This window comes from Bacillus cereus group sp. MYBK15-3 (assembly GCF_051916765.1).
In the GTDB taxonomy this organism is placed as follows: domain Bacteria; phylum Bacillota; class Bacilli; order Bacillales; family Bacillaceae_G; genus Bacillus_A; species Bacillus_A cereus.
This window is the reverse complement of record NZ_JBQAHG010000002.1, coordinates 287,819-403,161: the sequence shown is the minus strand read 5'-3', so window position 1 is coordinate 403,161 and position 115,343 is coordinate 287,819. Positions and strand designations below refer to the sequence as shown.

The following is a 115,343-nucleotide window of genomic DNA, read 5'->3' as shown; positions in this document are numbered from 1 at the left end:
TATGCGCTTTACGTCTTGCTCTGGAATACCAATTCCATTGTCCTTAATATGTAATAACACCTTTTGATTTTTCTCTTCAATTTGAAATTGAATTTCTTTTTTCTCTGCCGCTGAAATTTTTGTATACTTGATTGCGTTTACAACAATTTGACCTATAGCAATACTCAGCCATTTTCTATCAGATGCAACCATACAAGTATCTTCTTCAAACATCACTTTCGGAAATACAGACGATTGAATAAAGGATTTCCGATTTTCATTAATAATCCCTCGCACGACATCTATAACATTTACTACTTCTACCTTATAATCTTTCGCAAACTGCTCTAGTCTTGCCATATGTAACGCTAAATCTAAACCATTTAGTATACGGTTATTTTCTTCACGAATACTTTCAACTGTTGCCCTTGCCTCACGATGCTCTTTGCCAAACTTTTGCAGCAATAATTCAATAACAGATACTGGTGTTTTCATTTGGTGAATCCATTGGTTCATAAATATCATTTGCTGTTGCTCTTTCGCATGCTGTTTATGAACTTCATTCATATATTGCTGTCTTAATAACGTAAAAGATTCAACGACCATTTCTTGCTCTGATGTATAAGATTCATCAATAAGTAAAGAGTCATGTAATGTATTTCCACCAGTAACATACTTTTCGATCCTCTTTAAAAACACACTCCGTTTTCGGTAATCGTAAATGAGGTATACAGTAAACACAACTGTTCCTAATAAAAGTCCATATAACCACGTACTCCAATCAATGGATTTCTTTTCTAAAAGACTTTGCAGCTGTAAAACGAGCCCAAATAAACAAAGGCTAACAATATAAGAAAGAATTAAAGAAAAGCGGTCCATAAGGTAATTTTTAACCTTCATGCCCTTCGCCCCACTCCGTAAAAAGCGCATAACCATATCCACGTTTCGTTACAATTGCATTTTTAATGCCTAACTCCTCTAGTTTCTTCCTTACACGCTTTACATTTACGGTTAATGTATTATCATCCACAAATGCTACTTCATCCCATAGAGCTTCTAACAGTTCTTCACGCGTTACATATTGATTCACCTGTTTCATTAAACACTCTAATAAGTAAAACTCATTTTTTGTCAGTTCAGTTTGTTGTCCTTGCCACTCAACAATATGCTGAGACGGGAATAACAACAGTCCATTTACACCTAAACAATCACTCTCAGCGGCAGAAGCATACTCTCCGTAACCACGGCGAAGTGCACTCTTCACCTTTGCCATTACGATATCTAAATGGAATGGCTTCGTAATATAATCATCGCCGCCATTTTCAATCGCCATTACTTGATCCATTTCTCCTGTTCTTGCAGAAACAAAAATAATTGGTGCATTCGATACAGTACGAATTTGACGACACCAATAAAAACCGTCAAAGTACGGTAAATTAATATCAAGTAACACGAGATGAGGATTCACTTTTACAAACTCATCTTTTATTTGACGTAAATCACTTGCTCTAAATGATTGATAGCCATATCTTTCTAAATGCTCTTCTAATATTCCCGCGATTTTCTCATCATCTTCTACAATTAATATTTTATACATGTTCATTTTCTCCCCATAAAAAAATTCTTCTAAAACCACTCCCCTTTTTATTATAAATTGAAAATTTAATTAGTGGGGATTTTTTCCTATATAAATCCGATTTTTACGATATAAAAAAAGACTGCCGTATTTCGGCAGTCTTAATCGATAAATTCAAATTCATATTCAAGAATTTTTACAATATCTCCGTCTTTCGCACCACGTGCACGAAGCGCTTCATCAATACCCATTCCGCGCATTTGACGAGCGAAACGACGTATAGATTCATCACGTGAGAAGTCTGTCATTTTGAATGTCTTCTCAATATCGTAACCAGAGATAACAAACGTGCCATCACTTTCACGTGTAATTTCAAATTTAACACCTTCAGTATCAAATTTGTACATTACACTTGTATCAGACTCATCCGCAACTTCATGTATTGGGAATTCTGGTGTTGTTTCTATTAAGTTCGCTACTTCAAACAGTAAGTCACGAACACCTTGTCTTGTTACAGCTGAGATTGGGAAGATTTTTACTTCGTCTCCCACTTTCTCTTTAAATGCTTGTAAGTTTTCTTCTGCATCTGGCATATCCATTTTGTTTGCAACAACAACTTGTGGACGCTCAGTTAAGCGAAGATTGTATTCTTTTAATTCATTATTAATCGTTACGTAATCTTCATATGGATCACGGCCTTCTAAACCAGACATATCAATAACATGCACGATTACACGTGTACGCTCAATATGACGTAAGAATTGGTGTCCAAGTCCGACGCCAGCATGTGCGCCTTCAATTAGTCCTGGAAGGTCAGCCATAACGAAGCTGCGGTTATCACCAGTTTCAACAACACCAAGATTTGGAACGATTGTTGTGAAGTGATACTCTGCAATTTTCGGACGCGCTGATGATACAACAGATAATAATGTAGATTTACCTACACTTGGGAATCCAACAAGTCCAACGTCTGCTAGTACTTTAAGTTCTAGAATAACATCACGCTCTTGACCTGGTTCCCCGTTCTCAGCGATTTCTGGCGCTGGGTTCGTAGCTGTTGCAAAACGTGAGTTACCACGGCCACCGCGGCCACCTTTTGCAATTACAGCAGTTTGTCCATGTGTTACTAAATCGGCAAGAATTTGACCAGTTTTTTCATCTTTTACTACTGTTCCTGGTGGAACCTTTACAAGTAAATCTTCAGATTTACGTCCGTGCTGACCTTTACTCATTCCGTGCTGACCGCGATCAGCTTTGAAATGACGTTGGTAGCGGAAGTCCATTAATGTACGTAAGCCTTCCTCAACTACGAAAACAACATCTGCACCTTTACCGCCGTCGCCACCTGCTGGGCCACCTTTTGGTACATACTTCTCACGACGATACGCAACCATACCGTTACCACCGTCGCCGCCTTTTACATATATCTTGACCTGATCTACAAACATTATTTCACCACACTTTTTTCAATTGGTTGTAATATAACTGAGACTTCTTCGTCTCGCACTGTATAAGAAATGGAATACCATTTATTGTTTTGGGTCGCAAGCCAATTCTGTAGTTCTTCTACACTCGTTAGCTTACCACGAAAATCAAAAAAGAAACGAGCATTATCCGCGTCACATTCAATTGTGATACAAACATAATTTTCAACATATACGTCTAAACTATGCTGAAGCATCGAGAAAAATTGATTCGTCCATGTACATACAGTCTCATCTAAGTGAGATAAGTTATGTAATTTCCCTAATACTTCGTACTCCAATAAGCACGGCTGCTGTTTCCAATTATATGTTAAAATCCACTCTGAAAATAAAGGCATTGATAGCCCCATCAGATTGGATTCTTGTCTCGCTTCTTGGACAAAACGATCGATGAGACTATGAATTTCTTCCACTTTTCCAAGGGAAAGGTTTCCTTTCACCATCTGCATACGATTGAGCCAATCATGTCTTGAGTGGCGCAATGCATCTATAATTGTCCATTTTTCATTCATTTAGATACCCCTTAATATAGAAAAACTCTAACCTGCACTCAGGTTAGAGTTTTCCGTGAGTTCTTATGCTTCTTGAGCAACAGGATATACGCTCACTTGTTTGCGGTCACGACCAAGACGCTCAAAGCGTACTACGCCGTCAACTTTCGCGTATAAAGTGTCATCGCCACCACGACCAACGTTAACACCTGGATAAATTTTTGTACCGCGTTGACGGTAAAGAATTGAACCACCTGTAACCGTTTGACCATCTGCGCGTTTAGCACCAAGACGTTTTGACTGAGAGTCACGACCGTTCTTTGTACTACCTACACCTTTCTTAGATGCGAAAAACTGAAGATCTAATCTTAACATACGTTACACCTCCTGCACTTTTTCTATTAAACGGATATACTTTCCGTAATCAAGTTCGATCGTCTTAAGCGAAACAACTAATCCTTCTAAAAGTGTTTGTGCTTTTTCTGCTGTATGAACGTCTAAATCATTAGGCAATTCATACGTTAAGAATCCGCCATCACTTCCGAGTTCAATAGTTGCTTGCACATTACAAAGTTCTTCCACTGCATTTATAGAACCAAACACAACCGCTGTAGTTCCAGCACAGACAAGGTCTTGTCCATGTGGCGCATAATCGGCATGTCCAGTCATTTTAAATGATTGGATACTTCCTAATTTCGTGCGACTTATCGTAATTTTAATCATGTTAACCAGAATTAAGCGTTGATAGCTTCAACAACTAGCTTAGTGTAAGGTTGACGATGACCTTGTTTCTTACGATTGTTCTTTTTCGCTTTGTATTTGAAAACGATAATTTTCTTAGCGCGACCTTGTTTTTCAACTTTCGCAGTAACTGTTGCACCTTCTACAACTGGGCTACCAACTTTAACGTTTTCGCCACCAACGAAAAGAACTTTGTCAAAAGTAACAGTTTCACCAGCTTCAACATCTAATTTTTCAATGTAGATTGCTTGACCAGCTTCAACTTTAATTTGTTTTCCACCTGTTTCGATAATTGCGTACATACTTGCACCTCCTCTTAATTACTAAGACTCGCCAAAAACGAGGTAGACATAAATGCCTTTAGGGAACCTGTCTTGTGCGGTTGTAGCATATAGCCGTTTAGGTGCTATAAACTATAACATAAAGATGTTATCATGAATCATAGACGGTTGTCAATAAATGTTCTGCTAACTATTTTTTCCGCTCTACAATTTCTTTTTTACTTCCAAAACGAACGATAGCATACTTTTCGATATTATCATCTTTGAAATAAATTTCAAATGGAATATTTTTTTGTAATTCTTTTTGCAAAAACTGTTTTTGCAGTTCTTTAGGCGCAGCGATTAATACCGCTTCATCTTCTATATTGCCATATGTGATTAGTTCTCTCTCTAACTCATACGCAATTGTTTCATGCGACATCACATAACCCGTCGCTTTGCAAGGTACACACTCTTTTAATAATACGTCCCGTAAAGAATGCTTTTTACGTTTACGTGTCATTTCCAAAATCCCTAGCTCCGTAAAGCCGAGCACCCTTGTATATGTGCGGTCATCTTGCATAGCAGCTATAAGACATTCTCTTACCTTTTCTTTATCTTCTCTTTTTTTCATATTAATAAAATCAATTAATATCATACCACCAATATCACGAAGTCTTAATTGGCGTGCAATTTCTTCAGCTGCCATCTCATTTGTGCGAAGTACTGTATCTTGTAAATTTTGTTTTCCCGTAAACTTGCCCGTATTCACATCAATTATAGTCATCGTCTCCATTTGTTCTACAATTAAATAAGCACCATTTGGAAGCCACACAATTTTTTGAAGTGCTTTCTCAATTTCACGCTCTATTCCAAAATGGTTAAACATCGAAGACTTTTCATTATAAAAAGATACTTTTTCTTTTCCAACTTTGTCTTCTAATTCTTTTACTATACTTCTTGTATCTACAACTACTTTTTCAATGGTTTCAATTGGATTCTCTTGAAATACACGATCTAAAAAGGTCGCCGGTCGATGAAGTAATAACGGCGCCTTTCCTTGGCCCTCTTTTCTTTTTAACTCTTCATACAACTGTTGTAACTCTTGCATTTCAGCTTGTATTTCTTCAATTGCTCCTTTTTCAGAAGCAGAACGGAAAATGTATCCCCCCGTTCCCTCTATTTCAATTTGGAGTAATTGTTGTCTTCTTTTATTATTTTTTATTTTTCGAGAAACAGCGCGCATCTCATCAAACGGCATATAAACGACATATTTCCCGGTAAATTCTATATTCGCTTTCAATTTAGGCCCTTTCGTATCAATTGCCTCTTTTACAACTTGTACGAGTATCGCTTGCCCTTCATGTATACGATAAGAAGATGGTACATCATCGTATGAAAGGTAAGCATGTTTTTCTAAACCGATGTTTACAAAAGCTGCATTCATTCCAGCAATTGTTCTTACGACACGTCCAACATAAATATGCCCAACAATCTCTTGCTCTTCATTACGTTTCCATAAAAACTCAACAATTTTTTTCTTCTCTTCAATTGCAACCCGCTTTTCCGAACCAGCGTAATTCACATATAACGTTTTCAAAATTATTTCCTCACTTTATAATCTTCTTTGCTTTTACAATAATAAAAGGTTAGTGCTATCGTCAACACTAACCGATTAATTCTTCAACTGATGAAGTTGTTCGTTTTTCAGTAAAATATGCATAGAGCAATTCATTTTCATCCAATGTGTAATGCTCTTTATATTTTCCACGGACGATAATAGAATGCTTATATCCTCTACGAAATTTTGTGAAGATCGTATATAAACGATCTTCCGTTTGCACTTCAATAGGTGCAATCTTTTCGATTCCTCTTTTGTTTCCATAATAACGTTCTAATAAAAAACGCATAAATGCATACCGTCTTTGTTTCCACTCTTGATATAATGACACTGCTAAAAATATGAGTAGTACCCACATCATAATATTGTTACTATTCCAGAGTAACTGCCATCCTAATATTACACCAAAAAAAACACATGACAATTGCATCATCTTTTCATGTGCTTGTAAATAAGGGAAACGATATGATAATACATTAAACAATACTTTCCCGCCATCTAACGGCCAAATAGGGAGTAAATTAAATGCTAAAATAATTATATTATTCCACATAAAGAAATAATATAAATCTGTATTCAGCCAACCGGCTTCGAACAACATGTAACCTACCAGCATCATCCAAACATGTTGAATCGGTCCTGCAATTACGACAACAAGTTCCTCTTTCAATGACTTATTACCATGTTCCTCAAGCTCGGCAACGCCACCAAACGGCAAAAGCTGAATTCTTTTTATACGCCAATTATAGTGTGCTGCTGCAAAAGCATGCCCAAGTTCATGAATAAGAACAATACAAAATAACAGTAGTAACTCTTTAAAACGCGCAGTAAAAATACCAATGACAATAATAACCCAAAATAATGGATGCACGGAAATTTTCGTTAAAACGTCCCTATATTTAATCAAATGATATCACCTGGATCGGATCAATAAATTTTTCATTCTTTTTTATCGCGAAATAAAACTTTCCATTTTTATCATTTGTATCATTACTCACCGTTCCAATTTTTTGTTTCTTTGAAACGTAATCATATAATTTCACTGACATATCGTTTAAGTTTGCATACCATGACTCCGTACCATCTGCATGTTGAATTTGAACTGTATTTCCAAGTTCCTCTTTCTTGCCTGCAAAAACAACTAACCCTTCATTTACTGACTCCACTTTTGCATTTGTAGCTGTTTGGACAAATACACCTTGGCCATTTTTTTGAAACCCTTGCATTACCTTTCCAGAAGCAGGAATTGCATAATCTTTTTGCTGAATACTTCCTTCTTTTTTCTCGTTCGGCGAATAGAATACGAGCGGTTTTCCAAATTGCTTTTCGTACCATTTCGCTACAGTAGCAAACTGAAATTCCTCTTTCATCACTTTTTCTGTAACAGCTTTAGCTCCATTGAATGAAGAAGGAGCATTCTTATATAAAATAGCAACCGAAAGAACTAATATTGCTGATAATAAAACTTTGAAGAAAAAGACTTCCTTTCGAAATAAAGGATGCATTTCCTTTTCTCCATCTTCAATAAATACCGCTTCACTATCAAAATTCCCTCCGTTAAAATACTGCTCTTCCTCCATCCTTTCTTGCTCGGCCTTCCTTTTTGCAATCCGCTTTTTAATTTCTTCTACGCGTCTATTCTTCATACTGTCTCCTTTCTTTCGTTAAGCTAATTTCATTAGAAACAGTTGTATACAGTTTGTACATATGTATGAGCTAAGAAAGAAAGATATTCGTGTGAAGAAAAAAGAAAGCACCTCGCATATGTGCGAAGTGCTCTTAACGGATTCCAAAGAAGTTTTTCACCTTTGCAAATACCGATACCTTTTCTTGTTCAAATGCTTGTAATGGTACATTCTCACCTAACAAGCGTCTTGCAATATTACGATAAGCCAACGCTGCTTTTCCGCTTGGTTGCAACGCCACAGGTTCACCTGTATTTGTAGCTCGAATAACTTCATCGTCATCTTCGACAACACCAAGAAGCTCGATTGACAATGTACGTACAATTTCATCAACATCTAACATATCCTGTTCATGAAGCATATGACTACGTACACGGTTAATAACAAGTTTCGGTGGTTCAATATCCTCTTTTTCTAAAAGCCCAATAATACGATCCGCATCGCGCATTGAGGATACTTCTGGAGTCGTAACAACGATTGCTTTATCCGCACCAGCTACCGCATTTTTAAATCCCTGCTCAATCCCCGCAGGACAATCGATTAATATGTAATCATAATCTTGACGTAATACTTGTATTAATTCATCCATTTGTTCAGGTGTTACCGCTGATTTATCACTCGTTTGTGCTGCAGGTAATAAATAAAGATCATCAAAACGTTTGTCTTTAATAAGAGCCTGAGGTAAACGGCAACGCCCTTCAACGACATCAACAAGATCAAATACAATACGATTTTCCAGCCCCATTACTACGTCTAAATTTCGAAGACCGATATCTGTGTCAATTAAGCACACTTTCTTTCCAGATAACGCTAGGGCCGTACCAATGTTCGCAGATGTAGTAGTTTTACCTACTCCGCCTTTTCCAGATGTAATTACTATTGCCTCTCCCACAGCTATACAATTCCCCTTTCTAACTTTGTTAAATTAGGTCTAAGATGAGTGAGAAGTTGCAGGCGATCGACAACAATGTGATTGTTCTCATTAATATACGCACATTCTGCCGCCTCCGCTCCGTCTTCTTTCTCTTCCGGAGCCCGCATTGCCACATCACTAATTCGAAGTTGCATCGGGTTCATAACAGATGCAGCGATTACAGCATCCGAATCCCCATAATACCCAGCATGTGCAATTCCTCTTAATGATCCTACGACAAAAATATTCCCCCCAGCGATAACCGTTCCGCCTGGATTAACATCTCCAATTAACAACAAATTTCCTTTTACATGTAAAACTTGTCCAGAGCGAACAATTTTGGAAATAGGGACAATTTCTGTTTCTTCTTTCCAAGCTATTGCTTCTGCTTTAGTGATAACATCACTTTCAATTGAATCCACAACAAGATTCTTTTTATTACGAATTAACGTACGAATCTCTTCTTGTTGGACTTCTGTTAAATAACGATTTCCTACTTTCACATGCACTTCAATTAGAGAGCGTCCATCACCATCGTAGTAATGTGTAGAAAGTTTTTCGTCTAATTCCACCAATAATTCTGAGAATGAACAACAATCATCTAAATGAAGCGTTATCCCATCTTTTGTCCCTTTTATCGTTACATTTTGTTGCTTTTTTTCTTCCACTAAAGTTCACCCCACCGATTCAATTCGACATAAAATTAGAAAATCCTTTTTTCTTTTTCTTCCATCGCTTTTGAAAGACGCACTATATATCGTCTCAGTGGGAAACAAACTATCAATAAGAAAATAGCATTTAACAATAAAGTAGAAAGGAGACGATCTGTGAAAAAGACATACGCTGGCATATGAGTACGTCCTAATAAAGTTAAGAATCCATACACATAATACTCTAGTGCTACAACACTAGCTAATATGATAGAAACAACAATAAATAAATTCAATTGTAGTACTTTCATCACACTATATACTAAATAAGCTAAAATCGGATAAGCAAAAATATATATCCCGACAAGTTCTGTGTATACGGTATCAAATAAGAAGCCAAATAATAGTCCGTAATAAATCCCTTGGACCGGACTATAATACACTGTAATAAAACATAATACGATTATAAAGAAATGCGGTGCTGCTATGCTGTCTTTCCAAAACACATCCGTTGGAACAACAGTAGCAAACATATTTTCAAATAGAAACACAAAAAGGAGCAAAAGAGGAAGAGCTGCTCTTTTTAATATCTTCATCATCTCTTCTTCTCCTCCTATTCTAATGGCGCTGAAGGTGTTGCACGTTTAGCAACCGTAATATGCTCTACGTCATTTAAATCAGCGGCAGGTTTTACATAAGCTGTTTTTGTTAAGCCATATGCATCCGGCTGAACTTCAACGATTTTTCCAATTACAAGACCTTTCGGGAAAATATCACCCAGTCCAGATGTTACAACTAGTTGATCTTTCTCTACCGGTGCATCAGAGCCAATCTTTGTGAAAAGAAGTAATTGCTTTTCTTTGTCATAACCTTCAATCAATCCAAAGATTTTCTCTTGCCCTTGTACAATAGCAGAAACGCGATTTGTTCGGCTCATAGAACTTAGTAATTCTACTGATGATGTAAACTGAGATACACTTTTCACTCTTCCAACTAACCCTTGTGAAGTTACTACAGCCATATCTTTTTTAATTCCTTGCTGTGCCCCTTTATCAATTCCAATTAAATCGTACCATTTATCTGGATTACGAGAAACAACAGTAGCTGGAATTTCAGTATACCCGCTATTTAACTCTTTTTTACCAGTTAGCTCTTGTAGCTTCTTGTTATCATCTTCTAATTGTTTTACTTTCCCTGATAGACCTGCATAATTATCTAATTTTGCTTTTAATTCTTTATTCTCTTCATACGTGCGCTTTACATCCTCTACATTTTCGAAGAATCCAGCTACGTATTTCGCTGGCTTTTGGAATACACGTTCTACAACACCGACAGTATCTTTAACAAACTGCTCTGGCCATGTTAAACTGTTCCGTTCTTTCAATGAGATTCCAATCAATGCCACGAGAAGAATAATACTAACCAACAAAACAATTAATCTTTTGTTTAAGAAAAACTGTGGCACGTTCACACCCTCTTAATTTCACTGATTTTTATTTTGCAATATTATCGAGCAGCAGTTTTGAAAAGATCGATATTGTCTAATGCTTTACCTGTTCCAATTGCTACGCAATCTAATGGATCTTCTGCAACAAGAACTGGCATTTTCGTTTCTTCACTAATTACTTTATCTAAATTACGTAGTAATGCCCCGCCACCTGTTAATACGATACCGCGGTCCATAATATCAGCCGCTAATTCAGGTGGAGTTTTTTCTAACGTATTTTTAACTGATTCTACAATCGCATCTACTGTATCTTTTAATGCATCTGCAATTTCTTCTGGCTGAATTAGTACTGTTTTTGGTAAACCACTTACTAAATCACGACCGCGAATTTCCATAGGCTCGATACCTTCGGGCTCGCCTGCAGAACCAATTTCTAATTTTAATGCTTCAGCTGTTCTTTCACCGATCATTAAGTTATAGCTTTTCTTAATGTACTGAATGATTGAATCGTCCATATCATCACCAGCAACACGGACTGACTGGCTTGTTACAATACCACCTAGAGAAATAATTGCAACTTCTGTTGTACCACCACCGATATCAACAACCATACTACCAGTTGGTTCCCAAACAGGTAAGTTTGCACCAATTGCTGCTGCAAATGGCTCTTCGATAGGATAAGCATCACGAGCACCCGCTTGACGAGTCGCATCGATTACTGCACGTCTTTCTACAGCTGTAATACCAGATGGTACACATACCATTACATACGGCTTACGTGAGAAGAAACCGTTTGATTTTTGAGCTTGTTGAATGTAATATTTCATCATTGTTGCAGTTGTTTCGTAATCAGCAATTACACCGTCTTTCATCGGGCGAAGTGCCACAACGTTCCCTGGTGTACGACCAATCATTTGTTTTGCGTCGCTACCTACAGCAACGATTTGTTTCGTATCAGTTTGTAACGCCACTACTGAAGGTTCACGTAAAACTACACCTTTTCCTTTTACATATACAAGCGTGTTCGCAGTTCCTAAGTCTATTCCAAGATCGCGAGTAAATCCACCAAATCCAAACATATTATTTATCTTCCTTTCTTGTTTTCACGGACTCATTTTTTCTTAATTTATATTATAAAAACAGTACGTTTTTTATATCTTTATCCTTTTTGTAGATAAATTTCTACAAAAAACTCATAAATCACATTATAAAACAAAATAAGTAAAAAGCATAGTCTTAAATATGACCTTTTTCCTTTAAACTCACGAATTTATGGTCACCTATTATAATATGATCAAGCACTTCAATTCCGATAATCTGGCCGCATTCTACTAAGCGTTTGGTTACTTCAATATCTTCACGGCTCGGCGTGGGATCTCCTGAGGGATGGTTATGAAGACATATGATAGAGGCTGCTGCACGACGGAAGGCTTCTTTAAAAACTTCCCTCGGGTGTACAATTGACGTGTTTAAGCTTCCAATAAAGATCGTTTGCCTATGTATAACTTGATTTTTTGTATTTAAATATAAACAAACAAAATGCTCTTGTTGTAAAAAACGCATTTCTTCCATCATGTATTTCGCACAATCTTCTGGACTTCGAATACTATATCTATTTTGATATTCTAAACGTACCATTCTTCTGCCTAGTTCAAAGGCTGCCATAAGTTGCGATGCCTTTGAAATCCCAATACCATGTATACTAATTAGCTCTTCTAATGTTGCATCTTTCAACATACGTAAGCCATCAAATTGGTGTAAAATTTTATCTGACAACTTTAAAACTGTTTCTTCTTTAGAACCTGTTCTGAGTAACACTGCGAGAAGCTCTCGATTTGATAAACTTCCAGCACCTTCTAACAATAAACGCTCCCGTGGCTGTTCTTCTCTTACAACATCACGAATACCGTTCATCTCTCCACCCCTTTATTTGTTCTCTCAAAGAAAACCCCATGCAATTTTACGCATGGGTTACATCAATATCAAATTGTTTTAATTCCCGAACGAGACGTGCAATTGGTAAGCCAACTACACTATAGTAGTCCCCTTGAATATTTTGAACGAAAATAGATCCTTTACCTTGAATCCCATAACTACCGGCTTTATCAAGAGGTTCTTTCGACGCGACGTATGTATCAATTTCCTCTTCTGTTAACTCCCAAAATGTAACTTCTGTACGCTCATAAAAAGTAACCGTTTTTTCTTTTGCTATAATCGCAACACCTGTATACACTTCATGTGTTTTCCCTGATAGTAATTGTAACATCTCTTTCGCCTCATCCTCATTAGAAGGCTTACCAAGAATACGCGACTCATATGTAACAATTGTATCCGCACCTAACACAATGTGATCACTATTATTTTCTGCCACCGCTGATGCTTTTTGCAAGGCAAGTGACATTACAATATCAGAAGGCGATGAATATGCACCAATTGTTTCCTCTACTTCACTTACAACGATTTCAAATGGCACACTAGCTAACTCAAGTAATTCCTTCCTCCGAGGTGATCCTGAAGCTAAAATTATTTTTCTCATATTTTCTCCTTCCTTTCTCACATGAAGCAGAACAATTTATATTAATCGTATCAAAGGAATAGTTTGCCCACAAATGAAAGAAATATTAATTTCTCTAACTAAAATAAAACTTCTTTATTGCATACGATTATATTCCCGTCATAGAGAAAGCACTTTGCTCTAAATTCAAAAGAAAAGAAAGAAGTACATGTACTTCTTTCTTACTCATTTTATTATCCTATCATTTCACTTTCTACGAAACAATTTTTTCATACGAGAGTAAACCATCAATAATAACTTGATTTAATTTCGCCAAAGATTCCTTATCCACCTTTCCATCTTTTACTGTTTGTACAGCTACCGACGTATACATATACAGTTTCTTTGCTTCTTCTCGTTTCATACTTTCCCCTTCTTTTTCAACCTTTTTCCATTCTTTTTCAATTGCTTCTATATCTTTTGGGCTGCTTTTTCCACCAACTTGTACGCTAGAAGCATATTTTGCTAAATGAGTGTATAATGGCTGCACTTTTGTTAAAAATGTCCCTACTTCTTTATCATCTTTCAGCAATGCTTTATCTGTTATATCCCAGCTCTTTTTTAAAACGGAGACACCATCATTTTTATACTTAGTCATTAATTGATTTATAGACTGTTCATCGCTAGCAATACCAACAACTATTGCATACTTATCACCGCTCGGTCTCAAAGCACCAATGCCCCCATTGCCTTTCCATTCTTCAAGAGCTGCCTGTCCCTTTTCTTCAGAAGAATAAAGCCCCCCTTGAACAAAAAATAATTTCATCGGATCCAATGACGTTCCTGTCTGTGCTTTTTGTTTTTCTTCTTTCGGTGCTGGTGTTTGTTCTGCCGTTCCACCCACCTTTGATTCTCCATTTCCAGTCGGCCTTGAAGCTGTCACTTCACTTCCTCCTGTCGTTCCTTGTCCAGTAAGTAAATGAAGCATCCCCATTCCAAACGCCGTACCGATAATGATTGCAGTTGCAACGATTACAATTAATGTATTACTCCACTTCTTTCGGTATTTTTCCACAGACATTGATTTCGCTTTTTGAAACGGAACAACATTTTTCGGTCGTTCACTTTCTACTACCATCCATTCAAATTCATCTTTCTTTTTTTCCTCATACTTCGCTTCTGTTCCATTCACTTTCACTGAGATCGTTCGTGATTGCTTGTCCATACACTCACACCTCACCTCTTATCGTTGTCCGCATCATATCATATTCATTTCATAAAAAAACGAGATATTTGTCAGAGGAATTCGCCAAATAACCCTATATATTTATCTTATATGTATGCATTTGACTTCATTTGTAGAACAAAAAAACTAGATAGCAAAGACTATCTAGTTTTTCTCGCGAATATATTTTCGTACTTCAGAAATGAAATAAAGAGAACCCGTTATGATAAAAACATCATTTTCTGCTATCATTTCAACTTTTGTATCAATTGCCTCTTTCCAATTTTCAAAAACTAATTTTGATTCTTTCTGTGAATATGATGCAAGCTTATCAGCAGAAATAGCACGATCAAAGGCGAATGTTGTAAAAATAATTTCATCTGCAATGGTTTCTAATTGGCCTACCATGTTATGTAATTGTTTATCACCAAGGGCAGTAAATAACACTATTACATTTTTATCTTTGTAATGCGCTTCTACTGTTTTCACAAGGCTTTCGATACCTTCTGGATTATGAGCACCATCTATAATAATATCCGGGTTACTTTGCAACTTTTCAAAGCGCCCAATCCAATATGCTTCCAGTAATCCCGTTCTTATTTCCTCTTCTTCAATTAAAAATGATAAATATGTTTTTACATACATTACTGCCATAAGTGCTAACGCTGCATTTCCTACTTGATGAATGCCTTTCATTGAGATTTGCAAATCTTCAAATGCGGAAAAAGGACAAGTAAAATCAAACTGTTCCCCATCTTCATTAGACTGTTTATGTAACGCTGTAAAATGCTTGCTAAGTTCGTATAAGTTTGCATGGTTTTCCTTTGCAACATTTTGAATGACTTGCAAAGCTTCTTCATCTTGTACACCAGTAATTACCGGCACGCCAGACTTAATAATCCCCGCCTTTTCATATGCAATTTCCCCTAGTGTATTTCCTAAAATATGCATATGATCGTGACCGATATTCGTAATAATCGTGAGGACAGGGTGTATAACATTGGTAGAGTCAAAACGTCCACCAAGCCCTGTTTCAAATAAAACAACATCACAGAAATTGACTTTACCGAAATAGCAAATCGCCATAACAGTAATAATTTCAAACTCTGTCGCTTCCCCTAAATCCGTTTCATCTAGTTTTTCAACGACTGGTTTTACCATCTTTACAAGTTCAGTAATCTCTTCGTCTACAATTGGTGTTCCATTCACACTAATGCGTTCATTAAATGATTCGATGTAAGGAGAGGTAAACGTTCCTACCTTATATTTCGCGCCTTCTAACATGTAACGCATATATGTTAACGTTGAACCTTTTCCATTTGTACCAGCAAGATGAACACATTTTATATGACGCTCTGGATTTCCAAGTTCTTCTAACATCCATCTCATTCTTTCTAATCCTGGCTTAATTCCAAATTTCAATCGGCTATGGATCCACCCTATCGCTTCTTCGTATGTATGTATCACGTATATTTTTCCCCTTTCAAAAGACAACTTTCATAGTTCTATTATACGCAAAGAAAAGAGACTCACCAATATAGTGAGTCTCTAAAAACATTTTTACTTTTCAAGATCTGCTAGACGTTGACGAACTGCTTCGCGTTTTTCTAGGTAATCTTGCTCTTTCGCACGCTCTCCTTCAATAACCGCTGCAGGAGCTTTCGCTACGAAACCTTGGTTAGAAAGTTTCTTCTGTACACGTTCTACTTCTTTATCGAACTTCTCAAGTTCTTTCTCAAGACGAGCTCTCTCTTCATCAAGATTGATAAGATCAGCTAACGGTAAGAATAACTCTGCACCTGATACGATTGCAGTCATTGCTTTTTCTGGCGCTTGTAAGTCCGTTTGAATTGTTAATTCGCTTGGGTTACAGAAACGCTCAATGTAAGAGCTGTTTTTCGTAAGTTGAGCAAGTACAGCCTCATCTTTTGCTTTAATTTGCATTTGAACTTTTTTGCTCATTGGCGTATTTACTTCTGCACGGATGTTACGAACAGAGCGAATGATATCAACTAGAAGGTGCATTTCTGCCGCAGCTTCCGTATCTTGTAAATCTTCGCGAACTGTTGGCCACGCAGCTACTGTAATAGACTCGCCTTCATGCGGTAAATGTTGCCAAATTTTCTCTGTTACGAATGGCATGAATGGGTGTAATAGACGCATTGTTTGATCTAATACGTAAGCTAAAATAGAACGAGTTGTTTTCTTAGCTGCTTCATCTTCACCGTATAGTGGAAGTTTCGCCATTTCAATATACCAATCACAGAAATCGTCCCAAATGAAGTTGTATAATGAACGACCAGCTTCACCGAACTCATATTTATCCATGTTACGTGTTACGCTTTCGATTGTTTCGTTTAAGCGAGTTAAGATCCACTTATCTGCTACTGATTTTTCACCAGTTAAATCGATTTCTTCATACTTCATATCATCCATGTTCATTAATACGAAACGTGATGCGTTCCAAATTTTATTAATGAAGTTCCAAGTAGATTCTACTTTTTCCATGCTGAAACGTAAATCTTGACCTGGTGCACTTCCTGTTGATAAGAAGAAACGCATTGCATCTGCACCGTACTTCTCGATAACATCCATTGGATCAATACCGTTACCAAGAGATTTACTCATTTTACGACCTTGCTCATCACGAACTAAACCGTGAATTAATACATCTTTAAATGGACGCTCTCCTGTAAACTCTAAACCTTGGAAAATCATACGAGATACCCAGAAGAAGATGATATCATAACCCGTTACTAGTGCATCTGTTGAATAGTAACGTTTGAAGTCTGCTGAATCTTCATTTGGCCAACCAAGTGTTGAAAATGGCCATAACGCTGAACTGAACCATGTATCAAGTACGTCATTATCTTGATTCCAGTTTTCAATATCTGCTGGTGCTTCTGTACCTACGTATACTTCACCAGTTTCTTTATGGTACCAAGCTGGAATACGGTGTCCCCACCATAATTGACGAGAAATACACCAGTCATGAATATTTTCCATCCAGCGTAAATATGTGTTTTCAAAACGCTCTGGTACGAACGTTACTTTTTCTTCTTCTTTTTGTTGAAGCGCTACTGCTTTTTCAGCAAGTGGAGCCATTTTTACGAACCACTGTGTTGATAAATAAGGCTCAACAACTGCACCGCTACGCTCACTATGACCTACTGAATGCATATGTGGCTCGATTTCTACTAATACGCCAGCTTCTTGTAAGTCTTTCACTAATTCTTTACGGCATTCGAAACGATCCATACCGTTATACTTACCAGCTTTTTCGTTCATTGTTCCATCTTCGTTCATTACTAATATGCGTGGTAAATCATGACGGTTACCTACTTCAAAGTCATTCGGGTCATGAGCTGGTGTAATTTTTACAACGCCCGTTCCGAAATCTTTTTCTACGTACTCATCAGCAATAATCGGAATCTCACGGCCTACGATTGGAAGTGTAACTGTTTTTCCAATTAAATGTTTGTAACGATCGTCTTCTGGATGAACTGCTACTGCTGTATCACCAAGCATCGTTTCTGGACGAGTTGTCGCAAGACGAATGTGACCAGAACCATCTGTTAACGGATAGTTCATATGGTAGAATGCACCTTGAACTTCTTTATGAATTACTTCAATATCAGAAAGAGCTGTGCGTGTTGCTGGATCCCAGTTGATGATATATTCACCACGGTAAATTAAGCCTTTTTCGTATAATTGAACGAATACTTTATTAACCGCATCTGATAAACCTTTGTCTAATGTGAAGCGTTCACGAGAATAGTCTAGTCCTAAACCAACTTTTCCCCATTGTTGACGAATGTGAGAAGCGTACTCTTCTTTCCACTCCCAAGCTTTTTCAAGGAATTTTTCACGGCCAAGATCGTAACGTGAAATACCTTCTTCACGAAGTTTTCCTTCTACTTTCGCTTGTGTTGCGATACCAGCATGGTCCATTCCTGGAAGCCATAGCACATCGTATCCTTGCATACGCTTCGTACGAGTTAAAATATCTTGAAGAGTTGTATCCCAAGCATGACCTAGGTGTAACTTACCAGTTACGTTCGGAGGTGGAATTACAATTGTATACGGTTGTTTCTTCTCGTCTCCTGTTGCTTCAAAATATTTGCCTTCAAGCCACCATTGATAAAGGCCTTCTTCAACGGACATATGATCATATTTAGTTGGTAAATTCTTTTCCGTGTTTGACATTATTTTCCCTCCTTAAAATAAAAAATGTCCCTCATCCAAAAAGGACGAGGGACATCGCGGTACCACCTTTATTTACAAACAAATTCATAATTTGCTTATACTCTTAATTTGATAACGGACAAATCCGTCTTTTCCTAATAAGAACTATTCCGTTCAGAAAAGATGCTCCAGGGCTACCTTCTAACATAACTATCTAGAGAATCTCCCAGCTAATGATTCTCCTCTCTGAAGACGTTTCATGTTATACTCTTCCCCTTCAAGGCATTTATATGATTGTTAATTATTATATACAATAGTGTAAAAAACGAAACCTTATTCGTCAAGATAAATTTAAAACTACAGCTTTTCGTGCAAAAAAAGAAGATAAGTAGAACCCTCTACTTATCTTCTTTACCCCGCTATTTGCGGGCAGTAAGACCTCCACCTCAAAACTCAGCTGAATCAAAGAAGTTAGATGGGAGCCCTGCTGCCCGTAAACGCCCAATTGGTGAAGGCTAATCATCAGCGGGGAATGCCTTTACTTTATCCGTTCCCTTGCTGGGCAGCTTGTAATTGCGACAGGAAATATTCTATATTGCTAACGAGCCAATGCGATTGTTGCAAACTCTTTACTCCGCGCAGTTCATTTTCCTCGTTGCGATTATCTCTTCTTTTCTTATAGGACTGGATTTGCCGAATAAATTGCGATGGATACGTCATATACGCAAACATAAGTAGTTGCTCTTCTTTCGTAAAAGGGAAATTTTTTTGATACATTTGAAACCATTCAAACCGATCACTTCTTGCGATTGGATATGTGTTTAAAGACCGTGAATAAAAACCTACTATATCTTGCACAGGCGTTGCAAACTTCGATTTTTCTAAACTAATAAAATAGCCATTCCGCTCATAGTCAAATAAAAAATGATTAAGTGACACATTACCATGCACAAAAGTAATACGCGTTTTCTCTTTTTCTTTCATCGCATCGTTCCACTCATTTAATTGCTTCGTTGCAAATTCACGCGCTCTCATTACATGATGATAGTACGTACAATATTGCAATTCAAACGGGGACATATACCATTTTGATTCAGATTCTACGAGAAACTCTTCTAACATCTCACCATCATTTTCCCAACGATCGGATATACTTGTATAATGTTTTTCTAAATCTTCTTCCGTATACGTTTCTTCCTTCACAGTTTTTTGATGCAACGTTCCAAGTGTCTGAAACATTTTATGGTATTGATCATTGTCCTCACCGTTTCCTTCTGCACGTTCTAACCAAGGCATTAAATAATAATTATACGTCCCGTCACTTAAAATATAACTTCCATCCGTCGCATGATATATAGGTACATAATTTGAAAAACCTTTCTCCTTCAAATATTGAATATGATGCAGAAAGTTATTCCGCTCTAACTTTCTGCCTTCTATTTTCTTGAGTGCATATGGACCTTGATTCGTATAAATTTTCATTACATTTCCGTGCTCTTCCATATGCTGCGTATCCAATCTATATTGCCTCACAATAGGTTCATAGTGATTTCGCAACTCAATATCCATACGAATAACCCTTTCTATTCAAAACATAGCCTCTAAGAAAGGAAGTGAGTGAAAACACTCACTTCCTTATTTCGTCTTTACCCTTGAAACGGGAATATAAATAATTTGCCCCGTATTTAAAAATATATCTTCTGTTTGATTGACACGGTATAAATTTTGTACAGACGTTTCATAACGGTCTGCAATAGATTCAATTGTATCCCCTTCTTGCACGAAATACATTCTTAACTTTGTAAATTCTTCTTCCGGTTCTTTCGTAAATAGTTTTGTTAAATAAAGCGCATTTTCATCTCGCTGTGAGTACTCTTCTTCTTGTTCTTCCTGCTTTTTCGCTTTTTCTTTCTTGAAATCTTTTCGTCCGAACAGTTCAAATTGCGGCGTTGTTTCTTGCTCCTCTTCACGTTCCACAAATTCATTTTCTTCTATTTTCTCTTCTTCTAATTCCTGCTCTTTTCTTTCCTCTAATTGGAACGGTTCAAATGCGTAATCTTCCCACTCATCTGATTCCTTATATGCTGGTTCTTCTACATGCGGCGCCGGTCTATTTTCATCCTCTTGCGCTGAATCTTCTTCTAACTCAGCATACACCGTTTCTTCCTCTTCAACTTCATCCTCGCCTCTCTCTTCATCACACAAACCGGTAATAGATATATCCGCTAATAATTGTAAGCAACCATTTTCCTTTAATTCATAATCAAATTCCTCGATTGATACATATAGCTCTTCAATTACTTTCACTCGATTTCTCGGAATTGATATTTCAAGTGGAAAGGAATGAACAAGTTCATTAACCCCATCTTCTCTTGTTTCTACATAATCAATTGACTTTGCTGGCGATAGTTCTCTTAATGAATACGCCGAATCATCTTTTCGTGCAACATACTCTCCGGTTAAATCTAATTGTCCTCTCACGATTACTTCATGATCAAGCTCTTCTATCTCAACGTCTGGATCTAACGAAATTGACAAAAGTTCTTCGACTTCCTGTCCTTTTTGGAACCACACAGATTCTTTTAATGAAAATCGTAATGAATGATCTGCAGCCACTTCTTTTCCCCCTCCCAAACTATATGTCATTACAGATTTATGTGCAGAAAGCTTACTTTATGAATAAAAAAAATCGCTCCCCTTATGGAGAGCGATTTTCTCTAATACATTACGCTTTTAATTTTGACATTGCAATTTCAGCTGCTGCAATCGTCGCTTCAATATCTGCATCACTATGTGCTGTCGATAAGAATAAACCTTCGAATTGAGATGGCGGTAAGAATACACCTTGTTCTACCATTTCACGATAGTAAGCCGCAAAGAATTCTAAGTTTGAAGATTTTGCTGCATCGTAATTAATAACGGGTTCATCTGTAAAGAAAATACCAATCATAGAGCCTGCACGGTTAATATGGTGCGGAATGCCATGTTTTTCAGCTGCTTTACGTAATCCAGCTTCTAACATTTCAGCTTTACGCTCAAATTCTACATATGATTCTGGCGTTAACTGTACTAACGTTTCATAACCTGCCGCCATTGCAAGTGGGTTACCTGATAAAGTACCAGCTTGGTAAATCGGTCCGCTTGGCGCAACTTGGCGCATAATTTCCGCTTTACCACCGTATGCTCCTACCGGTAAACCACCACCGATTACTTTACCTAAGCATGTTAAATCAGGCGTTACGCCATAATAACCTTGGCCACAATTATAAGCTACTCGGAACCCTGTCATTACTTCATCAAAAATAAGCAATGCACCGTTTTGTTCTGTTACTTCACGAAGACCTTCTAAAAATCCAGGCTGCGGAGGAACAACCCCCATATTTCCTGCTACTGGTTCTACAATTACACAAGCAATATCATCACCGAATTGTTCAAACGCGTATTTTACGCTTTCTAAATCGTTATAAGCTACTGTAATCGTATTTTTCGCTACACCTTCTGGTACACCAGGACTATCTGGTAAACCTAAAGTCGCCACACCAGAACCAGCTTTAATTAATAACGAATCACCATGACCGTGGTAACAACCGATAAATTTCAAGATTTTATTACGACCTGTATAACCACGAGCTAAACGTAGTGCACTCATTGTCGCTTCCGTTCCAGAGTTAACCATACGCACAATCTCAATTGATGGCACGCGCTCAATAACAAGTTTTGCTAATTTATTTTCAATTTCTGTTGGTGCACCGAAGCTTGTACCTCTTTCAGCAACAGATTTTAACGCTTCTACAACACGATCATTTGCATGACCATGAATTAAAGGACCCCATGATAATACGTAGTCGATGTATTCATTCCCATCGATATCATATACTTTAGAGCCTTTTCCACGCTCCATAAACAACGGATTCATCCCAACAGACTTAAAGGCACGAACCGGGCTATTTACGCCACCAGGCATTAAGTCTTGCGCCTCTTCAAACGCTGCAATTGACTTATCAAACTTTTTCATTATTTAGCGCCTCCTTCTTGTAACCATCTTGCTGCATCTTTTGCATGATACGTAATAATTAAATCTGCTCCTGCACGTTTCATACTAATTAATTTTTCAAGAACAACTTCTTTTTCATTAATCCAACCATTTTGCGCTGCCGCTTTAATCATCGAATATTCACCACTTACATTATAAGCGACAACTGGTAAATTAAAGTTATTTTTCACATCACGAACGATATCTAAGTAAGAAAGAGCTGGTTTTACGATTAAGAAATCTGCACCTTCCATTACATCTGATTCTGCTTCACGGAATGCTTCCATACGGTTTGCCGGATCCATTTGATATGTTTTACGGTCACCAAATTGCGGTGCACCGTGCGCAGCATCACGGAATGGTCCATAAAATGCTGATGAATATTTCACAGCGTACGACATAACTGGCACGTGTCCAAAACCATTTTCGTCTAATGCATGGCGAATTGCTGTTACAAAGCCGTCCATCATGTTTGATGGCGCAATAATGTCCGCTCCTGCTTTCGCTTGACTTACAGCTGTTTTCGCAAGAACTGCAAGAGACTCGTCATTTAAAATAATACCATCTTCAATTACACCGCAATGACCATGGCTTGTAAATTGACATAAACATGTGTCTGCAACTACTACTAGCTCAGGGAAATCACCTTTAATTTGCTGAATAGCAAGTTGTACAATTCCATGATCACAATATGCTGATGATCCAACTTCATCCTTTTCAGCAGGTAAACCAAATACAATAACAGAACGAATACCTAAATCAACAACTTCTTGCATTTCAGCTTGCAATAAATCTAAAGACATTTGATATACGCCTGGCATAGAAGGAACTTCATTACGAACATTTTCACCTTCTAATACAAAAATAGGGTAAATAAAATCTTCCGTATGTAAAAACGTTTCACGCACAAGCGCACGCATGCCCCCGCTTTGTCTTAAACGACGATGACGATTAAATTGTAAAGAGTTCATAGATTTCTATCCCCATTCTTTCATTTTATAGATTCACAAACACATTGTAGTAATGCTTCTACAGTGTACTCTTTCGGCACAATAACAGACGGAAAATAAAGACTTGCCTCTTTTTCCGTAATAGGTCCTATACAAGCAATTGTACATTTTTTTGTCCATTCTCTCCAGTTTGTACCCTCAAGTAAACGAACAAAACTAGTAACAGTTGAAGGGCTCGTAAATGTAATAATGTCTACTTTCCCTAACTTCAATGCCGCTATAAGCTCTTGCTTTTTTTCTATATTCACTTTCGTACCGTATACGGTTAGCTCATCTAGAGAAACACCAATTTCCCGAAGTGCAACCGGAATTACCTCTCTTGCTAAATTCCCTTTCGGAAATAAAATACGTTCATTTCCACTTAATTCTTTTAGAAACTCTTCTGCAAATGCTTCTGCAACAAATGAAGTCGGAACAAAATGAACTTGATAGCCCCTTTTTTCTAACTCTAATTTTGTTTTCACACCTACCGCAGCGATTTTAATGGTTAGTGGTAGTTTCTTTTTTAAACTATCTAGAAAAAAAGCTACACCATTTCTGCTCGTAAAAATAACCCAGTCGTATGAATGTAGCTGCTCTTCAATATGTTGAATTTGCCTATGAGACATACCTTCCATACGCAAAAGCGGAATTTCCAATGGAATTCCGCTCTTTTCTTTCACTGCTACACTCATTTGTTTCGCTTGATGCTGGGCACGTGTAATCAATACCGTTTTTCCAGCGAGAGCGTTCATATTTATTGTTGCTCCTTATTTGCAGCAAGAATGAGTTCTTGGGCGCCTTGCTTAATTAAACGGTCCGCGGCCTCTAATCCTACTTCCTCAGGATTAGTACCCACTACTGTCTCTTTTAATAAAACAGAGCCATCCATAGAGCCGACAAGAGCTGTTAATTCGATTGCATCGTTCTCTGTAAGGGTTGCATATCCAGCAATTGGAACTTGGCATCCACCTTCAAGTTTATGAAGAAATACTCGCTCCGCTGCCACTGTTCTTTCTGTTATCGTATCATTAATATGCGCTAACAATTGCAATAAATCCTTATCATCCTCACGACACTCAATCGCTAATGCACCTTGTCCTACAGCAGGTACACATAACGTTTCATCTAAATGTTCTGTAATAACTTCATCATCCCAGCCCATTCTTTGTAATCCAGCTGTTGCTAAAATAATCGCATCGTAATCTTCTTCTTTTAATTTACGTAAACGTGTATCGATATTCCCGCGAATCCACTTAACTTGTAAATCTGGTCTCGCAGCGAGTAGCTGTGCACTACGTCTTAAACTACTCGTACCTAAAATAGCACCTTCCGCTAACTCTTTAAACGATGCTCCATTTTTTGAGATAAAAGCATCACGAGGGTCAACACGCTTTGGTGTACAACCAATCATTAAACCTTCTGGAAGTACGGCTGGCATATCTTTCATACTATGTACAGCCATATCGATTTCTTTCGTAAGTAGCGCGTGTTCAATCTCTTTTACAAACAAGCCTTTGCCGCCTACTTTTGAAAGAGTAACATCTAAAATAACATCACCTTTTGTGACAATTTCTTTCACTTCAAATTCATATGGTAGACCTAGGGCTTTTAACTGATCAATAAACCAGTTTGTTTGCGTTAATGCTAGTTTACTCTTTCGTGATCCTACAATAATTTTGCGCATAATTCTCTCTCCTCATTATAAATACCAAAAGTGGAAATTGGATAAACTGCTTAATAGAAAAATGTTTACTAGCATTACGAGAAACGATCCGATATTCCACTGTACAATTTTCTTACCTTGCAACACATCTGCCGCTCGTAAATATAAACCTGTGCAATACACAAATAGAACGACAAAAGATCCGATTACTTTCGTATCATACCAATGGAAATTATCCAATTTTGTATATCCCCATATACATCCTAATAAAATTGCTAGTAAGAAAAATGGAACAGAAAATAAATTTAATCCGTAAGACATAGATTCTAGCTTCGGTAAATTCCCTAACCTTCTTAATCTCGCATTCCATTTTTTCTTTTTTAATAGGCGATATTGTAATAAGTACATAATAGAAAAAATAAACGATACAGTAAACGTTGCGTAAGAAATAATTGCCATACCGACATGCACGTATACAAGTTCTGAAACTAATTGTTCCGCAAGTACTGGCGACATCTTTCCGAGCGGTGTAAAAATAGAAAAAGCGCTTACGCCAAATGCAACAACATTTGTAAAAAAGACTAAAAAGTCGATTCTCATAAATCGATTAATGACTAACGACATCGTAATCAATAACCAAACATAAAAATAAATCCCTGATAATAAAGTTAAAATTGGATTCGTTTCTGAATCTGTAGCCCTAAGCAACATAAAAATAGACTGCAGGACCCATACAATCGCAAGTAACCAAAAAGCAAATCGGTTCGCCTTTCGGTTACTTTGGAAATAATCTATAAAATATAAACTAATGCTACAAGCATATAAAATAATTGCAATATGATAAATAATACTGTTATTTAAAAAACTCATCCGATCATCCTTCCAAATTATAAAGATGGAACGGATGGTGTCCACACTTTTTTATGTTCTACTTCTTCCGCACAACTCTCTACGTCTTCCGTTTCTAAATCGAAAATCTTCGCAAATAACGCTAATTTTTCGCTCGCTCCCTCTTCAGCAGCTATTTCTTTCGCTACTAAAATTGGGTCTTTTAATAATTGATTAATAATACTTTTCGTATGCTTACTAATGACTTTTTTCTCACGATCACTAAGGTTTGGTATTTTTCGCTCTAGGCTTACCATCGTTTCACTTTGAATTGCAAGTGCCTTATCACGAAGAGCTGATATTAATGGAACAACACCAAGTGTACTTAACCACGTTTTAAATAGAACAATTTCCTCTTCAATCATAAATTGAATTTTCTCTGCTTCTTTCAAACGCTCAGCACGGTTTGCCTCCACTACTCCTTGTAAATCATCAATATCATACAAGAAAGAACCTTCTAGCTCATCAATCGCTGGATCAATATCACGTGGCACTGCAATGTCAACCATAAACAAAGGGCGACCAGAGCGCATTTTCTCTACCTTTGTCATCATCTCTTTCGTAATGACATACTCCGATGCACCAGTTGAACTAATTAAAATATCTGCTTCTAATAATGCACATTGTAATTCGCTTAATGATTTTGCATGTCCCATATATTTCTCAGCCATTACTTCTGCTTTCGAAAGCGTCCTATTCATAACTGTTACTTTACGAGCACCACTTCCATATAAGTTTTGCAGTGCAAGTTCGCCCATTTTACCAGCACCAAGAATAAGCACATGACAATCTGTTAACTCGCCAAATATTTTCTTTCCAAGCTCAACAGCAGCATAACTAACAGACATCGCACTTTCCCCGATTGTTGTTTCTGAGTGGGCACGTTTTGCTAATGTAATGACTTGCTTAAACAATTCATTAAAAATTGTGCCTGTTGCTTTAACTTGTTGCGCTTCTAAAAAGCTATCTTTTATTTGACCTAAAATCTGCGTTTCTCCGACTACCATAGAATCTAAACCGCACGTTACGCGGAATAAATGATCTATTGCACCATCTTGTTCAAAAATAGTTAAATATGGCGCGACTTCTTCTATTTCAAGCTGAAACCAATCAGCTAAAAACTTCTTAATATAATACCGTCCCGTGTGTAATTGATCGACAACAGCATAAATCTCAGTGCGATTACAAGTTGATACAATGACATTCTCTAACACGCTCTTTTGATTTTGTAATGTAGTCATCGCTCGCTCTAGTTCTGCTGCCTGAAATGTGAGTTTCTCACGAAATTCTACAGGGGCTGTTCGATAATTTACACTAACAACAAGAATATGCACGCAGCATGTCCCCCTTCACCCGTTTTATCACTTTATCTACTATCATAATACAACTTTCCTCTTATGAATCTGACAATCGTGTGAACAACTGATTATTTTTTAATTATTCTCCGTATGTAATAAAGGAGATTCAGTAACACTAATAAAAAAACTTCTACTTTATAATGATTATAAATTAATAACTCTATTTGTACGTTACCAAAAAAAGCCCTCATAATCAAGTGATGGAAACTATTCCATATAAATTATAACATCATCTTCCCTATCTTCTTTCATCATGAAGGAAAATATGTATGATTGTTCCAAAATGTAACAAAGACTTTCTCAATACAATGTATTTGACATTGTATTTCTTTTTCGTTATATTGGTTTTATAAAATTAAATTGTGCACAACTTAATTAGAAGGGAGTTATTTATGACAGAAGACTCTTTGCATCTAGATAACCAACTTTGTTTTTCTATTTACGCCTGCTCTAGAGAGATTACTCGTTTTTATCGACCTTATTTAGAAGAAATGGGTATTACGTATCCCCAGTACATTACTTTACTCGTACTATGGGAGCAAGATGGACTAACAGTAAAAGAAATTGGAGAACGTCTATTTTTAGATTCTGGTACGTTAACACCTATGTTAAAACGCATGGAATCATTAAAACTTGTAAAACGTGTTCGTTCCAAAGAAGACGAGCGAAAAGTTTGTATTGAATTAACAGAACAAGGCAAAGATTTAAAGGAAAAGGCTTGTTCATTACCGACAACGATGGCTACAAACTTAGGAATTACAGAGCAAGAATATCGCTCTTTATTAATTCAACTAAATAAACTAATTGGCACAATGAAAACAATTAATGATGGAAAAGGGGAATAAATATGGATAAATTATATACTGCTTCAGTAACAGCAACAGGTGGAAGAAATGGGAAAGTAGTTTCAGATGATGGCATATTAAATCTTGATGTAAAAATGCCGAAAGCACTAGGTGGTGCAGGCGGAGAAGCAACAAATCCAGAACAACTATTTGCAGCTGGTTATGCAGCTTGTTTCGATAGTGCATTACAACTTGTCATTCGTACAAAACGTGTGAAAGTAGAAAGTACAGAAGTAACTGCTCACGTTTCTATCGGAAAAGATACAGATGGTGGTTTCGGTCTATCTGCTGTACTTGATGTACATGTGGCTGGCGTTTCACATAGCGAAGCACAAGAACTTGTAGAAGCGGCTCACGGTGTATGTCCTTATTCGAAAGCAACACGAGGAAATATTGAAGTTACATTAAACGTACGCTAAAAAATTTAGCAAAACAAAAACGCGCGACATTCGTCACGCGTTTTTTGTTTTTGTAAATTTATGAATTGCTTTCCACGCTTCTTCTTTTCCAAGTCCTGTTTCAGAAGAGAATAGAACAATTTCATCGCCAATTTCAACAGCAAGCGTTTCTTTTACAACTTTTAAATGCTTTTGCCATTTCCCTTTCGGAATTTTATCGGCTTTCGTCGCAATAATAATTGTTGGGATTTCATAATGCTTTAAGAAATCATACATCATCACGTCATCACTTGTTGGTTGGTGACGTAAATCAACTACTAATACAGCTGCGTCTAATTGCTCACGAGTTGTAAAGTACGTTTCAATCATTTTCCCCCATGCAGCGCGCTCCGATTTAGATACTTTTGCATATCCATAACCTGGAACGTCAACAAAGTGCATCATCTCATTGATTAAGAAAAAGTTCAGCGTTTGCGTTTTTCCTGGTTTAGAAGAAATACGCACTAACTTTTTACGATTTAAAATTTTATTAATAAAGGAAGACTTCCCCACATTTGAACGACCTGCTAATGCAATTTCTGGTAAATCACTGTCTGGATATTGTTCTGGTTTAACAGCACTAATTACAATATCTGCTTTTGTTACTTTCATTGTTTCACTCCTACTAATGCGTGCTCCAATACTTCATCTAAATGAGATGCAAGCACAAACGTAAGGTTTTCTTTTACGCTCTCTGGAATATCATCTAAATCTTTCTCGTTTTCTGCTGGCAAAATAATTTTTGTTAAGCCTGCGCGGTGAGCACTTAATGTTTTTTCTTTTAAACCACCAATTGGTAATACACGACCACGAAGTGTAATTTCACCTGTCATACCCACTTCTTTACTTACAGGAATACCTGTTAGCGCAGAAATAAGTGCCGTTGCCATCGTAATACCTGCTGACGGTCCGTCTTTTGGAACTGCTCCTTCTGGAACGTGAATATGAATATCATTTTTCTCATGGAAATTCGGATCGATCTGAAGCTCTTCTGCACGAGAACGTATATAACTAAACGCAGCTTGTGCTGATTCTTTCATAACATCCCCAAGTTTCCCTGTTAAAATTAGTTTCCCTTTTCCTGGCGCTACAGAAACTTCAATGGCAAGTGTATCGCCGCCTGCTGCTGTGTAAGCTAGACCTGTTGCCATACCAACTTGGTCTGTTTTTTCAGCTTGCCCATAACGGAATATGTGTTTACCAAGTAAATCAACAATCTTTTTCTCTGTCACAACGATACGTTTACGTTCTGCTGTAACGATAATCTTCGCTACTTTACGGCAAACTTTTGCAATTTGGCGCTCTAGCGTACGAACACCAGCCTCACGTGTATAATAACGAATAATCTCAAGAAGCGCTTCATCACGCACTTGTAAATTACCTTTTCGTAAGCCATGTTCTTTTAATTGTTTCGGCAACAAATGCTCACGAGCAATGTGTACTTTTTCAAGTTCTGTATAGCCAGCAATCGAAATGATTTCCATACGGTCAAGTAATGGACCCGGAATACTTGAAAGTGTATTAGCAGTTGCTACAAACATAACTTTTGATAGATCATATGGTTCTTCAATGTAATGATCACTGAAGTTATGGTTTTGTTCCGGATCTAATACTTCAAGTAATGCCGCTGATGGATCTCCACGGAAATCGTTAGACATTTTATCAATCTCATCTAATAAGAAGACTGGATTAACTGTTTTCGCCTTTTTCATACCTTGAACAATGCGTCCTGGCATTGCTCCAACATATGTACGACGGTGACCACGAATTTCAGATTCATCACGCACACCACCAAGAGATACACGGACGAAGTTACGATTTAATGATGTTGCAATTGAACGCGCTAACGAAGTTTTGCCGACCCCAGGAGGGCCTACTAAACAAAGGATAGGTCCTTTTAATGAATTCGTTAACTTCTGTACAGCTAAATATTCAAGTACACGCTCTTTCACTTTTTCAAGACCGTAATGATCGTTATTTAAAATCTCTTCCGAATGAGCAAGGTCAATTATATCTTCTGTTGCCTCTGTCCACGGAAGCGCTAATAACCAATCAATATAATTGCGAATAACACCACTCTCCGCAGAACTTGCTGGTAACTTTTCATAACGATCTAATTCTTTCAGGGCAGCCTTCATTGTTTCTTCCGGCATTCCTGACTGTTCAATTTTCTCACGAAGTTCTTCTACTTCTCCGCCCTTGCCTTCTTTGTCGCCAAGTTCAGTTTGAATCGCCTTCATTTGCTCACGTAAGAAATATTCTTTTTGCGTGCGCTCCATGGAACGTTTCACTTTTTGCCCAATTTTCTTTTCTAGGCTAAGTAACTCTTGTTCATCTTGAATAATTGAAATAAGTGTTTGTAATCGTTCTTTTACAGATACAATCTCTAAAATCTCTTGTTTCTGCTTCGTTTTAATCGGCAAGTGAGAAGCAATTAAATCAGCTAATCTCCCTGGTTCTTCCACATCAGCTACCGTTGCAAAAGTTTCATTTGAAACTTTTTTCGAAACTTTAATATATTGTTCGAAATGCTCCAGTAACGTACGCATAAAAGCTTTCTCTTCTAAATCATCTTCTACTTCTTCAGTTACCGTTTTAATAGAAACTTGTACTACATTTTCTTCTTCGATAAACTCTATTACTTCTGCTCTATGTAAACCTTCCACAAGGACACGAAGCGTACCGTTCGGCAATTTTAACATTTGCTTCACTTTCGCCACTGTACCTACACTATATATGTCATCTTCTTTCGGATCATCAATATTCATTTCTTTTTGCATTGCTAAAAAGATGATATTTTCATCCATTGCCGCCTGCTCTAGTGCTTGTATCGATTTATCACGTCCTACATCAAGATGCAAAACCATCGTTGGATATACGAGAACGCCTCTTAATGGTAGGAGGGGCACGATTCTTTCGTTCGTATTCATACTAGACATAGCACCTCCATAATAAATTAAACTCCTGTTCAACTATTTTATATTACAATACACCTAGATGCAATTGCTGAGATTCCGCGCAATTGTAAATAGCTTGTTTTTCTACCTCACGAAAAGAAAAAGACTCCGATTAAGCATACAAACTTAAACGAAGTCTGGCAAATTTTATTATTGTTTATTTTTACATAGATTGTGCATCTGTTTCGTCTACGTGAGTATGTACATCTAGCTCTCTATGCATATTTTCTTGCATAAACGTTAACTCAAATACTTCTTTTAACTTACGAACAGGAATAATTTCAATTCCCTTGATCGTATACAAAAATGGTTGCATATTTTCAGCAGGAATAATGACTTTCTTAGCTCCCGCTTTTTTCGCAGCTTTTATTTTTGCGTATACGCCACCAATAGGCTTTACTTCTCCGTGTATACTTATTTCACCTGTCATCGCTACTTCATTATTTACATACGTGCGGTGCACCGCAGAATATACACCTGTTGCCATAGCGATTCCTGCAGAAGGGCCATCAATTGGGATACCCCCTGGAAAGTTAATATGTATATCGTATCCTTCTGGCAACACATCTAAAGAACGAAGTACTGTTAATACATTATCAACAGAGCCTTTCGCCATACTTTTACGACGAATCGATTTCGTTTGACTACCAATACTTTCTTCTTCCACAATTCCGGTAACATTTACCGATCCTTTATCTTTCGCCGGAATTGCTGTTACTTCAATTTCTAATAACGCACCTGTATTTGGTCCGTATACAGCAAGACCATTTACAAGACCAATCCTTGGAATCGGATAAATGCGCTTTTCATATTTCGGTGTAAGCTGACTTGAGTGAACAACCCACTCTATATCTTCATCCTTAATGAAAGAACGTTCTTCATTTATCGCCATACCCGCAGAGATTTGCACGAGATTAATCGCTTCTCGTCCATTCCTTGCATACATCCCAATCATCTCAATACCATTTTCACCTATTTGCATTTCCACTTTTTCCGCGGCATTTTTCGCTACTTTTTGAATTTCTTCCGTATCTAATTCACGGAAAAATACTTCTAAGCAACGTGACCGAATAGCAGGAGGAATTTCCTCTGGCGAACGTGTCGTTGCTCCAACTAAGCGAAAATCTGCCGGTAAGCCTTTTTGGAAAATATCATGTATATATGTTGGGATCATTGTATTTTCTTCACTATAGTACGCACTTTCTAAAAATACTTTTCGATCTTCTAACACCTTTAACATTTTGTTCATTTGAATCGGATGGAGCTCGCCAATCTCATCAATAAACAAAATACCACCATGTGCATCTGTTACAGCCCCTTTTTTCGGTTGCGGAATACCTGCTTGCCCCATCGCCCCAGCACCTTGATAAATCGGATCATGCACCGAACCAATTAAAGGGTCTGCGATACCACGTTCATCAAACCGAGCTGTTGTCGCATCAAGTTCAATAAATGTTGCATTCGTACGAAATGGAGATTTAGGATTTCGTTTCGCTTCTTCTAATACAAGACGTGCTGCCGCTGTTTTCCCAACACCTGGTGGGCCATATATGATTACATGTTGCGGATTCGGACCACAAAGAGCCGCTTTTAACGACTTAATCCCGTCCTCTTGCCCTACAATATCTAAAAAGGTTGTAGGACGCACCTTTTCTGCTAGCGGCTCTGTTAAAGAAATCTCACGCATTTTACGAAGTTGTTCTAATTCTTTTTTCGATTCTCGATCAATTGAAACTTTTTGTGTTCGTTGATTTCGAAGTAAATGCCAGAAATACAATCCGACAATTACACCAAAAACAAGTTGAACAACTAAAAATATATTTGTCCAGCTCATTATTTATTTCCTCCCGCAATATTTTATCTCTTAGTATTTCCGCGGAGGAACGTAGCTAAACATAAAGAAAAACAGCAATTATAAAAATTGCTGTTTCCCTTTCGCATTATGCAGATGTTTTTGTATCAAGTACAGTACCGTCTTGTAACACCAATTTTGGCGGCTCATTATCAGCTACTGTTTCTTTTGTAAGAATACACTTCTCGATATCTTTACGAGATGGAAGTTCGAACATTACATCAAGCATTAAGCCTTCAATAATAGAACGAAGTCCACGAGCACCCGTTTTACGTTCAATTGCTTTTTTCGCAATTTCGATTAGTGCACCTTCTTCAAACTCTAACTCAACATCGTCAAGCTCCAATAGTTTTTGGAATTGCTTAACAAGTGCATTTTTCGGTTTCGTTAAAATATCAACAAGAGCATCTTCATCAAGTGGCTCTAGGTTCGCAATAACTGGAAGACGACCGATAAACTCTGGAATTAAACCAAATCTTAAAAGATCCTCTGGTAATACGTGAGATAAAACATGCTTCTCATTTACATCAGCATTTTTCTTCTCAGAACCAAATCCAATTACTTTTTCACCAAGGCGACGTTTAATAATCGGCTCAATGCCATCAAACGCTCCACCACAAATGAATAAGATGTTCGTTGTATCAATTTGAATAAACTCTTGGTGCGGATGCTTACGACCACCTTGAGGTGGAACGCTTGCTACAGTACCTTCTAAAATTTTCAGAAGTGCTTGCTGCACACCTTCACCAGATACATCACGTGTAATTGATGGATTTTCGGACTTACGTGCCACTTTATCAATCTCATCAATATAAATGATTCCTTTTTCCGCTTTCTCTACATCATAATCAGCTGCTTGAATTAATTTTAGTAAGATATTTTCTACATCTTCTCCAACATATCCAGCTTCTGTTAAAGATGTTGCGTCCGCGATTGCAAATGGAACATTTAGAATACGCGCTAACGTTTGTGCAAGTAATGTTTTACCACTACCTGTTGGCCCGATAAGTGCGATATTACTCTTCGCTAATTCTACATCATCAATTTTGCTGTTAGAATTAATGCGTTTGTAATGGTTATATACCGCTACCGCTAGTGCTTTTTTCGCGCTATCTTGCCCGATGACATACTCATCTAAGATTTCACGAATTTCTACCGGTTTCGGTACATCTTTGAATTCTACTTCTTCGTCCTTCGCAAGCTCCTCTTGTACAATTTCAGTACAAAGTTCGATACACTCGTCACAAATGTAAACACCTGGACCTGCCACTAACTTTCGAACTTGCGTTTGTGTTTTACCACAGAAAGAACATTTTAATTGCCCTTTTTCATCATTAAATTTAAACATATTTTCACACCCCTTACAAAGTGCTAACCTCTTGCCTTCGTATGTACACGATAAATGTATCGTATGTAAATACATATTATGTCACTACGTGGCGAGAAATACAAATAATATGACTAGTTATGTACAAATAAAAAATTTTTAAAACTTTTGAAATATGTATATTCGACTTGTAAAGGAACTTTTCCTTCTCCATCGAAAAGTTTTATAAATATATTTCTATATTTATAAAACAAGGCACGATTTTAATCGTGCCTTGTTATTTTATTATGCAGCGTTTTCTACTAAGAAGTCTACAGCTTTACGCACTTTAAGATCTTCAGCTAAAGCGTCTACGCTTCCAAGAGCTTGCTTGATAGCGTCTACTGGCATACCGTACATTTCAGCCATTTTTTCAACTTCTGCAGTTACTTCTTCTTCAGTAACTTCGATGTTTTCAGCTTCAATGATAGCTTCAAGAACAAGATTGATTCTTACACGTTTTTGTGCATCTTCTTTCATTTGCTCTTTTAATTTGTCAGCATCAGTACCTGTGAATTGGTAGTAAAGCTCAAGGTTCATACCTTGTTGGCTTAAACGTTGCTCGAATTCACGAACCATACGATCTAACTCAGTGTTGATCATAGCTTCTGGAATTTCGATTTCAGCGTTAGCAGCAGCTAATTCTACTACTTCGTCACGTACTTTGTGCTCAGCTTCGTGCTTTTTGCCTTCTTCTAAGTTTGTGCGAAGTTTTGCTTTTAATTCATCAAGAGTTGCAACCGCTTCGTCTGCTTCTTTAGCGAACTCGTCGTTTAACTCAGGAAGTTCTTTTGTTTTGATTTCGTGAATTGTTACTTTGAATGTTGCTGGTTTGCCAGCTAATTCAGCAGCATGGTACTCTTCTGGGAATGATACTTCAACGTCTTTAGACTCACCAGATTTAAGACCGATTACTTGCTCTTCGAAACCTGGGATGAATGTACCAGAACCGATTGCTAGAGAGTAGTTTTCGCCTTTTCCGCCTTCAAATGCTTCGCCATCAACGAAACCTTCGAAGTCGATTACAGCTGTATCACCGTTTTCAACAGTTCCTTCTTCTTTAACAACTAGTTCAGCTTGACGCTCTTGTAAAGATTTTAATTCGTTCTCTACATCTTCGTCAGTTACAGTTGTTTCAACTTTTTCTACTGCTAAACCTTTGTACTCACCTAATTTAACTTCAGGTTTCACTGTAACTTTTGCAGTGAAGATAAGGTTAGCATTTTTTTCGAACTTCTCGATGTCGATTTCAGGATGATCAACTGGGAAGATACCAGCTTCTTCAATCGCTTCACCGTATGCTTTTGGTAAAATGATATCTAAAGCATCTTGGTATAAAGATTCAATACCAAAGCGTTGTTCGAATAATGGACGAGGCATTTTTCCTTTACGGAAACCTGGTACGTTAATTGTTTTTACTACTTTTTTGAACGCAGCGTCGATAGAGTTGTTTACTTCTTTAGCATCAACTTCGATTGTTAAAACGCCAACGTTACCTTCTAATTTTTCCCATTTTGTAGACATTTATTCTTTCCCTCCAACTATAATAATGTATGCACATACCTCTATAGATTAAGATCTTCATTATCTCTTTTTTGAAATAACAAATACACAAATAATCCTCTAGCAAAAGCTTTCAGATATAATGTTCCAATCTACTAATTGCCCAGAAGACAACTACGGTATATTTTGTTCGAGAATAATATGAAACATATTAAGTAAGAGAATTACACTTCTCTTCTCTTACAAACAGGCAGTTTTCTGCCTTTTGCAACCCTTACATTATAACATAGAATATGCTCGTTTCAAGAACTGAACGATTCTTTTTCATAATTATACGGGCAAATATCCTTCTCTTTCAACACGTAATAACCATTGATAGGCAATATGAAACTCTTCCAATTCGATATTGTATGCTGCCATAAGCTCTTCTTCATCAATAGCCAATCCGAAACGCTTTCTTCCAATTCTCTCTAAAACAGCTGACCAAATCTCTTCTTTATCCATTAATAGAGCGAATGGGAAAATGCTAATTTGCAATTCTTTCCAATATGTAACCATCGCTTCAAATATATCGGGATAATTTTGCTCTAATCGACTTGATAATTTATGTATAATGTTATTGGATTGCTCCTCATTATGACCTGTAAATGCTGGAATTACCTTAATCGTATTCCCAAACTTTTCTACCTCTATTTCCTCTTCTACCTGACTTTCTATCATTTTATACAAAATAGAAGTTTTCAAATAGGGGTGTTGCTCTTCGTCTATTAAAAATTTCTTTAAAACAGGTAATGCAAGATCTAAGTCTTTTAACGAAAGTCGCTGAATCGCTCTTAGCTTCTGTCCAAAGTTTTCTCCAAAAATTTCATTAGTAAACTCATCCAACTCAAAATTTGAATCCACTAGCGATGCGTCTCCCTCATTTAGCATACCTTCTGCAAATAAAGCAAGCTGCGCTAATTTTTCCTTTTGATCAGGCATTATATCTTTCGTTTGTAAAACCTTTTCAACAGTTTCAATAACACCTTCATAATCATTTGTTTGAACTAAAATAGTCACGTACGTTTCAAGAATATCACCAAATAAGACAACTCCTGTTTTAAGCAACTGTTCACATTTGTCTTTCGCTTCTTCCATACGTTTTAATTCGAGTAAACAAATAACTGAAGCTAATTCCGTTTGTTCCGTTTCCGCATTATACTGACGTAATATTTCAAAGCAGCGCAATGCATCTTCGAACTTCCGCTCTTTCAGCGCTAAAAAACCTTCATCAATATAGCGCTCTGATAGTTGTGGAAACAATACGACCGTATTTTCTTTTTTATCCATACGTCCGCCTCTTTTTCTTGATTTTAATTATGTTCAAAGTAAATATATCAAATGCGTAATGAGAACACAACATCCCAAAACTATTTGTTTGAAATATGAAAATATTTAATTTTTACATTCCAATACAAATAAATCTCTACTAAAAATTAAAATTGTACAAGTAAAAATCCCCAGCAACAAACGCAGAGGATTCATCATTAATGGAAAGCTTTTATAATTGTGGGGTATATTACAAGGGTAATAATTTGGAGAACAATAATTGCCATAACAATCATGCTAAAATAGAAGATTGGTTTACTTCGCTTCATTAAAAACATAATAATAAGCATCGTACAAGCAAACAAACTTAAGAAGAACAAACTTGTTGTCGAACTAAGTATACCACTTGGGACAAAGAACAATAACACTACACTACAAGTACCTATAATTCCAAATAACCATTCCATTCATTCACTCATTCCCTTTCCCTCTCATGGCTGTTTTCTCTAAGCAATCAAATGTTTCACAACATCAACTACATACGTTAATTTCTCATACGCTACAAATCCAAAAGCAACCGTCAAGCCCGTTACAACTAATCCTTTCATCATTTCTGCCTCCTCGTTTTATCGTTGTTATCTTCATTATAAAAGATTAGCAATTTCTTACCATCGAACTACCTTACAGTTACCTTACAGAATTGTAAGATTTCAAAAAGAGATTGAAAAAAACCTCATATCGCTTGAGGTGCTTTCACGGAATTTATTTATAATCACTTGCAAAATTAACTTTTTTCTCTTGGTTATTTTTCGGAGAATCCACTCTTAAACTAATAGATTTACTAAATAATTTAGGATCAAAATAATTATTCATTACTTTTCTTAACTTACCTTCAGATATTTTCGTATTACAAGAAAACAAAGGATGAAGATCATGTTAATATATTTTTGTACAATTAAGACTTTAATTTACAAGGGGGATTATATATGTTTAAAAAAATGGCCGCAGATGTATTAGGACTAAGCGATGTAGGTTCTGTTATTACACCTAAAGACTATGATAAGGTCGATGCCGATGATTATGTAATGCATGAAGATGGGGAGAAAATTTACTTTCTAATTAAATCGAAATCAGATGAATATTGCTTCACAAACAAAGGGTTAATTCACTTAGACGGTACAAGCGCAACAAGTAAAAAACGTACACTACGCCGCTTTAGCTATAGTAAATATCAAATTAAAAACGTAGCGCTTGAAACTGCGGGAACGATTGATTTAGATGTAGAAATTAAGTTCCAAATGGGCGATGAACACTATTCAATTGATGTCCATAAAAAACATATTGAAGAATTAAAAGATTTATATAAAGCTTTACTTAAAATAGAAGAAATCTCATACGACAACGATATTACATTGCAGTATGCACATAAAAGTTTAGATATGGCATCTAACGCTTTCAGCCGTATTTCAAACGCACAAGTAAATTTAGCAGAACAGTTTAAAGAAATAAACGAAATCGCTTTTAACTGGCTCGTTGATACGAAGAAACAATATAATGTGAAAGATTATGGTTTTGTATTTGAGAAGTTTATTAACAACTAATTTAAAACAAACAAAAAACCTTGTTATCAAAAGATAACAAGGTTTTCTTAGCGTCCCAGGAGAGATTCGAACTCCCGCTCCGCCCATTTCCGTACTATTTTATATATTTTGATCGCAGTCTTAATATATCTTCTCCTTCGCGAATGCCTGCCGATCCCTTCCTCACATTTTTTACGACAGTCCAATTCGGGTTAGTTTCATCACCGATGTTCTGTACTGTAAAATTGCCATCACCATATTTTCGGTGGCCTTCTGCCAATTTCTCCGTTAAATCATTCTCATTTGATCTCGCCATCTTTGCGCCATCTCCCTTTTTTATACGACCTTCTTAAACCATCTAACCAATCACAGGTCCAGTCAATTGGAGATTCTCGTTTTCCGCTTCTATTAATTGTAACACACTACCGGGAATAAGTTCCGATAACTGCTGCTGAATTGTACTAGAATGGTAAAGAGTTTTATAATATTGTAAGTAAACAATTAAGAGAATCTGGATATGGATTTGAGTTCCATCATAAACCTATTGATTCTTTAAATTAAATAAGAGGAATAGGGCGCATAAATGGCGCTCTTTTTATTTAAGAAAAAGAAGTACATATGCAACTACTTAATATCAAAGGAAAGGTCGCAAATATCAAGAATGAACTACACCTATAACCCAAACATCAAATTTTAGACAAACAAAAAACCTTGTTATCAAAAGATAACAAGGTTTTTTTAGCGTCCCAGGAGAGATTCGAACTCCCGACCGTACGCTTAGAAGGCGTATGCTCTATCCGGCTGAGCTACTGGGACATGGAGCGGGTGAAGAGAATCGAACTCTCGACCAGAGCTTGGAAGGCTCTTGTTTTACCACTAAACTACACCCGCATATGTTATTTTCTTTTCTTCGTTAGCGCCGTTGCCCTATCGACAATATTCATTATATGTATAACCACACATAAAGTCAACACCTTTTTTAAAAGAGGATAAATTTTCTTATCCTCTTTTAAAAACTGCCTGTTCAACTAGTTGTCCGTCTAACGTTTCAAAACGAACTTCCATTTGATTTTCATCCATTTCTAATAAAGCAAATGTCTTTTCTACACGCTGACGTGGTAATAAAATACTGCCTGGATTAATAAATAAAACGCCCTCGATTAATTCCGCACCTAATACGTGAGAATGTCCGAAGCATGCAACTTGCGCTCCCACTTCTTCAGCATGGTACGCTAGCGTTTGTAATGTCATTTTCACATTATGGCGATGTCCATGCACAACTAAGAAGCGAATTCCATCTACATCAGTTACAATTTCATCTTGAAAGTTAGCATAATCACAGTTTCCTTTTACAACATGGAAACCTTGCAGTTCTTCATGAGCAGATGTTAGCTCTGAATCACCGCAATGAATCATGATATTTACTTTCCCTTCATACTTCTCTTTCAACTGCTGTAATTCCTTCACAGAGCTATGACTATCGCTTACGATTAAAGCTTTCATCATTCTCTCTCCCTTATTCTCCTAAAAACCATTCCGGGATTTTTTCTTCTAACTTACGAAGAGCACGTCCGCGGTGACTAATAGCATTTTTTTCATCTGAACTTAATTCCGCCATTGCTTTTTTGTACTCTTCCACATAAAAGATCGGATCGTATCCAAAGCCATTTTCTCCGCGGCGTTGTTCTAAAATAAATCCTTCACATGTCCCGTTTACAATGACAGGCTTTTTATCACCTTCAGGGAAAGCTACTGCTAATGCACAGTAGAAGCGAGCTTTACGCTTATCAAACGGTATTTCATTTAATTCTTGTAAAACTTTATCAATATTCGCTTGATCATCTTTTGGCTCTCCAGCAAAACGAGCTGAATACACGCCTGGTTTCCCGTTTAACGCATCTACAATAAGACCTGAATCATCCGCAATTACAATTGCATTCAACTGTCTACTCAAACTATCCGCTTTTAAGATCGCATTTTCTTCAAATGTTTCACCAGTTTCTTCGACTTCTTCAATATGGGGAAAATCGTGTAATGATTTCACTTCTAAATCAAATCGCTCAAATAACTCGGCAAATTCACGTACTTTCCCCATATTTTTTGTCGCTACAACAACTTGTTTCATACTTTCCACCTCTACTCTATATGAGATACGATGTCACCTAACGCTTCTTTTTGCATATCAATCAGTTGGAAAATGCCTTGTTCTGCTGCATCAAGTAGTTCATTTAACTGCGCTCTACTAAACGTCGCTTCTTCTCCAGTTCCTTGCACTTCAACGAACTGGCCTTTTCCAGTCATAATCACGTTCATATCAACGTCTGCTTTAGAATCTTCTGCATAGTTTAAATCTAAAACAACACCTTGTTCTTCAACAATCCCTACTGACGTTGCTGCTAAATAATCTTTTACTGGAATTTTAGATACTTTTTCTGCTTGTAATAACTTCTCAAACGCTAATACCATCGCTACATATGCACCTGTAATAGAAGCTGTTCTCGTTCCACCATCCGCTTGAATAACATCACAATCAATCCAAACCGTTCTCTCACCAAGCGCTTCTAAGTCAACTACCGCACGTAATGCTCGTCCAATTAAGCGCTGGATTTCCATTGTACGTCCTGTTACTTTCCCTTTACTTGACTCCCTAATTGTACGTTGTTCTGTCGCACGTGGAATCATCGCATATTCAGCTGTTACCCAGCCCTTTCCTTCTCCACGCATAAATGGTGGGACACGCTCTTCAATTGTCGCTGAGCAAATCACCTTTGTATCCCCAACCTCAATTAATACTGATCCTTCTGGATGTTTTAAATAATTCGTATGAATATGTATATGGCGTAATTCTGTTTTCTCTCTACCATCTACTCGCATAAAAATAACCTCCTCATAACTACTTGTTAGTATAGCCAAATTTAAATGTATGATATGTATACAATAAAAGAAGAGGAACCCAAAAAGCAATTCCTCTTTCTTACTTAAGTATATCAAATTATTGACGATTAAAAACTACCTGTATTCACGTTTTCTGGACGATCTACAGGTTTTATTAACTTTCCACCCTTTTCATCTATAAGATTTGCTTTTCCATTTACTTCAATAGAAATATTTTTCACACCTTTCTTTTCTGTTAAAGATAAAACTAACGACTTCAATACGTAATTTGAAATCATATTTTTATCTGGGTTTACAAATATATTTTCATTAAAGTTTAATGTAAGGTTTCCGTCTTGTAATTTCGGATTCGTAATAAGCTTAACACCTGGATTAAAATCATTCAGGAGCGATTGATGGATCGGACCTTTTACAAGTTCATCTATAATTGCTGCATAGTCATTTTCTTTACCTTCCGCAACGCGGCGTGTGACTGGTACGTAGTATTGCTGTTTATTATTATTTTGCGCCATAAAATACAGTGTGACTGGTTTTGTATTTGTTACATCTGTTACTTGTTCATCATCGAAGTTAATACCATTTGCACGGCTCACTCCTTCACCAAGCGGTGTACCACCAACCGGCATTTTTGCCAATTTCTCACCATTTATTTGGAACTGCACTTGTTTTATCTCTGTAAATTGCGTCAACGTCCAAGCTATAGATTCAACGATTTGACGCTCTTCTTCTTTCGCATAGTTTTTCATTTCTTTAGAGAAATCAATAACTGCCGTTCCGTCCTTTTTCAAATCTAAGGTCATCGTTGTATTCGCCGGAATGACTGCACGAAACCCATTCGGTAATAAATTCGTTACCGGTCCATCTTTCACAAGGTATTCTAACGTTTGCTTCACAGTCTCATTTGCTTTCGGAGTAGGTATAGCTAACGTTTGTGGTACAACATAACCATTTTTATCAACAAGGTATAGTTCTCTATTTACCATTTGCCCTTGCTTATCTTTTTTAGCTACTTCTTTCTTCCCACCCTCTGTATACGTAACTTGTTTTGGCGGATCAATTTGTTCAGTTGCTTTCTCTTGATTTATAAAGCCACACCCTGTTAGTAAAACAGCACTCACAGTAGCACCAACAACCCATTTAAAAGTGGATTTAGGCATGCCATTCCCCCCTAAAATCTAAGTTTGTACTATTATGTATACGAGCTGTTTCACGTTTTAGAACAAGCTGCGCCTCTTATAAATTGAAACTTTAATCAACAGGGGTCTTACTCCCCAGCAAATAGCAAGATAAAACAAAAGCTCCTGATTTCTCAGGAGCTCACTTATATAAATTCTACTATTATTCTTTTTCTAAATGAATATGCTTCACATTTTCAATCGGTTGACCAAACCATTTTGATGCAATTTCTTTAAACAAGCCTATTTTTCCTGTTGTTAAGAAGAGATGATCGCTTTGTTCTTCTCCTTCATTCAACATTTTACTATGATATAAGATTGTACTTACTTCACGTGCTGTTTCATCACCAGAACTAATTAGTTGCACTTTATCTCCCATTACTTTTTTAATAACAGGTCCTAAAATCGGATAATGTGTACAACCTAATATAAGTGTATCAATATCGGTACTTTTCAGTGGTTGCAGCGTTTCTCTTACAACTTCATACGCCATTTCACTTTCGAAATTCCCACTCTCTACAAGTTCAACGAAAGGTGGACAAGCTAAACTTTCTACCATAACACGGTTATTAATAGACTTTAACGCCTCTTCGTATGCACCACTTTTCACCGTTCCAATCGTTCCAATAATCCCAACGTGATACGTGTTTGTCACTTTTAAAGCTGTACGTGATCCTGGGTGAATAACTCCTACTACTGGAATTGGTAATTGTTTTTGCATCTCTTCTAATACAACTGCAGTTGCTGTATTACACGCAATAACTAACATTTTAATATTTAAATCTAGTAAATGCTCCGTCATTTCCCACGTAAATCGACGTACTTCTTCTCGAGAACGTGGACCATAAGGACAACGTGCTGTATCTCCTAAATATATGATACGCTCTTTCGGCAACTGACGAATTAATTCCTTCGCTACTGTTAAACCGCCAACTCCTGAATCGATAACACCGATTGCTCTATTCAACTTCATCACCCGTTTTCTCATTCATCATCTTTTATGTTTATCATTATATTTTACACACTTTAAGTTCGCTCACTTCAAATGCTTCTGTATGAAAATTTTCATTTGCCCATGTATAGACTAGGACCTTTTTTATTTTGCTCCTTTTTTTCGTAATTTGCAAGATAGAAAAATAACCGACCTTCTATAAGAAAGTCGGTTTCTTCTATATAAAGTGCATATTCATTGCTCCATCTTTTTTTGAAAAGAAGACATTCCCATTAATAAGAAGAAATGAGCAGAAATTAAAATGACGATAATTTATTTACAGCCCTTTTTATAGCCTTACCTATTTCCACGCTAGACTGTGGATTTTGTCCTGTAATTAAATGACCATCTACTACTACATGCGGCGTAAAATTGGGGGCTACATAAAACAAAGCTCCTTCTTCTTTCAACTTACTTTCTAGCAAAAACGGAACGCGCTTTTCTAAATGTACAGCTCTTTCTTCATCGTTTGTATAACCTGTTATACGCTTACCCGCAACAAAAAACGAGCCATCCTGATTTTTCACACCGACTAAGGAGCTTACTCCGTGACAAACAGCCGCTACAATCCGGTTATTGTGATACATATTCTCAATCAAATTTACTACATATGGATTACCTGGAAAATCTACAATCGCCCCGTGCCCACCACCAAATAAAACCGCATCATAATCCGAAAAATGAACATTTGAAATCGGCCTCGTATTTTGCAATAAAGAAGCTACATGCTTGAATTCGCGAGGTATACCATTCGGAATAGACACTCTATCTATAGGTACTCTCCCACCTTTTATTGACACAATATCAACATCAAACTTAGCCTTTTTAAATACATGATAAGGAGCTGCGAGCTCTTCCAGCCACAAACCAGTCGGGTGTCCATTCATATCATGAGCACTTGTTGAAACTAACAGTATCCTTTTCAACATATCCCCTCCTTATTACCTATTTATGTATGGAGTGTTCTTATCATTCATATAGCAAGTGAAGCAAACAAAAAATAGCCGACTTTTATATAAAAGTCGGCTGCTTTCTTATAATTCGAGCTCTCCCATACGAAGAAGCTCCACAACTGCTTGTGAACGTCCTTTAACCCCTAGCTTTTGCATTGCGTTTGAGATATGGTTGCGAACTGTCTTTTCACTTATAAAAAGTTCACCTGCAATTTCCTTCGTTGTTTTATCTTGAACCAGCAATTCAAATACTTCTCTCTCTCTCTTTGTGAGTAAAGGTTTAGATTGATACGCTTTTTCCTTCAACTGGTATAACCCTCCTTGCTTAAGCCAGAGCTGTGTATGTGTAAGTTGGGTGTTTATTTAGTCAAGATATTGTATGAACGAAATGTGCAGGTGGTGAATAAAAATGGGCTTTATTTCCTATGTTATTTTAGACTTTTATACAGTGCGTACACTCTTTTTATCCACTTACTTTCCAACGCGCCATATTTGTTCTAGCAATATACTTACAACCGTACCTACAAATAAACCATTACCGAATATATATTGCATAATAGACGGCAAGGATTGGAGTGCTCCAGACGGTAAAAACATAACGCCGCTGCCAAATAATACTGCAACGCCTAAAATCGTTACATTCCTTTCACTCATCGGCACTTGTTTTATATTATTAAATCCAATTCCAATTAACTGTACGAACGAAGCCATTAAAACAGCCGATGCGACAGCTGATGGTAAAGATGCTAAGTAACGAATAATACTTGGAAAAAGAGACATTACGACTAGTAACGCACATGCCATTAAGAACGATCGTATATACTTTTGTTTTGTTAAACGTATGAATCCTGCCGTTGCTGGTAACGGAACGACACCTACAGTTGAAAATACAGAAGAGATGAGATGCGAAATCCCCCCAACCCATGTTCCATCTTTCAACTGTTTTTGTTCAATAGTCGCTTTATGAATAGTTGCTTGATTAATTGCTATAATAGCTGCCACCGTATTCGAAACTAAAATACATACCATAACGAAACTTGATACAGCCATACCTGTATTCCATTTTGGAAGTCCCCAAGCAAATATATGTGGAAGTTGCACAAAATGAGTTACTTGAGATGGGATTGTCACTTTTCCTGCAATGAGAAAAATAATCCACCCACTAATTAATCCTGTTAAAACTGCATAACTTTTGACAAAGCCTTTTCCAAAATTAGATAGTATAATAACGAACAGAAATATACTAAACGCGATCATTGCTGTAAATCCGTCGATTTGAGAAATAGTAGCTGTAATTCCTAACATTCCTTTTAAAAATACACCACTTAATTGTAAACATAATAAAAGTAAAAACGTCCCTGTCACAAGCGGCGTAAATAAAAATAAAATACGTCCTATAAAACCAGTTACTCCTAATCCTATTAAAATAACACCGGAGATTATCATTCCTAATTCTAAAATTTGCAGTGTACTATGTAATTGATCTTGTCCGGCCGTTGCATAAGCAAGTACGGTAAATACACCAACCCAAGATCCAGCCGGCCCATCCGCAATTGGCAGTCTATGCCCAAGCCACCCTTGTAAAAAAGAAGATATCCCAACTACAAAAAACGTACGCTGCATTAAATAAAATATTTCTTCCGTCGTAAGATGAAATAATCCGCCAACGACAATTGGTAGTGCTATTGAATTTGCTAATAAAAATATAAACCATTGCAAAGTTCCCATAATATGATTTTGGTTATGTTGATTGTCCAATTTTTTCATCCCTTCTAGCTTTCCTATAAAAATATATTGTAAGAATAAAAAAGAAGAGTTCTATACTCACCATTAGAACCCTCCTCAAAATATTTAAACGATTCTTCTACACAAGATTATTTAATTCCACCTCATTTAAACTTCCAACAACAATATTTCCTTTATACACGACTAAACGTTTTTCTGTTTGACGCGCTACTGCTTCAGCAGCGCATGTCGCATTCGTCAAAACAAAGCTCGCTTCATCCCCTACATTCGGCCATACTCGCTTCCCTTCATTATTTAACGTTTCTTTTCCCCCTGTAATAAAGCGGAGTGCTTTTCCTAAAGACCTTTCGTCACTCCACCCAAAACACTCTGCTAATCGATTCGCCTTTTGAAGCATATCACCTGTTCCAAACGGTGACCAATGATCTGTAATGCTATCATTGCCTAATGCAACCTTAACACCTTTTTTATCTAATAACGGAATTGGGATTACTTGTTTACCAATTGGCACTGTTGAAGTAATATCAATATTTACATTTGCGAGTCTTTCTGCCACTTCTTCAGCCTCTTTATCAGTAACACCACCAAGTCCAAGTGCATGACTAATCGTTACACGGCCTTGCCATCCTGCTTCTTCTGTTAAACTTGCCAATCTCTTCATCGTAAACGTTCCAAGATTATTCGCATCGTGCAAATGAATATCAACATCCGCATTAAATTCTACTGCGATATCCATAATTGTATGTAATGACTTTTCAATGTCATTATCTACTGTAGCTGGATCTACTCCTCCGACTAGATGAGCACCCATACGCATCGCATCTTTCACGAGTTGCACAGAATCACTGCGCAATAATCCATGTTGCGGAAACGCAACAATTCTACTAGACACTCGATTTTTATATGTTTCTAATGCCGCTAACGTCGCCTCCAGATTACCAAGCCCAATAATCGGATCGACATTACAATGCGTTCTAATATTCGTTGCACCATTTTGCAGTAGTAACTCTAGCATATTTTCCGCTCTATTTCGGGCAGTCGCTAATTGCTTTGGTAAAATTTTTTCTTCTTCATTAAAACGTGTAAAAATACTTTCTGCTGGCATACAAGCTTTCCATGGGCCACTATAATATGTTTTATCAATGTGAATGTGCATCTCTTTGAAAGCTGGCAACATTAATAAGTTCTTAGCATCAAAAGTTACTATATCTTCCTCTTGAACAATCCCTTTTATAATTTTTTTAATTCGACCATCTTCAATAAGTAAACTGCATAATTCTGTTTCTGTTTGTGAAATTCTCTCTTCTTCATATGTATATCCTGATTCAAGCATTACGTTAGTCAACCAATATACTGTCATCTCTATTTCCCCACCCTTTATTAAAAATCACCTCATAACTACAAGTTTAATATCCACTGAAAATTAAGACAATTAATACGATCACTTCTCACAAAAAAATGTAATACAACCCCATAGTCTTCTCATAAATTTCCATATAGAATAAAAGTATGCAGTTTGATATAAAAAGGAGTTGATTGGAATATGTCAAAAAAGTTATGTAAATCCGAAACTGATAAAATGCTATTTGGTATATGTGGTGGTTTAGGAGAATATTTTGATATTAGCTCTACTCTTATTCGTATCATTTGGGTTATTGCTGTTTTATGTTTTGGGACAGGATTTTTAGTTTATTTCATTTGTTTATTACTTATGCCACGTTCGTACTAACGGCATTATTTCACATACTTAAGAAGAGCAAATCACCTATAGAATCCTATAGGTGATTTTTTCATGAAGAATATTTCATCGTTAAATGTAATACCGCTACTTCTTCTTCTTCATTTTTATAAATATGCTTCTTATTCGCTTCAAATTGAATGGAATCAAACTCATTTAATTCGTATACATCATTCTCCACTTGAATAGACACTTTCCCTTTCATTACCGTTACAAGCTCAATCGCACCTTCATGATGAGCTTCTGGCTCATATATACTATTTGATCGTAAACAAGCACGGTGCATTTCCATCCCTGTTTCTTTCGTATAACGGAACATCGTTTCTAAATGCCACGCTTGTCCTTCATCTACTGCAAATCCTTCTCCACAGCGCGCAACAGCTACAGGTTCTCCAACAACCATTAATCTAGATAAAGGAATTGATAACCCTTTCGTTATTTTCCAAATGACAGCTAGTGTCGGATTTGTTTCCCCTCTTTCGATCTTTCCTAATGTTAATTTACTAACTCCTGTTTTATGAGCTAATTCTTCTAAACTTAATTTCTGTTCATTTCGAATTTGTCTCAATAACTGTCCAACTTGTTGAATGACTTCTTTCGTTTGCATATCTTCATTTTCTTTCATATATAAAACCACCTTAAAGTATAAAATAGTTTACTTTTAATAATTAAAAGTATATCATACTATACATAATTATTTATTTTCGAAAGGAGTGTTATACTTCATGCGCGCAATTTTATTAGGTCTTTTATCATCGGCCTTTTTTTCTGCGACCTTTATTATTAATAGAGCAATGAATGTATCTGGAACGAGCTGGGCTTGGACAGCTTCCTTCCGTTTTTTATTTGCTCTTCCTATTTTATTCCTTATCGTTTTATTTCGCAAAAACTTTAGGGGATTATGGGAAGAGTTAAAAAAACATCCATTGGCATGGATCGGATGGGGTTCTGTTGCCGGTATTGGTTTTTATTCTTTATTAAGTTTCGCAGCTGTCTTTTCTCCAGCTTGGCTCGTTGCTGGAACTTGGCAAGTTACGATTTTAGCTGGTTTACTACTATCACCACTATTTTTCGTGAAAATAGAAACAAAATCAGGTACGAAACTTGTACGTGGAAAAATTCCACTTCGTAGCTTATATGTTGCATTATTTATTTTACTTGGTGTAATTTGTATGCAAGCAACTGCCGCAGGCCATATTACAATGACTCAGTTCATTTCAGGTTTTTTACCTGTCGTATTAGCCGCTTTCTTATATCCGTTCGGTAACCGAAAAATGATGGAGCTTGTTGGTGGACGCCTTAATACGTTCCAACGTGTATTAGGAATGGCAATTGGAAGTCTTCCTATAACAATCTTGCTTGGTATATACGGATTTTCTACTACTGGCATTCCAACATCCAACCAAATACTTCAAGGATTTTTGTTAGCATTATGTTCCGGCGTTATTGCAACGATGACATTTTTCTTTGCTACTGACTTAGCAAAAGATAACCTCGCTCTACTTGGAGCTGTTGAAGCAACACAAGCTGGAACGATGGTCTTTACCGTACTTGGAGAAATCATTTTCTTAAATGGTTCACTCCCTGGAGGACTTTCTCTCATCGGAATGATTATTATCATGTTAGGAATGGTTGCAAATAGTATTTTAAACCGTTCTGTTCCAGTCGTTAAACAGAAAAAATCAGCATAAAAAAAGGGTATGGTTCTATAGAGATGAACCATACTCTTTTTTATTGTCCCCCTATTTCGCCTTATCAGAATAGTATTTCATTGGCTGCTTATACTAAAACTTATGTTATAATACGTTTCATGCGCATTAATAGGAGGTAAATTATGTTAAAAAAAGCAATCGCTGAATTTATTGGTACATTTGTACTTGTATTATTCGGAACTGGAGTAGCTGTCACTGGCGGCGGAATTGAAGGAATTGGAACATTAGGAATCGCTATGGCTTTCGGCTTATCTATTGTAGCTATGGCATATAGCATCGGAACAATTTCTGGATGTCACATTAACCCAGCAGTATCAGTAGCTATGTTCATCAACAAACGAATGAACGCTATGGAACTTTGTTATTATGTATTAGCTCAAATTTTAGGTGGTTTATTAGGAACTGCAACGTTAGTAACAATTTTAAAATCTGCTAAAACACCTTTAGATAATTTAGGACAAAATGGTTTCGGAACTCTTGGTTTATCTGGAGCATTTTTAGTTGAGTTCATTTTAACTTTCGTATTTATTTTAGTTATCGTTGCTGTAACAGGTAAAAAAGGAAGTTCTTCTTTAGCTGGACTAGTAATTGGTTTCACATTAGTTTTAATTCACTTATTAGGAATTCCGTTAACTGGAACATCTGTTAACCCAGCTCGTAGTATCGCACCAGCTTTATTTGTTGGTGGAGAAGCACTTTCTCAACTATGGGTATTCATCGTAGCACCAATTCTTGGTGGTATCTTCGCAGCTATCGTAGGTAAATTCATTTTAAATACTGAAAAATAGAATTTTCAATATTTCTGAATAAAAAAAGGCGAGCCCTCATTATGAGGAAGCTCGCTTTTTTATTCTTTCATTTTAGACTTTAAATTTGTAACTAATTGATCTACCGTTACATTTGCAAGTACGTTTTCCATCGCTTCTTGCGCTTGCATTAAAATAATTTCTAATACTGATTGAATATTAGCTCCTACTGGACATTCAATGTTGGGATTTTCATGGAAGGAAAATAGCTGTCCTTCTTCTACAACTTCCACTGCTTTATATACATCAAGTAATGTAATTTCTTCTAAATCTCGAGCAAGTGTCGTACCACCTTTACCAGCTTGTACATCAACAAGTCCTGCTCTCTTCAACATTCCTGTAATGCGACGAATCACAACTGGATTTGTATTCACACTACCGGCAATCCATTCAGAGGTACAGCGAGAGTTTCGATCTATCGCAAGTAATGTCAGCATATGAACACCTACTGTAAAACGACTACTAATCCCCATCTGCACACCCTCCTTTTTATTCATTCTATCAAAAGACGACTCTTATCATTATATACTATTTTTAATTTATACATAAAGAAAAAGCATGATTTCAATAAGAAATCACGCTTTTCTCTCATTATTGACGCTTTATAAATTTCGCTAAATCTTTAAATTTCACTTTATCTGAGTAATTCATTACGCCGTTTACGTAAATGCGGCTTGTAACAGCATTTAATACCGCAATTGTCGCCAATAAGACTGCTAATGTTATCGTAATTTCTAGCATACCTGCTTCACCAGCTACAATACGTGAGAAGGTAACCATCGGTGTAAAGAATGGAATGTAAGAACTTACAACGACGATAGTACTATTCGGATCACTTAATGATTTAATACTAATAAAGAATGCAGCCATAATTAAAATCATTACCGGGAAAGATACAGCTTGTAAATCCTCCGTCTTAGACACGACAGCTCCAGCAGCAGCATACATCATCGCATAAAGTAAATATCCCGTAATGAAATAAACAAGAAACATGCTGATAACCTTTACATCTAATTTCGTAAAGTCAATTGGAATACCAAATAGTGAGGCACTTTCTAAATCGACCCAACCTAACAAATATGGAATAAGATAACCACACGCCAATATGACAAGTTGCAATAACGCCGTTGAAACAACCGCTAAAATTTTCGCATACATCATCGTAAGAGGCTTCACTTTCGGAAGCATTACTTCCATTACACGTGACGCCTTTTCAGATGCAATATTCATTGCGATTGTATTTCCGAACGCTACAATAAACATATATAAAGCAAATGTAAAGAAATAGGCAATTCCGAAAGAAGATGTACGATCTTTTATCGCTTCTTGCTTTACTTTAATTTCTGTTTGTAATTGCTGTGCAATTTCTGGTGAAACATTATTTTTGGCAATCGTCACCATCGTATATTGTTGCTTTAAATATCCTGCCATAATTGCAGAAGTTGCTTGGCTTGGAAATCCATTATACATATATGTAATCGATGGAGCCCCACCCTTTTCCGTCACATGGAATAGACCATCTAAATCGCCCTCTTCTACTTGCTTATGCAGTTTATCAAAATCATCCTTTGAACCAATTGTTATTTTTGCTGATGGCAATAGCTTATTTAGCTCATCTTTTTGTACTTTATATGTGGAACTCTCTACTACAACTGCAACTTTATCTTTATCCTTATTTTTATCATCGCCTGAAGTAAAATGATTAAATGCAAAAATCCCAAACACAACTAAAAATAAAATCGCACTCGTAATTAATGATTTCTTAGATAAAAACGCTTCCCTAAAATAAAATGAAAATACGTGAGAAAATTTACGCATCGTTATTTCGCCCTCTCTACAAAGATTTCGTTTAACGTTGGCTCTAACATTTTGAATTGTCGTAAGCTAACACCTTGCTCTTGCAACTGTTGCAAAATCTTGAGAGCTTCCGCATCGTCTTGTACTTTCACATAAAGAAGGCCTTGTTGTTTTTCATACGATACATGTATAGCTTCTAATCCCTTTTCATTCTCTACTGTATCTTCAATCGTTAAATTACGGAAACCGTATTCTTTCTTAATATCACTTAGCTGTCCTTTTACGACTGCTTCACCTTTTTTCAAAATACATACATGTTGGCAAAAAGCCTCTACTTGTTCCATACGATGACTTGATAAAATAATCGTCTTTCCGCTCTGTACTTGTTCTTCAATAATACTAGCTAACATCCCAGCATTAACTGGATCAAGACCGCTGAATGGTTCATCTAAAATGAGAAGTTCCGGATTATGAAGAAGAGCAGCAATTAATTGGATTTTTTGCTGATTCCCTTTTGAAAGCTCTCCAGCCGTTTTAAATTTATATTCTGGTATCGCTAAACGCTCTAACCAGTGATCAATAGCATGATCTACTTCTTTCTTCGACATTCCTTCTAATCTACCAAAATATCGCAGCTGATCTATTACTCTACTTTTTGTATATAAACCTCTTTCTTCTGGTAAATACCCAATTGTTACACCACTATTTCCAAATGCTTTTCCATCCCATGTAATCGAACCTTCATTAGGCGTTAATAATCCGAGAAGCATTTTGATTGTTGTTGTTTTCCCTGCACCATTTCGTCCAAGTAACCCTAGTACTTCACCTTTTGGTAACGAAATTTGCAAACCGTTAACTGCTTTTGATTCCCCAAATTGTTTCGTTAAGTTTTGAATTTGTAAACTCAAAGTATAAAGCCTCCCCTTTAGTATCATTCGTACTCTCTTTCAAAGACTATGTTTATTCAAGACAAAATATAGCACCACGCTTCATCCTCTTATATGTAAACATCGTCATGAATCCATCATTTTCTCTATTTAGTTAAAATTGTAAATAAAAAAGTTCTTTTTGTCAATTATAGTTGTCATTACGACAATAAAACTTGTCAAAATAACTATTATTATTTTGCTCATCTTTCTAATATAGGACATACTACTATATATATATAAAAGACAATATGCAAATGTTCATATAAAAATATTATATTTTAATATATAATATAAAATGATTTTCTAACATCAAGGAGGATACATATGAAGATGAAGAGGGGCATTACCACTTTATTATCTGTAGCGGTTCTATCTACATCACTTGTAGCATGTTCAGGAACACCAGAGAAAACAGTGGCGAAAGAAGAGAAAGTAAAATTAACAGAACAACAATTAATGGCTGATTTATGGTATCAAACAGCCGGTGAAACGAAAGCACTTTACTACCAAGGGTACAACATTGGTCAATTAAAGCTTGATGCAATTCTTGCAAAAGGGACAGAGAAAAAACCTGCTATCGTGCTTGATTTAGACGAAACTGTTTTAGATAACAGTCCTCATCAGGCAATGAGCGTAAAAACAGGCAAAGGCTATCCTTACAAATGGGATGATTGGATTAACAAAGCTGAAGCTGAAGCCCTTCCAGGTACAATTGATTTCTTAAAATATACAGAGTCTAAAGGTGTAGATATTTACTACATCTCAAATCGTAAAACGAATCAACTAGATGCAACAATTAAAAATCTTGAGCGTGTAGGTGCTCCTCAAGCAACGAAAGAACATATATTACTACAAGATCCGAAAGAAAAAGGAAAAGAAAAACGCCGTGAACTCGTTTCTCAAACCCATGATATTGTCTTATTCTTCGGTGATAACTTATCTGATTTCACAGGTTTTGATGGAAAATCTGTAAAAGATCGTAACCAAACAGTAGCAGATTCAAAAGCACAATTTGGTGAGAAATTCATTATTTTCCCGAATCCAATGTATGGCGATTGGGAAGGCGCTTTATATGATTATGATTTCAAAAAATCAGATGCAGAAAAAGATAAAATCCGTCGCGACAACTTAAAATCATTTGATGTAAAATAAAAGAGGATGGCATTCGCCATCCTCTTTTATTTTACTTTCTCTGTTAAAGGCAAGATAAATACTTCCACACGTCTATTCTTTGCCTTTCCTTCTTGTGTATCGTTTGGAGCAATTGAACGGTATTCTCCGTATCCAATCGCACTAAATTTTTCTGGTTGTAATTCTTTATTTTGCAGTAATACTTGCATAAAATTAACTGCCCGCTGCGTACTTAATTCCCAATTCGACGCAAACTGCGCATTGGCAATAGGGACATTATCCGTATGACCCGATACTGTAATTTCACGAGGTGACGCTGAAACAAGTAAGCTAGACATCTCTTTTGCAATCCCTAAAGATTCTAATTTCACATCTGCTTTCCCCGAATCAAACAGTATATTTTCTAATATTGTCACCATTAATCCCTTTTCAGTTAATTTAGTTTGAAAAGAAGAAGATAATTGTTTTTCATTAATATATTGATCAATCTTTTTTTGTAATGCTTTCAATTCATCCATCTCTTTTTTTTCTTTAGCCCTAGCTTCTTCTTGTTTTTTTGCTTGTTCTGCCTCAAGGCTACTTGCTGATAATTCTTTTTCATCATTTGGCTTTTGATCACTTAAAAATTCTTTGTTACCTGTTCCCCCAGCTAATTCACTTCGAAAAGCAACTGCCATCTGTTTAAACTTCGCAGCATCTATACTACTCATTGCGAATAAAACGATAAACAATGCAAATAACAACGTTAACATATCAGAATATGGGATTAACCATGTTTCATCGATATGCTCATCATGTTTTTTCTTTTTGCCTCTTCTATTTTTCTTACTCCGCATTTTTTTCTGCTCCTTTTTCTAGCTTTTTACGCTCAGTTGCAGAAAGTGCACCTAAAATGCGGTTCTTCATAATAAACGGATATGTACCTTCTTGTAACATTAATAAACAATCAATGATTAAACGTTTTTTCTCAATTTCAGCTGAAGATTTTTGCTTTAACTTATTTGCAAATGGATGCCATAATACATAACCTGAAAAAATACCAAAAATCGTTGCAATAAACGCACCCGAAATAGCATGACCTAACTTTTCAATATCAGTTAAATTACCAAGCGCAGCTACAAGACCAATAACAGCACCTAAAACTCCTAATGTCGGTGCATACGTACCAGCTTGTGAAAAAATAGCAGCTCCCTTTGCATGTCTTTCTTCAATTGCCTCTAATTCAGATTCCAAAATCTGCTCTAAATCTTCTGCGGATACACCATCAATCACAAATTTCATACCACGCAAAAGAAATTCATCTTGAATTTTGTCTAATTGTTGCTCTAAAGACAAAATACCGTATTTTCTACTTTCAGATGTCCAATGAACAAATAATTCTAGCAACTGTTCATAACTTAAATCCTTTTTATTTGAACCAAAAAGAACTTTAAATAGTTTTGGAACCCTTTTTAGTTGATTCATCGGAAATGCAATACATACTGCAGCAAATGTACCGATAAAAATAATTAATGCTGCGGCAGGATTTAATAAGGCTGTTATATCAGCGCCCTTGACGACCATCCCTACTACCACTGCTACAAATCCTAAAATAAGTCCAATAATTGTTGCAAAATCCATTCCCACTCACTCCTAGTCTATACAAGAAGTTCTTTATTCTCGATAATCGCTACATCTTCTTATGTATATATATTACATAAAAAATGCAAATCATGAAAGATAAGAAATGAATTATATAAAAAAATACTACAAATTCACACATTTTCTGACATTTTCTTTGCATTTCTATTACGTTATGACTCTTATATTCCTTTTCCAACAAACTAGATTTATAATAAAAAAACAATACACATTTTATGAAGAAGGGACTGTGATTACAAGGCATCATGAAAAAGATAATAATTATTTCTGCCACTACTATTGTAATCGGGATCACATCTTTCGCTTACTTTGGTTCTAAAACACCACTACATAATGAAGCAAAAGCTGTCGAAAGTCAAAAGCATAATAACCATAAAAAAGAAGAGATTCCTGCTTTTCCAAAAGCTGATCATAATGCAAAGAAAATAGACAATGACTTTTCAGTTGTAACAAATCCAAAATCTAATCTTGTCTTAATTAATAAACATCGAAAACTACCAGATGGATACATTCCTGAAGACTTAACGAGACCAAATGTACCATTTATTAGTCCAAAAGATAAAGAAAAAACATTGCTGCGAAAAGATGCTGCAGAGGCACTTGAAAACATGTTTAAAGCTGCGAAAAAAGAAGGGCTTGATCTTACAGCTGTATCTGGTTATCGTTCATACAAACGCCAAAAATCGTTGCATGATACATACGTTAGACGCCAAGGAAAAGCCGAAGCTAATTCGGTAAGCGCAATTCCTGGTACAAGTGAACACCAAACGGGTTTAGCAATGGATATTAGTTCAAAATCAGCTAAATTTCAATTAGAACCTATCTTCGGGGAGACAGCAGAAGGAAAATGGGTCGCAGAACACGCTCATGAATTCGGCTTTGTCATTCGTTACTTAGAAGATAAAACAGATACAACAGAATATGCATATGAACCATGGCACTTACGCTACGTTGGTAATCCATACGCTACATACCTATATAAACATCACTTAACATTAGAAGAAGCGATGGAAGACAAAAAATAAGAGAGCAAATTGCTCTCTTATTTTTCTTTCACTCTATTATTGTAGTAATTTCTTCTTCCATTCTTCAGGCCATGGTTCGCCTCTTCCTGTTTTTTTCGACGCTTGAACCATCATTCCACGACCTACTAAACAAACCTCTCCTGCTGCATTCTTCACCATATAATGTAAATCTAAAGAAGAATTCCCGACCGATCCTGCCTTTACATACACCTTCAGCTGTTCATCAAAATATATTTGCTTAATAAAATTACATTGTAAATCCGCAACAACGATCATCGTTTCTGATGATGCATGTGTCCACTCTTGCATAAATCCAAGTTCTTTAAACAACGCAATACGAGCTTCTTCAAAATAAGTAAAAGCAACGACATTATTTACATGTCCAAACATATCTACTTCACCAAAACGAACCTTTACAGGGTTGTAAAACGAAAAACCACTTTCCCATTGCTCAAAGTCTTCAATATAAGAAATCCTCTTCATTGTTATCTCTCCTTCAAACAAACAGAATAAACAGAAAAATAAAGTTATAAATATTGCCTCTTCGATATGAAGAGGCAATATTTATTAATAGTTATTATCGCTACCAAAGAAATCTTTGAACGATTGAATTGTTGTATCACGGTTTAATGCCGCAATTGAAGTTGTTAAAGGAATACCCTTCGGACATGATTGCACACAGTTTTGAGAGTTACCACAGTTTGCTAGTCCTCCATCTCCCATAATTGCACGTAAGCGATCTGCTTTATGCATTTCACCCGTTGGATGTGAGTTGAATAAGCGAGCTTGTGATAACGGTGCTGGTCCAATAAAATCAGACTTACTGTTTACGTTTGGACATGATTCTAAGCAAACACCACATGTCATGCATTTTGAAAGCTCATAAGCCCATTGACGCTTTTTCTCAGGCATTCTTGGTCCTGGACCTAGGTCATACGTACCATCAATTGGAATCCACGCTTTAACGCGTTTTAGAGCATTAAACATGCGACTACGATCAACTTGCAAGTCACGTACAACCGGGAATGTCTTCATCGGTTTTAAGCGAATTGGTTGCTCTAATTGATCGATAAGTGCCGTACATGATTGACGTGGTTTTCCGTTAATCACCATCGAACATGCACCACATACTTCCTCTAAGCAGTTCATATCCCATGCAATCGGAGTTGTTTGGTTCCCTTTTGAATCAACGGGATTACGACGGATTTCCATAAGTGCTGAGATAATATTCATATTCGGACGATATGGAATTTCAAACTCTTGGTCAAACGCTTGCGCATCTGGCCCGTCTTGTCTCGTAATGATGAGGCGGATTGTTTTCTCAGACATGTTGTTTATCCCCCTTCTCTTCACCCTTAGCAGCTACATCGTGTTTTGAAGAATAATCACGTTTACGCGGTTTAATTAATGAAATATCAACGTCTTCGTAATGGAATGCTGGTGCATTTCCTTCTCCCTCAAATTTTGCCATCGTAGTTTTTAAGAAGTTTGCATCATCACGATTTGGGAATTCAGGTTTGTAATGCGCCCCACGGCTCTCATTACGGTTATATGCGCCAATTGTAATAACACGTGCTAACTCAAACATATTTGCAAGTTGGCGTGTAAATGAAGCACCTTGGTTACTCCATCTTGCTGTATCGTTAATGTTAATACGTTTGTAACGAGCCATTAATTCTTCAATTTTCGCATCTGTTTCTAATAATTTTTTATTTTCACGAACTACTGTAACGTTATCTGTCATCCATTCTCCAAGCTCTTTATGAAGAACATACGCATTTTCGTTACCATCCATCGTTAAAATATTGTTAAATTTCTCTGTTTCGATTAATTCATTTTGCTCATATACAGTAGATGAAACAGCATCAGATGACTTAGAAAGACCTTTCATATATTCAATTGCGTTTGGTCCTGCTACCATACCACCATAAATTGCTGATAATAGTGAGTTCGCACCAAGACGGTTACCACCGTGCATAGAATAATCACACTCACCTGCTGCAAATAAACCTGGAATATTTGTCATCTGTTTATAATCAACCCATAGTCCGCCCATTGAATAGTGAACAGCTGGGAAGATTTTCATCGGTAGTTTACGAGGATCATCCCCTGTAAATTTCTCATAGATTTCAATAATTCCACCTAGTTTAATATCTAGTTCTTTTGGATCTTTATGAGAAAGATCTAAGTACACCATGTTTTCACCGTTAATACCTAGTTTTTGCTCTACGCAAACATCAAAGATTTCACGCGTCGCGATGTCACGAGGTACAAGGTTTCCGTAAGCCGGATATTTTTCTTCTAAGAAGTACCATGGTTTACCATCTTTATATGTCCAAACACGTCCACCTTCACCACGTGCAGATTCACTCATAAGACGTAATTTATCGTCTCCAGGAATTGCCGTTGGGTGAATTTGAATGAACTCACCGTTTGCATAATATGCGCCTTGTTGATATACAGCAGAAGCTGCTGTACCTGTATTGATAATAGAGTTTGTTGATTTTCCGAAAATGATACCAGGGCCCCCTGTTGCCATAATTACGGCATCTGCTCCGAAACTTCTAATCTCCATAGTTTGTAAGTCTTGTGCAACGATTCCTCGGCACACACCTTCATCATCAACAACAGCTCGTAAGAAATCCCAACCTTCATATTTCGTTACAAGTCCTGCTACTTCGTGACGACGTACTTGTTCATCTAATGCGTAAAGTAATTGCTGTCCAGTTGTTGCACCAGCAAATGCTGTACGGTGATGTTGCGTTCCACCAAATCGACGGAAATCAAGAAGTCCTTCTTCCGTACGGTTGAACATAACACCCATACGGTCCATTAAATGAATGATACCAGGTGCTGCTTCACACATTGCTTTAACTGGTGGTTGGTTCGCTAAGAAGTCCCCACCATAAATTGTATCGTCAAAGTGGATCCATGGAGAATCCCCTTCACCTTTCGTATTTACGGCACCGTTAATTCCGCCCTGAGCACATACAGAATGTGAACGTTTTACTGGTACTAAAGAAAACAGTTCAACATTTACTCCTGCTTCTGCCGCTTTAATCGTTGCCATTAAGCCAGCCAAGCCACCGCCGACTACTATAAGTTTCCCTTTCATGCTCTCCCACTCCTTACTGGTTTGCTAGCTGTGGATCGATGAACGCTAATAATGCACTCACACCTACATAAGATAAACCTAAGAAAATAGCTAATGTTACATAAGTAGAGATTCTTTGTGAACGTGGAGATACTGTAATTCCCCAACTGATGCAGAATGTCCATAGTCCATTTGCAAAGTGGAAAATTGTTGAAACAACACCAACTAAGTAGAATGCAAACATAGCTGGATTGTTTAAAATATCTGCCATCATATCATAGTTTACCTCTTTACCTAACATTGCTTGAATACGAGTTTCCCAGACATGCCAAGAAATGAAGATCAGCGTAACGATACCTGAAATTCTTTGGAAAACGAACATCCAGTTACGGAAATAACCGTAAGAAACCGCATTGTTCTTAGCTGTAAATGCAATATATAAGCCATATATAGCATGGTACAGTATCGGTAAAAAGATGATGAAAATTTCTAGCGCATACCGGAATGGAAGGAGCTCCATAAAGCCTGCAGCTTTGTTAAAAGCCTCTGCTCCTCGTGTTGCAAAGTTGTTTACAATTAAATGTTGCGTCAAAAAGACACCAACCGGGATGACCCCCATTAATGAGTGCCACTTACGAAACGTATACTCGCGGCCTTTCATGTCCCCATTACCCCCCTTGAATGTTTGACTGCTGTTTTCAGATTAGTTTATGACAATAATGTTTTTTCACTATTGGCATAAGAAAAACTGAAAAAATTATTCGAAATATTTCAGCATAATTTGATACCAAGTTCATTTTACTCCTATTTTTGTCGAAGCGTCAAGAAAACGTATACATAATTTGCATATAATTTGCCAATTCTTTTTTTCTTCTTATATATTCAGATTTTCCTAAAGAAAAATCTGTTTTTATAAATGTGAAATGTTATATAATAATCCCTATAGAAAGAGGGGAATATTGTGAGTAAAAATACAATCGATACAACATCTTTAGAAGATGTTTCATTGAACGCCTTCGCTTATGAATTGCTACGTGAAGAATTACTACCTGATTTAATCGGCAACGATTTAGATGGTATTTTATACTGGTCTGGTAGAAACCTTGCAAGAAAATATCCGCTAGAAACAATTGAAGAAGTCATTCAGTTCTTTGAAAAGGCTGGCTGGGGCACTTTAAGCATTGTTGAACATAAGCGTCGTGAAATGCAGTTCCAACTTAAAGGCACACTCATCGCAGAACGTCAAAAACAAAAACGACATTCTTCTTATCAACTAGAAGCCGGATTCATCGCTGAACAAATCCAAAAGCAACGGAACGTCGTTGCAGAGTCATACGAAGAAAAGAAAAAACGTTCTGACTCTATTACATTTCTTGTAAAATGGGATATAAAAGATCTCATTGAAGTGTAAGCATTACCTACAGTCAACTAGACATATCAGTTTAGTTGACTTTTTTGTATTTTCATTCAGATGCGTTTATTTTAAATCTTCAGAAATTATACCAAAAAACAGAAGACGTTGTAAACTACAACGTCTTCTTATCTGTTAAATACGTATAAATCGTCTCCGCGACATTTTTCGGCATACCCGCTTCGACAAATTCCTCTATAGAAGCTTCTTTCATCTTCTTTAATGAACCAAAATGTTTTAACAATACCTTTTTCCGTTTATCACCGATTCCTGGAATATCATCCAATGCTGATTGAATGACAGATTTCCCATGTAATTGACGATGGAATGTAATCGCAAATCGATGCACCTCATCTTGAATACGCTGCAATAAATAAAATTCTTGGCTATTTCTCTCAAGCATCACAGGTTCCGGTGGATCCCCAATAATTAAATGGGAGGTTTTATGTTTATCATCTTTTACAAGACCTGCCATCGGAATATATAATCCGAGCTCATTCTCTAAAATATCACTTGCAGCCGCTAGATGGCCTTTTCCTCCATCAATAATAATCAAATCAGGTAAAGGTGAATTTTCTTTAAGCGCCCTTGTATAACGGCGCCTCACAACTTCTCTCATAGACTCATAATCATCTGGTCCTTGAACCGTTTTAATTTTATATTTTCGATACTCTTTCTTCGCCGGTTTCCCATCGATAAAAGCAATCATTGCAGAAACGGGATTTGTTCCTTGAATATTTGAGTTATCAAACGCTTCAATACGATATGGCGTTTCAATCCCAAGCTGCTTCCCTAAATGATCTACCGCTTTAATCGTTCGTTCTTCATCACGTTCAATTAAGTAAAACTTCTCTTCAAGAGCAATCTTCGCATTTTTATTTGCCAATTCTACAAGGTCTTTTTTCTTACCACGTTTCGGCTGCGTCGCTTCCACTTCTAAAAAGCGCTCTACTAATTCCGAGTCTATACTTCCTGGAACGACAATCTCCTTCGGCTTAAAATGACTACTGTTTTCATAAAATTGGCCGATAAACGTTAAAAAACCCTCTTCTGGTTCATCGTAAATTGGAAACATAGAAACATCACGTTCAATTAGCTTTCCTTTTCGAACGAAGAAAACTTGAACACACATCCATCCTTTATCCACTGCATATCCAAACACATCACGATCCACTAAGTCACTCATAATCATCTTTTGTTTTTCCATAATCGCATCAATATGAGCAATTTGATCACGCAACTCTTTTGCACGTTCAAACTCTAGTTTCTCTGAAGCCTCATACATTTTTATTTCTAGTTCTGAACGAACTTCTTTATGTCCACCATTTAAAAACTTAATAATTTCATCTACAATTTCTTTATTTTGTTCTTCCGTCACTTCTTTCACACAAGGTGCTAAACATTGACCCATATGATAATACAAACAAACTTTATCTGGCATATTCGTGCATTTCCGAAGTGGATACATACGATCTAGCAGTTTTTTCGTTTCATGAGCAGATTGTGCATTTGGATAAGGACCAAAATATTTCCCTTTATCTTTTTTTACGTTTCGAGTAATGAGTAAGCGAGGTTGCTTCTCCGCTGTAATTTTAATAAAAGGATATGTTTTATCATCTTTTAATTGAATATTATATTTCGGATCATATTTTTTAATTAGATTTAACTCTAAAATAAGTGCTTCTAAATTCGAAGAAGTTACAATATATTCAAAATCAACAATTTCTCCTACAAGCCGCAGTGTTTTCCCATCATGTGAACCAGTAAAGTACGAGCGCACACGATTTTTAAGCACTTTTGCCTTTCCGACATATATAACCGTTCCTTGCTTATCTTTCATCAAATAACAACCAGGTTGATCTGGTAAAATAGCCAACTTCTCTTTCAAATGTTCGTGCACTCGTCTCCCTCCATTTCTACATACTTAGCATTTTTATTTTCCCTTGAAAACATACTATGCCCAAACACCCAACATACGTTCTTTTATTGTAACGGAAAGACTGTAAAAAAGAAAATAAAAAAAGCTACCAAATGGTAGCTTTTTTATTTTAGAAGTGTTTAGAAACTAATTCTACTAACGCTTCTTTCGGTTTGTAACCTAACGCTTGATCAACTACTTTACCGTCTTTTAATACGAAAAGAGCTGGAATGCTCATTACTTCGAATTGACGAGCAGTTTCTTGGTTTTCATCAACGTCTACTTTTACTACTTTTACTTTTTCGCCTAGTTCTGCATCAATTTCCTCTAATACAGGAGCGATCATTTTACAAGGTCCACACCAAGGTGCCCAGAAATCTAATAATACAACACCTTCGCTAGTTTCTGCTGCGAAGCTTTGGTCATTTGCGTTTACAATTGCCATTTTATTTCCTCCTTCAAGTATATTCTACCAAGAGTATATCATTAACTTATATACGTGGCGAATAATATGTATCGTTATGTATTGTAACAAAAAAATGTTCCTTTATACTATATAAAAATACGGATTAAATACTAAAAAGATGAGAGACAGGGGATCTCTCACCTTTTTCTATATATAGGGGTACTTCACTTGGAACTCAAGGGTACTTAAATCATGAATGTACTTTTAACTTTTTAAACTCTTCTGTTAAAAGAGGTACAACTTCGAATAAGTCACCGACAATACCGTAGTCAGCTACTTTAAAGATACTTGCTTCTGGATCTTTATTAATCGCAACGATTATTTTTGAGTTAGACATACCTGCTAAATGCTGAATCGCACCAGAAATACCACATGCAATGTATAAGTCTGGGGTAACAACTTTACCAGTTTGACCAATTTGTAATGAGTAATCACAGTATTCAGCATCACAAGCACCACGAGATGCCCCAACAGCGCCGCCTAGTACGTCAGCTAACTCTTTTAATGGTTTAAAGCCTTCTTCACTCTTCACACCGCGTCCACCAGCGATAATAACTTTCGCTTCAGAAAGATCCACACCTTCTGCTGTTTTACGGACAACATCTTGAATGATTGTACGTAAATCTTTCACATCAACTGTAATAGAAGATACGTCACCGCTGCGAGACTCATCTTTTTCCAGAGTTGCAATGTTATTTGGACGCACTGTCGCAAATAAGATGCCGTCTGTTACAATCTTCTTCTCGAATGCTTTACCAGAGTAAATTGGACGAGTGAAGATAACATTTCCACCTTCAACCTCTAAAGCAGTTACGTCAGAAATTAAACCAGCTTCAAGCTTCGCTGCTAATTTTGGTGATAAATCTTTGCCAAGTGCTGTATGTCCAAAGACAATACCTTCTGGATTTTCTTCAGCATGTACAGCTAAAAACGCTTGTGCATAACCATCAGATGTATATGATTTTAATTTATCATTTTCAACTGTCACAACGCGATCTGCACCGTAATGAATCAATTCATTTGCAAAAGAGGCAACGCTGTCTCCAATTAGAAGACCTACTACTTCACCGCCTTCTGCAATTGTTTTTGCTGCTGCTACCGCTTCAAAAGAAACGTTACGTAGCGATCCATCACGAACTTCACCCATTACTAATACTTTACGAGCCATAGATTTTCCCTCCTGCATATATAATTTCGTATTTTATTAGATTACTTTCGCTTCTGTATGGAGCAACGATACAAGTTCTTTTACTTGATCTTGCAGCTCGCCTTGTAACACTTTTCCTGCATCTTTCTTAGGAGGCAAATAGATTTCAATTGTTTTTGTCTTTGCTTCCACATCATCTTCTTCTAAATCTAAATCATCTAATTCTAATTCTTCTAGCGGCTTTTTCTTCGCTTTCATAATACCTGGAAGCGATGGATAACGCGGTTCATTTAAACCTTGCTGTGCTGTTACTAAAACTGGTAATGAAGTTGCAATCACTTCTGTATCACCTTCAACATCACGCTCAATCTTCACATTTGTACCGTCAATTTCAAGTTTTGTAATTGTCGTTACATATGGAATATTTAACGCTTCAGCTACGCGTGGTCCTACTTGTCCAGATGCACCATCAATTGCAACGTTTCCGCCTAAAATTAAATCTGCATCTTTATCTTTTAAATATTCAGCAAGCACTTTTGCTGTCGTGAACTGGTCACCATTTTCTACATCATCTTCAATATTAATTAATACGGCTTTATCACAGCCCATTGCTAATGCAGTACGAAGTTCTTTCTCACTATCTTCGCCACCGACTGTTACAACTGTAACTTCTCCACCTTGTGCGTCTCTTACTTGAATTGCTTCTTCAATTGCATATTCATCGTAAGGGTTGATGATGAATTCCGCTTCGCCATCGTAAATTGCACCGTTTTTAATTACGATTTTTTCTTCTGTATCAAATGTTCGTTTCATGAGTACGTAGATGTTCATTCCATTTACCCCCTTGTTTTTCAGAAAGATTCTATCAATTTTAATTTTCTGTTAATTTATATTAAAAAAATAATTGAACTACCTGCCACTAAATGAAGGTTTACGCTTTTCTAAAAATGCAGCTACACCTTCTCTTCCATCTTCACTCGTAAATACTTCACCAAAAATCTGTGATTCACGTTGTACACCTTCATAGTAATGAGACGATTTTGTCGTTTGCAATAACTCTAGTACAGCACGAGTTGTTGCTGGACTTTTTCCAGCAATTTGTTTTGCAACTTTAAGCGTATCATCTAAAAGAGATTCTTCAGAGAACAATCCGTTAACAAGTCCCCACTTTAATGCTTCTGCACCAGTAATTGGTGTACTTGTTAACATCATTTCACAAGCTTTCGCTTTCCCAACATAACGTGGTAAGCGCTGTGTACCTGCAAAGCCAGGAATTAATCCAAGTGTTAATTCAGGTAAACCAAGTTTTGCACTTTCAGTTGCAAAGCGCATGTGGCAAGACATAGCAAACTCAAGGCCGCCGCCCAGTGCCGCTCCATGAATTGCCGCAATAACTGGTTTTGAACATTTTTCAACACGCTCAAACGTAACTTGTCCAAGCTGTGCTAATTCTGTTGCTTGCTTCGCTTCAGTAACAGATGTAAATTCTTTAATATCTGCTCCCGCTGAGAAGAAACGTCCTTCACCATGAATAACAACAACACGAATGTTATCATCCTTTTCCACTTGATCAATTAATTCAGTAACATCATGCATAACTTGTGAAGACATCGCATTCGCTGGTGCGTGATTTAATGTCGCCACCGCGATATGATCTTCAACTCTTACAGATAGGAATTCCAACATGATCCCTCCCATTATTGACGATAACCACAAGCTGCAATAAGTAGCCCGTGTACCGTTTTTGAAAGTGCGACCAGATCATACTTATGATCGCTCATTACCCAATTGGTCACAACTTCATCTACTGTTCCAAAGATCATTTGTCTTGCCACGCGAACATTTAAATCTGCTTGAAATTCACCTTGTTTTATACCAGTCTCTAAAATCTCATCCATAACTTGTAAGTAGCCTTTTAATACTTCATTTATTTTAAGGCGCAAGTCTTGATTGGACTGCCTTAGCTCTAATTGCGTAACGATAGCAAGAGGATCATTTTGCGACAACAGCAAGAAGTGCGTTTCTACCAACATGAATAACTTCGATACAGCGCTTTCAATTCCTGCTGTTTTTTGACGAATTGTTTCGACAAATTCTCCCATCTTCTCTTGGAATAAGGATATTAATATATCTTCTTTATTTTTAAAATATAAATAAATCGTGCCATCAGCTACCCCAGCTTGCTTTGCGATTTTAGAAACTTGCGCTTGGTGGTACCCATTCTCCGCAATCACAATGACTGCCGCATCAATAATTTGATTGTATTTCGGTCTATTTTTCTTCACTTTACTGTCCCCTTCAAGAAGATGACTGAATGAATAGTCATTCATATTCTTATAATACTGACTATTTAGAAAAGTGTCAATCCTATTTTTTCAAAAAGAAAGGGCCTTAGCCCGTTTGCTCATCCTCATTCTTTCTCTTCTCTTCATCTATTAGAACACGGCGTAAAATTTTCCCTACTGTCGTTTTTGGCAATTCATCTCTAAACTCATATACTTTCGGCACTTTATAAGCCGCTAAATATTTACGTGCAAACTGATTTAATTCTTCCTCAGAGCACTCCGTACCTTCTTTTAACACAACAAATGCTTTAACTGTCTCTCCTCGGTACGGATCTGGAACTCCAATTGTCACTACTTCTTGCACTTTTTCATGCTCATATAATACTTCTTCAACTTCACGAGGATACACATTAAATCCACTCGCGACAATCATATCTTTCTTGCGATCTTTTACATAGAAAAATCCATCTTCATCCATGTAGCCAACATCACCTGTATGGAGCCAGCCATCTTGCAATACAGCCGCTGTTTCCTCTGGCTTATTCCAGTATCCTTTCATAATTTGAGGACCTTTCACTACAATTTCCCCTATTTCTCCTGGCGGTAATGCCTCACCAGTCTCAAGTGACATAATGATCGCTTCTGTATCTGGCCACGGAACTCCAATGCTACCTGGCACTCGCTTTTCCCATAAAAAATTACTATGTGTAACTGGAGAGGATTCTGTTAAACCATATCCCTCTACTAGTTTACCACCTGTAACTGTTTCGAACTTTTCCTGTACTTCTACTGGCAGTGGTGCTGATCCACTAATACAAGCACGAATAGAAGAAATATCGTATTCTTTTAAAAGCGGACTATTTAAAAGAGCAATATAAATAGTTGGTGCCCCTGGAAACAATGTCACTTTATGCTTCTTAATCGCTTCAAAAACCATTTTCATATCAAACTTTGGAATAAGGACCATTTTGTATCCTTGCATAATACTTAAATTCATAACAGCTGTCATACCATAAACATGGAAAAATGGAAGAACCCCAAGAACGACTTCTTCTCCTTCTTTGCAATTATATAACCATTGAACTCCCATTAACGTGTTAGAGACGAGGTTTTTATGCGTTAACATAACTCCTTTCGGAAATCCGGTTGTTCCTCCTGTGTACTGTAAAAGGGCTAGATCATTTTCAGGATCACAAGGCACCTCAACATTCGTATTCACTTCTTTTTCTACTGAATTCCAAAGATGAATCGTTTCACTCTCTGATACTTTCACAACTAAATTCGACTGTTTTTTCTGCACAAATGGATACAATAGATTTTTAGGGAATGGTAAAAAGTCTGCAATACGAGTTACGATAATATGCTCAATTTTTGTAGCAGATTGAACATTCGTTACTCTTGGAAACACTAAATCGAGACAAAGAATTACTTTTGCTCCCGAGTCATGAAGCTGATATTCTAATTCTCTTTCTGTATACAGTGGATTTGTTTGTACTACGATACCTCCCGCAAGTAATGTGCCGTAATAACCAATTACAGCTTGCGGACAATTTGGCAACATAATAGCAACTCGATCACCCTTTTCCACACCGAGCTTTTGAAGATAATTTGCAAACCTCTTCACCTTATCATGGAAGTCCGAAAACGTAATATCCTTCCCTAAAAAGTGAAGCGCTTTCTTTTCTGGGTAGCGAGATGCCATCTGTTCTACATATCTATGAAGCGGCTGAATATCATAAGAAACCGTACTCGGAATTTCCTCTGGATAACTTTTCAACCATGGTTTTTCCACCTTCATTCCCCCTTCAAATACATAAAAATAAATGAATGTTCATTCATGATGGTTATTTTCATTATATTATAGTCACCACAGCGTTACAATCACAATATTCTGACTTTTGTATAACTATGCTTTACTTCATTAACTTCTTATTATATGTAGAAACTCTCTTAATCTTAATAGAGTAAGAGAGTTATAGTTTAACTTAATCTTATTATCGTTAACACTGCTCCTGGAGTAGTTGTTGATAATGTTGCGACAGCTAACAAACCAAATAATTGCAAGCTAATAGCATCTCCTGCTGCAAGAGTTGTAATGATTGTTGCACTAAATGATGTGGTTGCTACCGCAGGAGCATTAATCGTCCCAGCAAGTGCCCCTCCATTAATTGTAATCCGTGAACTGACTAATAATGAAGCCGTTATATTAATTGTATATGAAATATAATAATTACCAGCATTTGCAACCGTAAATACTGTGTTTCCACCAGAAACAGTAATTCCTGGACCGATGTTTTGATTATTTGGAAGCGGGACATTCGTTCCACCAAGAACTACAGATATCGCTGTTCCCGACGTATTATTTGCAAATGCATATGTCGCCGTGATACTTGTACCTGTAGCTCCGGTTGAGCCTGTTGCTCCTGTTATTCCTGTCGCTCCTGTTGGACCCGTTGCTCCTGTTATTCCTGTCGCTCCTGTTGGACCCGTTGCTCCCGTTGGGCCTGTTGAACCTATCGCTCCTGTTGGGCCTGTTGGGCCTGTTGAACCTGTCGCTCCCGTTGGACCTGTTGAACCCGTTGAACCCGTTGAACCTGTTGAACCTGTTGGACCTGTTTCTCCTGTTATTCCTGTCGCTCCCGTTGGACCTGTTGAACCCGTTGCTCCTGTTATTCCCGTCGCTCCTGTTATTCCTGTCGCTCCTGTTGGACCCGTTGCTCCCGTTGGACCTGTGTCGCCTGTCGCTCCCGTTGGGCCTGTTGAACCTATCGCTCCTGTTGGGCCTGTTGAACCTGTCGCTCCCGTTGGACCTGTTGAACCCGTTGAACCTGTTGAACCTGTTGAACCTGTCGCTCCCGTTGGACCTGTTGAACCTGTCGCTCCCGTTGGACCTGTTGAACCCGTTGAACCTGTTGAACCTGTCGCTCCCGTTGGACCTGTTGAACCCGTTGAACCTGTTGAACCTGTTGAACCTGTTGGACCTGTTGAACCTGTCGCTCCTGTTGGGCCTGTTTCTCCTGTTTCTCCTGTTGCCCCCGTCGGACCTGTATCGCCTGTTTCTCCTGTTGCCCCCGTCGGACCTGTTGGACCAACTTTAGGCACTGTCCCATCGCAACTAAAACAGCATGAATCAACATGTACACCATTTTGATTATTACACCCACAATATCCATTTACGTTATTGCTCCATGAAGACATGTTGATCACTTCCTTTACATTCGATCTTTTTAGCGCAATCACCGACTTAAAAAACACCTATCTAAATAACAAAGAAATACTTTGCCTAGTCGGGGATAAAACACAGATTTCCTCCATACATTCTAGTAATTATTACATGCGATTCACTCTCCTTTTGCTTGTACTTTCGCCTTATCTCCACAGACTATTAACAATACACATTACACTATCGTACACAGCCACTTTCCCATTTAAACTTTCCACATTCGCCAATATTTTTAGTAAAGAGGCTTATTCTTCATAAATAGCGACTATAATATATAAAAATCCGTATAATTCGTTATTTTTCGTCAAAATTTTAAAAATATATTGACACTTAAAATACCCTCATAGTATGATTTGGGTGTTGTAATTGATAACCATTTTCACTTATGGTACTAGTTACAAAAAACACTTAATTTGGGGGCAGAAGATGAAGAAAATTCTCGGTATTTTCATAGTAGTTCTTCTATTCGCTGTTGGATGCGGACAGCAAAAAGAGGAGAAAAAAGAAATAAAAGCGGACAATAAAAATCAAGCTATAACAATTAAACACGCTGAAGGGGAAACGAAGTTAGATAAACCAGCAAAAAAAGTAGTTGTACTTGAGTGGGTATATTCTGAAGACTTATTAGCACTTGGTGTTCAGCCAGTAGGGATGGCAGACATTAAGAATTATAATAAATGGGTAAATACAAAAACAAAACCGAGTAAAGATGTTGTAGATGTAGGGACACGTCAACAACCAAACTTAGAAGAAATTAGCCGTTTAAAACCAGACTTAATTATTACAGCTTCATTCCGTGGTAAAGCAATTAAAAATGAATTAGAGCAAATTGCACCAACAGTTATGTTTGATCCATCAACAAGCAATAACGATCACTTTGCTGAAATGACAGAAACATTTAAACAAATTGCAAAAGCAGTTGGAAAAGAAGAAGAAGGTAAAAAAGTATTAGCTGATATGGATAAAGCATTCGCTGATGCAAAAGCAAAAATTGAGAAAGCAGACTTAAAAGATAAAAACATCGCAATGGCACAAGCATTTACTGCTAAAAACGTACCAACATTCCGTATCTTAACTGACAATTCTTTAGCTTTACAAGTTACAAAAAAATTAGGTTTAACAAATACTTTTGAAGCAGGAAAATCTGAGCCAGATGGTTTCAAACAAACAACTGTAGAATCATTACAAAGTGTACAAGATTCAAACTTCATTTACATTGTAGCGGATGAAGATAACATTTTTGACACGCAACTAAAAGGCAACCCTGCTTGGGAAGAATTAAAGTTCAAAAAAGAAAACAAAATGTATAAATTAAAAGGCGATACTTGGATTTTCGGTGGTCCTGAGTCTGCAACATCTTTAGCAACACAAGTAGCAGATGTAATGACAGCAAAGAAGTGATTACACGATGAATAGCTTACAACACACACTTCGAGCAAGTCTTGTATTCGGAGGAGGAGCAGCTCTCTTGCTCCTCCTTTTCTTTATTCATATCGGACAAGGTCAAGCAAACATTTCCTATAGTATGATTATTGATGCTCTTATCTCACCGAACCAATCACTAGAACATCAAACTTTAATCATGCTTCGATTACCTAGAGCTGTAATTGCCATTTTAGCTGGAGGCGCTCTTGCTGCATCAGGGGTTATTTTACAAACGTTAACGAAAAATCCACTTGCTGAATCCAGTACAATGGGTATTCACTCTGGCGCATATTTCTTTCTAGTAGCGGCTACAATTTTCTTACCGAAAGGTTTACAAATTAATTCTCTTCTGTTCACATTTATCGGCGGTGCTATTACTGCTTTATTTGTATACCGTATTTCTGGTGGAAAAAAGGGAACCCCACTTAGAATGGCATTAGCTGGTATGGTCGTTACATTAATGCTCTCTGCCTTTACCGGAACGATGCAGCTTTTCTATGAAAATGAAACAGCTGGTTTATTTTTATGGGGAGCTGGCTCTCTTATTCAAAATAACTGGGATGGCGTTCAATTTGCTTTTCCATTTATCATTATTTCTTTCCTAGTTTTACTATTTATGTCTCGTAAACTCAACATTCTCTTACTTGGTGATGATGTTGCTGTTTCTCTTGGTGAAAAAACAGCAGTAACACGTCTTATCGCCTTCATTGCTGCAATCTTTTTAACAGCAGTAATTGTTACTGTTGTTGGACCAATTGGATTTGTCGGCTTAGTTGCGCCTCATTTAATGCGCCTTATCGGATACCGTCAACACTTTACTCTTCTTCTCTCTTCTTTCTTATGGGGGGCAGTATTATTACTTGGAGCAGATGTTGTCGGTAGATTAATAGATCCAACCGGTGCAGAACTTCCTGTTGGGGCAGTCACAGCAATGATTGGATCTCCTTGGCTTATTTACTTAGTGTACCGAATGATGAAGTCGAAACAATATATGAATGATAACGGTGCGAATGCAGCTGGAGCTAGTTCCCGCTATTACTCTTATAAAAAGGTAATCATTATATCTATCACACTTTGCATTGTGACGATTGCTCTTGGTGTTACAATCGGTAGTAACGCTTATATCGAAAGTATTACAAATGTTATATCAGGTCAATTAACACTATTTGACAAAAACATGATGATGAATCTTCGTTTACCAAGAATGCTCGTTGCTGCTATTGCTGGCGCATGCCTTGCAATAAGTGGGCTTGTTTTCCAAGGCATATTACGAAATCCACTTGCCGATCCTTCTATTATTGGTATTTCATCGGGAGCTGGTGTTGGTGCTTTAACTATTATGTATGTCTTTCCTGCACTTCCTGGTTTCTTTCTACCAATTGGTGCATTTATCGGCGGACTACTTGCAGTAGGAATTGTCCTCTTCTTTTCATGGAAATCAGGATTTAGCCCAACAGCCCTTGCTTTAATAGGAATTGGTATTTCTGCACTTGGCTCGGCAATTATTCAAATCTTTATCGTTAGAGCCAATTTGAATGTTGCCGCTGCCTTAACATGGTTATCTGGCAGTACGTATGCAAGAGGATGGAATCACTTAGAAAATATCATTCTATATCCATCTCTAATTCTTGTATTCATTATCTTTTTCTTAATAAAACAACTTGACGTTCTCGTACTTGGAGACGATTTAGCAACTGGACTTGGGCAACCAGTAAATAAAACACGTCTTGCTCTGATTGTGCTAGCGACACTACTTGCATCAGTAAATATCGCTGCTGTCGGTACAATTGCCTTTTTAGGTCTTGTCGCACCTCACTTAGCAAGAATTATTGTTGGTATGAATCATCAAAGACTATTCGTTTGTTCAGCACTATTTGGAGCAATCCTTCTTTCTGTTGCTGACTTACTTGGACGTACAATCGCATATCCGAAAGAAATTCCTTCTGGTCTTGTCGTTGCTGTACTTGGAGCACCTTATTTCTTATGGTTGATGAGGAAGAGTGGGAAGAAAGTTAATTAAAAAGGAGGCTTCGTTTTAGAAGCCTCCTTTTTATATACTAAATAAAGTGAAACTTTAATCAGTGGAGTTTTCTTCATCCCCACTGATTATTAACCCACACCAATCGGGCTTTTATGAGCAGTGGATCTCCCACCTAACTTCTTTGCTCCAGCCGAATCTTGAAGTGGGAATTTTACTGCAGGTGAATAGCGGGATAAATTACTCTGATCTCACTAATTTCACAGATTTAGTCCCTCCCATAAACTCATGATGTACAGTTAATGTGTTCTCCTCAAGTTTCAAATCAACCTTCTGTTTTCTTTCTCCCATTAAAAATACAAGCTCTATGGAAATAATCCCTTGGTGCACACTTAATATTTGAAAGTCTCCTATAGTAGTCCCTTTCCCAAAAATATTATGTTCCATAAATTCTCCGCCTGTTTTCTCACTATTAATAGATTCTATTTCCAACCCAACTGGCCTGTCTGTACTTTCTGATGACATCCAAGACCCCTTTAACTTTCCAATATCAGCCTCTTTTTTCTTTTCATTTTTTAACTCTTCCTCTTTTTTCTTGACTTCTGCTTGTTGAGTTAGTAAGCCATCGATTTGCTTATTCAGCTCTTGTGCCCGTTGATTTTCCGAAATAAATTGTTGATTTTGACCAGTATCGTTAAAAATTTTATTTACTATCCCTTTAGCCTCTTCATACTTTTTATCATTCTTTAACTTCTCTGCCTTTTCCAATTGACCTATATATTGACCTTTTAACTCTTTATGCTCTATAAGCAAATCTTTTTGTTCTTTCGCTTGATTTTGAAGGATTGCGGAACCATCTTTCATCTTTTCTACTTCTTGAAACAAACCTATTGCTTGTTCTATATTTCCACTCGATTTCTCTTTTATCGAACTTATCATCTTAGTAGTTTGGCCTTTTAATACCTTTGCTTCTTTATCATCCTTTTTCTCTTCTAATGCTAGCTCAAATGATGCTACTGCCGTGTCATATTCTTTACTCGCTAACGCCAATTTCCCTTGATCCATTGCTTTTTTATAGGCTTCATTGCTACATCCTACCATTAAAAATAAAATTATGATTCCTAAAATCAATCTTTTCATCATATCCCCCTAAATTAATATAATTCTATATACACTCAATAGTATCATAAAATTTATATATAAAATTTTAAATACCATCATTAAAACATAAAGGGAACTTGTCATTTCTTCTCGAACTTAATCTATAAACATAAGTAGAGGGGGATAACAATAATGTACCAAACTATTGAAGGCTTTTTACAATCATGGACATACGAAGCAGAGTCTACTGAGAAAATGCTTGATTCATTAACCGATGCATCTTTATCACAAGAAATTGCACCTGAACATTGGACTTTAGGAAGAGTCGCTTGGCATATCGTGACGGCAATTCCTGTTATACTATCTGGCACAGGGCTAAAGTTTGAAGGAGAAACGAAAGATTATCCTGTTCCAACTTCTGCAAAAACAATTGCAGATGAGTACCGTAAAGTGAACGCGGCTTTTGTTGAAACACTTCAAAGTAAATGGACTGATAAAGACTTAGCTACTATTAACGACTTCTTTGGTCGCCCTATGCCGAATTCCATATTTTTAATGACACTTATTAATCATCAAAATCACCATCGCGGGCAAATGACGGTTTTAATGCGACAAGCCGGCTTAACAGTTCCTGGTGTGTACGGCCCCGCAAAAGAAGAGTGGGCTGTGGCTGGAATGGAAACTCCTAAAATGTAACGACAAAAAAGACAAGGTGTTTACACATCTTGTCTTTTTCTGTAACTTGTTTCATGTGAAACTATTTTTTAAAATGGTTGTTTTATGGAATATATAGGTTAAAATGAATACATATAATGAATACATATTACGAAGAGGAGTAACCAAATTGAATACAAAAAATAAAAAAATAGCTATGGGAACTATTTTACTAACTTCCCTTATTGGAGTTATTAGTGTATCTCTTTATTTCACCTATTATGGTACCCCTTGGGGAAAACAAGCAGCAATTACGGACTCAAAAGAATATATTACAAAATATTTTAATCTAGATGCAGAAGTCAAAAATACTTCTTACGATGCTAAAATGAATAGCTATGCCATCTCCTTTGAGACAAGTAGAGACGGAGATTTTACTATCGAATATAAAAGTCCTAATAACTTTAATATCTCTCCAGGAGTTCAAGAGTATTTAAGCAAACACTCCAAATTTACAGAGTAGTAACGAAGCATACATATACAAAAAAGAGTTAGTGTAACCCAACTCTTTTTTCTTATTCTTGTCATACAGTTATATCTTCCTTCTCTATATTTTTAATTCCGTAATATGCAATCACAGCTCCAATTGCTGCGAGTGCTAGTTGAAGGGGAAATAAAGTTGCTGTAGGAAACGCTGGGTTGCTATTCATTGCAATTGCTACAACGATAAGAGATGAAACAATTGTAGTTGGCACTGAACGTTTACGCATTCCAAAATATAATGGGATTAAACTCATTCCCGCAGTTGCAATAGCTAAAGGAACCAGTTTTATTCCTTCTTGCACCAATTGATCTACTGTGAATGAATGAGGAAGAATTGAAAAATAACTATCTATCCCAAAGAAAATTCCTACTACTAAAATGTTAGATACAATAACTGTTATAAATGTTACTATCGCTGTAATAGCCAACTTACTAGCCATCATTTTCTTTCGGTTAATAGGATAAGAAAACATAAGTAGTATTGTTTTATTTTTATATTCGCCAATTATTAACCTTGCGATTAACACACTACCAAAAATAATAAACGTTGCTCTTACTACTGTACTAGCCATTAGCAAAATCATCTGCGGATCTCTTATTTCTGAATCTCCTTCTATTTGTGCAATGAAACTAACAAAGATTAATAATGCCAGTATAATGATATTTGCAATAACTGCTCCCCTCACATACCATCCAAACTTAAACTTCTTCAATTCTAGCTTCATAAGACGTAGCATGATAGTCCTCCTTTCATTTAAACTTTAATCAATATAAATTACCCCTGTTTTACTTAAAATCTTCACTTCGTTTTTTGCATCACCAATAGTTCCTTCTTTTATCTTTTCTGTATTTTTATCTTTCTTAAGTCCTTTTAAATCCACTATTACGTCAGCCGAATTACTTTTAGCCATAAGCTTCAATGATGCAGGGACACCTTTATACCGTACGCCAATATCACCTGATTTTGTTTCTATAAATAATGATTTTCCTTCTGTCATATCTTTCAGTAATACCTCCCCAGATGTTGAAGTGATGTTCATATTTGAGTTACTTACATTTGTTATATAGTTATCACCAGTCGTAGACTTTATATTTAATTCTTGTACTGAACTATCTTTTACAACTAACTCTCCACTTTGCGATATGAATTCACCTTTCTCGGCTGATAGTCCTACAATCATTCCATCCCCAGATTTGCCTTTCGTCACGATACTTTTTACTACTATATCTCTTATTTTCACATCACCTGATTTATTATTTAATACAATTTTATCTATTTCTTTCTTCGGAATAGCTATACATATACTATTCTTCTTCCTAAATGTAAAACCATTAAAAAATTTGTTCGCCTCTTGTTTTTGCTTAACCATAATTTTATTTTCATCATTTTCTATTTTGACGGGATCTATCTCTTTATCTGCTTGTTCACCTTGAGCGGAAATTACTATTTTATTAGCGTCTGTACTTTTAAATTCAAGATTCCAGTTTTCATTATCTACTTCTATTTCTTTTATATTATTTATCTCAAAAGACTTTTCTTTCTTAAAACCTTCCCCCTGAAACACCTTAAAACCAAAAACCGCACTAGCAATTGTAATGAATAATATTGCAATTACTATTATCTTTTTCACCATTCATACCCCAGTTCGTTGTTGTTTTAAGCTTGCTTCACACCACATCAATCTTATCGATTTTACGAAACGATAAATAACTAATGAAAATCCCTAATAAACAGAGCACGATTGGGATAGCTATAAAATCAAACATACTTACTTGATCGTTTCCAGGACCAACGTTACCACTAATCAGCATACCAATTATTACTGCCGAAGTAATCGTTGTCGGTGTCGATTTCTTTCTCATTCCAAAAAATAAAGGAATTAAACTTATACCAGATATCATAAATGCACTTATAAAAGTATCTGGAACGATAGCTATTATTTCACCTATCGTAGCTGGCGTTTCAATCAGTCCCATCATTGGACTCACAAAATATACGAGTAAACTAATAATAAAAGTAGCGATAATGGTGCTCACAAAACAAAAACAAAAAACAATTGTTAATTTCGCCCTCATTAGCATTTTCCTTTGCAGCGGGTACATAAACGATAATTGCATCGTTTTGTTCTTATACTCATCAATTACTAAACGTGATAAAATGACCGAACTAAAAATAATGAATGTTATCCTAATAAAAATATTTGCTGCAGCCATGTTCTGTGTGAAGTCAGAGAAGAGCATGTCTTCCTCGGCTTTCATTCCCAATGCCATAAGGCTTACTGCAGCGAAAATTGCTATAATACAAATTGCTACACTTTTAAAGTAACGAGATAATTTATGTTTCTTCCATTCGAGCTTCATTAATTTAAACATATAAATTACGCCTCCATTCTTTATATACCTGTCTCTACGCTGCTAACATTCTAATTCCAGCAGTAACGAAGCTTAACATTCCTATCACTAGTACAATGAACAACCATTTCCGCTCTGGTTTTCTATAATATAAAATTCCACTTATTAGCATTACGATAAATCCACTTACCAGGTTCAGCCACAGTCCATTAAGCATGAATACCTTCTCCATCCATTACATTTAAGAAATATTCTTCTAAGGAACTATGTTTCTTATTAATACTTTCAATTTCCACATCGTTCATAATAAGTGCTTTTGAAATGGCCTGCTGAGACGCTGACGTATCATACACACGAATCATGGTTCCACTCATTATTTTGTAGTTTTTTATACCAAGTTTATCTTCTAAAATATAAGCTGCACGTTTCACATCAGGAACAGTAATTTCAATATACTCTGTTTGTTTTCCGTTAATACTCTTCATTGAAACTTCTTTTATTAGTTTTCCATTTTGAATCACACCAATTGTATCGGCCATTAGTTCCATCTCACCTAAAATATGACTAGAAACTAATAATGTAATGCCATATTCTTTGCAGAGCATTTTAAATAAGTCTCGTAACTCTTTAATACCAATTGGATCTAAACCGTTAATTGGTTCATCTAAAATGAGCAATTCTGGCTTTGTAACGATTGCCCTTGCAATACCGAGTCGTTGTTTCATTCCTAATGAAAAATCTTTTACTTTTTTATTATCTACCCCTTGTAGTTTCACTAAATGTAAAGCATGGTCAATTGCATTTTTATCGTAGTAGCCCATGTATTCACAATGTAGGTCTAAGTTTTCTTTCGCCGTTAATTTATCATAAAAGATTGGGTATTCAATAATTGTCCCCATTCTTTTTAATACTTCATAAGATGTATCTGTTAATTTCTCACCGAAGATTTCAATATCACCACTCGTCGGTTTTATTAAATTTGTAATCATTTTCATAATCGTTGTTTTACCAGCACCGTTTGGTCCTAAAAAACCGTAAATTTCTCCTTTTTTCACATGCATGTTAACACCGGAAATAACTTCTTTCCCTTTAAACACTTTCGTTAACTGGTTTGTTTTTAATATATATGTCATGTTACTTTCCCCTTTCGCAATACTCTATATTTCTATAATAGACAACGGAAATCTCTTTTTTCTTACCCGTTTCTTACAAATTCCTTACGCTGAAAAAAAGCTTGTAGAATCTACTGCTCTACAAGCTAAAACTGTATCTTTGTTAATGCAATTGTAAAAATTGTTTTTTCATACGGTTTACTAGAAAGATGAATTTTTCCGTCCATCGCTTCCACAAGCCGTTTCGTAATCGTTAATCCTAGACCGCTTCCTTGGTACAATCTATTTCTTGAATCTTCAAGTGTGTACATACGCTCAAACACTTTATCAATATGAGATTCATCAATCCCTTTTCCTTTATCCCATACATCTATATACACGCCCGTGTCATCATCTCTTAACGTCATACCGAGTGCCTTTCCATCGTCTCCATATGTAATTGCATTTGATATTAAATTATTCAATACCCTACCTAATACTTCTACATTTCCAAGTGCATATATATTTCTTTCTGGTATATCAATATGAACCTGAAAACCTTTCGTCGTCACTAAATCATAAAATGATAAAATCTTCTCGCGGCAAACTTCATTCATATTTACTTTTGTCATTTCAATTGCTTTGTCACCAGATTCTAATTTCGCTAAATCAAAAAACTTATGAATTAATTCCATCACTTCTAGTGTTTTCGTATGCACTTTCTCAAGTAATATTTGTTGTTCTTCTTTATTTATCGTTTTATCCTTATTTAACATTTCTGTATATCCAAGAATAACTGTTAGTGGTGTTTTCAAGTCATGCGAAATATTTGAAAGCATTTTTCTCATCGAAATTTCTACTTTTGCATGATCTGCATTCGTTTTCTGTTTTGCATCTAATAATTGATTAATTGCCACTAATAATTTTTGCAATTCTAGATCATCTGTCATAACGAGTAACGTCTCGCCTGTTTTTTCATTTACAATACTTTCTAACTTTTCATATGTGTATCGTAAATTTTTACTACTATTTTTTCTCATTTTATATTGCATATAAATAACACATAACAATATAAAAATAATACCTATTAACAAATTGATCATATTACATCACTTCCAGCTTATAGCCGATGCCCCATAGCGTTTTAATATATTCTGGATTAGATGGATCACTTTCGATTTTCTCACGCAATCTTCTCATATGAACATTAATAACGTTATCGTCACCGTAATACTCTTCATTCCAAACTAACGTATATATTTGCGCTTTCGTAAATACACGATTTTGGTTCTTTACAAATAGCTTTAAAATCTCAAATTCTTTTAAAGTAAGTTTGAGAGGCTTCCCGTTTTTTTCTACAGTAAAATTAATTGGATCAATTGTTAAATCACCAATTTGAATCATTTTTTCTATTGTTTCTGTAGCCGAGTATTTCGTAGACCTCCGAATACCTGCTTTTACACGTGCAGCCAATTCAATCATAGAAAATGGCTTACAAATGTAATCATCTGCTCCAAGTCCTAATCCAACAGCTTTATCAACATCTGTATCTTTTGCCGACATCATTAAAATCGGAACTGCACTTTTTTCTCGAATGATTCGTACAACCTCTAAGCCATCTAGCTTTGGCATCATAATGTCAAGGATAATCAAATCAAATGAACCTTTTAAATATGTGTTCACGCCTTCTGCTCCATCAGACGCAATCGTAACTTGAAAGCCTTCCTTTATTAAATACTTTTCCACCATCTCTTGAATTGAGATATCATCTTCAACTAATAAAATATGATGTGACATATGTCTATCCCCTTTTTACAAACGTTAACAATCCAATTGTATCGTAACTACTACAGACTGGAAACAATTATATGAATTTTCAAACCAACTTCCCTTCCTTCCTTAACAATGATATGATGAAATTCACTACGATTGTTCATAATTAACTTTATATAAAGGAGACTTATCATGTCAGAAAACAAAAAAGTAAGCTTAGCTGATTTAATGCGTGAACAACTTGCTAAGAAAAAGCAAGGAAATGGAAATGGTCAAAATGCAAAAAATCAAAGCCAAGAAACAAAAAAATTACAAAACCAACAAACAAAGAAAACAAACAACCAACGTAGACGTACAGGTGTATAAATGAACGGACAAAAACGTTCTAATATCGCCCCCGGTCTTGAAGTTGATATTGTATTAAAACAAGATCAACGAACAGGCAAATTAACACGTGGAATTGTAAAAGATATTTTAACAAACTCCCCTTCCCATCCGCATGGCATTAAAGTGCGATTGCAGGACGGGCAAGTCGGTAGAGTACAAAATATCGTTCAATAAGAAAAGGAGCTCAAGTAAACTCGAGCTCCTTTTCTTTATTAACCTTTAATTTTCTCGATGAAAACTACTTTTAAGTAGTCTCCTTCTTTAAATTGATCAATGGTACGGAAATCTTCTGGTAAAGAATGTTCTTCTAACATTTTATATTTGCCATTCATTTCTTTAAAGGCTGTATCGATAAAGCCTTTAAACTTTTTCATATCGAATGCGCTACAGTTTGTAGAAGCAACGATAATACCGTTATTTTCTGTAATAGCAATTGTTTCTTTTAATAAATTTTTATAATCTTTTGCTGCACTAAATGTATATTTTTTTGAGCGTGCAAAGCTTGGAGGATCAAGTACGACCATATCAAATTTCATTTTTTTCTTCGCTGCATATTTGAAGTAAAGAAATACATCTTCTACAATAATATCTTGCGCTTCATAATCAACTTCATTTACACTAAACTGCTCAATCGTTTTACTTAAACTACGATTTGCAAGGTCAACACTCGTCGTTTTACTCGCTCCGCCAAGAGCTGCAAATACAGAGAAAGCACCTGTATAAGAGAACATATTTAACACTGTTCTTCCTTTTGCATATTTATCACGAATTTGTTTTCGAACGTTACGTTGATCTAAAAATACCCCAACCATTGCCCCATCATTTAAATAAACCGCAAAGTTTACACCGTTCTCTTTTACGATAAGTGGGAACTCGCCGCGCTCTCCTGCTACGAAATCATCACCCTCAATATATTTCCCTTTCGTATCAAAACGCTTTTTCTCATAAATACCTTTAAAGTTTGCTACTTTTTGAAGAGCGGCTATAATCTCATCTCTGAAAGTATAAATCCCTTCACTATACCAACTTACTACGTAGTAGCCATCATAATAATCGATAATTAGTCCTCCAAGACCATCACCTTCACCATTCACCACACGGAATGCTGTCGTATCACTTGATTTGTAAAATTGCTTTCGTTTATGTAAGGCAGATTTGATTTTACTTTCAAAGAAAGATTGATTAATTTGTTCACTCTCTTTTCTCGTTAAAATCCAGCCGTATCCTTTATTTTGTTTTCCATAATAGCCTTTTCCGATAAATTGGTTCTTCTCATCTACTACTTTAATGATTGTTCCTTCTTCCTGAACATCATTTAAATTTTGAATCGCATCTTTTAAAATAAGCGGATATCCACTTTTAATTTCTTTTATAAATTTCGGTTTTATTTTTACAGTTACTTCTGATCGCATATAATAACTTCCTTTCCATTTGCATGCTTTCTCTACAGGAAGCATTTGAAAAACGAGCCTGAAAAAACAGCCTCATTTCACTATACCATATTATTGCTTTGCTAGTACAACTCGCTCATTCTCTCGCTTAACTGCCACATATTTACTACATTTTGAACTGGAAATCTTACTGTCCAATATAATATAAAAAACTTTTATATTTCATATTTAGCATTGACAATGATAATGATTTTCATTATCATTTAATGTATATGAGTTCTCGAAAATAAAGGCTATATTTATAGGAGGAATAAACATGATTATCGTTACAAATACAGCTAAAATTACAAAGGGAAATGGACATAAATTAATTGAGCGTTTTAATAAAGTAGGTAAAGTTGAAACGATGCCAGGCTTTTTAGGTCTAGAAGTTCTTTTAACGCAAAATACAGTTGATTATGATGAAGTAACAATTAGCACTCGCTGGAATGCAAAAGAAGATTTCCAAGGTTGGACAAAGAGCGCTGCATTTAAAGATGCTCACTCACATCAAGGCGGAATGCCAGAATATATTCTTGATAATAAAATTGCTTACTATGATGTAAAAGTTGTACGTATGCCAATGGCTGCAGCACAGTAAAAACAGTCCTTTTTTAAAGTATAGAATATGAGAAGCGTTATCTATCACTTCTCATATTCTATACTTTTTTCTTTAATTTCTTTTTATTAATTTTGCGTGTACAACTAGCCTTCCAGCCTCTGGATCAAGCGCATAGTCACAAGTAGAAAGTGTTACGATTTCATCATTAGCCGTCAATTCCGTATCCGTTTTGTACAGTGATTTTTCTTGAATTTCCTTTAAGAACGATGTATATGCTGCATCATTTTCAAAATCCGTTTCAATGTAATAAAAGTCCGTTGTTGTCGTGTATACTGAAAAAACTTCCACGTCGTATCCTTCAAATAATGTATCGTAATATAATTTACGATGAGACATAAAAAAGTCTTCATCCAACATCTTTTTTAAACTACCAAACATAGAACCGTCTTTCATACGATGGCCATATAAAATCGTATTTCGATTTTGAGATTTCACATCATTACGATGGTCCATAAAAATGCTTCCCGCTCTCATATCTTCACCTTTATAATTACGAAATAAATAGTAATCATTATCTTTTGCTTGAACGATTGGATAATTAATTTGTGTATCATCCATCGTAATCCATCCGACTATCTCTGGATTAATTTTCTGGAGATCCTGAAACTGTTTACGTACCTCTCCATCTTCTGATTTTTCTTCCATTGGACTTCTTTTATAAATATGTTGTGCCTCAGCCATTACTTTACGATTTTCATAATAATCCATGAAAATCCCGCCCAACTCATACATTGAATAGAAAAAGATTCCTAAAAACACAATTGTAAGTATGCGTTGAAAAAAAGAATTCTTTTTCCGTCCTTTCTTACTATTCAAATTATCACCTCAAAACGGATTATGCTCAGCGTTTAGATTCCCATAGGTACCATGTACAATCCGGTATCTTCATCCTGCTTTACAATGACATCTACACCATATATTGCTTTAACCATTTCTTCTGTTATTACATCATTAGGATTACCTTTCGTAATGATTTCTCCATCTTTCATAACGATAATATGGTCGCTATAACGAATGGCTTGATTAATATCATGTAATACCATTACAATCGTTAGTCCATGCACTTCATTTAACTCTTTCACTAACTCTAATATTTCTAGCTGATAGTAAATATCTAAATATGTGGTCGGCTCATCTAAGAAGAGCATTGGTGTATTTTGAGCTAATGTCATTGCGATCCAAACTCGCTGCCTCTCTCCACCAGATAAAGCATAAATTGGCTTATCACGCTTACTTTGTAAATTCGTACATACTAGCGCACGCTCAATCGCTTCTCTATCTTCATCTGTTTGCGGAGAGAATATATTTTTATATGGCATACGCCCGAAGCTTATTAGCTTTTCCACTGTAATATCTGCTGGAGCCTCATTTTGTTGATGGACAACCGCTAGTTTTCTAGCAAACTCTTTCGGTTTATATTCACTAATCGCTTTCCCATCAAGTATTACTTCTCCACTGCTAGGAGCGTGGTTTCTAGACATGACACTAAGTAATGTTGATTTCCCACATCCATTCGGTCCAATGATTGTTGTAATTTTCCCAATTTCTATTTCACTACTAACAGACTTTAATCGATTTGTTACGTTATCGTATGAAAAGGTTACATTTTTAATTTCCATGAACTTTATCACTCTTTCTAAGCAAGAATATTAAGAATGGACCACCAATAACCGCCATAATTGTTGCTGCTGGAATTTCGTTAGGTGGCACAATTAACCTTCCAATCGTATCTGCCGTCAAAATTAATAACGCCCCTGCAAGAGCAGAAAATGGAATTAATACTTTATGGTCTGAACCGACTAATTGTCTTGAAATATGCGGAACTAGTAATCCTACAAAAGCAATAACACCTGCAATCGCTGTTGATACTGCCGCTAAGAGTACTGCAATGGCAGAAATAATAAGACGAACTCTCGTCACGTGCAAGCCTAAGTTTTTCGCAGTCTTATCTTGTAGCGATAATAAGTTACACCAAGCTCCTACGAACAGAGCAAGAATAAGACCAATCGTTCCATAAGTCACCATTATTTCTACATCGCCCCACGTCTTCATTGTTATGTTAGAAGTCGTCGTTTGCTTAATACTCTTAATAAAATATCCACAAATCGTAACGAATGATTCATTTAATCCAGTAAACATTGCATTAATGGCAATACCAATTAAAATAATGCGAAGCGGGCTTAATCCTGATTTCCATGAAAACGAATAAACGAGATAACATGCAAGCGCACCACCTAAAAAGGCGAATACGGGTGTCCAGAAAAAGAATTGCGGGAACAACGTAATAATAACGAGTGTCATAAAACTTGCTCCTGAAGATATACCGATTACCCCAGCATCAGCGAGTGGGTTTTTCATAACAGCTTGAAAAAGCACACCTGAAACAGCGAGAGCCGCTCCAGTGAACAACGCAATAATAATACGCGGAAAACGTAAATCTTTAATGACTTCAACATCTTCATTTCCACCTGTAAATATCCCTTGTACAAGTTCAACAATACCTACTTCTAAACTACCTTTCATCGCTGACAATGATGTCATAACAATAAGCAATGCAGTAACAATGAGGAAACTCCAAGTTTTTTTATTCATTCTACTCTTCCTTTATATTAAAATGCATCACGGATACATCATTTTTTTCAATTCATCTAATGCTTCAATTGCTGCTAAATTACCTGTCGTTCCAAATAAATGCTCTTCTAAATCGTAAACACGGTTATTTTTAACCGCAGCAAAGTGTTTCCAAATATCATTTGTTTTAAATTCTTTATCAAACATTTTTACAACTTCATCAGGCATACCATGAGCTGCTCGTAAAATAATATCTGGATCAGCTTTCTTTAAATACTCTGTATTAGAAGCTAAATATTCTACTTGTTCACCTTGCACAATATTTTTACCACCTAGTTGTTTCACTAAATCTCCAATATAAGAATGCTCTGTTGCTACTAAATAACTTCCTGGCACACCTAATAAAATAAGCACTGTCGGTTCTTTCTTTCCTTTTACTTCTTTTTGAATGCTAGCAACCTTTTTATCTAATTTAGTTACTACTGCTTCGGCCTGTTTTTCACGCCCATATTTCTTACCTAAATCGCTAATAGAACTTTGCATATTTTTCAAACTCGTTAAATCTAAAAAGTTTGCTTTCATACCCACACCATCAAAAACTGGCTTTAATTCATATTCAAGTGTTGTCACAGATAACACTTCTGAAGGCTTTAATGACTTTACCTTTTCCATATCTGGACTCATTGGATTCCCAATTTCAGGTAAACCTTTATATCGCTTCGGTAAAGTTTTAGAACTTGTTGGAACGCCGACTAAATCTACTTCTAACGCATCCATAATTTCAGTAACAGCCACTGTTGTTGCAACGACGCGCTCTTTACTTTCACTCTTTACCTGCTTTGCTGATTCTTTTTTTGGTGATGAGCACCCGGCTATACTCATTAACAAAATGATAGCCATTAGTACACTTGCAATTTTCTTCACTCTCAATCACCACTCCTTTCCATACAATATGAAACAAGTCTTGATGCACGCGAACATGCATCAAGACTCCAAAAATTACAATCTACCTGCTCTATATTTACGAACTAGTAAAGCAAGTGAACCTAGCAGTAACACCATGTATAAACCAAGTTGTGCTGTATCTGCAGTTTTTGAGTTTTTCTCTTTTTTCGAATCATTTTTTGTATCTTCTTTTTTCTTGTGACCATCTGCATTTCGATTAAAATTAGGAGTACCTACTGTTTTTACATTATCTACTTTCGGTGTAGTCACTGGATTTTTCGGTTCATTTTTCGGTTCCTCTTTAATAGTTCCTAACGCGCCGATATTATTTGTATCAAATTGAATTTGTACATCGTAGAAATGATGGTAGTTCATCTCATCGATGTCTACCTTTACTTTTGCGTTTAATTTTTTAAATAGATCTTCTACTTCAAACTGTACTACTCGCGTATTTGCATTTTTATCTTCGCTTACTACTTTCGCATCAGCGAATAGTTCATTGTTTTCCGCTTGGAATTTCGTAATCCACGCACTATTTTTCAGCGTCATCTCAATATATTTTTTACCATCTTTTACGATTAATTTCGCTGGATTTACAACATAGTCATGCATCTTTGAAATCTCATCTGTTTTATCTTTTAATACTTTAAATGTAATATCATATTGGCCATCTACTAAATTTTTCGAATCAACTATTACTCTCGGTTTATTATTTTCATCTTGGTTGTTGTTTCCGCCTTGGTTGTTGTTTCCGCCTTGGTTGTCGTTTCCGCCTTGGCTATCTAACGGCTTAATGCTACCTTTATCAAATGCAAATTGAATATCGTAAAAATGGTGATAATTCATTGAATCGATATCTACTTTTACTTTTGCATTTAACTTTTTTGATAAATCTGGTACTTCTACTTCCACTACGCGTGTATCAGCTTTTTTATCTTCACTTATTACATGTGCATCAACAAACGAACCATTTTTCTCAAATTCAAATTTTGTAATCCAAGAACTGTTCGTTAACGTAAATGATACATACTTCTTACCATCTTTTACTTTTAGCACACCTGGACTTTTTGTATATGTGTTCATCATTGAAATTTCGTCTGTTTGATCTTTTAATGCTTTGAAATTGATGCTGTATTCACCATCTTTAATTGTTTCAGCATCTGGTTTTTCTACTTCTGGTTTTTCTACTTCCGGTTTTTCTACTTCCGGTTTTTCTGCTTCTGGTTTTTCTACTTCCGGTTTTTCTACTTCTGGTTTTTCTGCTTCTGGTTTTTCTACTTCTGGTTGTTTCTCTTCATTTTTAATTTGTTCAAGTTTATCTTGTTCAAATAAAAGTTGTACATCATGCGTTTGCTTATAATTTCTTGATGCCATTTCGATAAATACTTTTGTATTTAGTTTTTTAGATAAATCGTTTACTTCAAACTCTACTACTCTTGTATCTTTTTCCGTATCCTCACTTACTACTTTTGCATCAACAAATGTGCCATCTTTTTCCGTTTGAAAATTTTTAATTAATGAGCTACTTTTTAATGTTACAATTGCTTTTTTCTTACCGTTTTCTACTTTTAATACTCCTGGATTTATCATGTAAGTATTCATCTTAGATTCTTCATCTGTTTGATCTTTTAACACTTTAAATGGAATGCTGTACGCACCATCTGTAATTGTGTTAGAATTTGGTTGTTGATCTGGGTCAGGCTTTTGGTCGGGCTTCTGACTTGGATCCGGTTTTTCATTTGGATCTGGCTTATTAGCTGGGTCCTCTTTTTCATTTGGTTGTTCCACATGAATTGGTGTAATACTATTTTGATCAAATGCAATACGAACGTCGTACTCATGATGATAATTTAAAAAATCAATATCTACTTTTACTTTTGCATTTAATACCTTCTCTACATCTTCTACATCAAATTCTACTACTTTTGTATCTTTTTCTTTATCTTCACTAATTACATTTGTCGCAACTAGCTTACCTGCTTTTTCTGTTTCAAACTTCGTAATCCATGAACTATTAGTTAATGTAAAGGATACTTTCTTTTTCCCATCCTTCACTTTTAAAGTTCCCGGACTTACTGAATATTGATTCATCATCGATTCTTCATCTGATGTATCTTTTAAAACTTTGAAGCCAATTGAATATTCACCGTCAGCCAACTTGGTAGCTGCTTGAACTGCAAGTGGTTGTAATGTTGATACGAATGTAAATATCATTAAAAACATAGCAACAATAATTTTTGTATACCTGTTCAATGGAACGACTCTCCCTTTTGAAAATTATTTAATACTGCTCCCATCAAATACAAAGCGAATATCATACGAAGCATTATAATTAATAATTGGAATATTAATTTTCACCTTTCCATTTAGTTTTTTTGACAAGTCAGCAACTTCAAATTCTACTACTCTAGTATTATCTTTTTTGTTTTCACTTAACACGGTTGTTTCTACAAATTGACCATCTTTTTCTACTTGGAAACTTTTAATAGAAGCACTATCTTTCACTTTAAATGAAACGTATTGTTTTCCATTTTTAACTGTTAATGTTGCTGGGCTTTCAAAATAACTATTCATTCTAGACGATTCATCTTTATCGCCTTTCCATACAGTAAAAGCAATATTATATTTTCCATCAGCTAGTTTTGTAGCAGCCTTTGCATCTTGTAAACCTAGTGTTGCGATAAACGTAAATAAAACAGCAAATACGGCAATAATCATTTTAAATTGTTTAAACATATATTCATCACCCTTCAAAAGATTTATTTACTCAACTTCACTTTACGAATTAAGAAAGCACCTGAAATAAGAATTAACGCTGCAAACAATCCAATACGTGCTTCATCGCCTGTTTTTGGGTTATCTGTTTTTTCAGCTTTTCCATTTTCATTTTTTGTTTCTTTGTTCACTTCTTTAGCTGTTTCCTTACTCTCTACTTTTGTTTTCTCTTCTTTTACATGTGTATCTGTTTTCGCTTGATCATTATTTTTTTTTGTAGCAGCTACGCCGTTATCGCCACCTACAGCTTTTACATTTGCATCAAATGCAAAACGAATTGTGTAGTGGTGGTCATAGTTTGCATTTGGTACAACAACATGAATTTTTACAGCTGCCGGTTTAGATAAATCATCTACTTTAAACTCTACTGTTCTTTTATCTGCCGATTCATCTTTACTAACAACTTTCGCATCAACAAAATTCCCGTTCTCTGGTGCTTTAAATTCTGTAATCCAAGCACTATGATTCATCGGAACTTGTACTCTCATCTCACCGTTTTTCACTATTAATTTTGCCGGCTTTTCAAAATAGTCATTTGCCATTGAAGCTGAATCATTTTCCGCTTTTTGAATTACGTAATTAATATCGTAAGTACCATCAGCTAGTTTTGCTGATACATTCCCGTATGGCATTACAAGAAAAGCTAACATACATACGAACGTTATAATAAAAGCAGGTAATACAGAAACCTTTTTCATTTTTCTTGTTTCCTCCTTGGTTATCTTTCATTTCACTTTTTAAAAATGATAATTATTCTCAATTTATAAGAAAAAAATAATCTCTTCTAGCTATTATTTAATTAGCATTCTTTTATGTAACATAAGCATTATTGATTATCATTCTCATTGAATATTAAAAATAATATCTCACCCTATTCCTTATACGAAGGCATAGAAACTGAGAAAAAATGATAAAACGTATTTATTGATTATCATTCTCAATGCAAATCAAAAAAAATAAACTATCTCTTCTCCTCTTCTTTCACCTCTTCCCATAACAACACTATAGTTATAGAAACCCCTTTTCCCTCACTTCCCTTCCAATATTTCCACAACTAAGTCAATCTTAGCCTACTCATAAATTTTTTGTCAACTATATTACGTATAAAATTTTTAATATCTGAATTTCTCTATATGCGGCTTTTTTTACAAAAAAGAGACTTTCTATTATAGAAAGTCTCTTTTCTCTATTTCTCTACAGCAATTTCCTGCTTTTGAAACTTAGAAACTATATAACCAAAGCCTATACCGATTATGCCTGGAACTAACCAACCAATTCCTACACTATATAATGGAATCTTATCTAAAATAGGTGCTAGCGCTGCAATTTGAAGGTTTGCATTGTGTAATCCATCAAAGAAACTTATTGCAAATGCTCCTACAATCCCGCCCACATACATCGCTAATGGAAGACGAACGTAGTTTTCAACAAGTGATAATACGATAAGTACGATTCCAATTGGATAAATTGCGATTAAGATTGGTAATGCTAATGCATTTAACTGAGTTAACCCAAGGTTTGCTACCATAAATGCTAATACACAGAAAATGAAAACGACTTTTTGATAAGAAAGCTTTGGTAATAAGGAAGAGAAGTAATCACCACAAGCTGCAACAATACCTACAGAAGTTGTCAAACATGCTGCTGTAATTGCGATCCCTAATAATAAAGTTCCGTAGCTACCAAATAAATGATTCACGACATTTGTTAAAATAATTCCTCCGTTTGCACCCATTCCAAGTGACACACTAGAAGCTCCAAGATAAGCAAGTGCTAAATACACAAGTAGTAGACCAAGCGCTGCAATAAATCCTGCAAAGATTGTTACTTTTGCAATACTGTTTTTATTTGTAATGCCTTTTTCTTTTAACGCATGAATTACAACATTTCCGAATACCAGTGCTGCAAGTCCATCTAAAGTTAAATATCCATCAATAAATCCTTTGAAGAGAGGAGCACTATACGCTTCTGTCGGTGCACCAAATTCTCCAATTGGTGTAATAAGTGCTTTACCTACGATAATTGCAATAACAGCTAATAATATTGGAGTTAGCACCTTACCAATACGACCCACTAATTTCGAAGGATTTAAAGCTAAATAGAAAGTGACTGCAAAGAAAATAAGTGTAAAGATAACAAGTGGATATGACTGACCAGCTATCTCACTTGGTAAAAACGGTGCAACACTCATCTCATAAGCTACTGTTCCTGTACGCGGCACACTTACGAATACGCCTAAACATAAATAAATTGCAGTGATAAAAACAAGTGCGAATATAGGATGTACACGTCCTGCTAGCTCATTAATATCTCCCTTTAAAGCTATAACAATTACTCCTAATAAAGGTAGTCCAACGCCTGTTACGATAAAACCAAACAGCGCGATCCATACGTCCGTTCCAGCACCTTGCCCTAACGCTGGTGGAAAAATCATATTACCTGCACCAAAAAACAGTGCAAATAACATTAAACTTATTGCAAACATCTCTGAAAACTTTAAAGATGATTTCATTTCTACTAACCTCCTAAAATAATAAATTAACAAAATATTCTGAATTAAAATCCGTCACATATCCTCTTTCAAGCATACTTCCCCGTAAAAGAACGCAAAAAACACCCGTCCCTAACAAAGGGACGAGTGTTGAAATCGTGGTTCCACCCTTATTCTAATAAAATGAATTTATAACGAAATAAGCTCATTTTATAGCTCGTGTAAATTGATAACGGTTTTATCCGCCAAGAATTACAATGCATCATGTATGCAGTTCACTCTTGAAGTTTAGAGGTGGTAAGCTTGTCTTTTCGTATTAGGAAGCTCACAGCCTAAGGCTTCCCTCTCTGAGAATCGTAAAATACAACTCATGTCCTCATCATTACTTTTATAAAATATCTTGTCGAAACTTGTTGTTTTTTATTATATGGGCTATTTTTTAAAAAATCAATAGTTTTATTTTTTCTGACAAAAAAAATATAGGGAGAAAATTTTCCCTCCCTATAACTGCCCTATTAAAATTTCTAACTCTTCAGCTGTAACGCTCCGCCACTTTCCAACTTCAAGCTCATTTAGCTCTATATTCATAATGCGTACTCGCTTTAGCTTTATTACAGTAAACCCGAAAGCTCGACTCATTCTACGAATTTGCCTGTTCATTCCTTGCGTTAAAACAATACGAAATGTTGATTGATCGACTCTTGTCACTTTGCACGGCTTCGTCATTCCATCTTTAATCTTTACACCGCTGGACATCTCATCAATAAACCAGTCCGTAAAAGGTTTATCGACTGTGACAACATATTCCTTCTCGTGCTCATGATCACCATGTAAAATTCGATTCGCAATGCCGCCGTCATTCGTTAATAAGATAAGTCCTTCCGATGCTTTATCTAATCGTCCAACTGGAAAGATTCGCTCTGGATAATTGATATAATCAATAATATTATCTTCAATATGATCAGCTGCTGTACAAGTAATTCCGACTGGTTTATGAAAGGCTATGTACACCTTTTCTTTCTCTTCTTTTACAATAACTTGCCCATCAATCGTTACAACATCACCATCGCTCACAAGTTCACCGTGCGTACATATTTCACCATTAATAGCCACGCGTCCAGCTTTAATGAGGCGATCTGTTTCACGTCTGGAGCATGATTTTGCTTCGCTTATGTATTGGTTGATTTTCATGTTCTATTCCTTTTCACATATATTAAAAGCGTCAATCTATGGCAATATCATTCTGCCACGATTGACGCTTTTTCACTTCGCAAAAACAACTAAATAAATAACCCCAATCACCAAAAATATTCCGCAACAAGCTAACAATACTTTTGCAAGTTTGTCCATAAACATATAATGGTTTCCCCTTTGTTTCGTTGTTTTCTATTTTAATTCGACAACTGTTACGCCTAGGCCTCCCTCGCCCATGTCACCGTAACGGAAGGTTTTTACACCGCGATGCTTCTTCAAGTAATCTTGTACACCTTGGCGAAGTGCTCCTGTCCCCTTACCGTGAATAATTGATACGCGAGGATAGCTTGCAAGCTGGGCATCGTCTAAGTATTTCTCAACGCGCGCCATTGCATTTTCAAATCGTTCACCACGAAGGTCAAGTTCTAATGAAACGTGATAGTCTCTACCTTTTACCGTTGCAACTGCTTTTTTCTCTGTTTGCTTCGGTGTGTTAATGTATTCCATGTTAGATTCTTTTACTTTCATCTTCAGAATACCGATTTGTACGCTCCACTCAGTATCGCTTACTTTTTCAAGTAATTGACCTTTTTGACCGAACGTTAATACTTTTACTTCATCACCTGCACGTAACTGTTGCTTCGGCGCAGTGTTTTTCACGTTTACTTTTTGTTTCTTAACAAGCTCTGGTGCTGCGCCTTCTAGACGGCTCTTCGCTTCAATTAACTCGTGATCTTTCACGTTTGCAAGCTGTGCTTTACGCAATTGACGAAGTTCTTGAATAATGCCTTCTGCTTCTTTCTTTGCGGCTTCGACTTTTTCTTCCCCTTCTTTTTGCGCTTTTAATAATCGTTCATCGCGATCTTCGTTAAATTCAATGATTTGACGTTGTAATTCACGATGAAGTTTTTCAGATTGTTTGCGAAGTGCTTCTGCTTCGTTCCAGTCACGCTCTGCGTTCTTCTGGCTTTCTTCTAACTTCGCAATCATATTTTCAATTTTATTCGTATCTGTACTAATGTGGTTGCGTGCTTGGTCAATAACGCGATCAGATAATCCAAGACGTTTCGAAATTTCAAAGGCATTACTACGGCCTGGTACACCGATTAATAATTTATAAGTTGGACTTAATGTATTTACATCAAACTCAACACTCGCATTAATAACTTGCTCACGGTTATATCCGTATGCTTTTAATTCTGGATAATGCGTCGTTGCAACAACGCGAGCACCGCGATTACATACTTCATCTAAAATCGAAATTGCTAGTGCAGCACCTTCTTGTGGGTCTGTTCCAGCACCTAATTCATCGAATAAAACTAAGCTTTCAAAATCAGCTTTTTCTAAAATATCAACGATGTTCACCATATGTGAGGAGAACGTACTTAAACTTTGTTCAATCGATTGCTCATCACCGATATCAGCAAATATATTTTTAAACACACAAATCTCTGACTCATCCATTACTGGAATGTGAAGACCAGATTGCGCCATTAAAACACAAATACCAACTGTTTTCAGCGTAACTGTTTTACCACCTGTATTGGGTCCTGTAATAACAATTGTCGTGAAATCTTTACCTAACATAATGTTATTTGGCACAATAATTTCTGGATCGATTAGCGGATGGCGAGCTTGTCTTAAATCCATATAACGCTCGTTATTTACGATTGGTTTCGTTGCTTTAATTCGCTTTGCATAAAAAGCTTTCGCAAAAATGAAATCAAGATTCGCAACTACTTCTACATTTGATAAAACGATATCGGCTTCTACTGCCACTTCTTCTGTTAACATCAATAAGATGCGTTCGACTTCTTGTTTCTCTTTCACACGAGCTTCTTGCAGTGCGTTATTTAATTCTACAATGACTTGCGGTTCAATAAATAACGTTTGTCCAGAAGCTGATTGATCGTGAACAATACCACCATATACGCCGCGGTATTCTTGTTTTACTGGGATTACGTAACGTTCGTTACGAATCGTTACAATCGAGTCAGACAGCATCTTTTGCGCATTTGAAGAGCGCGTCATATTTTCTAATTTTTCACGAATACGGCTTTCCGCAGTACGAATTTGAGTACGAATACCACGCAGTTTATCACTTGCGCTATCGACTACTTCACCACCGTCACCGATACAATTTGTAATTTTCTTTTCTAAATCATATAAAGATACAATTTGAGCGACGTGAGTTTCTAAAATCGGAAGCTCGACACCGTTATCAGCCATATCTTCAATGAAACGTTTCATATTACGACTACCATACATCGTATTCGCAATATCAAGTAATTCATTTGGACTTAACATACTCCCAATTTTTGCACGCTTCACATTTGAGCGAATATCCGTAATACCACCTAATGGTGCACTACCTTTTAAACGAATAACTTTCGCTGCTTCATCCGTTGTATCTTGCATTTCTACAATTTCTTCAAAATCAGTGCTCGGCACTAAATGCTTCACTTTGTCACGGCCAAGTGAAGAGGCTGTATGTTCAAGTAATTGTTCTTTTACTTTATTGTATTCTAATACACGCAACGTTCTTTCTAACATGTTGCAGGTCCCCCTTGCGTTACTTATTACGTTTAATATAGTCTAATAAACGTTCAATATCCCATGTGTTAATCACGTTATCTTTTTGAATCCAACCTTTACGTGCTGCTGCTACACCTGTTTCCATATCTTCCAACATTTCAAGTGTATGAGCATCTGTATTAATCGCTACTTTTACACCAGCGTCTTGTGCTTGTTTTAATAATTTCGCGCTTAAATCTAGACGGTTCGGATTCGCATTTAATTCTAAAATTGTATTTGTCTCTTTTGCGAGTTCAATTAATAAATCTGTATCTACATCATAACCCTCACGGCGCCCGAGAAGACGTCCTGTCGGATGAGCAATCATTGTGACATGTTTATTCTCAAGTGCAGTACGCAGACGCTTCATGATCGTTTCACGGTCTTGTGAGAAGCTAGAGTGAATCGCTCCAATGACATAGTCTATTTCTTCTAATACTTCATCATCAAAATCAAGCGAGGCATCTGGTAAAATGTCCATTTCAATTCCGCGTAAAATTGTAATGTCTGGATACTTTTCATTCATACGTTCAATTTCTTTCGCTTGCTCACGAAGACGCTCTTTCGTTAAACCATTCGCTACTTTTAAGTATTGCGAGTGATCAGTAATCGCCATAAACTTATATCCACGAGCACGGCACGCTTGTACCATTTCTTCAATAGAAAAAGCACCGTCACTCCAAGTTGTATGCATATGTAAATCACCTTGTATATCGGAAAACTGAATTAAGTTCGGATACTCTTTAATTAATTCAATTTCTTTTCCATCTTCACGCACTTCTGGCGGAATAAATGGTAGACCGAAATGAGCAAAGAAGTCTTCTTCAGTCTCAAATGTTTTCACTTCACCTGTTTCTAAGTTCTCTACACCGTACTCACTAATTTTCTCGCCTTTATCTTTTGCGATTTGACGCATTTTTACGTTATGGTCTTTTGATCCTGTGAAATGGTGAAGTGTTGTAATAAACTCTTCTGGTTTTACTAAGCGGAAATCGATTGAAATATCATATTCATATTGAAGACGAACAGAAACTTTCGTATCCCCACTTGCGATTACCTCAATCATATTATCGAATTGTAGTAAATGCTCACGTACCGCTGCTGGTTCTGTCGTTGCAATGATAAAATCTAAATCTTTCACTGTTTCACGAACACGGCGCAAACTACCAGCGCGAGAGAAACGAATTACTTCAGCAATATTCGACAATTTCTCCTCTATTTCCCCGGCAATAGGCAATACCATCGCAATTGGTAAACGCTCTGGACGAGAGCCTACTTGATCGATTGCTTCTAATATTTTCTCTTCTGTCTTCTTACCGAAACCAGCTAAAGCTTGTACTTTATTTTCCTCACAAGCAGCTTTTAACGTCTCCATATCAATAACGCCTAGCTCTTTATATAACTTAGCCACCTTTTTACCACCAAGACCTGGTAGTTTTAATAACGGCAATAAGCTACTCGGTACTTCTTTTTCAAGTTCTTGTAATACTTCAGATGTTCCCGATTCTATATATTCTTGAATAACGGCTGCTGTTCCTTTTCCGATGCCCGGAATCTTTGTGAAATCTTCAATCTCAGAAAGACTACGATCGTCACTTTCTAATGCTGCTGCCGCTTTACGAAATGCAGATATTTTAAATGGATTCGCACCCTTTAGTTCCATAAAAAGCCCGATTGTCTCTAATAATTTGATAACTTGTTTTTTATTTACTTTCATCATTACCCCGCCTTTCTTTCATAGAAAAAAACTTCTCTTTCCGAAAAAAGAGAAGTTATACTCTGCTACCTGTCTGCCATAGTTCCTTCACCTTTTCAGATAGAATCGGTGTATCGTCTACAATTATTTTGCTAATTGATGATTTTTGTAATGGTGTTTGTACTTGTTCAATCGGAAGAATGTTTCCAATGATAATTAAGACAAACAAAACAATATATACTTCTAAAAATCCGAGGATTGCCCCCGCAAACGCATTTACTTGCTTTAAAACCGGTATTTCTGCAAACATATTTAACAAATTACCAAGTAATGAAAGTGCTATTTTTGTAATAATAAACAATATGATAAACGCAAGCGCTTGATAAAATACTGTCTCAATATTATTTGCATCAATCCATTCTGGAACAGATACGTTTTTATCAAATGGATACGGAATAAATTTCGCAAGTGCTGGCGCTAAATCTTTACAGTACCAGTATGCAACAAGGTATGCGATAATAAAGCTTGTTAACTTTACAAGTTGCAGAATAAACCCTCTGCGTAAGCCGAGGAAAAATCCCATAACAAGCAGTAAAATGATAATAATATCAATCATGTTATTCCATTCCTTTTTTTGTCATACTTTCTTTCAATTTCTCATGTTCTTCTTTTAATTTTATGTAATCGTGTATGACGTTTACCGCCGTCAATACCGCTAGTCTACTCGTGTCAAGCGAAGGATTCTTGGCATTGAGTTCGCGCATTTTATCATCCACAATCGCTGCTACCATGCGGATATGACTTGTACTTTCATCGCCAACAACTGAATATTGCTGACCATAGATTTCTACATTAATTCGACTTTTCTTTCCCTTTTGTTGTGACAACTCACCGGCCTCCAATCACGTACAGAATCCTAAAGTTTATCATACCATGAACCTTCATAATATGGAAACAGAAAGAACAATCCGATATGATAAAAATAACAATATAAAAAAAGGGGCGACCATTATGTCAAATTCTATCGTAATTCAAACAAATTCTACAGTAATTGAAGACATGAAACAACAATATAAACATTCGCTTAGCCCGAAAATTCCGCAAGGCGGTATCTTTATGGCTAAGGTGCCATCTTGCACGATTACAGCGTATAAATCTGGAAAAGTAATGTTCCAAGGAGGCCGCGCTGAAGCAGAAGCTTCTCGTTGGCAAACTGTCTCTCACGCGCCGAAAACAGCTGTAAAAAAATCTGTCGATTCCCATCGTTATGCGCCGCCTACTTCCATCAGTACAATGTCTATTGTAGGGTCTGATGAAGTTGGTACTGGTGATTTCTTTGGACCGATGACAGTCGTTGCTGTATATGTGGATGCGAAGCAAATTCCACTACTAAAAGAACTTGGTGTAAAAGACTCTAAAAACTTAAATGACGATCAAATTACTGCCATTGCGAAACAACTTCTACACGTTGTTCCTTACAGCTCTCTTGTCCTTCATAATGAAAAATATAACGAGCTATTTGATAAAGGCAACAACCAAGGTAAGTTAAAAGCCTTGCTACATAATAAAGCTATTACAAACTTATTAGCGAAAATGGCACCTACAAAACCTGAAGGCGTCTTAATTGATCAATTCACACAACCTGATACATACTATAAATATTTAGCAAAACAAAAACAGGTACAGCGTGAAAATGTTTATTTCGCTACGAAAGGTGAAAGCGTCCATTTAGCAGTAGCCGCTGCTTCTATTTTAGCTCGCTACTCATTCGTAAAACAGTTTGACGAACTAAGTAAAAAAGCTGGTATGCCACTTCCGAAAGGTGCTGGTAAACAAGTTGATATCGCTGCTGCTAAATTAATTCAAAAGCTTGGTAAAGAACGATTACCCGAGTTTGTGAAACTGCATTTCGCTAATACGGAGAAGGCGCTTCGCTTATTAAAATAGTATCGACAAAAACAGGAGCCTACAAACTCCTGTTTTTTGTTTCATCCTACTATTGTCCTTATAGTTTTGTTATAATTATAATATACAGATTATTCTAACATAGGAGGGGATCTACATTGCTACTTCTACAAATGATTCTAAATATTTTACTAGGCGATCCACACGAAAGACAGTTCGAAATTAGAGAAAACATTCAGCTACTAAGTGAACAACCAGCGTTCAACGATTTAATAGAGCGTTATGGTCGATCTTTCTTATTAAACTTTCGGATTCGAAGATTTATCGGGAAACACGATGCACGCTTGTTAATACATAATCCAGCAAAACTACAACACTTCTGTGAAGAACTTGAATGTATGATTAGAAAAAGGAGGTTTTTCATATGAACGCTGTAAAAGTTAAAAAGGTACTATATGCTTTCGTACACCTCGTAGGCCCACTTTCTTACCTCACTATTTCTATCATTTGGGGAGCTTTTTTCACTACTAAATCCACATTCGAAAATATATCTGATAATCTTGGCGTGATGGCCATCTATTACGTGTTCATAAGTTTACTGTGGTTTTTCTATTTAGATCGATTAGACAAAGACATAAATAAGATTACAAAAGAAATTAACGATAATAAGATGTAACACATAACAAAGGAGAGCCCTTAAGACTCTCCTTTGTTATGTTAGCTTCGTTTCTGCTTCTTATTTGATGAAGATACTTTATGAGAACCTGTTTCATGTGTCGTCGTTCCTTGTCCTTCAACTTCTGGAGAACCTAGGCCCGATCTTGAATGATCTTTTTTCACTTTTTTACTCATTTATATTCACCCCTTCGCGTTACTTTTTGCTACGAGGGAATAAACTATACAATATGTAAAATAAAAAGCGAGAGGAAATCCTCTCGCTTTTTTTCATATTTTAGAATTCAGAAGAACCTGGAGTTCTTGGGAATGGAATTACGTCACGGATGTTAGCCATACCAGTGATGTACATTAGGAAGCGCTCGAAACCTAGACCGAATCCAGCGTGTTTTGTACCGCCGTATTTTCTAAGTTCTAAGTACCACCAGTAGTCCTCTTCGTTCATACCTAATTCTTTAATTCTGTCTACTAAAACGTCCATTCTTTCTTCACGTTGGCTTCCGCCGATTAATTCGCCGATGCCAGGAACTAGAAGGTCAGTAGCAGCTACTGTTTTACCGTCTTCATTTAAACGCATGTAGAATGCTTTAATGTCTTTCGGATAGTCAGTTACGAATACAGGGCGTTTGAAGATTTCTTCTGATAAGTATCTTTCGTGCTCTGTTTGTAAGTCAATTCCCCATTCTACTGGGTATTTGAAGTCAGCACCTGATTCTTGAAGCACTTTAATTGCTTCTGTATATGTGATGCGACCGAAGTCAGAGTTGATTACGTTGTTCATGCGCTCTAGAACTGTTTTATCAACGAAGCTGTTGAAGAATTCCATTTCTTCTGGTGCATGCTCTAATACGTATTTCATTGCATATTTCAGCATATCTTCTGTAAGGTTCATTACGTCACCTAGTTCAGCGAATGCAATCTCAGGCTCAACCATCCAGAACTCAGCAGCGTGACGAGTTGTGTTTGAGTTTTCTGCACGGAATGTAGGTCCGAATGTGTATACATCACGGAATGCTAATGCATAAGCTTCAGCGTTCAGCTGTCCACTTACTGTTAAGTTTGTTTCTTTACCGAAGAAGTCTTTTGACTCATCAACTTTTCCGTCTTCACCTTTTGGTAGGTTATTTAAATCTTGCGTTGTTACGCGGAACATTTCGCCAGCACCTTCTGTATCACTACCAGTGATGATCGGTGTGTGGACATGTACGAATCCACGCTCTTGGAAGAATTGGTGAATCGCAAATGCTGCGATAGAACGTACGCGGAACGTTGCAGAGAATGCATTTGTTCTTGGACGTAAGTGAGCGATTGTACGTAAGTATTCAAACGTATGACGCTTCTTTTGAAGTGGGTAATCAGAATCTGATAAGCCCTCGATATCAATTTTTTCTGCTTTAATTTCAAATGGTTGCTTCGCTCCCGGCGTTGCAATTACTTTACCTTCTACTTTAACTGAAGAGCTAAGTGGAAGTTTTGCAATTTCTTTGAAGTTCTCTAATTCTGTATCGAAAACGATTTGAACGCTTTTAAAGAAGCTACCGTCGTTTAATTCGATGAAACCAAATGCTTTTGAATCACGTAAGTTACGAATCCACCCTGATACTTGTACTGTTTGATCTGCATACTTTTCTGTATCTCTATACAGACTTTTTACTAATGTGTTTTCCATAGTGAAATTCTCCTTTGCTCATATATTTAAATACAAAAAAACCTTTCATCCATAAAGGGACGAAAGGTTAAACTTCGCGGTACCACCCAATTTGTCATAAAGACCAACTTTAACTCGTATGTAATACATACTTCCCGGTTTGTAACAGGCCGGATTCCCGTCTAAGTCTACTCTTGAATACAAAATTCAATTTCGGTTAGCAACTCCAAGGTGTTCTTCACATATACCGCCTCATCAGGCTCTCACCGTCCCTGACTCGCTTTGGATTATAGTATATACTACTTTTCCTTATCATCGTCTTTCATTTTGTTAAACTAAAATTAATGTACTACATTCGAGAGAAAGATGCAAGGTGTCGGAAAATATATGAGCGATTTTTGTAATATATCGACTTACCGACAGTGTCCGACAACCAATCCAATAAAAAAATTGCCGGAATGAATCCGGCAATTTTCTAATTACTTACGTAACTCCGCACCGAATTTCGCTTCTACCGTTGTTAGTACACGGTTATGTGCTTCTGTTACTTCTTCGTCTGTTAATGTACGTTCTGCATCGAAGTAAGTCATAGAGAATGCAAGTGATTTCTTGCCTTCTTCCATTTTTTCACCTTCGTATAAGTCGAATAGTGTTACGTCTTTCAGAAGTTCTCCGCCAGCTTCAGCAATGACTTGCTTCATTTCACCAGCTTTTGTTTCTTTTGTTACTACAACAGCCATGTCACGTGTCATAGATGGGAAACGTGGAATTGCTGAGTAGTAAGTTTCCTCAGCGTCTGCACCGAATACTTTTACAAGAGATAATTCAAATACGAATGTATTTTTCACATCTAATTGTTTTTCTGCTTCTGGGTGCAATTGACCGATGAAACCAATTACTTCGCCATCTAATACGATGTCAGCTGTACGGCCTGGGTGCATACCTTCACGTTTTGCTGGTGCATATGTGATTTGATTTGAAACGCCAAGCACGTCGAATAGTCCTTCTAGTACACCTTTCACAACGAAGAAGTCTACTACTTTCTTCTCACCTTGCCATGCATGGTGAAGAGCAAGACCTGTCATAACACCTGCAAGATGTTGTTCTTCTTTCGGAAGTTCTCCTTCTTCTGTCGGTAAGAAGATAGAACCTACTTCGTATAAAGCAACGCTGTCGTTTTTACGAGCGACATTGTATGAAACTGCTTCTAGTAATTGCGGTACTAAGCTTAAACGAAGTTGGCTACGTTCTTCACTCATTGGAAGTGCAAGACCTACAGGCGCCTTTTCGTTTGGCTCAACCATATATTGTTTCGCTTTGTCAGCGCTTGTTAATGAATACGTAATTGCTTCATATAAACCAGCACCCTCTAAGAAGCGGCGTACTTTACGACGTTTCGTTTGTGCTGATGTTAATTTACCACGAGTCATCGTTCCAGAAGGTAATGTAACTGGAATGTGGTCATAACCGTATAGACGGCCCACTTCTTCTACTAAGTCTTCTGAAATTGTAATATCAGGACGACGTGCTGGTACATTTACATGGAATGTTCCTTCTACTTCTGTAAATGGGAATTTCAAGTTTGTGAACATTGTACCCATTTCACTCGCAGAAATATTTGTACCTAATACACGGTTTACTTTTTCAGCAGTAACAGATACTGTACGCTCTTGTACTTGTAAGTTGTCAGCTTCTACTACACCTTCAAGTGCTTCACCGCCAGCATATTTCGCCATTAAAGCAGCTGCGTGTTGAATTGCTTCAAATGTACGTGTTGGATCGATTCCTTTTTCGAAACGTGCACTTGATTCACTACGAAGACCTAAGTCTTTTGATGTACGACGTACTGTTTGACCTGCAAAGTATGCAGACTCAATTAGAACGTTTACTGTCTCATTTGTAACTTCAGAATCCGCCCCGCCCATTACACCAGCAACAGCTAAAGCTTTCGTGCCGTTTGTAATTACAAGATGGTGGCTTTGTAATGTACGCTCTTGATCATCTAACGTTTCAATTTTTTCGCCTTCTTTTGCAAGACGAACAACGATTTCTTTTGAACCTAATTTATCGTAATCGAATGCATGTAACGGTTGACCGTATTCCATTAAAATGTAGTTTGTAATATCAACTACGTTGCTAATTGGACGAATGCCAGCTGCCATAAGACGAGTTTGCATCCACATTGGTGACGGACCAATCTTTACGTTTTTAACCATTTTTGCAATGTATAATGGGTTTTCTTCTTTCGCTTCTACGCTTACAGAAATATAATCAGAAGTTTTTTCTGCTGTTTCTTGTAAGTCGATAGCTGGAAGTTTTACTTCACGGCCATAAATAGCAGCTACTTCGTAAGCAACACCTAACATGTTTAAGCAATCTGCACGGTTTGGTGTTAAGCCAAGCTCAAGTACTTCATCGTGTAAGTTTAAAATTTCAAGTGCATCTGCACCAACTTCAGCGTCACTTGGGAAGATGAAGATACCATCTGCGTATTCTTTTGAAACTAACTTTCCATCAATACCAAGCTCTTGAAGAGCACAAACCATACCGTGAGAAGCTTCACCGCGTAGTTTTGCTTTTTTGATTTTGAAGTTACCAGGAAGTACAGCTCCAACTTTTGCAACTGGTACTTTTAAACCTTTTGCAATGTTAGCAGCTCCACAAATAATTTGAACTGGCTCTTCTTCACCGATATCGATTAAGCATTTGCTTAATTTATCAGCTTCTGGGTGTTTTTCACATTCTAATACGTGACCAACTACAACACCTTTTACACCTTTATTTAATACTTCAACGCCTTCTACTTCAATACCACTTTTCGTGATTTTGTCTGCTAGTTCTTGTGCTGTTACATCTTTAATATCTACATACTCTTGTAACCAACGATATGATACGAACATATTTATCCTCTCCTTCCCTTACGCTCGTTTGAATTGTTGTAAGAAACGTACATCATTTGTATAGAAATGACGAATGTCATCTACTCCGTATTTCAACATTGCGATACGCTCTGCGCCCATACCGAATGCGAAACCTTGATATTCTTTTGAATCATAACCAGCCATTTCAAGTACGTTCGGGTGAACCATACCTGCGCCTAGAATTTCAATCCAGCCAGTTCCTTTACAAGTGCCGCAACCTTTGCCGTGACACATCATACAAGAAATATCCATCTCTACAGATGGCTCTGTGAATGGGAAGAAACTTGGACGAAGACGGATTTCACGATCTTCACCGAACATCTTTTTCACGAATACTTGCAGTGTACCTTTTAAGTCACTCATACGAATGTTTTTATCAATTACAAGACCTTCAATTTGCATGAACTGATGTGAATGCGTCGCATCGTCGTCATCACGGCGATACACTTTACCAGGACAAATAATTTTGATTGGGCCTTTTTCTTTATTATTTTCCATCGTACGTGCTTGCACAGAAGATGTATGTGTACGTAGTAACGTTTCTTCTGTAATGTAGAATGTATCTTGCATATCACGCGCTGGGTGATCTTTCGGTAAGTTTAGTGCTTCGAAGTTGTAGTAGTCTTTTTCTACTTCTGTTCCTTCAGCTACTTCATAACCCATACCGATGAATACATCTTCAATTTGCTCAACAACAGCTGTTAACGGATGGTGACAACCTGTTTCAACAGGACGACCTGGCAGTGTAACATCGATTGTTTCAGTAGCTAATTTCGCTTCGATTACTGCTTTTTCTAAGTTACTAATTTTGTCATCTAAACGCGTTTGAATCGCTTCACGCACTTCATTTACTAATGCTCCCATACGTGGACGCTCTTCTGCTGACAATTTTCCCATGCCGCGTAATACTTCTGTAATTGGGCCTTTTTTTCCTAAATACGCTACGCGTACGTCGTTTAAGCCCTTTAGCTCTTTCGCTTCTTCAATAAGCTCTAACGCTTTTTGCTTTAGCTCTTTTAAACGTGCTTCCATTTTGGAACCCTCCTAATTTTAAAAATAAAAAAACCTCGCTCCCAAAAAGGGACGAGGTAAATTCGCGGTACCACCCTAAATTGACAGAACAAGTCTGCCCACTCATTAGTTATAACGATCAATTCTGACCGGAACGCCTTTACATATACATGGTCCTGGCGTCAACTCCAGAGGTGAATTCACTTCCGTCTACCATAAGAATGCTTTCAGTCTACGGCACTCTCTCCCTATATGGCGATTTTGTAAGTTACTCTTCTCTATCAACGTTTTTCGTTATTTAACTTTTAATATAATGTACTTCAACTTATTATAAGAAGTTTTTTATTTGTTCGCAACCGGGCTTTGCAAATAATACGTTAAAATCCCTGCTGCAACCGCAACATTTAATGATTCTGCCCCGCCGTAAATCGGAATATACAAGTTTTGATCCGTTTTTGCAAGAATTTCTTGGCGTACGCCATTTCCTTCATTTCCTACAATTAATGCAAAACTGCCAGCCGGCGTTACTTCACCATACGGAACTCCATTTTCAAGAGCTGTTCCATATACAGGAACGTTGTTTTCTTTTAACTTGTCTACCCATTCTTCTAAGTTCCCTTTTACAATTGGTAAGTGGAAAATAGAGCCTTGTGTAGAGCGGAGTACTTTACTATTGTAAACATCAACACAACCTTCTCCAAGCACAACGGCGTGAATACCAGCTGCATCAGCTGTACGAATAATTGTTCCTAAATTACCTGGGTCTTGCAGGCCATCTAATAAAAGGAATTTCCCATCAGTAAGAGCTACTTCTTTCTCATGCTTCTCACAAACAGCAAATACACCTTGTGTCGTTTCTGTTTCACGAAGTATTTTGACAATCGCCTCAGGTACGATATACATTTCCACATCATTAACTGTCCAATCTTTCGGAAGGTCTGTCTGATCTGAAACGATAAGTTCTGTTACAATTCCTGCCTTCAAAGCTTCCTCGACTAAGTGGAATCCTTCTACAAAAAATAAACCTTTTTTATCGCGTTCTTTTTTCGTTTGCAGCTTTTTCCACTGCTTTACACGCGGATTTTGTACTGAATCAATGTTTTTCATAATATGTATTTCCCTCTCTTCTTGTCTTATCATTATAGCCTATTTTCCATACATATTTACATAAAAAAGAACAAAAACTAACGTCAGTTTCAATTCTGAAGAAGAGGTGAAAGCAATGAGTTTTAATTTACGCGGTGCCGTATTAGCGAATGTATCTGGAAATTCACAAGATCAATTACAAGAAACAATCGTCGATGCAATTCAAAGCGGTGAAGAAAAAATGCTTCCAGGTCTTGGCGTTTTATTTGAAGTCATTTGGAAAAACGCTGATGAAAATGAAAAGCACGAAATGTTAGAAACACTAGAGCAAGGATTAAAAAAATAAGTAATTTGAAAATCACCTTTGCATAAGCTAAGGTGATTTTTTTGCAGAAAAATTTTTTCTTCTCCTAAACATTTCTACTTTACTAACGAACTATGATGGAGTACAATGTTCAAAATACATTTAAACCGATCGATTTTTCTTCATATACACCATAAGATAAAAGGAGTGAATGTTTTATGCACCGTATTACGCTTGAACAAATTTTTAAACACCACATTACACAAAAATACGTAAACCGTTCTGGAATGGTCCACGCGATCGCTGTCGCTTACCATGCGTTTCACCTAGCCAAAAAGCATCACGCCTCAGTCGATGCTGCCACAAAAGCTGGCTTCCTTCATGATATCGGACATCATACGTGGTACACAGGCGGCGAATGGGATTATGACTTATATAAAAAGAATGATATCCATGCAATTAAAGGTGCTGAAAGAGCACATAAATTACTTATTAGATTAGGAGAACATCCAAAACTAGCAAAAGAAATTTCTATTGCAATTCTTCTTCATACAGATTCTTTCTTAGTGGAACAAGAAATTGAAAGAACATCGCTTCAAAATATTATTAAATGGGCAGATGAAGCAGATGAAGAACCGGGCGGAGCGCATCATTATCGAACAATTTCTTATGAAAAAGCACTTAAAGCAATTCAGCAATTAGATCGATTGGTAGAGCGTGAATTGCAAATAGAGCAAGCAAAATTGAATAACAAGACAGAACATAGTTATCAATGAGAAAGAGGCATCACTACAGGGTGATACCTCTTTTATTATTTTATGGAAAATACACCTTTATATGTAATATTTAAATATTACGCCTGAAAACAAAATACCTTATAATTAAATATACAAATATAAAGAGGTGATTCTACATATGCAACCCGCTACACAACTTTCTAATGAACAGAAATACTCTATGTCATGGGGACAATTTATTAGCTCCGTTGTATTCGCTTTTTTCGGAACCGGACTTATTACTGTGTTCCTCGCAATGCCCTTAACAATTTATACAGCCGGTCTTACAGATAAAAAACAAATTGCCCTGTATGAATCTATCGTAAATACTGCAAGTATTGTATTACAGCTAGCCGTGTTGTTATTCTTCATTTTTAAATTCGAACCCGCAAAAAAATTACTACTACAATCATTTAACTTTAGAGCACTGAGAGAATGGCGTACATACGTATACTTACTTCTTTTCTTCGCTATAAACATTTTACTCAATTACATCTTGTTAAATTATGTGTTCCAAGACGCAACAAAGCAGCAATCTTCCGCACTAAACTTAGATGTCTTTAAGCAGTATCAAATATTATTACTTCTCGGCTTTGCAATACTCACACCAATTTTTGAAGAGCTTATTTTCCGTGGCTTTATACTTCGCTTTTTCTCAGAACGCTTCCCATTTTGGATTGCAGCGATTATAACAAGCTTCTTCTTCGGTATCGCTCATACATACTCACTTGGCGTAATGGTCATTACTTTCTTCATGGGATTATTAATGGCTATTTTATGTAAAAAAACAAAATCCATTATTCCAGCTATGTTATTTCATATTATGAATAATTTGTTGGCATTCTTGAATTAGAAAGAGGTATCCTCACGATACCTCTTTTATTAATTCGTATGATCACTTCTCATCTCTATCAATTTATACATATTTATTAATAATATCCAAAATAAACCTCATGTAGTAAAATATAACTTAATTCATATAAGGGAGTTTACATATGTTCAGTGTTATTTGGATGCTTTTCACGCCACTTCTCTTACTATGCGGGATTGCTGGTGGTATTTTTTTAATAGTAACAGGAATTAAATATCGGAAATTACTAGTTGGTTTAATGGGGCTACTTAGCCTATCCTTTGTCACACTACCTTTTGTTTTTTTAAGTATAGGAATTAATATGGATACAATCTTCCCCATTCCAACTGCTCTTTACTGGACCCTATTTTCTTTAACTGGATTATTAGCAGGGATAAGTGGATTCCAAGCAAAAATTAAAAGTATACGTAATATGGGATTCATTATTTTTACCATTGGAATATTAGGGGTTATCTTCTGGGTACTCATGTCTGTAAGTGATTGATTCTATATATAACTTTTTTCGAAACCCACAAATCGGAGGTAATACAGAAATGTTCGGAATATTAATTTGGATGATTTTAGCTTTTACTTTAATGTTATGCGAATTCATCGTCGGCATTTTTTTAATTATTGCTGGTATGAAGTGTCGTAAATCATTTACTATTATAGCTGGTTTCATTAGCATATCTCTTATCGTTGTTCCTATCATTTGTATAGGTTATGGAATAGACTTAGAGGGGATGATTCCAATTTCAGGAACTTTATATTGGGGTCTCTTCTCTTTAGCTGGACTATTAGCTATTATAAGCGGCAGACAAATATCAAGTATTCGTGCTATGGGAACAATTTTGTTTATAACAGGGCTATGCTCCGTAGCTGGTTACCAGCTTTTATATTTAACTGCATAAAGAACACAAAAAAGCAGGGAATTTAATTCCCTGCTTTTCTATTTGGTTTATTGCCTGATGGTAAGAAGAACGATAACACCCAAGCGATACCTGCTAGTATCGTTGCGATTAAGAAGGCATCGTTAATACCGTTAATTGCAGATAGCTTTGAAATTTGTCCATATAATAGTTGTGTGCTCATCGCGTCTCCTGCTTGAGCTGATCCAGCTAAGGCCGCTAAACTTTGCCCCATGCCGTGTATTTTATCAACTAAAATTGGGTTTGATGTTGTTAACATGTTGCCGTAATCTGCTACGTGAGCAGTCGTTTGTTGCGTCATAAGTGTAATTAAAATCGCTGTTCCGATTGAACCCGCTACTTGTCTTGACGTATTTTGCGTTGCTGTACCGTGAGAAATTAATTTCATCGGCAGCGCGTTCATACCAGCCGTCATAATTGGCATCATAATGAATGACATACCAATTGAACGTATAATATAATCCGTCATAATAACGCTATACGGTGTATCCATCGATAATTTTGTAAATTCATATGTCGCATACGTCGTAATTGCCAATCCAATTATCGCTAATGGACGAATGCCATATTTATCGAATAATTTACCCGCTACTGGTCCCATGATCCCCATAATTAATGATCCTGGAAGAAGTAGTAAACCAGATTCAATTGGCGTAAAGCCACGAATGTTTTGCAGATATACTGGAAGCAATAACATACCTCCGAATAATGCCATCGTAACGATTGCGTTAATTACTAAAGTGAAAGTAAATACTGGATATTTAAATACTTGTAAATCAAGCATTTTATTGTCCGTTGTTAACTCTCTCCAAATAAATAACGCTAAACCAATTACACCAATGATAAGTGAAATAACAACTTCTGCACTAGTCCAACTATTATTTCCAGCTTCACTAAATCCGTACAATAAGCTTCCTAGTCCAATACTTGAACTAACCACACCGAATATATCTAATTTCGTTTTAGACACTGGCTGAGCTAGTGTAAAGAATTTTAAAGATAGGAACGTAATAATTAAACCGATAATAAACATCGCATAGAACATTAAGTTCCAGCTATAGTTTTCAATTACCCAACCTGTTACAGTTGGTCCGATAGCTGGAGCTAAAATCATCGCTACACCTAGTAATCCCATCGCCGCTCCGCGTTTATGAGGCGGGAATAACGTCATGAAGATATTCATACCAACCGGCATTAAAATACCCGCACCAACCGCTTGAATTACACGGCCCGTCATCATCATCGTAAAGTTTCCGGAAGTAGCACAAATGATAGATCCTACCGTAAAGAATAACATTGCTGCTACGAATAATTTACGATACGTAAATCGTGAAACTAAAAAGGCACTAATCGGTACTAAAATACCATTTACAAGCATGAAGCCTGTAATTAACCATTGTGCTGTTGAAGTTGATACGTTAAATTCATTCATTAACGGAGGTAATGCAACGTTAATAATTGTTTGGTTTAAAATAGAAACGAACATGCCGAGAATTAATACAGCTACAACTGCTTTTACGTTCACATTCTCTACAGGCGTAGACATTTGTTTTTTCGGCACTTCTTTTTCTTGTTTTACTTCTTCTTGCTTTCCTGTTTCTAACTCAACTACATTAGAAATTTCCGATTCTTGCTTTCGTTCAATTTCTTTCTCTTCTGTTTCAACTTTACTTATTTCTATTTTACTTACGGCTGGGACTTGTTCTTCTCCCATTTTCGTTTTTTTCTTTCGTAAAAGACGATTTACAAGGAAGAAGACGATTATACAAAATAGTGCATATCCTGCAATTACAATTGAGGACATCTCATCTCCCCCTTACTTATGAATACGAACTGTCACATTCATGCCAGGAACAATATTTACTGATTTGCTATGATCTAAAGAAATTTTAACTGGTACTACTTGTGTTACTTTTGTATAGTTCGCTGTTGCGTTGCTTGATGGCAACATAGAGAATGTATTCGCTGTTGTTAAGCCAACTTGTTCTACTTTTCCTGTTAACGTTGTATCTGGGTATGCATCTACATACACATCTACATCTTGACCTTTTTGAACATCATCAACATCTGTTTCTTCAATGTTTGCTGTTACCCATAAATTGTTCATATCGAATGCGTAAGCAATCGGGCTACCAGCTCCAACGAAAGCATTTGTTGTTGCGTTTGATTGTACAACCGTTGCATTTTGTGGAATTGTTACATCTACTGTTTGTTCTCCATTAGCTGCCGCTACAGTAACAGTACCTAGTTTATCGTTCTCATTATAATTTTTTCCTACTTCAGCTTTCCAGTCAGTTAGTTTACCTGCTACTGGTGAAGCAACCGGAATTACCTTCCCATCAATCTTTGCATTGTCTGTTTTTAAGTAATTTTCCGTTTGGTTGTAATAGTAATAACCGCCAATACCGCCGCCAACTAGTACAATTAATGTGATAATGTTGATAATTACCATTCTTCGAAACTGATTCATTGCATTCCTCTCCTTATATCGCATATAATTTTTTTCTAAACTATTTATGTCCTTATTGTTTAGATTGTTTAATTGTTAATTATATTAACCTTTTAACAAAAAAATCACACCATCTGCAGCGTAAATCGAAATTTATCTACCTGCGAGCGGTGCTGATTTCTGAAGGACTATCGTTTATAATTATAAATAATTATTTTGAATCTACAACCGACAATTTACGTATGAAATGTCGCTTAAACAACAATATAATACCAATATGTTGTTTAAGTATAGAAAATTAAACGAGGAGAAGAAAAATGTCTATTAAAAATACAAATGATCCACGTGTAAAGCGAACGAGACAACTCATTCAGGATGCTTTTGTCGCTTTAGTAGGCGAAAAAGGCTTTGAAAATGTAACTGTGCAACATATCGCAGAACGCGCTCCTGTAAATCGCGCTACATTTTATAGCCATTACCATGATAAATATGACCTATTAGACAAAAGTATTGAAGAAATGTTAGAGAAGCTAGCAGAAGTAATTAAACCGAAAAATAGAAATAAAGAAGATTTTCAACTTACATTTGATTCACCTCACCCTACATTTTTGGCTTTATTCGAACATATCGCAGAAAATGTAAACTTTTATAACGTTATGCTTGGGGATAAAGCTGCCGGAAACTACTCTTATAAAATGATGAAAACAATACAAGTGCATTTAACATTAAGCTTGTCTATTTCACAACCAGATGATGAAGATCTTATGGTTCCTCGTGATATTTTGATTAGTTATGTTACAGGGGCTCACATCGGAATGATTATGTCATGGTTAAAAAGAGGAATGATATATACTCCGCATTTTATGGCGATGCAATTAACTCGTTTAATTATTTTAGGCGCTCATACTGCAGCAGGATTAGAACGGCCTTTTTAAAACATAAAAAAGCGAAGGAGAATCTCCTTCGCTTTTTCTATTAATTAAATGTAATGTTATGTACAGCCTCTTTATCAAGACGTTTAATAACTTCTACAATTAACTTCACTGCATTTTCATAATCATCACGGTGTAACATTGCCGCATGAGAATGGATATAGCGCGTTGCAATTGTAATTGCCATAGAAGGAATACCATTTACAGCAATGTGAATCGCACCCGCATCCGTTCCTCCGCCCGCTACTGAATCATATTGATACGGGATTTGTAATTCATCAGCAACATCAACTACGAAATCACGTAAACCTGTATGTCCAATAACAGAAGCATCATATAAAATGATTTGTGGTCCATCGCCCATTTTACTTTGCGCTTCTTTTGACGTTACACCCGGTGTATCTCCAGCGATACCAACATCTACTGCGAACGCGATATCTGGTTTAATATAATTCGCAGATGTTTTTGCCCCACGAAGACCAACTTCTTCTTGTACAGTTCCAACGCCGTATACCACGTTTGGATGCTTTTCACCTTTTAATTGTTTTAATACGTCAATTGCAATTGCACAACCAATTCGGTTATCCCATGCTTTTGCAAGTAACATTTTTTCATTCTTCATCACTTGGAATTCAAAGT

General features: G+C 36.5%; 118 protein-coding genes, 2 tRNA genes, 1 pseudogene and 5 other annotated features (2 of these 126 running past the window's edge). Of the genes and pseudogenes, 26 read left to right on the top strand and 95 right to left on the bottom strand.

What is annotated here, in order from left to right; all coding sequences use genetic code 11:
- From ACTFR8_RS10505 to hemA, 28 genes are all read right to left on the bottom strand, one after another.
- Positions 1–879: the 5' portion of a HAMP domain-containing histidine kinase gene (locus ACTFR8_RS10505; RefSeq protein ID WP_000865401.1), read on the bottom strand. 204 nt of this gene lie to the left of the window's left edge; only the first 879 of its 1,083 coding nucleotides appear in the window; its start codon is at positions 877–879; the stop codon falls past the left edge of the window.
- Positions 869–1,576, bottom strand: coding sequence for a response regulator transcription factor (locus ACTFR8_RS10500; protein WP_001986640.1), 708 nt, complete (start codon positions 1,574–1,576; stop codon positions 869–871). Before ACTFR8_RS10500 ends, ACTFR8_RS10505 begins: the two co-directional genes overlap by 11 nt.
- A 140-nt stretch (positions 1,577–1,716) precedes the next feature.
- A complete protein-coding gene (gene obgE, locus ACTFR8_RS10495) occupies positions 1,717–3,003 on the bottom strand; it encodes a GTPase ObgE (RefSeq protein ID WP_000497127.1) in 1,287 nt (428 codons plus the stop codon).
- Positions 3,003–3,551 (bottom strand): sporulation initiation phosphotransferase B, encoded by a 549-nt coding sequence (locus tag ACTFR8_RS10490; protein ID WP_001003584.1) that lies wholly within the window; start codon positions 3,549–3,551, stop codon positions 3,003–3,005. The genes obgE and ACTFR8_RS10490 overlap by 1 nt, the downstream gene beginning before the upstream one ends.
- Before the next feature lie 63 nt (positions 3,552–3,614).
- The gene (gene rpmA / locus ACTFR8_RS10485; RefSeq protein WP_000944958.1) at positions 3,615–3,905 is read right to left on the bottom strand and encodes a 50S ribosomal protein L27; all 291 of its coding nucleotides are present in this window, start codon (positions 3,903–3,905) and stop codon (positions 3,615–3,617) included.
- A gap of 3 nt (positions 3,906–3,908) precedes the next feature.
- Positions 3,909–4,253, bottom strand: coding sequence for a ribosomal-processing cysteine protease Prp (locus tag ACTFR8_RS10480; protein WP_002001054.1), 345 nt, complete (start codon positions 4,251–4,253; stop codon positions 3,909–3,911).
- Between the two features lie 11 nt (positions 4,254–4,264).
- On the bottom strand, positions 4,265–4,573 hold the full coding sequence (rplU, locus tag ACTFR8_RS10475; protein ID WP_000270907.1) for a 50S ribosomal protein L21: 309 nt from the start codon (positions 4,571–4,573) through the stop codon (positions 4,265–4,267).
- 14 nt (positions 4,574–4,587) lie between these two features.
- Positions 4,588–4,665, bottom strand: a sequence feature (ribosomal protein L21 leader region).
- A 77-nt stretch (positions 4,666–4,742) separates the two neighbouring features.
- On the bottom strand, positions 4,743–6,131 hold the full coding sequence (locus ACTFR8_RS10470; protein ID WP_000855483.1) for an Rne/Rng family ribonuclease: 1,389 nt from the start codon (positions 6,129–6,131) through the stop codon (positions 4,743–4,745).
- A 67-nt stretch (positions 6,132–6,198) separates the two neighbouring features.
- Complete coding sequence (gene spoIVFB, locus ACTFR8_RS10465) at positions 6,199–7,059, bottom strand: stage IV sporulation intramembrane metalloprotease SpoIVFB (RefSeq protein WP_000599054.1); 861 nt, start codon at positions 7,057–7,059, stop codon at positions 6,199–6,201.
- Entirely contained in the window at positions 7,052–7,798 is a 747-nt protein-coding gene (gene spoIVFA, locus ACTFR8_RS10460) for a stage IV sporulation protein SpoIVFA (protein WP_000797471.1), read from the bottom strand. The genes spoIVFB and spoIVFA overlap by 8 nt, the downstream gene beginning before the upstream one ends.
- 133 nt (positions 7,799–7,931) lie before the next feature.
- Positions 7,932–8,729: a septum site-determining protein MinD gene (minD, locus tag ACTFR8_RS10455; RefSeq protein ID WP_000503309.1), complete on the bottom strand. Its 798-nt coding sequence runs from the start codon at positions 8,727–8,729 to the stop codon at positions 7,932–7,934.
- Between the two features lie 2 nt (positions 8,730–8,731).
- Positions 8,732–9,418 (bottom strand): septum site-determining protein MinC, encoded by a 687-nt coding sequence (minC, locus tag ACTFR8_RS10450; protein ID WP_000391525.1) that lies wholly within the window; start codon positions 9,416–9,418, stop codon positions 8,732–8,734.
- A 35-nt stretch (positions 9,419–9,453) separates the two neighbouring features.
- Complete coding sequence (gene mreD, locus ACTFR8_RS10445) at positions 9,454–9,999, bottom strand: rod shape-determining protein MreD (protein WP_000975766.1); 546 nt, start codon at positions 9,997–9,999, stop codon at positions 9,454–9,456.
- Positions 10,000–10,013: 14 nt separating this feature from the next.
- Complete coding sequence (gene mreC, locus ACTFR8_RS10440; protein WP_001135488.1) at positions 10,014–10,865, bottom strand: rod shape-determining protein MreC; 852 nt, start codon at positions 10,863–10,865, stop codon at positions 10,014–10,016.
- A 41-nt stretch (positions 10,866–10,906) separates the two neighbouring features.
- A complete protein-coding gene (gene mreB / locus ACTFR8_RS10435) occupies positions 10,907–11,926 on the bottom strand; it encodes a cell shape-determining protein MreB (protein ID WP_000466736.1) in 1,020 nt (339 codons plus the stop codon).
- A 157-nt stretch (positions 11,927–12,083) separates the two neighbouring features.
- Positions 12,084–12,761, bottom strand: coding sequence for a DNA repair protein RadC (radC, locus tag ACTFR8_RS10430; RefSeq protein ID WP_001013391.1), 678 nt, complete (start codon positions 12,759–12,761; stop codon positions 12,084–12,086).
- Positions 12,762–12,807: 46 nt separating this feature from the next.
- Positions 12,808–13,383 carry a Maf family protein gene (locus tag ACTFR8_RS10425; RefSeq protein WP_001226291.1) on the bottom strand — a complete coding sequence of 192 codons (576 nt, stop codon included), beginning with the start codon at positions 13,381–13,383 and terminating at the stop codon, positions 12,808–12,810.
- A gap of 232 nt (positions 13,384–13,615) precedes the next feature.
- Positions 13,616–14,566 (bottom strand): hypothetical protein, encoded by a 951-nt coding sequence (locus tag ACTFR8_RS10420; RefSeq protein WP_000361012.1) that lies wholly within the window; start codon positions 14,564–14,566, stop codon positions 13,616–13,618.
- 165 nt (positions 14,567–14,731) lie between these two features.
- Positions 14,732–16,033, bottom strand: a complete 1,302-nt coding sequence (locus ACTFR8_RS10415) for a bifunctional folylpolyglutamate synthase/dihydrofolate synthase (protein ID WP_252209697.1) — start codon at positions 16,031–16,033, stop codon at positions 14,732–14,734.
- A 93-nt stretch (positions 16,034–16,126) separates the two neighbouring features.
- The gene (locus ACTFR8_RS10410) at positions 16,127–18,772 is read right to left on the bottom strand and encodes a valine--tRNA ligase (RefSeq protein WP_000072250.1); all 2,646 of its coding nucleotides are present in this window, start codon (positions 18,770–18,772) and stop codon (positions 16,127–16,129) included.
- Positions 18,773–18,809: 37 nt separating this feature from the next.
- Positions 18,810–19,041 (bottom strand) — a binding site (T-box leader).
- A 253-nt stretch (positions 19,042–19,294) separates the two neighbouring features.
- A complete protein-coding gene (ysxE, locus tag ACTFR8_RS10405) occupies positions 19,295–20,320 on the bottom strand; it encodes a spore coat protein YsxE (protein WP_000350658.1) in 1,026 nt (341 codons plus the stop codon).
- A gap of 66 nt (positions 20,321–20,386) precedes the next feature.
- Positions 20,387–21,397, bottom strand: a complete 1,011-nt coding sequence (gene spoVID, locus ACTFR8_RS10400) for a stage VI sporulation protein D (protein ID WP_119780606.1) — start codon at positions 21,395–21,397, stop codon at positions 20,387–20,389.
- Positions 21,398–21,476: 79 nt separating this feature from the next.
- Positions 21,477–22,766 carry a glutamate-1-semialdehyde 2,1-aminomutase gene (gene hemL, locus ACTFR8_RS10395; protein ID WP_000712943.1) on the bottom strand — a complete coding sequence of 430 codons (1,290 nt, stop codon included), beginning with the start codon at positions 22,764–22,766 and terminating at the stop codon, positions 21,477–21,479.
- Positions 22,766–23,755 (bottom strand): porphobilinogen synthase, encoded by a 990-nt coding sequence (gene hemB, locus ACTFR8_RS10390; protein WP_100619239.1) that lies wholly within the window; start codon positions 23,753–23,755, stop codon positions 22,766–22,768. Before hemB ends, hemL begins: the two co-directional genes overlap by 1 nt.
- 20 nt (positions 23,756–23,775) lie before the next feature.
- The gene (gene hemD, locus ACTFR8_RS10385; RefSeq protein ID WP_000992348.1) at positions 23,776–24,528 is read right to left on the bottom strand and encodes a uroporphyrinogen-III synthase; all 753 of its coding nucleotides are present in this window, start codon (positions 24,526–24,528) and stop codon (positions 23,776–23,778) included.
- 2 nt (positions 24,529–24,530) lie between these two features.
- Positions 24,531–25,460, bottom strand: a complete 930-nt coding sequence (gene hemC / locus ACTFR8_RS10380) for a hydroxymethylbilane synthase (protein ID WP_001226402.1) — start codon at positions 25,458–25,460, stop codon at positions 24,531–24,533.
- Positions 25,461–25,475: 15 nt separating this feature from the next.
- Entirely contained in the window at positions 25,476–26,309 is an 834-nt protein-coding gene (locus tag ACTFR8_RS10375; protein ID WP_000008991.1) for a cytochrome c biogenesis protein, read from the bottom strand.
- 17 nt (positions 26,310–26,326) lie between these two features.
- Entirely contained in the window at positions 26,327–27,661 is a 1,335-nt protein-coding gene (hemA, locus tag ACTFR8_RS10370; protein WP_000547867.1) for a glutamyl-tRNA reductase, read from the bottom strand.
- Positions 27,662–28,077: 416 nt separating this feature from the next.
- On the opposite strand from hemA, the gene ACTFR8_RS10365 reads away from it, so the two are divergent.
- Positions 28,078–28,530 (top strand): MarR family winged helix-turn-helix transcriptional regulator, encoded by a 453-nt coding sequence (locus tag ACTFR8_RS10365; protein ID WP_100619237.1) that lies wholly within the window; start codon positions 28,078–28,080, stop codon positions 28,528–28,530.
- Positions 28,531–28,532: 2 nt separating this feature from the next.
- Positions 28,533–28,949, top strand: coding sequence for an organic hydroperoxide resistance protein (locus tag ACTFR8_RS10360; RefSeq protein WP_000359781.1), 417 nt, complete (start codon positions 28,533–28,535; stop codon positions 28,947–28,949).
- A gap of 33 nt (positions 28,950–28,982) precedes the next feature.
- Here the strand turns inward: ACTFR8_RS10360 and ysxC are convergent, their stop codons facing one another.
- From ysxC to ACTFR8_RS10325, 7 genes are all read right to left on the bottom strand, one after another.
- Positions 28,983–29,579 (bottom strand): ribosome biogenesis GTP-binding protein YsxC, encoded by a 597-nt coding sequence (gene ysxC / locus ACTFR8_RS10355; RefSeq protein ID WP_000869116.1) that lies wholly within the window; start codon positions 29,577–29,579, stop codon positions 28,983–28,985.
- Positions 29,576–31,906, bottom strand: a complete 2,331-nt coding sequence (gene lon, locus ACTFR8_RS10350) for an endopeptidase La (protein WP_000097286.1) — start codon at positions 31,904–31,906, stop codon at positions 29,576–29,578. Before lon ends, ysxC begins: the two co-directional genes overlap by 4 nt.
- Before the next feature lie 181 nt (positions 31,907–32,087).
- Positions 32,088–33,758, bottom strand: coding sequence for an ATP-dependent protease LonB (lonB, locus tag ACTFR8_RS10345; protein WP_000119179.1), 1,671 nt, complete (start codon positions 33,756–33,758; stop codon positions 32,088–32,090).
- Positions 33,759–33,864: 106 nt separating this feature from the next.
- Positions 33,865–35,124: an ATP-dependent protease ATP-binding subunit ClpX gene (gene clpX, locus ACTFR8_RS10340; protein WP_000472289.1), complete on the bottom strand. Its 1,260-nt coding sequence runs from the start codon at positions 35,122–35,124 to the stop codon at positions 33,865–33,867.
- A 264-nt stretch (positions 35,125–35,388) separates the two neighbouring features.
- Positions 35,389–36,666, bottom strand: coding sequence for a trigger factor (tig, locus tag ACTFR8_RS10335; RefSeq protein ID WP_000105215.1), 1,278 nt, complete (start codon positions 36,664–36,666; stop codon positions 35,389–35,391).
- A gap of 309 nt (positions 36,667–36,975) precedes the next feature.
- Complete coding sequence (locus tag ACTFR8_RS10330; RefSeq protein WP_000358274.1) at positions 36,976–37,974, bottom strand: hypothetical protein; 999 nt, start codon at positions 37,972–37,974, stop codon at positions 36,976–36,978.
- Between the two features lie 197 nt (positions 37,975–38,171).
- On the bottom strand, positions 38,172–38,420 hold the full coding sequence (locus tag ACTFR8_RS10325; RefSeq protein WP_001983650.1) for a hypothetical protein: 249 nt from the start codon (positions 38,418–38,420) through the stop codon (positions 38,172–38,174).
- Between the two features lie 519 nt (positions 38,421–38,939).
- Here ACTFR8_RS10325 and ACTFR8_RS10320 point away from each other — a divergent pair.
- Entirely contained in the window at positions 38,940–39,554 is a 615-nt protein-coding gene (locus ACTFR8_RS10320) for a PH domain-containing protein (protein ID WP_000473867.1), read from the top strand.
- A 94-nt stretch (positions 39,555–39,648) separates the two neighbouring features.
- On the opposite strand, the gene ACTFR8_RS10315 is transcribed toward ACTFR8_RS10320, so the two are convergent.
- Entirely contained in the window at positions 39,649–39,849 is a 201-nt protein-coding gene (locus ACTFR8_RS10315) for a hypothetical protein (protein WP_000124460.1), read from the bottom strand.
- Between the two features lie 152 nt (positions 39,850–40,001).
- On the opposite strand from ACTFR8_RS10315, the pseudogene ACTFR8_RS10310 reads away from it, so the two are divergent.
- Positions 40,002–40,094: pseudogene (locus ACTFR8_RS10310) on the top strand (DUF6572 domain-containing protein); the annotation flags it as partial.
- Positions 40,095–40,275: 181 nt separating this feature from the next.
- Here ACTFR8_RS10310 and ACTFR8_RS10305 read toward each other — a convergent pair.
- The 11 genes from ACTFR8_RS10305 to ACTFR8_RS10255 all read right to left on the bottom strand — a co-directional run bounded on the left by ACTFR8_RS10305 (position 40,276) and on the right by ACTFR8_RS10255 (position 48,653).
- Positions 40,276–40,349, bottom strand: a tRNA-Arg gene (locus ACTFR8_RS10305).
- Position 40,350: 1 nt separating this feature from the next.
- Positions 40,351–40,424: transfer RNA gene (locus ACTFR8_RS10300), tRNA-Gly, on the bottom strand.
- Positions 40,425–40,532: 108 nt separating this feature from the next.
- Positions 40,533–41,036, bottom strand: coding sequence for a metallophosphoesterase (locus tag ACTFR8_RS10295; protein WP_000645518.1), 504 nt, complete (start codon positions 41,034–41,036; stop codon positions 40,533–40,535).
- Between the two features lie 13 nt (positions 41,037–41,049).
- Entirely contained in the window at positions 41,050–41,658 is a 609-nt protein-coding gene (locus ACTFR8_RS10290) for an XTP/dITP diphosphatase (RefSeq protein WP_000815939.1), read from the bottom strand.
- An 11-nt stretch (positions 41,659–41,669) separates the two neighbouring features.
- Positions 41,670–42,407, bottom strand: coding sequence for a ribonuclease PH (gene rph / locus ACTFR8_RS10285; RefSeq protein ID WP_001261765.1), 738 nt, complete (start codon positions 42,405–42,407; stop codon positions 41,670–41,672).
- A 128-nt stretch (positions 42,408–42,535) separates the two neighbouring features.
- Positions 42,536–43,585 carry a spore germination protein GerM gene (gene gerM / locus ACTFR8_RS10280; RefSeq protein ID WP_001126749.1) on the bottom strand — a complete coding sequence of 350 codons (1,050 nt, stop codon included), beginning with the start codon at positions 43,583–43,585 and terminating at the stop codon, positions 42,536–42,538.
- Positions 43,586–43,766: 181 nt separating this feature from the next.
- A complete protein-coding gene (gene racE / locus ACTFR8_RS10275) occupies positions 43,767–44,576 on the bottom strand; it encodes a glutamate racemase (RefSeq protein ID WP_030028397.1) in 810 nt (269 codons plus the stop codon).
- A gap of 275 nt (positions 44,577–44,851) precedes the next feature.
- Positions 44,852–45,523: a type 1 glutamine amidotransferase domain-containing protein gene (locus ACTFR8_RS10270; RefSeq protein WP_098300107.1), complete on the bottom strand. Its 672-nt coding sequence runs from the start codon at positions 45,521–45,523 to the stop codon at positions 44,852–44,854.
- Between the two features lie 105 nt (positions 45,524–45,628).
- Positions 45,629–45,853 (bottom strand): spore germination transcription factor GerE, encoded by a 225-nt coding sequence (gerE, locus tag ACTFR8_RS10265; RefSeq protein ID WP_000659484.1) that lies wholly within the window; start codon positions 45,851–45,853, stop codon positions 45,629–45,631.
- Positions 45,854–46,018: 165 nt separating this feature from the next.
- Positions 46,019–47,314: a purine/pyrimidine permease gene (locus ACTFR8_RS10260; protein ID WP_098300108.1), complete on the bottom strand. Its 1,296-nt coding sequence runs from the start codon at positions 47,312–47,314 to the stop codon at positions 46,019–46,021.
- A gap of 97 nt (positions 47,315–47,411) precedes the next feature.
- Positions 47,412–48,653 carry an amidohydrolase family protein gene (locus tag ACTFR8_RS10255; protein WP_100619233.1) on the bottom strand — a complete coding sequence of 414 codons (1,242 nt, stop codon included), beginning with the start codon at positions 48,651–48,653 and terminating at the stop codon, positions 47,412–47,414.
- Between the two features lie 183 nt (positions 48,654–48,836).
- On the opposite strand from ACTFR8_RS10255, the gene ACTFR8_RS10250 reads away from it, so the two are divergent.
- A complete protein-coding gene (locus ACTFR8_RS10250; RefSeq protein WP_000038411.1) occupies positions 48,837–49,022 on the top strand; it encodes a PspC domain-containing protein in 186 nt (61 codons plus the stop codon).
- Between the two features lie 61 nt (positions 49,023–49,083).
- On the opposite strand, the gene ACTFR8_RS10245 is transcribed toward ACTFR8_RS10250, so the two are convergent.
- Positions 49,084–49,656 (bottom strand): helix-turn-helix domain-containing protein, encoded by a 573-nt coding sequence (locus tag ACTFR8_RS10245; protein ID WP_000661924.1) that lies wholly within the window; start codon positions 49,654–49,656, stop codon positions 49,084–49,086.
- Between the two features lie 100 nt (positions 49,657–49,756).
- On the opposite strand from ACTFR8_RS10245, the gene ACTFR8_RS10240 reads away from it, so the two are divergent.
- Together ACTFR8_RS10240 and ACTFR8_RS10235 are read left to right on the top strand one after the other, a co-directional pair.
- A complete protein-coding gene (locus ACTFR8_RS10240) occupies positions 49,757–50,722 on the top strand; it encodes a DMT family transporter (RefSeq protein WP_252209698.1) in 966 nt (321 codons plus the stop codon).
- A gap of 143 nt (positions 50,723–50,865) precedes the next feature.
- Positions 50,866–51,531, top strand: coding sequence for an aquaporin (locus tag ACTFR8_RS10235; RefSeq protein ID WP_000913213.1), 666 nt, complete (start codon positions 50,866–50,868; stop codon positions 51,529–51,531).
- 59 nt (positions 51,532–51,590) lie between these two features.
- Here ACTFR8_RS10235 and ACTFR8_RS10230 read toward each other — a convergent pair whose 3' ends face one another.
- From ACTFR8_RS10230 to ACTFR8_RS10220, 3 genes are all read right to left on the bottom strand, one after another.
- The gene (locus ACTFR8_RS10230) at positions 51,591–52,022 is read right to left on the bottom strand and encodes an Rrf2 family transcriptional regulator (protein ID WP_000512998.1); all 432 of its coding nucleotides are present in this window, start codon (positions 52,020–52,022) and stop codon (positions 51,591–51,593) included.
- A gap of 118 nt (positions 52,023–52,140) precedes the next feature.
- Complete coding sequence (locus ACTFR8_RS10225) at positions 52,141–53,367, bottom strand: ABC transporter permease (RefSeq protein WP_098300109.1); 1,227 nt, start codon at positions 53,365–53,367, stop codon at positions 52,141–52,143.
- 2 nt (positions 53,368–53,369) lie between these two features.
- Positions 53,370–54,254 carry an ABC transporter ATP-binding protein gene (locus ACTFR8_RS10220; RefSeq protein WP_000058117.1) on the bottom strand — a complete coding sequence of 295 codons (885 nt, stop codon included), beginning with the start codon at positions 54,252–54,254 and terminating at the stop codon, positions 53,370–53,372.
- A 345-nt stretch (positions 54,255–54,599) separates the two neighbouring features.
- Between ACTFR8_RS10220 and ACTFR8_RS10215 the strand changes: the two genes are divergently transcribed.
- Positions 54,600–55,427: a 5'-nucleotidase, lipoprotein e(P4) family gene (locus ACTFR8_RS10215; RefSeq protein ID WP_100619231.1), complete on the top strand. Its 828-nt coding sequence runs from the start codon at positions 54,600–54,602 to the stop codon at positions 55,425–55,427.
- Positions 55,428–55,453: 26 nt separating this feature from the next.
- Here ACTFR8_RS10215 and motB read toward each other — a convergent pair whose 3' ends face one another.
- On the bottom strand, positions 55,454–56,242 hold the full coding sequence (gene motB, locus ACTFR8_RS10210) for a flagellar motor protein MotB (protein WP_001256734.1): 789 nt from the start codon (positions 56,240–56,242) through the stop codon (positions 55,454–55,456).
- Entirely contained in the window at positions 56,232–57,026 is a 795-nt protein-coding gene (gene motA, locus ACTFR8_RS10205; RefSeq protein WP_000344853.1) for a flagellar motor stator protein MotA, read from the bottom strand. The genes motB and motA overlap by 11 nt, the downstream gene beginning before the upstream one ends.
- A 266-nt stretch (positions 57,027–57,292) precedes the next feature.
- On the opposite strand from motA, the gene ACTFR8_RS10200 reads away from it, so the two are divergent.
- Positions 57,293–58,072 carry a M15 family metallopeptidase gene (locus tag ACTFR8_RS10200; protein ID WP_000720201.1) on the top strand — a complete coding sequence of 260 codons (780 nt, stop codon included), beginning with the start codon at positions 57,293–57,295 and terminating at the stop codon, positions 58,070–58,072.
- Between the two features lie 36 nt (positions 58,073–58,108).
- Here the strand turns inward: ACTFR8_RS10200 and ACTFR8_RS10195 are convergent, their stop codons facing one another.
- The 4 genes from ACTFR8_RS10195 to sdhC all read right to left on the bottom strand — a co-directional run bounded on the left by ACTFR8_RS10195 (position 58,109) and on the right by sdhC (position 61,827).
- Positions 58,109–58,555, bottom strand: coding sequence for an acyl-CoA thioesterase (locus ACTFR8_RS10195; RefSeq protein WP_000822734.1), 447 nt, complete (start codon positions 58,553–58,555; stop codon positions 58,109–58,111).
- A gap of 84 nt (positions 58,556–58,639) precedes the next feature.
- On the bottom strand, positions 58,640–59,401 hold the full coding sequence (gene sdhB / locus ACTFR8_RS10190) for a succinate dehydrogenase iron-sulfur subunit (protein ID WP_001291827.1): 762 nt from the start codon (positions 59,399–59,401) through the stop codon (positions 58,640–58,642).
- Positions 59,394–61,187, bottom strand: coding sequence for a succinate dehydrogenase flavoprotein subunit (sdhA, locus tag ACTFR8_RS10185; RefSeq protein ID WP_000676750.1), 1,794 nt, complete (start codon positions 61,185–61,187; stop codon positions 59,394–59,396). Before sdhA ends, sdhB begins: the two co-directional genes overlap by 8 nt.
- Before the next feature lie 13 nt (positions 61,188–61,200).
- Positions 61,201–61,827: a succinate dehydrogenase cytochrome B558 gene (sdhC, locus tag ACTFR8_RS10180; RefSeq protein WP_000678354.1), complete on the bottom strand. Its 627-nt coding sequence runs from the start codon at positions 61,825–61,827 to the stop codon at positions 61,201–61,203.
- 300 nt (positions 61,828–62,127) lie between these two features.
- Between sdhC and ACTFR8_RS10175 the strand changes: the two genes are divergently transcribed.
- On the top strand, positions 62,128–62,577 hold the full coding sequence (locus ACTFR8_RS10175) for a YslB family protein (RefSeq protein ID WP_000042226.1): 450 nt from the start codon (positions 62,128–62,130) through the stop codon (positions 62,575–62,577).
- A gap of 115 nt (positions 62,578–62,692) precedes the next feature.
- On the opposite strand, the gene uvrC is transcribed toward ACTFR8_RS10175, so the two are convergent.
- The 8 genes from uvrC to ACTFR8_RS10135 form a co-directional block, all read right to left on the bottom strand.
- Complete coding sequence (gene uvrC, locus ACTFR8_RS10170; RefSeq protein WP_000544296.1) at positions 62,693–64,477, bottom strand: excinuclease ABC subunit C; 1,785 nt, start codon at positions 64,475–64,477, stop codon at positions 62,693–62,695.
- 148 nt (positions 64,478–64,625) lie between these two features.
- On the bottom strand, positions 64,626–64,940 hold the full coding sequence (gene trxA / locus ACTFR8_RS10165) for a thioredoxin (RefSeq protein ID WP_001018943.1): 315 nt from the start codon (positions 64,938–64,940) through the stop codon (positions 64,626–64,628).
- Positions 64,941–65,151: 211 nt separating this feature from the next.
- Complete coding sequence (etfA, locus tag ACTFR8_RS10160) at positions 65,152–66,129, bottom strand: electron transfer flavoprotein subunit alpha (protein WP_000101943.1); 978 nt, start codon at positions 66,127–66,129, stop codon at positions 65,152–65,154.
- Positions 66,130–66,165: 36 nt separating this feature from the next.
- Entirely contained in the window at positions 66,166–66,939 is a 774-nt protein-coding gene (gene etfB, locus ACTFR8_RS10155; RefSeq protein ID WP_001029028.1) for an electron transfer flavoprotein subunit beta, read from the bottom strand.
- Between the two features lie 78 nt (positions 66,940–67,017).
- Positions 67,018–67,794, bottom strand: a complete 777-nt coding sequence (locus tag ACTFR8_RS10150; protein ID WP_100619229.1) for an enoyl-CoA hydratase — start codon at positions 67,792–67,794, stop codon at positions 67,018–67,020.
- 11 nt (positions 67,795–67,805) lie between these two features.
- Positions 67,806–68,393, bottom strand: a complete 588-nt coding sequence (locus ACTFR8_RS10145; protein WP_000742223.1) for a TetR/AcrR family transcriptional regulator — start codon at positions 68,391–68,393, stop codon at positions 67,806–67,808.
- 106 nt (positions 68,394–68,499) lie between these two features.
- Positions 68,500–70,185: a long-chain-fatty-acid--CoA ligase gene (locus ACTFR8_RS10140; protein WP_000414747.1), complete on the bottom strand. Its 1,686-nt coding sequence runs from the start codon at positions 70,183–70,185 to the stop codon at positions 68,500–68,502.
- 188 nt (positions 70,186–70,373) lie between these two features.
- Positions 70,374–71,591 (bottom strand): BclA C-terminal domain-containing protein, encoded by a 1,218-nt coding sequence (locus ACTFR8_RS10135; RefSeq protein ID WP_252209699.1) that lies wholly within the window; start codon positions 71,589–71,591, stop codon positions 70,374–70,376.
- A gap of 451 nt (positions 71,592–72,042) precedes the next feature.
- Here ACTFR8_RS10135 and ACTFR8_RS10130 point away from each other — a divergent pair, with 451 nt between their 5' ends.
- Positions 72,043–73,017, top strand: coding sequence for an ABC transporter substrate-binding protein (locus tag ACTFR8_RS10130; protein WP_100619225.1), 975 nt, complete (start codon positions 72,043–72,045; stop codon positions 73,015–73,017).
- Between the two features lie 7 nt (positions 73,018–73,024).
- The gene (gene fhuB / locus ACTFR8_RS10125) at positions 73,025–75,061 is read left to right on the top strand and encodes a Fe(3+)-hydroxamate ABC transporter permease FhuB (RefSeq protein ID WP_001087098.1); all 2,037 of its coding nucleotides are present in this window, start codon (positions 73,025–73,027) and stop codon (positions 75,059–75,061) included.
- A gap of 198 nt (positions 75,062–75,259) precedes the next feature.
- Here the strand turns inward: fhuB and ACTFR8_RS10120 are convergent, their stop codons facing one another.
- Positions 75,260–76,159: a tetratricopeptide repeat protein gene (locus tag ACTFR8_RS10120; protein WP_100619223.1), complete on the bottom strand. Its 900-nt coding sequence runs from the start codon at positions 76,157–76,159 to the stop codon at positions 75,260–75,262.
- Between the two features lie 153 nt (positions 76,160–76,312).
- Between ACTFR8_RS10120 and ACTFR8_RS10115 the strand changes: the two genes are divergently transcribed.
- Complete coding sequence (locus ACTFR8_RS10115) at positions 76,313–76,816, top strand: DinB family protein (protein ID WP_050822114.1); 504 nt, start codon at positions 76,313–76,315, stop codon at positions 76,814–76,816.
- Positions 76,817–76,964: 148 nt separating this feature from the next.
- The gene (locus ACTFR8_RS10110; RefSeq protein ID WP_001093299.1) at positions 76,965–77,297 is read left to right on the top strand and encodes a YfjL-like protein; all 333 of its coding nucleotides are present in this window, start codon (positions 76,965–76,967) and stop codon (positions 77,295–77,297) included.
- Positions 77,298–77,358: 61 nt separating this feature from the next.
- On the opposite strand, the gene ACTFR8_RS10105 is transcribed toward ACTFR8_RS10110, so the two are convergent.
- The 7 genes from ACTFR8_RS10105 to ACTFR8_RS10075 all read right to left on the bottom strand — a co-directional run bounded on the left by ACTFR8_RS10105 (position 77,359) and on the right by ACTFR8_RS10075 (position 82,557).
- Positions 77,359–78,054 (bottom strand): ABC transporter permease, encoded by a 696-nt coding sequence (locus ACTFR8_RS10105; protein ID WP_000945183.1) that lies wholly within the window; start codon positions 78,052–78,054, stop codon positions 77,359–77,361.
- A 24-nt stretch (positions 78,055–78,078) separates the two neighbouring features.
- A complete protein-coding gene (locus ACTFR8_RS10100) occupies positions 78,079–78,951 on the bottom strand; it encodes a DUF4097 family beta strand repeat-containing protein (protein ID WP_119780623.1) in 873 nt (290 codons plus the stop codon).
- 34 nt (positions 78,952–78,985) lie between these two features.
- Positions 78,986–79,690, bottom strand: coding sequence for an ABC transporter permease (locus tag ACTFR8_RS10095; RefSeq protein WP_000475529.1), 705 nt, complete (start codon positions 79,688–79,690; stop codon positions 78,986–78,988).
- Between the two features lie 34 nt (positions 79,691–79,724).
- Positions 79,725–79,886: a hypothetical protein gene (locus ACTFR8_RS10090; protein ID WP_000931813.1), complete on the bottom strand. Its 162-nt coding sequence runs from the start codon at positions 79,884–79,886 to the stop codon at positions 79,725–79,727.
- Positions 79,879–80,802 carry an ABC transporter ATP-binding protein gene (locus ACTFR8_RS10085; protein ID WP_000221067.1) on the bottom strand — a complete coding sequence of 308 codons (924 nt, stop codon included), beginning with the start codon at positions 80,800–80,802 and terminating at the stop codon, positions 79,879–79,881. Before ACTFR8_RS10085 ends, ACTFR8_RS10090 begins: the two co-directional genes overlap by 8 nt.
- A 125-nt stretch (positions 80,803–80,927) precedes the next feature.
- Positions 80,928–81,863 carry a HAMP domain-containing histidine kinase gene (locus tag ACTFR8_RS10080; RefSeq protein ID WP_000609141.1) on the bottom strand — a complete coding sequence of 312 codons (936 nt, stop codon included), beginning with the start codon at positions 81,861–81,863 and terminating at the stop codon, positions 80,928–80,930.
- 1 nt (position 81,864) lies between these two features.
- Positions 81,865–82,557 (bottom strand): response regulator transcription factor, encoded by a 693-nt coding sequence (locus ACTFR8_RS10075; RefSeq protein ID WP_100619221.1) that lies wholly within the window; start codon positions 82,555–82,557, stop codon positions 81,865–81,867.
- Between the two features lie 168 nt (positions 82,558–82,725).
- On the opposite strand from ACTFR8_RS10075, the gene ACTFR8_RS10070 reads away from it, so the two are divergent.
- Both ACTFR8_RS10070 and ACTFR8_RS10065 read left to right on the top strand, forming a co-directional pair.
- Positions 82,726–82,899 (top strand): hypothetical protein, encoded by a 174-nt coding sequence (locus ACTFR8_RS10070; RefSeq protein WP_001293578.1) that lies wholly within the window; start codon positions 82,726–82,728, stop codon positions 82,897–82,899.
- On the top strand, positions 82,900–83,094 hold the full coding sequence (locus tag ACTFR8_RS10065; RefSeq protein ID WP_001014310.1) for a YwbE family protein: 195 nt from the start codon (positions 82,900–82,902) through the stop codon (positions 83,092–83,094).
- 38 nt (positions 83,095–83,132) lie between these two features.
- Here the strand turns inward: ACTFR8_RS10065 and ACTFR8_RS10060 are convergent, their stop codons facing one another.
- Positions 83,133–84,332 carry a class I SAM-dependent rRNA methyltransferase gene (locus ACTFR8_RS10060; RefSeq protein ID WP_001255966.1) on the bottom strand — a complete coding sequence of 400 codons (1,200 nt, stop codon included), beginning with the start codon at positions 84,330–84,332 and terminating at the stop codon, positions 83,133–83,135.
- A 295-nt stretch (positions 84,333–84,627) separates the two neighbouring features.
- Between ACTFR8_RS10060 and isdG the strand changes: the two genes are divergently transcribed.
- The gene (gene isdG / locus ACTFR8_RS10055; RefSeq protein ID WP_000587818.1) at positions 84,628–84,951 is read left to right on the top strand and encodes a heme oxygenase; all 324 of its coding nucleotides are present in this window, start codon (positions 84,628–84,630) and stop codon (positions 84,949–84,951) included.
- A 72-nt stretch (positions 84,952–85,023) separates the two neighbouring features.
- On the opposite strand, the gene srtB is transcribed toward isdG, so the two are convergent.
- The 13 genes from srtB to zapA form a co-directional block, all read right to left on the bottom strand.
- Positions 85,024–85,788 carry a class B sortase gene (gene srtB, locus ACTFR8_RS10050; protein WP_001086121.1) on the bottom strand — a complete coding sequence of 255 codons (765 nt, stop codon included), beginning with the start codon at positions 85,786–85,788 and terminating at the stop codon, positions 85,024–85,026.
- 32 nt (positions 85,789–85,820) lie between these two features.
- Positions 85,821–86,591: an ABC transporter ATP-binding protein gene (locus tag ACTFR8_RS10045; protein WP_000403761.1), complete on the bottom strand. Its 771-nt coding sequence runs from the start codon at positions 86,589–86,591 to the stop codon at positions 85,821–85,823.
- Complete coding sequence (locus tag ACTFR8_RS10040; protein ID WP_001036848.1) at positions 86,581–87,564, bottom strand: FecCD family ABC transporter permease; 984 nt, start codon at positions 87,562–87,564, stop codon at positions 86,581–86,583. Before ACTFR8_RS10040 ends, ACTFR8_RS10045 begins: the two co-directional genes overlap by 11 nt.
- 27 nt (positions 87,565–87,591) lie before the next feature.
- Positions 87,592–88,473: a heme ABC transporter substrate-binding protein IsdE gene (isdE, locus tag ACTFR8_RS10035; RefSeq protein WP_142238532.1), complete on the bottom strand. Its 882-nt coding sequence runs from the start codon at positions 88,471–88,473 to the stop codon at positions 87,592–87,594.
- 69 nt (positions 88,474–88,542) lie between these two features.
- Positions 88,543–90,741, bottom strand: coding sequence for an NEAT domain-containing protein (locus ACTFR8_RS10030; RefSeq protein ID WP_440027323.1), 2,199 nt, complete (start codon positions 90,739–90,741; stop codon positions 88,543–88,545).
- Between the two features lie 24 nt (positions 90,742–90,765).
- A complete protein-coding gene (locus tag ACTFR8_RS10025) occupies positions 90,766–91,224 on the bottom strand; it encodes an NEAT domain-containing protein (RefSeq protein WP_000476165.1) in 459 nt (152 codons plus the stop codon).
- Between the two features lie 23 nt (positions 91,225–91,247).
- Positions 91,248–91,961: a heme uptake protein IsdC gene (gene isdC / locus ACTFR8_RS10020; RefSeq protein WP_000757960.1), complete on the bottom strand. Its 714-nt coding sequence runs from the start codon at positions 91,959–91,961 to the stop codon at positions 91,248–91,250.
- Positions 91,962–92,449: 488 nt separating this feature from the next.
- A complete protein-coding gene (gene brnQ6 / locus ACTFR8_RS10015; protein ID WP_000842650.1) occupies positions 92,450–93,775 on the bottom strand; it encodes a branched-chain amino acid transport system II carrier protein BrnQ6 in 1,326 nt (441 codons plus the stop codon).
- Positions 93,776–93,890: 115 nt separating this feature from the next.
- Positions 93,891–94,146: a binding site (T-box leader), on the bottom strand.
- 109 nt (positions 94,147–94,255) lie between these two features.
- A complete protein-coding gene (locus ACTFR8_RS10010) occupies positions 94,256–94,945 on the bottom strand; it encodes a 23S rRNA pseudouridine(2604) synthase RluF (RefSeq protein ID WP_000700746.1) in 690 nt (229 codons plus the stop codon).
- Between the two features lie 195 nt (positions 94,946–95,140).
- Positions 95,141–97,501, bottom strand: coding sequence for an endonuclease MutS2 (locus ACTFR8_RS10005; protein WP_000893716.1), 2,361 nt, complete (start codon positions 97,499–97,501; stop codon positions 95,141–95,143).
- A gap of 19 nt (positions 97,502–97,520) precedes the next feature.
- Positions 97,521–99,239, bottom strand: a complete 1,719-nt coding sequence (gene polX, locus ACTFR8_RS10000; RefSeq protein WP_100619217.1) for a DNA polymerase/3'-5' exonuclease PolX — start codon at positions 99,237–99,239, stop codon at positions 97,521–97,523.
- 55 nt (positions 99,240–99,294) lie between these two features.
- Positions 99,295–99,834, bottom strand: coding sequence for a CvpA family protein (locus ACTFR8_RS09995; RefSeq protein ID WP_000565412.1), 540 nt, complete (start codon positions 99,832–99,834; stop codon positions 99,295–99,297).
- A gap of 1 nt (position 99,835) precedes the next feature.
- Positions 99,836–100,105 (bottom strand): cell division protein ZapA, encoded by a 270-nt coding sequence (gene zapA, locus ACTFR8_RS09990; protein WP_000082701.1) that lies wholly within the window; start codon positions 100,103–100,105, stop codon positions 99,836–99,838.
- Between the two features lie 124 nt (positions 100,106–100,229).
- Between zapA and rnhC the strand changes: the two genes are divergently transcribed.
- The 3 genes from rnhC to ACTFR8_RS09975 all read left to right on the top strand — a co-directional run bounded on the left by rnhC (position 100,230) and on the right by ACTFR8_RS09975 (position 101,799).
- Positions 100,230–101,165, top strand: a complete 936-nt coding sequence (gene rnhC / locus ACTFR8_RS09985) for a ribonuclease HIII (protein WP_000071570.1) — start codon at positions 100,230–100,232, stop codon at positions 101,163–101,165.
- A 116-nt stretch (positions 101,166–101,281) separates the two neighbouring features.
- The gene (locus ACTFR8_RS09980) at positions 101,282–101,551 is read left to right on the top strand and encodes a hypothetical protein (protein WP_000925537.1); all 270 of its coding nucleotides are present in this window, start codon (positions 101,282–101,284) and stop codon (positions 101,549–101,551) included.
- Positions 101,548–101,799 (top strand): hypothetical protein, encoded by a 252-nt coding sequence (locus ACTFR8_RS09975; RefSeq protein ID WP_000994758.1) that lies wholly within the window; start codon positions 101,548–101,550, stop codon positions 101,797–101,799. Before ACTFR8_RS09980 ends, ACTFR8_RS09975 begins: the two co-directional genes overlap by 4 nt.
- Before the next feature lie 41 nt (positions 101,800–101,840).
- Here ACTFR8_RS09975 and ACTFR8_RS09970 read toward each other — a convergent pair whose 3' ends face one another.
- The 5 genes from ACTFR8_RS09970 to ACTFR8_RS09950 form a co-directional block, all read right to left on the bottom strand.
- Positions 101,841–101,975, bottom strand: a complete 135-nt coding sequence (locus ACTFR8_RS09970) for a YuzL family protein (protein ID WP_000039590.1) — start codon at positions 101,973–101,975, stop codon at positions 101,841–101,843.
- A gap of 100 nt (positions 101,976–102,075) precedes the next feature.
- Positions 102,076–103,467 (bottom strand): asparagine--tRNA ligase, encoded by a 1,392-nt coding sequence (gene asnS / locus ACTFR8_RS09965; RefSeq protein WP_000432177.1) that lies wholly within the window; start codon positions 103,465–103,467, stop codon positions 102,076–102,078.
- A 52-nt stretch (positions 103,468–103,519) separates the two neighbouring features.
- Positions 103,520–103,771 (bottom strand) — a binding site (T-box leader).
- A gap of 154 nt (positions 103,772–103,925) precedes the next feature.
- Positions 103,926–106,346, bottom strand: coding sequence for a phenylalanine--tRNA ligase subunit beta (gene pheT / locus ACTFR8_RS09960; RefSeq protein ID WP_000498190.1), 2,421 nt, complete (start codon positions 106,344–106,346; stop codon positions 103,926–103,928).
- An 18-nt stretch (positions 106,347–106,364) separates the two neighbouring features.
- Positions 106,365–107,399 carry a phenylalanine--tRNA ligase subunit alpha gene (pheS, locus tag ACTFR8_RS09955; RefSeq protein ID WP_000388219.1) on the bottom strand — a complete coding sequence of 345 codons (1,035 nt, stop codon included), beginning with the start codon at positions 107,397–107,399 and terminating at the stop codon, positions 106,365–106,367.
- Positions 107,400–107,443: 44 nt separating this feature from the next.
- Positions 107,444–107,672 (bottom strand) — a binding site (T-box leader).
- 48 nt (positions 107,673–107,720) lie between these two features.
- On the bottom strand, positions 107,721–108,518 hold the full coding sequence (locus tag ACTFR8_RS09950; protein ID WP_001986644.1) for a TrmH family RNA methyltransferase: 798 nt from the start codon (positions 108,516–108,518) through the stop codon (positions 107,721–107,723).
- Between the two features lie 82 nt (positions 108,519–108,600).
- Here ACTFR8_RS09950 and sspI point away from each other — a divergent pair, with 82 nt between their 5' ends.
- The 5 genes from sspI to ACTFR8_RS09925 all read left to right on the top strand — a co-directional run bounded on the left by sspI (position 108,601) and on the right by ACTFR8_RS09925 (position 111,305).
- A complete protein-coding gene (sspI, locus tag ACTFR8_RS09945; RefSeq protein ID WP_000009509.1) occupies positions 108,601–108,810 on the top strand; it encodes a small acid-soluble spore protein SspI in 210 nt (69 codons plus the stop codon).
- A gap of 176 nt (positions 108,811–108,986) precedes the next feature.
- A complete protein-coding gene (locus tag ACTFR8_RS09940; RefSeq protein ID WP_000554786.1) occupies positions 108,987–109,544 on the top strand; it encodes an HD domain-containing protein in 558 nt (185 codons plus the stop codon).
- Between the two features lie 139 nt (positions 109,545–109,683).
- Positions 109,684–110,397 carry a CPBP family intramembrane glutamic endopeptidase gene (locus ACTFR8_RS09935; protein WP_001182124.1) on the top strand — a complete coding sequence of 238 codons (714 nt, stop codon included), beginning with the start codon at positions 109,684–109,686 and terminating at the stop codon, positions 110,395–110,397.
- A 142-nt stretch (positions 110,398–110,539) separates the two neighbouring features.
- A complete protein-coding gene (locus ACTFR8_RS09930; RefSeq protein ID WP_000493176.1) occupies positions 110,540–110,899 on the top strand; it encodes a hypothetical protein in 360 nt (119 codons plus the stop codon).
- A 49-nt stretch (positions 110,900–110,948) separates the two neighbouring features.
- Positions 110,949–111,305: a hypothetical protein gene (locus ACTFR8_RS09925; RefSeq protein WP_001986669.1), complete on the top strand. Its 357-nt coding sequence runs from the start codon at positions 110,949–110,951 to the stop codon at positions 111,303–111,305.
- A gap of 22 nt (positions 111,306–111,327) precedes the next feature.
- On the opposite strand, the gene ACTFR8_RS09920 is transcribed toward ACTFR8_RS09925, so the two are convergent.
- Positions 111,328–113,127: a DHA2 family efflux MFS transporter permease subunit gene (locus tag ACTFR8_RS09920; RefSeq protein ID WP_000095271.1), complete on the bottom strand. Its 1,800-nt coding sequence runs from the start codon at positions 113,125–113,127 to the stop codon at positions 111,328–111,330.
- A gap of 12 nt (positions 113,128–113,139) precedes the next feature.
- Complete coding sequence (locus ACTFR8_RS09915; RefSeq protein WP_001071419.1) at positions 113,140–113,793, bottom strand: HlyD family secretion protein; 654 nt, start codon at positions 113,791–113,793, stop codon at positions 113,140–113,142.
- 296 nt (positions 113,794–114,089) lie between these two features.
- On the opposite strand from ACTFR8_RS09915, the gene ACTFR8_RS09910 reads away from it, so the two are divergent.
- On the top strand, positions 114,090–114,707 hold the full coding sequence (locus tag ACTFR8_RS09910) for a TetR/AcrR family transcriptional regulator (protein WP_000023661.1): 618 nt from the start codon (positions 114,090–114,092) through the stop codon (positions 114,705–114,707).
- Between the two features lie 40 nt (positions 114,708–114,747).
- Here ACTFR8_RS09910 and ACTFR8_RS09905 read toward each other — a convergent pair whose 3' ends face one another.
- Positions 114,748–115,343 carry the 3' portion of a M42 family metallopeptidase gene (locus tag ACTFR8_RS09905; RefSeq protein ID WP_000163557.1) on the bottom strand. It continues 490 nt past the right edge of the window, so only the last 596 of its 1,086 coding nucleotides appear in the window; its start codon lies beyond the right edge, outside the window; it ends in the stop codon at positions 114,748–114,750.

What these genes read in the sequence shown, in the direction of transcription:
- sspI (WP_000009509.1), top strand. Translation starts at nt 108,601, where the DNA reads ATGAGTTTTAATTTACGCGGTGCCGTATTAGCGAATGTATCTGGAAAT.
- ACTFR8_RS09930 (WP_000493176.1), top strand. Translation starts at nt 110,540, where the DNA reads ATGTTCAGTGTTATTTGGATGCTTTTCACGCCACTTCTCTTACTATGC.
- ACTFR8_RS09995 (WP_000565412.1), bottom strand. Translation starts at nt 99,834, where the DNA reads ATGATTGATATTATTATCATTTTACTGCTTGTTATGGGATTTTTCCTC.
- ACTFR8_RS10250 (WP_000038411.1), top strand. Translation starts at nt 48,837, where the DNA reads ATGTCAAAAAAGTTATGTAAATCCGAAACTGATAAAATGCTATTTGGT.
- ACTFR8_RS09920 (WP_000095271.1), bottom strand. Translation starts at nt 113,127, where the DNA reads ATGTCCTCAATTGTAATTGCAGGATATGCACTATTTTGTATAATCGTC.
- ACTFR8_RS10225 (WP_098300109.1), bottom strand. Translation starts at nt 53,367, where the DNA reads ATGCGTAAATTTTCTCACGTATTTTCATTTTATTTTAGGGAAGCGTTT.
- spoIVFA (WP_000797471.1), bottom strand. Translation starts at nt 7,798, where the DNA reads ATGAAGAATAGACGCGTAGAAGAAATTAAAAAGCGGATTGCAAAAAGG.
- ACTFR8_RS10070 (WP_001293578.1), top strand. Translation starts at nt 82,726, where the DNA reads ATGTCAGAAAACAAAAAAGTAAGCTTAGCTGATTTAATGCGTGAACAA.
- lonB (WP_000119179.1), bottom strand. Translation starts at nt 33,758, where the DNA reads ATGAGCTGGACAAATATATTTTTAGTTGTTCAACTTGTTTTTGGTGTA.
- ACTFR8_RS10235 (WP_000913213.1), top strand. Translation starts at nt 50,866, where the DNA reads ATGTTAAAAAAAGCAATCGCTGAATTTATTGGTACATTTGTACTTGTA.
- ACTFR8_RS10260 (WP_098300108.1), bottom strand. Translation starts at nt 47,314, where the DNA reads ATGAAAAAATTGGACAATCAACATAACCAAAATCATATTATGGGAACT.
- ACTFR8_RS10195 (WP_000822734.1), bottom strand. Translation starts at nt 58,555, where the DNA reads ATGAAGAGGATTTCTTATATTGAAGACTTTGAGCAATGGGAAAGTGGT.
- obgE (WP_000497127.1), bottom strand. Translation starts at nt 3,003, where the DNA reads ATGTTTGTAGATCAGGTCAAGATATATGTAAAAGGCGGCGACGGTGGT.
- radC (WP_001013391.1), bottom strand. Translation starts at nt 12,761, where the DNA reads ATGAACGGTATTCGTGATGTTGTAAGAGAAGAACAGCCACGGGAGCGT.
- ACTFR8_RS10480 (WP_002001054.1), bottom strand. Translation starts at nt 4,253, where the DNA reads ATGATTAAAATTACGATAAGTCGCACGAAATTAGGAAGTATCCAATCA.
- ACTFR8_RS10425 (WP_001226291.1), bottom strand. Translation starts at nt 13,383, where the DNA reads ATGAGAAAAATAATTTTAGCTTCAGGATCACCTCGGAGGAAGGAATTA.
- motA (WP_000344853.1), bottom strand. Translation starts at nt 57,026, where the DNA reads ATGGATTTTGCAACAATTATTGGACTTATTTTAGGATTTGTAGCAGTG.
- pheT (WP_000498190.1), bottom strand. Translation starts at nt 106,346, where the DNA reads ATGTTCGTATCATATCGTTGGTTACAAGAGTATGTAGATATTAAAGAT.
- isdG (WP_000587818.1), top strand. Translation starts at nt 84,628, where the DNA reads ATGATTATCGTTACAAATACAGCTAAAATTACAAAGGGAAATGGACAT.
- pheS (WP_000388219.1), bottom strand. Translation starts at nt 107,399, where the DNA reads ATGGAAGCACGTTTAAAAGAGCTAAAGCAAAAAGCGTTAGAGCTTATT.
- sdhB (WP_001291827.1), bottom strand. Translation starts at nt 59,401, where the DNA reads ATGTCTGAGAAAACAATCCGCCTCATCATTACGAGACAAGACGGGCCA.
- rplU (WP_000270907.1), bottom strand. Translation starts at nt 4,573, where the DNA reads ATGTACGCAATTATCGAAACAGGTGGAAAACAAATTAAAGTTGAAGCT.
- hemD (WP_000992348.1), bottom strand. Translation starts at nt 24,528, where the DNA reads ATGAACGCTCTCGCTGGAAAAACGGTATTGATTACACGTGCCCAGCAT.
- ACTFR8_RS10025 (WP_000476165.1), bottom strand. Translation starts at nt 91,224, where the DNA reads ATGTTTAAACAATTTAAAATGATTATTGCCGTATTTGCTGTTTTATTT.
- hemB (WP_100619239.1), bottom strand. Translation starts at nt 23,755, where the DNA reads ATGAACTCTTTACAATTTAATCGTCATCGTCGTTTAAGACAAAGCGGG.
- ACTFR8_RS10365 (WP_100619237.1), top strand. Translation starts at nt 28,078, where the DNA reads ATGACAGAAGACTCTTTGCATCTAGATAACCAACTTTGTTTTTCTATT.
- ACTFR8_RS10320 (WP_000473867.1), top strand. Translation starts at nt 38,940, where the DNA reads ATGTTTAAAAAAATGGCCGCAGATGTATTAGGACTAAGCGATGTAGGT.
- polX (WP_100619217.1), bottom strand. Translation starts at nt 99,239, where the DNA reads ATGAAAGTAAATAAAAAACAAGTTATCAAATTATTAGAGACAATCGGG.
- asnS (WP_000432177.1), bottom strand. Translation starts at nt 103,467, where the DNA reads ATGGAAAACACATTAGTAAAAAGTCTGTATAGAGATACAGAAAAGTAT.
- ACTFR8_RS10085 (WP_000221067.1), bottom strand. Translation starts at nt 80,802, where the DNA reads ATGACATATATATTAAAAACAAACCAGTTAACGAAAGTGTTTAAAGGG.
- ACTFR8_RS10360 (WP_000359781.1), top strand. Translation starts at nt 28,533, where the DNA reads ATGGATAAATTATATACTGCTTCAGTAACAGCAACAGGTGGAAGAAAT.
- ACTFR8_RS10010 (WP_000700746.1), bottom strand. Translation starts at nt 94,945, where the DNA reads ATGAAAATCAACCAATACATAAGCGAAGCAAAATCATGCTCCAGACGT.
- racE (WP_030028397.1), bottom strand. Translation starts at nt 44,576, where the DNA reads ATGAAGTTGAATAGAGCAATCGGTGTTATCGATTCAGGAGTTGGCGGT.
- mreB (WP_000466736.1), bottom strand. Translation starts at nt 11,926, where the DNA reads ATGTTTGGATTTGGTGGATTTACTCGCGATCTTGGAATAGACTTAGGA.
- gerM (WP_001126749.1), bottom strand. Translation starts at nt 43,585, where the DNA reads ATGCCTAAATCCACTTTTAAATGGGTTGTTGGTGCTACTGTGAGTGCT.
- ACTFR8_RS09970 (WP_000039590.1), bottom strand. Translation starts at nt 101,975, where the DNA reads ATGAGTAAAAAAGTGAAAAAAGATCATTCAAGATCGGGCCTAGGTTCT.
- ACTFR8_RS10005 (WP_000893716.1), bottom strand. Translation starts at nt 97,501, where the DNA reads ATGTTAGAAAGAACGTTGCGTGTATTAGAATACAATAAAGTAAAAGAA.
- ACTFR8_RS09925 (WP_001986669.1), top strand. Translation starts at nt 110,949, where the DNA reads ATGTTCGGAATATTAATTTGGATGATTTTAGCTTTTACTTTAATGTTA.
- ACTFR8_RS09940 (WP_000554786.1), top strand. Translation starts at nt 108,987, where the DNA reads ATGCACCGTATTACGCTTGAACAAATTTTTAAACACCACATTACACAA.
- ACTFR8_RS10040 (WP_001036848.1), bottom strand. Translation starts at nt 87,564, where the DNA reads ATGAATAAAAAAACTTGGAGTTTCCTCATTGTTACTGCATTGCTTATT.
- ACTFR8_RS09910 (WP_000023661.1), top strand. Translation starts at nt 114,090, where the DNA reads ATGTCTATTAAAAATACAAATGATCCACGTGTAAAGCGAACGAGACAA.
- rpmA (WP_000944958.1), bottom strand. Translation starts at nt 3,905, where the DNA reads ATGTTAAGATTAGATCTTCAGTTTTTCGCATCTAAGAAAGGTGTAGGT.
- ACTFR8_RS10060 (WP_001255966.1), bottom strand. Translation starts at nt 84,332, where the DNA reads ATGCGATCAGAAGTAACTGTAAAAATAAAACCGAAATTTATAAAAGAA.
- hemL (WP_000712943.1), bottom strand. Translation starts at nt 22,766, where the DNA reads ATGAAAAAGTTTGATAAGTCAATTGCAGCGTTTGAAGAGGCGCAAGAC.
- ACTFR8_RS10065 (WP_001014310.1), top strand. Translation starts at nt 82,900, where the DNA reads ATGAACGGACAAAAACGTTCTAATATCGCCCCCGGTCTTGAAGTTGAT.
- ACTFR8_RS10200 (WP_000720201.1), top strand. Translation starts at nt 57,293, where the DNA reads ATGAAAAAGATAATAATTATTTCTGCCACTACTATTGTAATCGGGATC.
- ACTFR8_RS10500 (WP_001986640.1), bottom strand. Translation starts at nt 1,576, where the DNA reads ATGTATAAAATATTAATTGTAGAAGATGATGAGAAAATCGCGGGAATA.
- ACTFR8_RS10115 (WP_050822114.1), top strand. Translation starts at nt 76,313, where the DNA reads ATGTACCAAACTATTGAAGGCTTTTTACAATCATGGACATACGAAGCA.
- ACTFR8_RS10075 (WP_100619221.1), bottom strand. Translation starts at nt 82,557, where the DNA reads ATGTCACATCATATTTTATTAGTTGAAGATGATATCTCAATTCAAGAG.
- motB (WP_001256734.1), bottom strand. Translation starts at nt 56,242, where the DNA reads ATGCGGAGTAAGAAAAATAGAAGAGGCAAAAAGAAAAAACATGATGAG.
- clpX (WP_000472289.1), bottom strand. Translation starts at nt 35,124, where the DNA reads ATGTTTAAATTTAATGATGAAAAAGGGCAATTAAAATGTTCTTTCTGT.
- ACTFR8_RS10090 (WP_000931813.1), bottom strand. Translation starts at nt 79,886, where the DNA reads ATGCTTAATGGACTGTGGCTGAACCTGGTAAGTGGATTTATCGTAATG.
- spoVID (WP_119780606.1), bottom strand. Translation starts at nt 21,397, where the DNA reads ATGACATATAGTTTGGGAGGGGGAAAAGAAGTGGCTGCAGATCATTCA.
- ACTFR8_RS10080 (WP_000609141.1), bottom strand. Translation starts at nt 81,863, where the DNA reads ATGATCAATTTGTTAATAGGTATTATTTTTATATTGTTATGTGTTATT.
- lon (WP_000097286.1), bottom strand. Translation starts at nt 31,906, where the DNA reads ATGTCTAGTATGAATACGAACGAAAGAATCGTGCCCCTCCTACCATTA.
- ACTFR8_RS10105 (WP_000945183.1), bottom strand. Translation starts at nt 78,054, where the DNA reads ATGCTACGTCTTATGAAGCTAGAATTGAAGAAGTTTAAGTTTGGATGG.
- ACTFR8_RS10095 (WP_000475529.1), bottom strand. Translation starts at nt 79,690, where the DNA reads ATGTTTAAATTAATGAAGCTCGAATGGAAGAAACATAAATTATCTCGT.
- sdhC (WP_000678354.1), bottom strand. Translation starts at nt 61,827, where the DNA reads ATGAAAGGCCGCGAGTATACGTTTCGTAAGTGGCACTCATTAATGGGG.
- ysxC (WP_000869116.1), bottom strand. Translation starts at nt 29,579, where the DNA reads ATGAAAGTAACAAAAGCAGATATTGTAATTAGTGCTGTTAAACCAGAA.
- ACTFR8_RS10245 (WP_000661924.1), bottom strand. Translation starts at nt 49,656, where the DNA reads ATGAAAGAAAATGAAGATATGCAAACGAAAGAAGTCATTCAACAAGTT.
- brnQ6 (WP_000842650.1), bottom strand. Translation starts at nt 93,775, where the DNA reads ATGAAATCATCTTTAAAGTTTTCAGAGATGTTTGCAATAAGTTTAATG.
- hemC (WP_001226402.1), bottom strand. Translation starts at nt 25,460, where the DNA reads ATGCGCAAAATTATTGTAGGATCACGAAAGAGTAAACTAGCATTAACG.
- ACTFR8_RS10240 (WP_252209698.1), top strand. Translation starts at nt 49,757, where the DNA reads ATGCGCGCAATTTTATTAGGTCTTTTATCATCGGCCTTTTTTTCTGCG.
- ACTFR8_RS10295 (WP_000645518.1), bottom strand. Translation starts at nt 41,036, where the DNA reads ATGAAAGCTTTAATCGTAAGCGATAGTCATAGCTCTGTGAAGGAATTA.
- ACTFR8_RS10150 (WP_100619229.1), bottom strand. Translation starts at nt 67,794, where the DNA reads ATGTTGGAATTCCTATCTGTAAGAGTTGAAGATCATATCGCGGTGGCG.
- ACTFR8_RS10270 (WP_098300107.1), bottom strand. Translation starts at nt 45,523, where the DNA reads ATGTTGAAAAGGATACTGTTAGTTTCAACAAGTGCTCATGATATGAAT.
- ACTFR8_RS09915 (WP_001071419.1), bottom strand. Translation starts at nt 113,793, where the DNA reads ATGAATCAGTTTCGAAGAATGGTAATTATCAACATTATCACATTAATT.
- ACTFR8_RS10420 (WP_000361012.1), bottom strand. Translation starts at nt 14,566, where the DNA reads ATGGACAAGCAATCACGAACGATCTCAGTGAAAGTGAATGGAACAGAA.
- etfB (WP_001029028.1), bottom strand. Translation starts at nt 66,939, where the DNA reads ATGAACATCTACGTACTCATGAAACGAACATTTGATACAGAAGAAAAA.
- ACTFR8_RS10375 (WP_000008991.1), bottom strand. Translation starts at nt 26,309, where the DNA reads ATGAGTTTTTTAAATAACAGTATTATTTATCATATTGCAATTATTTTA.
- ACTFR8_RS10315 (WP_000124460.1), bottom strand. Translation starts at nt 39,849, where the DNA reads ATGGCGAGATCAAATGAGAATGATTTAACGGAGAAATTGGCAGAAGGC.
- ACTFR8_RS10120 (WP_100619223.1), bottom strand. Translation starts at nt 76,159, where the DNA reads ATGAAAAGATTGATTTTAGGAATCATAATTTTATTTTTAATGGTAGGA.
- ACTFR8_RS09950 (WP_001986644.1), bottom strand. Translation starts at nt 108,518, where the DNA reads ATGATAAGACAAGAAGAGAGGGAAATACATATTATGAAAAACATTGAT.
- etfA (WP_000101943.1), bottom strand. Translation starts at nt 66,129, where the DNA reads ATGGCTCGTAAAGTATTAGTAATGGGTGAAGTTCGTGATGGATCGCTA.
- ACTFR8_RS10135 (WP_252209699.1), bottom strand. Translation starts at nt 71,591, where the DNA reads ATGTCTTCATGGAGCAATAACGTAAATGGATATTGTGGGTGTAATAAT.
- ACTFR8_RS10215 (WP_100619231.1), top strand. Translation starts at nt 54,600, where the DNA reads ATGAAGATGAAGAGGGGCATTACCACTTTATTATCTGTAGCGGTTCTA.
- ACTFR8_RS10410 (WP_000072250.1), bottom strand. Translation starts at nt 18,772, where the DNA reads ATGTCAAACACGGAAAAGAATTTACCAACTAAATATGATCATATGTCC.
- ACTFR8_RS09975 (WP_000994758.1), top strand. Translation starts at nt 101,548, where the DNA reads ATGAACGCTGTAAAAGTTAAAAAGGTACTATATGCTTTCGTACACCTC.
- ACTFR8_RS10290 (WP_000815939.1), bottom strand. Translation starts at nt 41,658, where the DNA reads ATGAAACAAGTTGTTGTAGCGACAAAAAATATGGGGAAAGTACGTGAA.
- fhuB (WP_001087098.1), top strand. Translation starts at nt 73,025, where the DNA reads ATGAATAGCTTACAACACACACTTCGAGCAAGTCTTGTATTCGGAGGA.
- ACTFR8_RS09935 (WP_001182124.1), top strand. Translation starts at nt 109,684, where the DNA reads ATGCAACCCGCTACACAACTTTCTAATGAACAGAAATACTCTATGTCA.
- trxA (WP_001018943.1), bottom strand. Translation starts at nt 64,940, where the DNA reads ATGGCAATTGTAAACGCAAATGACCAAAGCTTCGCAGCAGAAACTAGC.
- tig (WP_000105215.1), bottom strand. Translation starts at nt 36,666, where the DNA reads ATGTCTACAAAATGGGAAAAATTAGAAGGTAACGTTGGCGTTTTAACA.
- rph (WP_001261765.1), bottom strand. Translation starts at nt 42,407, where the DNA reads ATGCGAGTAGATGGTAGAGAGAAAACAGAATTACGCCATATACATATT.
- ACTFR8_RS10330 (WP_000358274.1), bottom strand. Translation starts at nt 37,974, where the DNA reads ATGGATAAAAAAGAAAATACGGTCGTATTGTTTCCACAACTATCAGAG.
- ACTFR8_RS10230 (WP_000512998.1), bottom strand. Translation starts at nt 52,022, where the DNA reads ATGGGGATTAGTAGTCGTTTTACAGTAGGTGTTCATATGCTGACATTA.
- ACTFR8_RS10490 (WP_001003584.1), bottom strand. Translation starts at nt 3,551, where the DNA reads ATGAATGAAAAATGGACAATTATAGATGCATTGCGCCACTCAAGACAT.
- ysxE (WP_000350658.1), bottom strand. Translation starts at nt 20,320, where the DNA reads ATGGATATTGAGTTGCGAAATCACTATGAACCTATTGTGAGGCAATAT.
- ACTFR8_RS10325 (WP_001983650.1), bottom strand. Translation starts at nt 38,420, where the DNA reads ATGGAATGGTTATTTGGAATTATAGGTACTTGTAGTGTAGTGTTATTG.
- sdhA (WP_000676750.1), bottom strand. Translation starts at nt 61,187, where the DNA reads ATGAAAGGGAAACTTATAGTAGTCGGCGGTGGCTTGGCTGGCTTAATG.
- isdC (WP_000757960.1), bottom strand. Translation starts at nt 91,961, where the DNA reads ATGAAAAAGGTTTCTGTATTACCTGCTTTTATTATAACGTTCGTATGT.
- mreD (WP_000975766.1), bottom strand. Translation starts at nt 9,999, where the DNA reads ATGATGAAGATATTAAAAAGAGCAGCTCTTCCTCTTTTGCTCCTTTTT.
- ACTFR8_RS10100 (WP_119780623.1), bottom strand. Translation starts at nt 78,951, where the DNA reads ATGGTGAAAAAGATAATAGTAATTGCAATATTATTCATTACAATTGCT.
- ACTFR8_RS10130 (WP_100619225.1), top strand. Translation starts at nt 72,043, where the DNA reads ATGAAGAAAATTCTCGGTATTTTCATAGTAGTTCTTCTATTCGCTGTT.
- ACTFR8_RS10045 (WP_000403761.1), bottom strand. Translation starts at nt 86,591, where the DNA reads ATGGAAATTAAAAATGTAACCTTTTCATACGATAACGTAACAAATCGA.
- rnhC (WP_000071570.1), top strand. Translation starts at nt 100,230, where the DNA reads ATGTCAAATTCTATCGTAATTCAAACAAATTCTACAGTAATTGAAGAC.
- ACTFR8_RS10255 (WP_100619233.1), bottom strand. Translation starts at nt 48,653, where the DNA reads ATGACAGTATATTGGTTGACTAACGTAATGCTTGAATCAGGATATACA.